Raw genomic sequence first — 87728 nt, 5'->3', positions numbered from 1 at the left:
CCGGCTCAATGTGATAAGTTCCTTCCGCTTCAAGTCCGGCCTCCTTCCTCAGGAGGCCATACCTTAGCCGAAAAAAGCGGAAGTTTTCACGTTGGCCAATCCGGAAGTTATCACGTTGGTGCAACAGTTCCCCCGGCTCGCTTGACCTGGACCGGACGTCAGGTTATCCTTTTTCGGGGGCTGGCATGAAGCGTCCGATCCTCGCCCTTATCTTGCTCTGCGTCCTCTGCCTGCTTTTCGGCGCCGGGGCCTGCGCCAGACCCCTGGCCTCGGGGGCGCTCACGGCGGGCGTCCGGGCCGCCCGGGATGACAACTGGGAAGAGGCCTTCCGCCAGTGGTCGGCGGCCGTCGAGCGCGATCCGAAATCGGCCGCGGCCCACAACAACCTGGCCGTCGCCTGCGAAAAGAAGGGGGCCTGGGACGAGGCCGCCCGCGAATACGAAACGGCCCTGCGCCTCGATCCGGAGAACCCCGAGATCAAGGCCAATTACGAGTCGTTCCTGGCCCGGCGCGAGGCCGGGCGGGGGAAGAGGCCATGAGGGCCGGCCGTCTCGTCCTTCTCGCCGCGCTGGCCGTCGCCGCGGCAGGCTGCGGCTCCGAGGGCCCGGTCCTTGTCCGCCTGGACATGCCCGGCGTCTCCCCGTTCCCGGCCGGCGCCTTCGACGAGATCATCGTCACCGACTTCCGGAACGAGGCCCGCCTCCCGGACCTCGACCCGGGACTCGAGCTGCGGACCTATCTTGCCGCCGAGATCCGCCGTTCTTTCGAGGGCAAGGTCTCGGTCCAGCCGCGCCCGGCCGGGGACGAGCCGGCGCCCGCGGCTTGGCGGGAGGCGGCCGCGGGGCGCAGCCGCGCCGTCTTCGTCACCGGCTCGGTCCGGCTCGACAGCCAGGTCCGCAAGGCCGTGCAGGACCGAAACCTGGTCGAAGGCCCGTTCCCCCTGCCAGGGCGGGGCCTGATCGAGAGGCTCCGCTGGACGCTCGTCGTCGACCTGGCCGTGATCTCGGCCGAGACCGGCGAGGCCGTCTTCCGCAGGACGTATCGAGAGAGCCGCGATTACATCGAACTCGACAGGCCCTCGGAATCAGCCTTCTTCGACCTGGCCTTCGTTTTCCGCGAGCATCTCTTCCCGGCCCTTCTGGGCGCCACGTCCATCGAAAGCCGGACCCTCCTGCGCCGCTGACGCCCCGTCCGGCCAACGACGTCCATAATCAGCGTTTTCCACAGCCGGGGCGGGTTCGAACAGGAGGCCGTTTCCGGCCGGTTTCGGGGCCTTCCGGCCCCTCCGGAACGGGCCCGGCCGGATCTCCCCGGGGCCTTGGCGGGCGACCCCGCCGGAGCCCCTTTTTCCCCTAAAATAACGCTTGAAAACGGCCCCCCGGAGTGCTATGATTCACGGGCCTCCCCCGGGTCATAGCCTTTCCGGGCGAGGATTTTCCACAGATGTGGAAAAATCTGTGGAAAACAGAACGGCTCTCATGGAACCTAAAGAAAATCAAAATCCTTGGAATCAGATCCTGCGGGCGGTCGAAACCAAGGTCGATCCGAACTCCTTCGAGACTTGGTTCGACCCCACGACCTTCATCGGCCGGGAGCAGGACTGTCTCTACGTCAAGGTCCCGAACGCCTACTTCCGGGACTGGCTGTCCTTTCATTATTCGAACGTCATCGCCGAGGCCTGCCGCGACCTCTTCGGCCAGGCCCTCGACATCCGCTACATCCACGAGGACACGCCGACCGCGTTCATGCGCCGGTCGCCGGACGAGCGGAAGACCAAGCAGGGGCAGACCGTCAACCCGAACCTGAATCCCAATTACACCTTCGAGAACTTCGTCGTCGGCAGCTGCAACCAGTTCGCCCACGCCGCGGCCACGGCCGTGTCCAAGAACCCGGCCAAGTCCTACAACCCCCTCTACATCTACGGCGGGGCCGGCCTGGGCAAGACCCACCTGATGAACGCCATAGGCCACTACGCGCTGCAGCAGAACCCCCAGGCCAAGATCCTCTACGTCACGACCGAGAAGTTCATGAACGACCTGGTCAACCATCTCCAGTACAGCAAGGTCCTGGAATTCCGCGAGAAATACCGGACCGTGGACCTGCTGCTGATGGACGATATCCACTATCTGGCCGGCCGGGAGCGGACGAAAGAGGAATTTTTCCACACTTTCAACCATCTTTATGACAGCCAGAAACAGATCGTCATCTCCAGCGATTGTCCCCCGAAAGAGATCCCCCACCTCGAGGAGCGCTTCCGCTCCCGGTTCGAATGGGGCCTGATCGCCGACCTCAAGCCCCCGGACATCGAGACCCGCATCGCCATCCTCAAGAAAAAGGCCGAGGGCGAGGCCGTCACCCTGCCCGAGACAGTCGCCCTTTATATCGCCGACAAGGTCCAGACGAACATCCGCGAGCTCGAGGGCTACATGCGCCGGGTCATCGCCTTCGCCTCGCTCAAGGGCGAACGCATCGACCTCGACCTGACCAAGGAAGCCCTGAAGGGCCTCCTGGATTCCTCGGCCGGCATAGTCACTGTGGAAAAGATCCAGAAGCTGGTCTGCCACGAATACAAGATCAAGCCCTCCCAGCTCAAGGCCAAGAACAACTCGCCGAAGATCGCCCTGCCCCGCCAGATAGCCATGTATCTGGCCAAGGAGATGACCAACTCGTCGCTGCCGGAGATCGGCAAGAAATTCGGTGGAAAACATCACACCACGGTCATCCACAGCATCCGCAAGATCGAGAAGCTGCGCAACGACGATCCCGAATTCAACAAACACATCAACACCCTGATGACCCTGGCCCAATGAGGAATATCAAGAGGTTCCGGAGGTTATGCACATTTGCAGGGGACTTTCTTATTACTCTTCTTGATTTAGATGTTGTTCTGAATTAAATAATAAGAATAAAAAGAATATGACGGGCCAAGAAGCGCGTCGCGAAAGGTGAGCCGATGAAATTCTCTCTCCCCAAGGAAACGTTCCTCGAAGAGCTGCAGATCCTGCAGGGCATCGTCGAAAAACGGAATACGATGCCCATCCTGGCGAACATCCTGATGAACGTCACGGCCAACGATATCGAGCTCGTCGGCACGGACCTGGAGGTCGGGCTGCGGACCCACATCGGGGCGGACATCGAAAAGGCCGGGGCCATCACGGTCAACGGCAAGAAGATCTTCGAGATCGTCAAGTCCCTGCCGGACGGCCAGAAAGTCGAGGTCGAGCTCAAGGACGAGACGCTCGAGATCCGGGCCGGGGCCAGCGAATTCAAGGTCCTCTGCCTGGCCAAGGAGGATTATCCCCAGGTCCCGGACGCCAGGTTCGACCAGGGGATCGTCCTGCCGCTCCAGGACGTCAAGGACATGATCGACCGGGTCTTTTACGCCATTACCCAGGAGCAGCGCTACTACCTGAACGGCGCCCTGCTGGCCCTGAAGAACCGGCAGGTCGAGCTGATCAGCACGGACGGCCACCGGCTGTCCTACACCAAGAAGGCCGAGGACGGGCTCAAGCTGGACAAGGAGCTGAGCGTCATCGTGGCCAAGAAGACGCTCAACGAGATCCGCAAGCTCGAGGACGAGACGGTCGCCTTTGATCTGGACGAGAACAACCTTTTCTTCCGGGTCGGGGCCCGGACGCTCATCTCGCGCATCATCGAAAGCAAGTTCCCCAACTACCAGGCCGTCATCCCCAAGGACAATCCGGCCCACCTGGCGATCGGCCGGGCCGAGCTGGCCGACGCCATCCGCCGCGTCTCCCTGCTTTCGGCCGAGCGTTCCAAGGGCATCAAGTTCACCATCGAGAAGAACAAGCTGCGGCTGTTCTCCTCGAACCCGGAGATCGGCGAGGCCCGCGACCGGCTGGCGGTCGAGTACAAGGGACCGGACCTGGAGATCGGCTTCAACGCCCAGTATCTGCTCGACTTCCTGACGACGGTCGGCTCGGAGAAGGTCGCCTTCGAGCTCAAGGACGAGAACAGCGCCGTCCTGCTGAAGCCGGAGCCCGAGGAAGGGCTGACGAACATCTACGTCCTCATGCCGATGAAGATCTGAGCGCAAAAAAAAGCCCCCGTCCGAACGGATCGGACGAGGGCTGGGGTTGCGGGAGAACGTTAGGCCTTGGGCTCGGCCGCGGCGGCCGGGGCCTTCGGCTTCAGCACGGCCCGCACGTAAACCCATTCCCTTTTCAGCTTGTGGCGGTCGTCCGCCGCGAGCTCGAACTCGCTGTCGATCTGCATGGCCTTGGGGCTCGTCGGGCAGGAATCGACGCACTGGGCGCAGTGGATGCAGCGGTCGTTGTGGATGATCATCTTGAACGTTTTGGCGGCCGGGTCGACGTCCGTGATCTCGATGGCCTCGGCCGGGCAGTCGCGCTGGCAGGACTTGCAGACGATGCACATGTCGGGATTGAGGTAGGGCGTGCCCCGGAAGCCCTTGGGCACCTCGAGCTTCTGGAAGGGGTAATCGACGGTGGCCGGCTTCTTGAAGAGGTGGCGCAGAAGCTCGGGCAGGAAGGCGGCTATTTTCATTTCAGGAATCCCTTCAGCAGGATGGCGATCAGGATCTGGCCGACGGCCAGCGGCGTCAGGACCTTCCACGACAGGGAGATGACCTGGTCGACGCGGATCCGCGAGGTCAGGGCCCGGAGGAGGGACAGGAGGAAGATGATGAACAGGGTCTTGACGGCGAAATGGAGGAAGCCGACGATCGCGCCGCCCGGGAAGCCGCCCAGGAACACGGCGGCCAGGAGGCCGCTGGCGACCACCATCTCGACGTCGAACATCAGCCGGAACAAGGCCAGCTTCTTGCCGCTGTACTCGGTGAACGTGCCGCCGACGATCTCGGTCTCGGCGTCGGGGATGTCGAACGGGGTGCGCTCGAGCTTGGCCTGGACGGCCACCAGGGCCACGACGAAGCCGAGCAGGTTGGCCAGGAGCAGGACGGGCTTCCTCTGGTAGAAGGCCGCGATCTCGGCCAGACGCCAGGAGTTGGCCAGGAGGGCCGGGCTCAGGACGGACAGGAAGAGGGGCACCTCGTAGCCGAAGAGCATCGTCAGGACGCGGGCGCCGCCGATCGTCGAGAAGAGGTTGGTCGAGGACCAGGCGGCCAGGAACAGGATCAGGGTCGGCAGGCTCAGGAGGTAGAGCATGACGATGATGTCGCCCGAGAACGAGGTCCAGCTTGGCGCGCCCAGGTCGAAGTTCCAGACGGGCAGGAGCAGGGCCGCCGTCGACACGACGGCCAGGCCGACGGCCGGCAGGGCGTTGAAGAAGCCCTTGTCGGCCGCCTCGGGCACGATGTCTTCCTTGGCCATGAGCTTGAAGAAATCGGCGATGGGCTGGAGCAGGCCGAACCGGCCCGTGTGCGTCGGGCCCATCCGGTTCTGGAACCGGGCGTAGACCTTGCGGTCGAACCACTCGCAGAACGTCGAGTAGATGAACAGGAACAGGATCCCGGGATAGACCAGGAGGTAGAGGAGAGTTCTCAGAACGGCCATACCGCGTTCCCTTTCACGGGGGCATTCTTGGCCCGGCCGAGCGCCCGCCGGCGGAGCTCGCTCATCAGGACGATGGACTCCGCGCCGTTGCGGGCGTCGACCAGGGTCACGGCCCGCTCGGCGCAGCAGATGCAGGGGTCGATGGCGGCGAAGATCAGGGGGATGTCGGCGATGAAGCCCTTTTTCAGCATCTCGATCGTGGCCGGGTAGTTGGCCAGCGTGGGCGCCCGGACCTTGAGCCGCTCGGGCCTGTCGGAGCCGTTGGACTTGACGAAGTGGGTGTTCTCGCCGCGGGGCGCCTCGTAGCGGGCCAGGGCCTCGCCCGGCTTGGCCTTGCGGGGCGCCTTGACGGCGATGTCGCCGTCCGGCAGGTTGCGGACCATCTGCTCGATCATCTTGTAGGACTCGAGCAGCTCTTTGACGCGGACCACGACCCGGCCGAGAACGTCGCAGCTCGCGGCCGTGCAGATCTCGAAATCTAGCTCGTCATAGACGGCGTAGGGATCTTCCTTCCTGACGTCGCGGGCCACGCCCGAGGCCCGGGCCACGGGCCCGACGGCGCAGAGGGAGACGGCCTGCTCCTTGCTGAGCAGGCCCACGCCAGCGATGCGGGCCACGAAGCTGGGCTCGTTGGCGCCGATGGCGAAGTAGTATTCGCTCCGCTTCCTCAGCGTTGCGACGCCCTCGAGGATCTTGGCCTTCTGGCCCTCGTCGATGTCGCGGCGGACGCCGCCGATCGTGTTGATGGCGTAGTGGACGCGGTTGCCGGAGATCATCTCCAGGAGGTCCATGACGATCTCGCGGTCCCGCCAGGTGTACATGAAGAACGAGTCGAAGCCGGCCTCGTGGCCGGCGACGCCCAGCCAGAGGAGGTGGCTGTGGACCCGCTCGAGCTCGGAGACGAGGTAGCGGATGTAGAGGCCCCGGCGCGGCGGGACGATCTCCATGAGCTTCTCGACGGCCTGGACGTAACAGCTGGCGTGGGAATGCGAGCAGATGCCGCAGATGCGTTCGGTCAGGTAGATGTTCTGGATCCAGGTCTTGTCCTCGGCCAGCTTCTCCACGCCGCGGTGGTTGTAGCCCAGCCGCAGGTCGGCGTCGGTGATGACCTCCCCGTCGACCGTCATGCGCAGGCTGATCGGCTCCTTGAGGGCGGGGTGCTGCGGGCCGATCGGGATCTTGAAGCTCATGACTTTCCTCCGGGGATGACTTCGGCCGGCCGGACGTGCTTCCAGTCCTTCCTCAACGGGTGCTGGTCCTCGGGCCAGTCGTCCGGCAGGTTGAGGCGGCGGGGATCGGGGATCCCCTCGACGGCGATCCCGAACATCTCCTGGATCTCGCGCTCATAGAAGATCGCGCCCGGGATGACGGGGCAGATGGAGGCGAGGCGCGGTGCGGTCCGCGGGACCTCGGTCCGCACGGTCAGGCTGGCCGCCGTCGAGGCGAAATGGTACAGGATCTCGAGCGTCTCGCCCTTGTCCAGGCCGGTGATCGTGGCCAGGTAGGCGCAATCGTATTTATCGCGGAGCAGGGTGACGGCCGCGATCAGGTCCGCCGGCGCGACCTTGACGAAGATGCGGCGCCGGTCGGGATTGGCGACCTCGAGGGCCTTGGCCCCCAGGTCCCGCTTCAGGCTTTCGACGATGTCGATATCGGACATGGTGCTCCCTCGGGCCTAGAGTTTGCCGAGCAGCTTGACGACGCCGTCGACGATGGCGTCGGGGCGGGCCGGGCAGCCGGGGACGTACATGTCCACCGGGATGACCTGGTCGATGCCGCCCATGATGTTGTACGCGCCGCGGTAGACGCAGCCGGACATGGCGCAGGCGCCCACGGCGATGACGAACTTGGGGTTCGGCGTCTGGTCATAGATGCGGACGATCCGGTCCCTGATCTGCCGGGTGACGGGGCCGCTGGCGATGATGACATCGGCGTGCCGCGGCGTGGCCTTGAGCAGGACGCCGAAGCGCTCGACGTCGAAGCGCGGCGTCAGCGCGGCGACGATCTCGATATCGCAGGCGTTGCAGGCGCCGGAGTTGAGGTGCAGGATCCAGGGCGATTTGATCCTGGACCAGCGCGTGAGCTTGTTGAGCATGTTAACTCCTCGTGATCAGGGACGAGACCGACAGGACGATCACGACCAGGTAGATGAGCGCGAAGAAGACGATCTTGCCCGACGGGACCGTGGCGATGACCAGGACCGCGACGTGCATCATCGTGAAGAACAGGGCGACGAAGAAGAACAGGCGGTAGCCGAACTGGACCTTCGTCCCGGGGATGTCCTCGCCGCAGGCGTAGGTCTTGAGCTTGCCGCCGGCCTTGGTCAGCTTGGGGGCCATGCCCCGGCCCAGGGCGTAGAGGCCCAGGGCGGCGGCCAGGAAGACGAAGAAGGCCAGGGGCGGAGAGAGGAGGATGCCGAATCCGGTCATGGCTTAGCCTTTCAGTTTGGTCAGGCCCCGGACGTCCAGGGACTTGGTCTGCCGGTAGATGTTGATGATCAGGGCCAGGGCCGTGGCCACCAGGCTGACCTCGATGACGATGTAGGTGATGGCCAGGGCCTGAGCGGTCAGGAGGCTGGCCTTGGCCAGCCCGGTCCCGATGAGGATCAGGGTGATGCCCTTGCCGATGACCTCGATGGCGATGAACAGCTTGATGAGGTTGCGCTTGCCCAGCAGCCCGAGGATGCCGGCGCCCATGAGGGCCGCGGCGAAGAAGAGATAGAGGTACCAGGTATTAGTCATGTTTGTCCCTCTTGCGGAACAGGGCCAGGACGGCGAAAACGCCGGCCAGGATGACCGCGATCTGGCCGACCAGGTCCAGCGTCCGCCCCCGCCAGAGGACGTCGCCGAAGGTGCCCGTCTCGGCGCCCGCGGGCAGGGCCGGGACCTTGCCCAGGAGGCTCTTCATGACCAGGGCGTCGATGACGACGAAGGCGACGAAGACGAGGGGGAAGACCCAGTTCACGAGCTTCGACTCGCGGACCTCGTCGCCAGTCTTGGTCAGGGCGATGGTCAGGACGAAGAGGACCGTGATGAGCCCGGCCACGACCGAGATCTCGAAGACGCCGGCGTACGGCGCCTTCATCCGGAAGAATATGATCCCCAGGAGGAGACTGGCCAGGGCCAACGAGATGGCCGACTTGAGCAGGTCCTTCAGGGCGATGGCCAGGACCGAGAAGATCACCAAGCCGATGAGAAGGGAGGTTTGCAGGATCATCGTCTAAAATCCCCACGATCCGGTCACGGCGTGGATCCCGTCCGCCAGGATGTCGGCGGCGGGCTGGACCCAGGTCGTGACGGTCGACGAGAACAGGATGCCGACGCCCACGCAGAGGAGGGCGAGGAGGACGACCGAGGCCGTCATCCAGAAGGGGGCCTCCTTGACGGCGGCCCACTTTTCGTTGAGCTTGCCGAAGAACGCTTTCCGCTGCATCAGCAGGTAGTACCAGAGGGTCAGGACCGAGGCCAGGACGGCGATGACCGCGTAGACCGGATGGCCGGCCTGGACCAGGGCCACGATGATGATCAGCTTCGACCAGAAGCCGTTGAGCGGGGGCACGCCGGCGATCGACAGGGCGCCGATGAGGTTGGCCAGGGCCGTCACCGGCATGCGCTTGGCCAGGCCGCCCATCTCGTCCATGTCCCGCGTGCCCGTGGCCTGCTGGACGGAGCCGCTGGTCAGGAACAGGAGCCCCTTGGCCAGGGCGTGGTTGAAGAGGTGGAAGAGCCCGCCGGCGATGCCCAGGGGCGTGCCGATGCCGATCCCCAGGACGACGTAGCCGACCTGGCTGATCGAGGAGTAGGCCAGCATCCTCTTCATGTCCGTCTGGCCGAGGGCCAGGAACGCGGCGGCGACGATGGAGACGGCGCCGAGGCCCAGGAGGATCGCCGACAGGGCCGGCGTCAGGCCGAAGACGTTGAGGAAGATGCGGGTCATGGCGTAGACGCCCGAGACCTTGATGAGCAGGCCGGACAGGACCGCCGAGATCGGCGCCGGGGCCGACGGATGGGCGTCCGGCAGCCAGGCGTGGAAAGGAACGAGGGCCGCCTTGAGGCCGAAGCCCAGGAGGAAGAAGGCCGTGACGATCCCCAGGGCCGGCCCGGCGTTGAGCTCCTTGAGCCCGGCGGCCACGGCGGCGAAGTCGAGCTGGCCGGTCAGGCCGAATATCACGGCGATCCCGGCCACCAGGAAGGCCGAGGCCACGACCGAGAGCATCAGGTACTTGAAGGCGGCCTCCAGCTCGTCGCGCCCGAGGCCGAAGGCGACCAGGGCGTACGAGGCGACGGCGGCGACCTCCAGGAAGATATAGACGTTGAACAGGTCGGTGGCCAGGATGAGGCCGTTCATGCCGGCGATCATGACCAGGTACAGGGCGTAGAAGTTGGCCTTGGCCCCGTAATGCTCCATGTAGTCGATCGAGAACAGGCAGGCGGCCAGGCCGACCAGGGCCACCGCCACGAGCATGAACAGGCTGAATCCGTCCAGGGCCAGGCGGAGGTTGACGGCCTCGCCGAGCCAGGAGAGCTGCTGGAGGACGGGGCCGTTCGCGATCAGGCCCCGGCCCGCGACCACCGCGTAGATGAGCAGGGCGAGGAGGGTCGCGTTGGCCAGCACGTCCGGCAGGACGCGGCGCGAGACCTTGCCGATGAGCGGCAGCAGGCCCGCCACGATGAGCGGAAGGACGACGAAGAGTATGATCAACGCTCCTCCTCTATTTCGCGAGCAGGCTGATGAGGCCGGCCAGGATGATCAGGCCGGCCAGGCACCAGGCCAGGTAATTCGCGTAGTGCCCGTTGTGGGCTTTTCTCAGGATGCCGGTGAACTTGGCGCCGGTCACGGTGACGATCTTTTCGAAGAAGAAATCGATGGGCCGGTCGATGCCCTTGAACAGGAGCAGGGACAGCCCCTGGAGGCCCTTGATGCCCTGTTCGTAGGGGTCGAAGACCCGCTTCTCGGCCAGGTCGTAGGCCTGGCGCATGCCGGGGAGGCTGTGGATGGGCTCCGAGGCCAGGTAAGGCTTGCGGCCGCCCTTCAGCCAGCCGTAGCGGTGCAGCAGGAAGGCCAGGACCAGGCAGCCGATGGAGATCAGGGCCACCGGGTTGAAAACGGACAGGGCATGGGCCGTGAAGTCGACGTGGGCCCCGGCTTCGACGTGCCCTTCCAGGATGGGCTGGATGAACAGGGTCAGGGGCAGCTTGTTGTAGACGCCGAACAGGATGCACAGCCCGGCCAGGACCAGGATCGGCAGGACTATGGCCGCCGGGCTCTCCTTGACCGCCGGGACCTCCTTCGACCGCTCGCCGAAGAAGACCGAATGGCCGGCCTTGAGGAACGAGGCGAAGGTGAAGATGGCCCCGACCCAGGCGGCGACGGCGAAGATCACGGAGCCCGTCTCGAGCGCGCCGTGGAAGACCATTTCCTTGGAGACGAAGCCGTTGAGCGGCCAGACGCCCGAGATGGCCAGGGCGCAGACGGTGAAGCCGAAGGCCGTGAGCGGCATATCCCGGCTCAGGCCGCCGAGCTTCTTCAGCTCGGTCGTGCCGGTCCGGTGCTCGACCGAGCCGGCGCTCAGGAACAGGCCGCACTTGTACATGGCGTGGTTGATCATGTGGAAGATGCCGCCGGCGATGCCGATGGGGATGGCCGTGCCGATGCCCAGGATCATGTAGCCGACCTGGCTGATGGCGTGATAGGACAGGAGCCGCTTGAGGTCCTTCTGGACGAGGGCCATGAGGACGGCCAGGACGATGGTCGCGGCGCCGACGATCATGAGCAGGAGGGACAGGCCGCTGCCGGGCCGGATCTTGAAGAAGTCGAGCGAGATCCGGGCCAGCAGGTAGATGCCCAGGAGCTTCTCGAAAGCGGCCGGCAGGAAGGCCATGAAGGTCACGGGCGCGTCGACCCCGGCGTCCGGGATCCAGGTGTGGAAGGGCATGGCCCCGGCCTTGCCCGCGGCGCCGATCATCATGAGGACGAAGGCGACGGCGGCCAGGCCGGTCGGCTCGACCGAGATGTCCGACATCGTCGCGGTGCCGGCCACGCTCCAGAGCAGGCCGATGCCCAGGATCATGCAGAAATCGCAGAAGCCGCTGATCAGCAGGGCCTTGACCGCCGTCCGGCCCGAGGTCGGCCGGCCGCCCACCGTGATCATGCCGTACAGGGTGACCAGCAGGCCTTCCCAGAAGAACAGGAGCGGCACGAAGTTGTTGGCCAGGGCCGCACCGTTGGCGAAGGCGGCGGTCAGGAAGATGTAGGCCATGAATTCCCGGCCCCGGGGCGCGTCCTTCATCTTGACCGTCGTGTAGATCGCGATCAAAACGAGGAATCCGGCCAGGGCCAGCAGGATGAAGCTGGAGAAGTGATAGAGGCGGAGGTCGAAGTCGATGCCTAGGCCCAGCCAGGGGACCGCGTAGCGAAGGCTCTTCACCGAGAAGAGGACGAAGGCGAAGTAGACGAGCGCGGCCCCCCCGGCCACGGCCAGGACGTCGCGCACGACCCGGAGCGCCTTCGGCAGGAGAAGGAATACGACGGCCAGGGCCGCCGGCAGGAGGATGGGAAGAAGCAGCATATTGGGCGTCATCTGAGCCACCAACTCATCTGCGTCGTCGCGATGTTGGCCAGCTTCATCGGGTAGGCGATGAACAGGCCGGCCGCCAGGCTGAGGACGGCCAGGGCGGCGACGACATAGACCATGGATTTCGTCCCCTCGGGGGCCGGATGCCGGGCCTCACCCAGGAAGACCATCGAGAAGACCTTGAACAGGTAGTACATCGTCAGGACGGCGGTGAACAGGGCCATCCCGGCGACCCAGGGCCGGCCGCCCTGGACGGTGCCGAGGATGACCAGGAACTTCGAGAAGAACCCGCCGAAGGGCGGGATGCCGATCACGGAGAAGGCGCAGACCAGGAAGGCCACGGCGGTGACCGGCATGGTCTTGATGAGGCCGCCCATCTCGCGGATGTCCTTGGTGTGGACGGCGTGGATGACTATGCCGGCGCAGAGGAACAGGCCGGCCTTGGCCAGGCCGTGCATCAGGATGAAGAGGACGGAACCGGCCACGCCGGAGGCGTTCATCATGCTGAATCCGAGGAAGATGTAGCCGATCTGGCTGACCGTGGAATAGGCCAGGATCCTCTTGAGGTCGGTCTCGACGGCGGCCGCGCCGGCCGCGACCAGGCTGGAGATCATGACGATGACGGGCAGGGCCTCGCGCCAGCCGTCGGGCAGGCGGAACGTGTAGATGAACAGGCGGGCGAAGGCGTAGACGCCGATCTTGACCAGGACGGCGGCGTGGAGCAGGGCCGTAACCGTGGTCGGGGCGACGCCCGCGTCCGGCAGCCAGGTGTGGAGCGGCACGGTGGCCGATTTCGAGAACATGCCGAAGAGGATCAGCAGCACGGCCGTTCCCGGAATGAGCGTGCCGCGCATGGCCGTGATGTCGAAAGTGTTGGTGACGCCGTAGATCTGGATGAAGCCGAGCAGCATGACCACGGCGCCGAAGAAGGTCAGCAGGAAGGCCTTGTCGGCCTTGCGGACGTGGGCCGGCTCGCGGTAGAAGCCGATGAGCCGCCAGCAGGCGATGGCGATGATCTCCCAGAAGAGGTAGATGAAGACGAGGTTCCCCGAGAAGACCAGGCCCATCATCGAGCCGATGAAGAGCAAAACCATCAGGTAATACTCGTTCTGGTTCTCCTCGTGCCGGATGTAGCCCAGGGAATAGACCACGATCAGCCAGCCGACGAAGGACGACACCGCGGCCATGAAGACCGCCAGGGGGTCGACGACCAGGATGAAGTCGAACCCCGGAAGCAAGGTCTTGCGGATGACCTGCTCCCCTCCCTGGAGAGCGAAGGGGAGAAGGGTCAGCGGCAGGATGGCCGTCGTGCCGCTCACCAGCACGGCCCAGGCCGAGCGGGCGCGCTTCGCGGCCAGGCCGAAAAGCGGCGTCGCGAAGGAGCCGAGGATGGGGACGAGGATCGTGAGAAGGACGGTTGTTTCGACGTTCATGGGGACGGGTTGCCTTCCTTAATAAAGAAAGAAGGCTCAGTATAGTGACGGCTGGGAGTGATGTCAAGAATATCCACAGGACTTCCTCAGGTTTTGAACAGGCTTTTCCAGGGCCCGAAAACCGTCGTGATTCCCTGTTGCTTTTTGCCAGAGAAAGTAGGATAAGAGGAGACACGATATCCAACGCCGCGCGACGAGGTGAGCCATGGCCGTCGAGTTTCGAGAGGTCCTGTCAAGGAAGGATCTGAAGACGTTCATCTACCTGCCCGAGAAGATCCATGCCGGGCACGAGAACTGGGTCCCGCCGCTGTTCTCGGACGACTGGAAGTACTTCGACCGCAAGAAGAACAAGGCCTTCGGCTACTGCGACACGATCCTGCTCCTGGCCAGCAAGGACGGCCGGACCGTAGGACGGGTCATGGGCATCATCAACCACCGCTACAACGAGCACCGGAACGAGAAGTCGGCCCGCTTCGGCTACCTCGAGAGCTTCGAGGACCGTGAGGTCTTCCGGGCCCTCCTGGGCCGCGTCGAGGCCTGGGCCCGGGAGAAAGGGATGACCCGGATCGTCGGCCCCTACGGCTTCTCCGACCAGGACCCCGAGGGCTTCCTCATCGAGGGCTTCGATCATCGGGCCACCATCGCCACCTATTACAACTTCGAGTGGATGCCGAAATGGCTCGAGGAGGACGGCTACACCAAGGACAACGACTGGTTCGTCTACAAGCTCGACGTGCCCAAGGATCCGCCCGAATTCTACAAGAAGATCTACGAGCGGGCCATGAAGCGGGGCACTTTCGATGTCCTCGAGTTCCGCCGCCGCAAGGACATCAAGCCCTGGGTCCGGCCCATCCTGTCCCTCATGAACGAGACCTACATGGCCGGCAACATCTACGGCTACGCCCCGCTCGAGGAGAAGGAGATGGACGACCTGGCCAAGCGCTTCCTGCCCATCCTCGATCCCCGCTTCGTCAAGGCCATCCGGAAGGACGGCCAGGTCGTGGCCTTCATCATCGCCATGCCGGACATGACCGAGGGCATCGTCAAGGCCCGCGGCCGGCTGTTCCCGTTCGGCTTCATCCACGTCCTGAGGTCGGCCCGCAAGACCAAGCAGCTCGACCTGCTCCTCGGGGCGGTCAAGGACCAGTACCGGGGCCAGGGGCTCGACGTCCTCATGGGCATCAAGGTCCTGATCGCCGCCTACGAGGCGGGCATGGAGAAGATCGACACCCATCACGAGATGGAGGCCAACGTCAAGGTCCGGGCCGAGATGGAGCGCATGGGCGGCCAGGTTTACAAGAAGTACCGGGCCTTCCAGAAAGCCCTTTAAGGGGCGAGCCTATTTCGCGTCGGCCCAGTTCGGACCGAAGCCGAGGTTGACGACCAGGGGCACGGCCAGCCCGGCCGCTCCTTCCATGGCCTCGCGGACAAGCGGCCCGACCGCCCTCTCCTCGCCCTCGGGGACCTCGAAAACAAGCTCGTCGTGGACCTGCAGGATCATGCGCGTCCGGAGCCGGCGGTCCGCCAGGGCCTTCTCGGCGCGGAGCATGGCCAGCTTGATGATGTCGGCCGCGGACCCCTGGACGGGATTGTTGAGGGCGATCCGCCGCCCCGCCTGCTGGAGAGCCCGGTCGGGGGCGCGCAGCTCCGGGACCTGGCGCTGGCGGCCGAAGATGGTTTCCGAATATCCCCGCTCCCGGGCCTCCTCGACCGTCCGATCGAGATACTCCCGGACCTTCGGCCGCTCGGCGAAGTAGCGGTCGATGAACTTCTGGGCCTCGGCCGTGGACGTCCCCAGCTCGCGGGCCAGCGAGAACGCCGACGTGCCGTAGATTATGCTGAAGTTGATGATCTTGGCCCGCCGCCGCGCCTCCTCGCCGGCGGCCTGGCCGAAGACCAGCCGGGCGGTCTCCTCGTGGACGTCGCGGCCGGCCAGGAACGTCTCGACGAGCGTCGGGTCGCCCGAGAGATGGGCCAGAACGCGCAGCTCGACCTGGGAATAATCGGCGGCCAGGAGGACGTGCCCGGGGTCCGGGACGAAGGCCCGGCGGAAGCGCGTCCCCCACGGCCCGCGGGCCGGGATGTTCTGGAGGTTGGGCTCGCTCGAGGACAGCCGGCCGGTCGAGGCCACGGTCTGGTTGTAGCAGGTGTGGATGCGGCCCGTTTCCGGGTCGATGAGCTGGGTGAGGGCGTCGGCGTAGGTGGACTTGAGCTTGGCCATCTGCCGGTAGTCGAGGACGCGGCGGGCCAGGGGGTGGACCTCGGCCAGCTCCTCGAGGACGTCGAGGGAGGTCGAGAAGCCCTTGGTCACGCGGGTCCGGCGGCCGGCCTGCAGGCCGAGCTTGTGGAAGAGGACCTCGGCCAGCTGGCGCGGCGAGTTGATGTTGAAGGCGCAGCCGGCCAGCTCGTGGATCTCCTTTTCCAGGCGGCAGAGCTCGCCCTCGAGCTCCCTGGACATGGCCTTGAGCACGGCCGGGTCGACCCGGACGCCGGCCATCTCCATGCGGGCCAGGACGGCGATCAGGGGCCGCTCGATGTCTTCATAGAGCCGGTCGAGCTTCTTCGTCCGGACCTTGTCCCACAGGACCTCCCCGAGCTCCAGGGCCAGGTCGGCGTCCAGGCAGGCGTAGGGCGCGGCCCGCTCGACGGCCACCTTGTCCATGGTCAGCCCGGACTTGCCCTTGCCGGCCACCTCCTCGTAGGGCGTCTTCGTCTCCCTGAGGTAGTGGAGGGCGATGCGGTCGAGGCCGTGCTTGCCCCAGTTCGGCTCGAGCAGGTAGGACAGGACCATGGTGTCGCGGGACACGCCGGCCAGGCGGACGCCCTCGCGGGCGAGGACGATCATGTCGTACTTGATGTTCTGGCCGGTCTTGAGGACCCGGGCGTCCTCCAGCACGGGCTTCAGGACGGCCAGGGCCCGGGCCTTGGGGATCTGGGCCGGGGCGCCCAGGTAGTCGTGCCCCACCGGGACATAGAAGGCCTCCCCCGGCACGAGGGCGAACGACAGGCCGACCAGCCGGGCCCGGGTCGGCGCCGGCGAGGTCGTCTCGGTGTCGACGGCCACGGCCCCGGCCTCGGCGATCCGGGCGGCCAGGGCCTCGAGCTCGGCCTCGTCGACGACGGTCCGGAAGTCCCGGCTTGCCGGCCTCTGCGGCCGCAGGAACTCGGGGACGAGCTTGGTGAATTCGAGCTCGCCGAAAAGCCGCAGGGTTTCCCGCTCGTCGGGCTCCTGCACGACGTAGCGGCTGAGATCGAGATCGAGCGGCAGGTCGCGGCAGACCGTGACCAGGCGCCGGCTGAGCTCGAGCAGATCCCGGTTCTCCTGGATCTTCTGCCGGACCCGGGGGTTCTTGACCTGGTCGAGGCTGGCCAGCAGCCCGTCGAGCGAGCCGTATTGTTCGATGAGCGACTTGGCCGTCTTCTCGCCGATGCCCGGGACGCCGGGGATGTTGTCCGTAGGATCGCCCCAGAGCGCCAGGACGTCGACGACCGCCCCGGCCCCGACGCCGAAGAAGTCCTTGACCCCGGCCGCGTCGATCATCTTCTCCTTGGACGGGTTCCAGACCGACGTGGCCGCGTCGACGATCTGCAGGAGGTCCTTGTCGGTGGTGACGACCACCGTCCGCAGTCCCCCGGCCTCGGCCCGGGCCGCCAGGGAGGCGATGGCGTCGTCGGCCTCGTACCCGGGGAACTCGGCCGTGGCGACGCGGAGGGCTCCCAGCAGCTCCTTAAGCTTGGGCACCTGGACGGCCAGGTCCTCCGGCATGGGCTTGCGGTGGGCCTTGTAGGCCTCGAACTCCTCGTGGCGGAAGGTCGGGCCCTTGACGTCGAAGACGACGCCCAGGTACTCCGGCTTCTCCTCGTCCAGGAGCTTGCGGATGGCGTTGATGAAGCCGTAGATGGCCCCGGTCGGGAAGCCGGCCGAGTTGCTGAGGCCGCGGATGGCGTAGTAGGACCGGTAGAGGAGGGAGTTCCCGTCGATGAGGAAGAGCCGGGGGGGCGTCAGTCGTACCTGCCTTCGACGATCTGCCCCAGGATGGTCTTGTGCTGCTCCTCCATCAGCCGGGCGATCCGGTCCGCGGCGTCGGGTCGCCCGAGGAAGGCCGTGTAGAAGGCCCGCTTGGAGGCCAGTAGCCGGCCGGACCGGTAGATGAGCGATTCGATGTACTGGGCGCCGGGGCCCTTGTCCTGGGTCTGGACGATATAGGCCTGTCCCCTGTAATCGACCCGGGTGTCATAGCCGGCCATGCCCTCATTCTATACGGGGCGGGGCCCCGGATTCAAGCCCGGCGGGGCCCCGGACCGGGTTGACATCCCCCGAGGGGCTGATATAATGAGTTGATAATTTTGCGAGGTTAATAATTGGATAATACCATGCTCATCGATCTCGACCGCGTCCCCAAGGAGGGCCTGAGGGTTTCAGGAGACTTCGAATTCCTGAGCCTGGACCTGATCGAGGAGAACGCGGTCTTCCTGGAGCCGGCCCACGCCGACGTCGCCATCCGCCTGGTCGGTGACGAGGTCTATATCCAGGGCGAGGTCACGGCCCGGCTCAGCTTCGTCTGCTCGCGCTGCCTGATGCCGTTCGAGTTCCCTGTGGCCAGCCGGTTCGATCTCGTTTACCTGCCCGAGGACCTGGACGCCCTGTCCGAGGAGCTGTCCGACGAGAAGATCGACCAGATGTTCTACAGCGGCCGCCAGCTCGACCTGCGGGCCGTCGTTCTCGAGCAGCTCAACCTGACCTTCCCGGCCAAGCCGCTGTGCGCGCCCGACTGCGAGGGCATCTGCGCCGTCTGCGGCGAGATCATCCGCGACGCCAGGTGCTCCTGCATGGTGAAAGAACCAGATCCCCGCTGGAATAAGCTTAAATTTCCCGTGAGAGACAAGAGTTAAATGCCTAATCCAAAGAGACGCCATTCGCCCACGAGAAAAGGGAAACGCCGCTCCCATGACGGGCTGACCACGCCCACCTTCTCCGTCTGCCCCAAGTGCGGCAACCCCAAGCTGCCCCACCGGGCCTGCCCCGAGTGCGGCTACTACAAGGGACGGCAGGTGACGGAAGGGACGAAAGACTGACCCGGACGGCGCCCATGAGAATCGCCGTCGACGCGATGGGGGGGGATTTCGGACCGAAAGCGACCGTGCCGGGAGCTCTGGACGCCGCCCAGGACCTCGATATCGAGGTCCTCCTCGTCGGCCTCGAAAGCTCCGTCCGCCGCGAGCTGGACCGGCACAAGCCGGCGCCGGCCCGCGTCACCGTCATCAACGCCCCCGAGGCCATCGGCATGGGCGAGGGGCTCCTGTCCTTCCGCAATAAGAAGGCCTCCTCGATCCGCGTCGCGGCCCAGCTCGTCAAGGACGGCCGGGCCGATGCCCTCGTCAGCATGGGCAACACCGGCGCGGTCGTCTATATCTCGCGCGATGTCCTCGGCGCCCTCAAGGGCGTCGACCGGCCCGCCCTGGCCCTCCTCGTGCCCACGGTCGAGAGGCAGACCCTGCTCCTCGACGTCGGGGCCAACGCCAACTGCCAGCCCCACAACCTGGTCCAGTTCGCGCTCATGGGCAAGATCTTCATGGAGGCGGTGGCCGGCGTGCGCGACCCGCGCATCGGCCTGATGAGCATCGGCGAGGAGAAGGGCAAGGGCAACGACCTGGTCAAGGAGGCCTTTGACCGGCTCCAGGTCGCGCCCCTGAGCTTCGTCGGCAACGTCGAGGGCAAGGACCTGTTCTCCGGGGCCGTGGACGTCGTCGTCAGCGACGGCTTCACCGGGAACGTCGCCCTGAAGACCTCCGAGGGGGTCGTCCAGAGCGTCGTGTCGATGGCCCGCCACGAGATCACCAAGAACATCTTCGCCATGCTCGGCTTTCTCCTGATGAAGCGGCATCTCAAGCGGCTCTACAAGAAGATCGACTACACGGAATACGGCGGGGCCCAGCTCCTCGGCCTCGACGGCGTCTGCATCATCGGCCATGGCCGGTCGAACCCGGCCGCGGTCCGCAACGCCATCGCCCGGGCCCGGGAGTTCGTCGCCAACAGGGTCCAGGGGAAGATCCAGGCCGAGATCCTCCGCTACGAGCACGCCTTGAGAGGAGACGCCGCATGAAGCGCTTCGAAGGCAGGGTGGCCATCATCACCGGCGCCTCCCAGGGGATCGGCGAGACGATCGCCCGCGAGCTGGCCGCCGAGGGGGCGACGGTCGTCCTCGTCGACATCCAGAAGGACAAGCTCGAGGCCGTGGCCCGGTCGATCGCCGAGGCCGGCGGGCGGGCCGAGGCCCGCGACGCCGACGTCGGCGACACGGCCGCCGCGGACCGGACCGTGGCCGCCGTGGCCGCGGCCCACGGCCGGATCGACCACCTGGTCAACAACGCCGGCATAACCCGCGACACCCTCCTCATGCGCATGAAGGAGGAGGATTGGGACGCCGTCCTGCGGGTCAACCTCAAGGGAACGTTCAATTTCTCCCGGGCCGTCCTGCGGACGATGATCGGTGCGCGCTACGGCCGGATCGTCAACATCGCCTCGGTCGCGGGCCAGATGGGCAACGCCGGCCAGGCCAACTACGCCGCCTCCAAGGCCGGGGTCATCGCCTTCGCCAAGTCCCTGGCCCGCGAGGTCGGCAGCCGCGGCATCACCGTCAACGCGGTCGCGCCCGGCTTCATCGCCACGGCCATGACCGGCGCCCTGCCCGAGGACGTCCGCAAGGCCTACCTCGAGCTCATCCCCCTGAAGAAATTCGGGCTTCCCATCGACGTGGCAAATGCGGTAAAATTCCTTCTCTCCGACGATGCGGCCTATATCACCGGCCAGGTGGTCAGTGTGAACGGCGGCATGTATATGTGAGACGGACGGCCGGCTGTCATCTTCGTAATTCTTGAAGGAGGACACGATGCAAAAAGACGAGCTGCTCAAGAAGGTCAGAGCGATCGTTTCGGACAAGCTGAGCATCAGCGAGGAGCAGGTCACGGAGGACGCGTCCTTCATCGACGATCTCGGCGCCGACTCCCTGGATACCGTCGAGCTGGTCATGGCCCTGGAGGACGAGTTCGGGCTGGATATCCCCGATGACCAGGCCGAAAAGCTGACCACGGTCGGCAAGGCCATCGACTATATCATGGGGCACGCCAAGTAGCGTCCCACACCATTCTTCACACTCCAGGACCGTTCGACCCATGAACAGGGAGAACCATCCCGGACGGAGGGTCGTCGTCACCGGCATCGGTCTCGTGTCGCCCCTGGGCACGGGGACCGACAAGACCTGGCAGGCCCTTCTCCGCGGCGAGAGCGGCATCGCCCCCCTGACCCGTTTCGACGTCTCGCGCTACGCGACGCGATTCGGCGGGGAGGTCAAGGACTTCGACCCGCTGGCCTTCATCGACCGCAAAGAGGCCCGTAAGATGGACCTCTTCATCCGCTTCGGCCTGGCGGCCGCCGAGCTGGCCGTGGCCGACTCGGGCATCCCCGCGGCCGACCTGCGAAGCGACCGGGCCGGCACCTACGTCGGCTCGGGCATCGGCGGCCTGGGCTCGATCGAGGAGAACCTCAAGGTCCTCTGGGAGAGGGGCCCCGACCGCGTTTCGCCCTTCTTCCTTATCCAGACCATCATCAACGAGGCCTCGGGCCAGATCTCCATCCGCTTCGGGGCCAAAGGCCCGAACTGCGCCAACGCGACGGCCTGCAGCACGGGCTCCCATGCCATCGGCGACTCGTTCCGGATAATCGCCCGGGGCGAGGCCGACATCATGATCGCCGGCGGCGCCGAGGCGCCGCTGACCCCGCTCAGCCTGGCCGGGTTCACCGCGATCAAGGCCCTGTCGGAGCGGAACGACGAGCCGGCCAAGGCCTCGCGACCGTTCGACGCCAGGCGCGACGGCTTCGTCATGGGCGAGGGCGCCGGCGTCGTTGTCCTCGAGGAATTGGGCCGGGCCCTGCGCCGGAACGCCCGCATCTACGCCGAGGTCGTCGGCTACGGCATGACCAGCGACGCCTACCACGTCGCCGCGCCCGACCCGACCGGCGACGGGGCGGCCCGGGTCATGAAGAGGGCCCTCGAGGACGCCGGCATCGCCCCGGGGGACGTCCAGTACATCAACGCCCACGGCACCTCGACCCAGCTCAACGACAAGACCGAGACGCTGGCCATCAAGACCGTCTTCGGGGAGGCCGCCCGCCGGCTGGCCGTCAACTCGACCAAGTCCATGACCGGCCATCTGCTGGGCGCGGCCGGCGGCCTGGAGGCCGGCATCTCCGCCCTGGCCCTGTTCCACCAGGTCATGCCGCCGACCATCAACTACGAGTTCCCCGACCCCGACTGCGACCTGGACTACGTCCCCAACGCGGCCCGGAAGGCCGCGATCGTCCACGCCGTCAGCAATTCGTTCGGCTTCGGCGGGACCAACGCCTCGCTCGTCCTGAAGGCGTTCGACCGGCCGTGACGCGTCCCCGCCGGCCCGGCGGCCGGGCCCGGACGCGATCGCCTCATTGAGGAGAGACCGATGAACATTCTCGTATTCGTCAAGCGGGTGCCCGACACGGAATCGCGCATCCGCATCCAGCGCGAGGCGCGCGGCATCGTCGAGGAGGGCCTGAACTTCGTCATCAGCCCCTACGACGAGTACGCGGTCGAAGAAGCGCTCCGCCTCAAGGAAGCCCAGGGCGGCGCGGTGCGCGTCGTCTCCGTTGGCCGCGACGAGGCGGCCGCGGTCCTGCGCAAGACTCTGGCCATGGGCGCCGACGAGGCCTTCCTGGTCAAGGACGACGCGCCGGAGGCCTACGACGGCCTTCGCACGGCCCGGATCATCGCCCGGGCCGTCGAGCGCAAGTTCGCCGGCGCGGACCTCCTGCTCTTCGGCAAGCAATCGGTCGGCGCCGACAACAGCCAGGTGCCGGCCATGGCGGCCGAGCTTCTCGGCCTGCCCCAGGCGACCGTCGTGACCAAGCTCACGGTCGAAGGCGGCGCGGCCACCGCCCTTCGGGAGATCGAGGGCGGCACGGAAAAGGTCTCCCTCTCCCTCCCGGCGGTCGTCAGCGCCCAGAAAGGGCTGAACGAGCCCCGCTACGAGACGCTCAGGGGCATCATGGCCGCCAAGAAGAAGCCGGTCCCCGTCATCACGCTCGAGGAGCTGGGCTTCGGGCCCGGGGAGCCCTCCCCGGGGCTCGAGGTGACCGGGCTCGACGCGCCGGCCGCCCGGCAGGCGGGCAAGGTCCTCCAGGGCGACCCGGCCGAGACGGCCCGGGAGCTGGCCCGCCTCCTTCGGGACGAGGCCAAGGTCATCTAGAGGAGAAAACGCATGATCGCCGCATATCTCGAGATCCGCGACGGGAAGATCAAGAAGAGCTCGCTCGAGACCTTGGCCGAGGCGCGCCGGCGGGCCGCCGAGCTGGGCGTCGGGACAGCCGCCGTCATGGCAGGGGCGTCCGTGGCCGGCCTGGCAGCGGCCGCCTTCGCGGCCGGCGCAGCCAAGGTCTACGCGATCGAGGACCCGGCTTTGGCCGACTACTCGGCCCAGGCCTATGCCGCCGCCCTGGCCGGATTCGCCGCCGAAGCGAAGCCGGCGGCCCTCTTTTTCTCGGCCACGGCCATGGGCAAGGACATGGCGCCGCGCGTGGCGGCCAGGCTCGGCGTCTCCCTGGCCGCGGACTGCACCAAGGTCGCCGTCAAGGACGGGGCCCTCGAATTCACCCGGCCGATCTACGCCGGCAAGGCGATCCTGTCGGTGAAGCTGAAGACCTCGCCCCAGCTGGCCACGCTGCGGCCGAACGTCTTCCCGGCCGGCGAGCCGGTCGAAGGCGGGGGCGAAGTCGTGAAGATGGCCGCGGCCGTGCCGGAGGGCGCCGTCAAGGGCCGCGTGGTCGAGGTCCTCAAGGAGGAAACGACGGAGCTCGACGTCACCGAAGCCGACGTCGTCATCTCCGGCGGCCGCGGGCTCAAGGGCCCCGAGGCTTTCGCCCTGCTCCGGGACATGGCCGCCGTCTTCCCCCGGGCCGCCGTGGGCGCGTCCCGCTCGGCCGTCGACTCCGGCTGGATCGGCCACCAGCACCAGGTCGGCCAGACCGGCAAGACCGTGTCACCGCAGCTCTACCTGGCCGTGGGCATCTCCGGCGCCATCCAGCACCTGGCCGGGATGTCGTCCTCCAAGGTCATCGCCGCCGTCAACAAGGATCCCGAGGCGCCCATCTTCAAGGTCGCGGATTACGGCATCGTCGGCGATCTCTTCGAGGTCGTGCCGAAGCTGACGGAAGAGCTGAAGAAAGCTCTAAAGGAATAGGCTCGCGCGCCTTTCTTCTAAATCAAGGCGCTCTCCGGCCCGGCGAAATCAGGCCGGCATGTTTTGCCGAAGATCTCCGGAACGAGGTCCGGTCGAGATCCCGACGAAGAGGCGATCGGAATAAAGTCCCTACTTGTAGGGGGCTTCCGCCGATCCGCCCGAGATGTCGAGCAGCAGCCGGTTCTTCTCCGACCGCGATTCGCCGACGCTGGTGACGAAGATGGCCGGGTCGTCCACGACCGGGCACTTGTTCTCGCAGATGCCGCAGCCGATGCAGCGCTCGACGTCGATGAACGGCGCCTTCTGAACGGCGACCGTGCCGTCGGGGAGCCTGGTCGCGACCTCGACCAGCTTGATGGCCTTGGGGGAGACGGGGCAGTGCTCCTCGCAGACGACGCAGGGCCTGCCCAGCACGTGGGGGATGCAGCGGCTCTTGTTGAGCCAGGCCGTGCCCATCTTGACCTGGTTCTTCTCCTCGATGGTCAGCTTCCTGATCGCCCCGGTCGGGCAGACCTGCGTGCAGAGCGAGCAATAGTATTCGCAGTAGCCGATCTTCGGGACGAGCTTCGGCGTGTAGATCCCTTCGGGGCCGGCCTCGGTCAGCACGGGCTGGAGCCCGCCGGTCGGGCAGGCCCGCATGCACTGGCCGCACTTGACGCACTTGGCCAGGAACTTGTCCTCGGGCAGGGACCCGGGCGGGCGGAGGAGCTTGAGGGAGGCCCGCTTCCGCGATGGCGTCAGCCGGAAGAACGGCGCGGCGGCCAGCCCGGCCAGGGTCGTCACCAGGAGCTTGCGGCGCGACAGGTCGACGTTCGAGACGTTCGTCGCCTTCTCGAAGCGGGCGCTGAGCGGGAAATGGATCGCGCCGGTCGGGCAGCGCGAGGCGCAATCCAGGCAGTAGACGCACTCGCCGCTTTTCCAGCCCTCGTTGGGATAGGGATGGGCCTGGGTCTCGCAGTGCTGGGTGCAGAGGCCGCACTTGATGCAGGCCTCGCCGTCGATCCGGAGCTTGACCAGGTTCCAGCGGCTCAGGAGCCCCAGCAGCGCGCCGGTCGGGCAGAGGTAGCGGCACCAGAAGCGCTCTTTCCGGGCGTTCAGGCCGATCGCGGCCAGGAAGAACAGGCCGGCCGAGAAGCCCTGGACGAAGGTCGTGTGGATCGTCCAGTTCTGGAGGAGCTGCGATACGGAACGGGCCAGGCCGGCCGCCCCGAGCCCGTAGAGGATGCCGCCGAGGCCGGACAGGGCCTGGGCCAGCGAGGGCAGCACGGCCAGGGCGAACGAGCGGGTCAGGAACGAGAGCGGGTCGAGATAGCCGGCCAGGTCGAGCCCGAGCAGGGCCCCGACAAGGACCAGGACGAGGATGTAGTACTTCGGGGCCAGGCTGGCCTTGTCCTCGCGCGGCGGCTTGAGGAGCTTCGCCTTCTTGAAGAGGAACGACGACATCTGGTTCACGGCCCCGAGCGGGCAGACCCAGCCGCAGAAGACGCGGCCGAAGAGGACGGTGGCGGCGACCGTCACCAGGGCGAAGGCGAACCAGGCGTAGACGAGGCGGGCCGAGACGATCGTGATCAGCGCCAGGAGCGGATCGAAGTGGAAGAAGCGCTGGACGGTCGAGCCGATGTAGTCCTCGCCCGTGTAGTGGGCGCCGATGAAGAGATAGGCGAACAGGCCGAAGAAGACGGCTTGGCTGGCTATCCGCAGGCGCTCGAGGGCGCGGTACTTCCTAGATCTTCCGTTTTTCAATGCGGACCTTCCCCAGATCGTATTCGCCCAGGCCCCGGGCGCGGGCCAGCTCCAGGTAGGGCAGCTCGCGGGGCTCGACCGGGAAGAGCGAGGCCCCGAAGGCGTCGACGGCGACGGGGTCCGTGCCGGCCACGACGGTGTTGCGCATCTCGGTGTCGGACAGGCGGCCGCCCTGCGGCCCGTTGCGGACGAGGATGCGGTAGGCGTCGAGCACGGTCAGCCGGGGCTTGAAGAAACCGGCCAGGTCGACCACGGCCTTGTCCAGGCCCTGGTGGAACTGGTTGCGGGCCCCGGCGGTCGCCCCGAGCCAATTCTTCATGCCCAGGGTCAGGCGGCAGAACGAATGGACCTTGGCGATGGGCACGTTGATGATCTTGTCGGATTCGACGACGTCGAGCAGGACCTCCCATTCCTTGATCCACTCGCCCTTGAGCGGCATCTTCTTGACCCGGTAGTCGTCGACGAAGAGCATGTCCCCGCCGGCCTGGTTGACGGCCTCCTGGATCCCGGAGCGGATGTAGCAGCGCTTGGCCTGGTTGGTCGAGTTGTCGATGACGATGGCCTTCTTGGCCCCGGCGTCGAGGACGAGCTCGACCAGGGTGCTAACGACCTCGGGGTTGGTGCAGGCCGCCATCTCCGGGGTCCGGTCCCAGCCGATGTTGGGCTTGATGACCACCCGGTCGCCCTTGGAGACGAAGGCTTTCATGCCGCCCAGGGCGGCGATGGCTGCCCTGGTGATGGCCGCGGGAGATTGGCCTTCGATCGCGGCCAGGACGGGCGCCGGAGCCGGGACCGGCCCGGCCAGGGCCCGGGAGCCGAAACGGAGGGCCAGGCCGGCGGCGGCCGCGCTCGTGACGAAATCGCGTCTCTTCATGGCTCTATCCTTTACCGAGCGAATGGACATATTCCATGATACCATCAAAGATGCCCTGAGCGGCCAGGTCACGGAACTTTTGCGTCCTGAGCTTGGCCTCCTCCTTGGGGTTGCTCAGGTGGGCCACCTCGACCAGGATGGACGGCATCTCGCCGCCGATGAGGACCCAGAAAGGAGCGCCCTTGACCCCCAGGTCCTTTATGCCCGGCAGGTCCTTGCCCAGGTCCCTGACCAGGTTCTTCTGGATGGCCGAGGCCAGGCCCAGCGACTCCTTGACCTTGCTGTTCTGCATGATCTTCTGGAGGATCGACCTCATCTCGCCGATGTTCTTGGTCGAGGTGGCGTTCTCGGCCGCGGCCAGCTCGATGACCGAGGGGTCGGGGCTGACATTGAGGAAGAACGTCTCGACGCCGCCGCGCTTGCGGTCGCGGTGGGCGTTGCCGTGGATGGAGATGAAGAGGTCGGCCCGCTTCTCGTTGGCGATGACGGCCCGGGCCTCTAGGCCGAGGTCGATATCCGATTCCCGGGTCAGGACGACCTCGATGCCGGCACCCTGGAGCAGTTTCCGGAGGGCCAGGGCGATGGCCAGGTTGCCCTCTTTCTCCTGGAGCCCGCCCTTGCCGATCGTCCCCGGGTCGTGCCCGCCGTGGCCGGGATCGATGACGACCGTCCGGACGCCGAGCCCAAGCTGGCGGGCCAGCGACGTCCCGGCGAAGTTCGGGTCATTCGGGTCGACCTGGCGCTTCACGGCCGGGACGGGGATCTTGTCGCCTTTTACGTTCTTGCTCGCCGCCGCGGCCGGCTTGGCGGCCGGCGTCTCGTCCGGCGCGGGCCCGCCCGCCGCGGCCGCGCGGGGATAGATGTCGACGACCAGCCGGAACGGGTCGAAAAGGTGGTAGACGCGGAAGGACTGGATGAGCGCGCGGTCGATATCGATGACCAGGCGGACCGTCGAGTCCGTCTTCTGGGAGATGCGGATCTGGCTGATGTAGTCGGCCTTGACCGGGTAGGACTGGTTCTGAAGGATGGGATTGAGCTTGGCCTGCAGGACGTCGACGTAGATCCGGTCCGGGTCGCGGAGCTCTCCGGAAGAATACTCGCGGAGCTTGCCGACGTCGAGCACGATCCGGGTGAAGTTGGGATGGGTGAAGCGGCGGAGGTTGACGATCTCAGCCCGCGGATCGTCCTGCGGGGCGGCGGCGAGGGAGAGAACGAGCGCCAGGACCGGGAACCCGAGGCGCGCCGCTGCGGATTTCAATTCAAATCAATTTTATAGGACCAGGCCGGAGAAGTCTACGAAAATGGGGGACATGGAAAGACGGGACCAGGTCCCTTCTGATGCGGCTTACGCGCCGTACTTCTGCAGCTTCAGGGCGTGGGCCAGCATCAGCGGCATGGCCGAGATGGAGCGGAAGCGGCCGAGCATCCCCTTGGCGCAGGCCCGCTCGCTGAACGCCGGCACGTCGTCGACGCCGGCCGTCGGCGAGACCAGCAGGAACGGGTTGGGGTGCCAGGAGTGGCCCTTGAGCGCGGACGGGGTCGAATGGTCGGAGGTCACGACGATGACGTCCGGCTTGAGGGCGGCCAGGCGGGGCAGGAACCCGTCCAGGGCCTCGATCGCGGCCACCTTGGCGGCGAAGTTGCCGTCCTCGCCGGTCGAATCCGTCCGCTTGTAGTGGACATAGAAGAAATCGTGGTCGGCCCAGTTCTTCTCCAGTGCGTCGAACAGGTCGGCCGTCTGGCTGCCGACGCCGATGACCTCCATGCCCAGCAGCTTGGCCAGCCCCTTGTACATGGGATAATTGGCGATGGCCGCCGGCCGGAGCTTGAACAGCGCCTGCATGGTCGGGATGGAGGGGAACTTGGAGAAGCCGCGGAGCAGGGCGGCGTTGGCCTTGGGCTCGCCCTTGAGGACATCGATGACGTCGTCGAGGAACGTGTTGACGGCGTCGGCGGCCTTGGCCGCCTCTGGGGCGAGGGGCGTCGCCGGCACGGGGGGATGGCCCTCCTTCTGCGGGTCTGCGTCGGTCAGGTGGTCGGCCAGGCCCTCGGCCGTGAAGCGGGCCACGAAGCGGTGCTCCTTGCCCGGGAAGACGCGGACCTCGACCCCGGGCCGGCGGGGAAGGTGCTCGTTGAGGTAAGCGCAGATCCGGGCGTTCTCCTCGGTCGGGATGCGGCCGGCCCGCCGGTCGACGACGAGGCCGCCCTTGACCGTGGCGAAGTTGCCGCGGGCCACGAGATCGTTCCGGCCGACCTCGACCCCCGAGCCCAGGGCCTCGAGGATGCCCCGGCCGAGCTGGTACTTGAGCGGGTCGTAGCCGAACAGGGCCAGGTGGGACGGGCCGCTGCCGGGGGTGATGCCCATCATGACCGGGTCGGACAGTCCGCAGACGGCGGCCCTGGCCAAAGCGTCGAGGTTCGGCTTGCGGGCCGCCTCGAGCTCGCTCTTGCCGTCGGCGGGCAGCCCCCCGACGCCGTCCATGATCAGCAGCACGATCTTCGAATCCGTCTGTTGGCTCAGTTCCCTGGCCAGTTCTTCCCATTCCATGGCGGCACTCCTTCCGGATCGATATCCCCCCGTAGTTTACCAAATCGGGGGCCCGGGTTCTATCGTGCCCGCCGTTTTTCGCCCTTCTCGCGGCCCCGTCCGGCCGCTTTGGATATCGCGGTCAATTCTGATAAAATCCCTCCATGCAGAAAGTCCTCATCCTCGATTTCGGGTCGCAGTACACCCAGCTCATCGCCCGCAAGATCCGCGAGCTGGGGGTCTACTCCGAGATCCTGCCCTTCTCGACGCCGCTCGCCGCCATCCGCCAGGCCCGGCCGACCGCGCTGGTCCTCTCGGGCGGGCCGCAGAGCGTCTACGGCAAGGGCGCGCCCCACCCGGACAAGGGCATCTTCGAGCTGGGCGTCCCGGTCCTCGGGATCTGCTACGGCGTCCACCTTATGGCCCATCTCCTCGGCGGCCAGGTCATCCCGTCCCAGGAGCGGGAATTCGGCTTCGCCTCCCTGCGCGTCCTCGACAGGGCCGGGTTGCTGTCGAGCGTCCGGGACCGGCAGCAGGTCTGGATGAGCCACGGCGACCGGCTCGAGACCGCGCCGCCGGGCTTCCGCCTGACCGGGAGCACGGCCAACACCCGCGCCGCCGTCATCGAGGACAGAAAGCGAAAGTTCTACGGCGTCCAGTTCCACCCCGAGGTCATCCACACCAAGGAAGGGCTGAAGATCCTCGGCAACTTCCTCTTCAAACAGGCCGGCCTCGAGCCCGACTGGAGCATATCCTCGTTCGTCGCCCGCAAGGTCAAGGAGATCCGGGAGACGGTCGGCGACGGCAAGGTCATCTGCGGCCTGTCGGGCGGCGTCGACTCGCTGGTCACCTCGCTCATCATCCACAAGGCCGTCGGCAACCGCCTGACCTGCATCTTCATCGACAACGGCCTCCTGCGCAAGGGCCAGTACGAGGCCCTGATGGAGGCCTTCCGCCACAAGTTCGCCCTCAAGGTCGTCGGCATCGACGCCTCGGACATGTTCCTCGACAATCTCCGCGGCATCGTCTCGCCCGAGCGCAAGCGCAAGACCATCGGCCGCCTGTTCATCCACCTGTTCGAGCGCGAGTCCATGCGCCTCGGCGGGGCGGCCTTCCTGGCCCAGGGCACGATCTATCCCGACGTCATCGAGTCCAACCCGGTCAAGGGGCCGTCGTCGGTCATCAAGTCGCACCACAACGTCGGCGGCCTGCCGAAGGGCCTGAAGTTCAAGCTCATCGAGCCGCTGCGCGAGCTGTTCAAGGACGAGGTCCGGGCCCTGGCCCTCGAGCTGGGCGTCGACGAGGATTTCATCCACCAGCACCCCTTCCCCGGGCCCGGCCTGGCCGTGCGCATGATCGGCGAGGTCGACCGGGAGGGCCTGGAGATCCTCCGGGCGGCCGACGACGTCGTCCTCCAGGAGGTCCACAAGGCCGGCGTCTACAAGAAGCTCTGGCAGGCCTTCGCCGTCCTCCTGCCCGTCCGCTCGGTCGGGGTCATGGGCGACCAGCGGACCTACCAGCGGGTCGTGGTCATCCGCATGGTCCAGAGCACGGACGGCATGACGGCCAACTGGTACCCCGCGCCGGTCAAGCTTCTGGCCGCCATGTCGACGCGCATCGTCAACGAGGTCCGGGGCGTCAACCGGGTCGTCTACGACGTGACGACCAAGCCGCCCGGGACGATCGAGTGGGAATAAGCCCGGCTTGCTCCCCCGGCCGGCCCGCCGCGGCGGCCCGGCCGGGTCCTTGAAAGATCTTGCTCATGGAACCGACGTTCGTTCACCTTCATAACCACTCCGAGTACTCCATCCTCGACGGATGCTTGAGGATCGACGCCCTCGTCCAGTCGGCCTACGAGAACAAGATGCCCGCCGTGGCCATGACCGACCACGGCAACATCTTCGGCGCCGTCCAGTTCTTCAAGGCGGCCAAGGCCAGGGGCGTCAAGCCCATCCTCGGCTGCGAGGCCTACGTCGCTCCCGGGAGCCGGACCGAAAAGAAGCCCGGCGGGCCCGAGGACGTCCACCACTTCCACCTGGTCCTGCTGGTCAAGGACGACAAGGGCTACAAGAACCTCTGCAAGCTGCTGACCGAGGCTTACCTGACCGGCTTCTACTACCGGCCGAGGATCGACAAGGAGCTCCTGGCCGCCCACAGCGAGGGCCTCATCGGGATGTCGGCCTGCCTCAAGGGCGAGGTCGCCTTCTGGCTCAGCCGGGGCTTCCCGGAGAAGGCCGAGGAAGCGGCCCGGGAATACGCCGCGATCTTCGCCCCCGGGAACTTCTACATCGAGCTCATGGACCACGGCCTGGCCGAGCAGAAGGCGGTCAACCCCCAGCTCATGGCCGTGGCCCGGAAGCTCGAGCTGCCCCTGGTGGCCACGAACGACATCCACTTCGCCCGCCGCGACGACGCCGAGAGCCAGGACGTCCTCGTCTGCATCCAGACCAACCGCAAGATCTCCGACCCGGACCGGATGAAGTTCTCGACCGACCAGTTCTACTTCAAGTCGGCGGCCGAGATGGCCGCCCTGTTCCCGGACGCGCCCGAGGCCATCGAGAACACGGGCAAGATCGCCGCCCGCTGCGGCTTCGACTTCCCGGCCAAGACATACCACCTGCCCGTCTTCAACCCGCCCGACGGCAAGTCCCTGAGCGATTATCTCGAGGAGGTGGCCTGGGAGGGCTTCCGGGCGCGCATGGAGCAGCGCGGGAGCGGCGGCGCCAGCGGCCAGGGCTCCCACACTCCGGCCGAATACGAAGAGCGCATGCGCCGGGAGCTGGCCCTCGTCAAGAAGATGGGCTTCGAGGGCTACTTCCTCATCGTCTGGGACCTCCTCAACGCCGCCCGGGCGCGGGGCATCCCGGTCGGGCCGGGCCGCGGCTCGGCCGCCGGCAGCCTCCTGGCCCACGCCCTCCGGATCACCGAGATCGACCCGCTCGAGTACGACCTCCTGTTCGAGCGCTTCCTCAACCCCGAGCGCATCAGCCTGCCCGACATCGACATGGACTTCTGCGCCCGCCGCCGGCAGGAGATGATCGAGTACGTGACGCAGAAGTACGGCGCGGAGAACGTCTGCCAGATCATCACCTTCGGCACGATGGCCGCCCGGGGCGCCATCCGCGACGTCGGCCGCGTCCTCGAGGTGCCGCTGCCCGAGGTCGACCGCGCCGCCAAGATGATCCCCTTCGCCGTCGACGCGACGATCGCCGACGCGCTCAAGACCGTCCCCGAGCTGCGGACCCTGCGGGACCGCAACTCCAAGATCGCCCAGCTGCTGTCCATCGCCCAGAAGATCGAGGGCCAGGTCCGGAACCCCTCTATCCACGCCGCCGGCGTCGTCATCACGCCCAAGCCGCTCATCGAGTTCCTGCCGCTCTACCAGTCGACGAAGGGCGAGGTCACGACCCAGTTCGCCATGGGCGACGTCGAGTCCCTGGGCCTGCTGAAGATGGACTTTCTCGGCCTGCGCAACCTCACGGTCATCGACGACGCCCTGGCCCTCATCAAGGCCGAGACCGGCCTCTCGATCGAGATCAACGCCCTGCCGCTCGACGACGAGGCCACCTTCGAGCTCTTCCGCTCCGGCAACACGGACGGCGTCTTCCAGTTCGAAAGCCCGGGCATGAAGGACCTGCTGCGCCGCTTCGGGCCGACCGAGTTCCGCGACCTCATCGCCCTCAACGCCCTGTACCGGCCCGGCCCGCTCAAAAGCGGCATGACCGACGAGTCCATCCACCGCCGCAACCACCCCGAGCGGATCGCCTACGAGCTGCCCCAGCTCGAGCCCGTCCTCCGCGAGACGCGCGGCATCATCGTCTACCAGGAACAGGTCATGCGCATCGCCACCGACCTGGCCGGCTTCACCCTGGGCGGGGCCGACCTGCTGCGCAAGGCCATGGGCAAGAAGGACAAGGAGACGATGAAGGCCCAGAAGCAGAAGTTCGTGCAGGGGGCCAAGAAGAAGGGCGTCGCGGCTTCGAAGGCCGACAAGATCTTCGAGCAGATCAAGGAGTTCGCCGAGTACGGCTTCAACAAGTCCCACGCGGCCGTCTACGCCCTGGTGGCCTTCCAGACGGCCTGGCTCAAGGCCCACTATCCCATCCATTACCTGGCCGCCCTGCTGACCTCCGAAGCCGAGCGCGGGGCCACGCCGCAGGTCGTCAAGTACATCGGCGAGTGCCACGAGATGGGCATCAAGGTCCTGCCGCCGGACATCAACAAGAGCGACTTCCGGTTCACCGTCGAGGACGGCGACATCCGCTTCGGCTTGGCCGCGGTCAAGGGCATCGGCCAGGCGGCCGTCGAGGAGATCATGGCCGTCCGCAAGAAGCGCGGCCGCTTCGACTCTCCCTTCGACCTGTTCCTCGAGTACGACACCAAGGTCCTCAACCGCAAGGCCGTGGAAAGCCTGATCAAGGCCGGGGCCTTCGACTCGCTCGGCTGGAAGCGCTCGCAGTGCTACCACATGCTTGACCGGATGATCGATTTCGGGCACGAGGTCCAGAAGGCCCAGGCCGCCAGGCAGTCCTCCCTCTTCGGCCCCGGCGCCGTCGAACCGCCGCCCGTCCCCGTGGAGGTGCAGGAGATGCGGGAGTGGGACGAGTCCCACGTCCTGTCCTACGAGATGGACGCCCTGGGGCTCTACATCACCGGCCACCCCCTGGCCCGCCACAAGGATCGCCTGCGCAAGCTCGTCTCGCACATGATCGAGGAGCTCGACAGCGAGCGCGACTTCGACAAGGACGTCCGCCTGGCCGGGATCATCGGCTCGTTCAAGCCGCTGAAGACGAAGAAGGACGATCGCATGGCCACCTTCGTCCTCGAGGACCTGACCGGCAAGATCGAGGTCGTGGCCTTCCCCGACTGCTTCTCCCGGTTCGGGCAATACCTTCGCGACGGCCAGCTCGTCTGGATCAAGGGCAAGTACATGGGCGAGGAGGAGAACCGCCGCATCAGCCTGAGCCAGGCCATGCCCCTGGCCGAGGCTTTCGAGAAGCAGGCGAAACGGGTGGTCGTCCGCATCTTCCTGCCCGGCCTCGAGGAGGCCACCCTGGCCGAGCTGAAGACGGTCCTCGACGGCTACGAGGGCAAGACGCCGGTCGAGTTCGAGCTCGAGACGCCCCACGCCTACCGGGTGGTGGCCCAGAGCGCCGAGGTCCAGAGAGTCACGCCGTCCGAGGAGCTGATCCAGAAGATCGAGTCCCTGCTCGGGGAGAACTCGATCACGGTGGAATATTGACCCGAAATTGACACTCCGCGTCAAAACGGGTAGAGTAAACTGACTATTTTGTTGATGTTCTGAGGATCGACGTGCCCTACAAGATCGTCGTCGCCGACCCCAGCCCTTCGGTCCAGAAGGCGGCCCCTCTCGTCTTCCCCGAGCCGGAGTTCCGGGTCTTCGTCTTCGACGACGGGGCGTCGCTGCTCGAGTCCGTGGCCGAGATCGGCCCCGACGCGCTGGTCGTCAGCCTGACGCTGCCCGGCCGGGAGGGCTACGATGTCGCCCGGACCTTGCGCAGCCGCAAGGAGCTGGCCTCGGTGCCGCTCGTCGGCCTGCGGGGCTCGTTCGAGTGCCTCGACAGCGACCGGGCCGCGCCGGCCGAATACGACGAGATCCTGGCCAAGCCCTTCGACTCGGAGCGCCTGTCCGCCGTCATCCGGGAGCTCATCGCCCGGAAGACGGGGCCGACGTCGCTCCCCGAGGAGCCCGTCCGGCGGGGCGGCACGCCCGCCTCCGGGCCGACGCCCCCGGCGCCGCCGGGGGGCCCGTCCGCGCGGGAGGCCGCGCCGGACCCCGACGTCCGGGGCCTGGTCCGGGAGGAGATCGGCGGCATGGAGCACGAGATCGAGAAGCGCGTCCGGGCCCGCGTCCTGGCCGATATAAAGGAGTGGATGTCCAAGTCATGAGCGCGAAAGACGAACTGGCCAAAGCCTACGACCCCAAGCCCGTCGAGGAGAGATGGGGCAAATTCTGGATCGACGAGGGCCTCTATGTCGCCGACGCCGCGTCGGACAAGCCCAAGTTCTCCATGGTCCTGCCGCCGGCCAACGTCACCGGCATCCTCCATATGGGCCACGCCCTCTGCTTCACCCTGCCGGACATCATCACCCGCTGGAAACGGATGAAGGGCTACAACTGCCTCTGGCTGCCGGGGACCGACCACGCCTCGATCGCCGTCCACAACGTCATCGAGAAGAAGCTGGCCGCGGAGGGCAGGAGCCGGGAGGCGGTCGGCCGCGAGGAGTTCCTCCGCATCGCCTGGGAGTGGAAGCGCAAGTACGCCGGCGTCATCACCAGCCAGCTCAAGAAACTCGGCCTGTCGCTCGACTGGTCGCGGGAGCGCTTCACCATGGACGAGGGCTTCAGCCGGGCCGTCATCCAGGTCTTCGTCTCCCTTTACAATGAGGACCTGATCTACCGCGACTATTTCCTGGTCAACCGCTGCCCGCGCTGCCGGACCGTGCTCTCGGACATCGAGATCGAGCACAAGGACCTCCACGGCAAGCTCTGGCACATCCGCTACCGGGTCGAGGGCTCGGACGAAGCGGTGGTCGTGGCCACGACCCGTCCCGAGACCATGCTCGGCGACACGGCCCTGGCCGTCCACCCGGACGACGAGCGCTACAGGCACCTCCACGGCAAGCGGGTCATCCTGCCCCTGCAGGAGCGGCCCATCCCGATCATCACCGACGAGCGGGTCGAGCTCGAGTTCGGCACCGGCGCGGTCAAGGTCACTCCGGCCCACGACCCGGTCGACTTCGAGCTCGGCAAGAAGCACGGCCTGGAGCAGATCATCGTCATCGACGGCGAGGGCCGGATGACCGAGGCCGCCGGGCCGGAGTTCGCCGGGCTCGATCGCTTCGCCGCCCGGGCCAAGGTCGTCGAGGCGCTCCAGGCCCGCGGGAGCCTGGTCAAGATCGAGGATTACGATCACGCCGTCGGCCACTGCTACCGCTGCCACAGCGTCATCGAGCCGCACCTGTCGTGGCAGTGGTTCGTCCGCATCAAGCCGCTGGCCGACGAGGCCATCCGCGTCGTCGAGGACGGCTCGATCGAGTTCGTCCCGCCGAACTGGTCCAAGACCTACTTCGAGTGGATGTACAACATCCACGACTGGTGCATCTCCCGCCAGCTCTGGTGGGGCCACCGCATCCCGGCCTGGTACTGCCGGGACTGCGGCCAGGTCCACGTGGCCATGGAGGCCCCGGCCCGCTGCGCCAAGTGCGGCGGCCCGGTCGTCCAGGACGAGGACGTCCTCGACACCTGGTTCTCCTCGGCCCTGTGGCCGTTCGGCACGCTCGGCTGGCCCGACGAGACCGCGGACCTCAAGACCTTCTACCCGACCGACCTGATGTCGACCGGGTTCGATATCATCTTCTTCTGGGTGGCCCGCATGATCATGATGGGCCTCAAGTTCCGGGGGGAGATCCCGTTCAGGCAGGTCTTCATCAACGGCCTCGTCCGCGACCTCAAGCGGCGCAAGATGAGCAAGTCGGAAGGCAACATCATCGACCCGCTGGAGATGATCGACAAGTACGGCACCGACGCCCTGCGCTTCACCCTGGCCGCCCTGGCCGTGCCGGGCATGGACCTGGCCCTGTCCGAGGAGCGCATGGCCGGCTACCAGGCCTTCGCCAACAAGATCTGGAACGCCTCGCGCTTCGTCCTGATGAACCTCAAGGACGAGCGGCCGGCGGCCCCCGCGACCCCCGCGGCCGGCCTGTCGCTGGCCGACCGCTGGATCCGCAGCCGCCTGGCCGCGGTCACGGCCGCCCTGGACGAGAGCCTGGCCCAGTACAAGTTCTACGAGGCCGCCGACATCATCTATCACTTCGTCTGGCACGAGTTCTGCGACTGGTACATCGAGTTCGCCAAGGTCGGCCTGCGCGAAGGGAGCGCCGCGACCGAGGCCGTGCTGGCCGACGGGCTGGACCGCATCCTGCGGCTGCTGCACCCGTTCATGCCCTTCATCACCGAGGAGATCTGGCAGCACCTGCCCGGGGCGGGCAAGTCCATCTCCGTCGCGCCGTTCCCCGCGGCCGAGCCGGCCTGGTCGGACGAAGAGGCCGAGAAGGCCATGGCCCTGGTCCAGGCGGTCATCGTCGAGACCCGGGCCATCCGGGCAGGGAACAAGATCGCGCCCAAGGACAAGCTCCGGCTCATGGTCAAGAGCGCCGGCCCCGCGGAGACGGCCGCCCTGAAAGCCCAGGGCCAGCTGGTGAAGACACTGGCCGGCCTGGAGAGCCTGGAGTTCACGGCCGCCCTGCCCGAAGGCGAGGGCCTGCTCAAGGGCGTCGCCGGCCCGTTCGAGATCGGCGTCGTGCCCGGCCGGCCGGCCGACGTCGGGGCCGAGCGGGAGAGGCTGAGCAGGGAGCTGGCCAAGATCGCGGCCGAAGCCGAGAAGATCGAGCGCAAGCTCGGCAACGCCGACTTCGTGGCCAAGGCGCCGGCCGCGATCGTCGAAGAGACCAGGGCCCGGCTCGAGGAGATGCGGACGCGGCGCGACAAGCTCGGCCGGAACCTGGCCGTGCTGGGCGACTGAGCCCCGGGGCGGGAGCCATGCCCGTCGGTGCCATCGTTCACCGCCTGGAAAGCGTCCCCTCGACCAACGACGCCGCGCGGGCCCTGGCCCTGCAGGGGGCCGGCCACGGCACGGCGGTCCTGGCCGGGGAGCAGACCCGGGGCCGGGGCACGAAGGGCCGGCCCTGGCATTCGCCGGCCGGGCTCGGGCTTTATGCCTCGTTCATCCTCCGCGGCCCCGGCGGCGGGCCCGTGCCGACCCCCCATCTCGTCCCCCTGGCGGCCGGGCTGGCCGCGTCGGACGCCGTGCTGGAATCGGCCGGGGTCGCGACCGGCCTCAAGTGGCCGAACGACATCGTCTTCGGCGGCCGGAAGCTCGGCGGCATCCTGTCCGAGGGGGTGACCGGGGCGGCCGGCGGGGATTTCGTCGTCGTCGGCATCGGTCTCAACGTCGGCCAGGGCGAGGCGGATCTTCCCGTCGAGATCCGGGCCGCCGCGACCTCGATCAGGCTGGCCGGCGGCCGGGACGCGGATGTCGAGGCCGTCTTCGGGTCGCTTTGCCGGGCCCTTGACCGCTGGTATAATGTCCTCGCGCGGGGAGGCAAGGAGGCGGTCATCAGGGAGTTCGAGGCCCGGCCGGCCTTCCCCCGCGGCGCGTCCGTCCGGATCGAGACGGCCGGCGGGGCGTTCGAGGCGGAATACCGGGGGCTCGACCCCGAAGGCCGGCTCGTCGTCGCCGCCCGCCCCGGGGCGGGAACGATCGCCCTCGACGGCGTGCTGAAGCTCGATCGGATATCCTGAGGAGGAAGGCCATGCTCTTGGCATTCGATGTCGGGAACACGACTATCGCCGTCGGCCTCTTCCGCGGCCGCAAGCTGGTCAGGAGCTGGAAGCTCGAGACCGACAGCGACCGGACATCCGACGAGTACGGCATGATCATCCTCGGCCTGTTCGGCGGGGCCGGCCTGACGCCCGGCAAGGTCGCGGGGGCCATCATCTCCAGCGTCGTCCCGCCCCTGACGCCCGTCATCGAGGAGGTCTGCCGGACCTCGTTCGCCACGGAGCCGAGCGTCGTCGGCCCGGGGCTCAAGACGGGCATGCCCATTCTTTACGAGAACCCCTTTGAGGTCGGCGCGGACCGCATCACCGCGGCCGTCGCGGCCTTCGAGAAATACGGCGGGCCGGTCATCGTCCTCGATTTCGGCACGGCGACGACGTTCGACGCCATCTCGGCCAGGGGCGAGTACCTGGGCGGGGCCATCGCCCCGGGGGTCCGCATCTCCGCCGAGGCCCTCTACCTCAAAACGGCCAAGCTGCCCCGCATCGAGCTCCGGAAGCCGAAGCGGGCCATCGGCCGCACGACCGTGGCCAGCATGCAGTCGGGGCTCTATTTCGGCTACATCGGCATGGTCACCAGGACGATCGAGGAGATCCGCAAGGAGCTCGGCCGGGAAGCCCGGGTCATCGCCACGGGCGGCTTCGGCAGCCAGATCACCGCCGAGCTGGATGTGATCGAGGCCTACGAGCCGGACCTCGTCCTCGAAGGACTGAGGATCATCCACGAGAGGAACAGGGACGCCCGGGCCTAGCCCGGCGCCCGCTTGCGGCCATGGACGACGACAGCTCCCCGGGCGGCTATTACCGGGAGATCGCCCGGGCCTTCCTCGGCCGCCGCGGCGGGTCGCTCCTCCTCTCGCCCAAGGACCAAGCCGCCATCGCCGCCTGGGAGGCCGACTGCATCCCGCTCCGGGTCGTGATCGAGGGCCTCGACCGGACCTTCGACGATCTCCGATCCCGGGGCCGGGCTTCCAGGTCGGTCTCGCTGGCCTTCTGCGACCGCCGGGTCCGGGCCGCCTTCGCCCAGCACCGGGACCGGGCGGCCGGACGGAGAAGGCCCGCGGCGGGGGCCGCGCCCGGTCCCGACAAGCGGGAGCTGGCCCGCCGGGAGATCGGCCAGGCCCTCGAGGCGCTGCCGGCCGCCGAGGCCGGGCTGAGAAGCCTCCTGCGGGACGCCCTCGGCGTCCTGGCCGGGGAACGGGCCGACCGTGACGAACTCGAGCGCATCGATGCCGCCATCGAGGAGGCCCTCTGGGCCGGGACGACTCCCTCCGACCGGGCCGCCGCGGAGGCGGAAGCGCGGCAGGCCTCGCGAGGCCGGACGACGGCCGTCAGGGCCGACGAGGTCCGGCGCCGCGCCGTCATGGCCGCCCGGGCCCGCCGCCGCGTCCCCCACGTTTCACTCCATTATTATTGAGAAAGATCCCATGCTTACAGCTAAAACGCTCAATCTCCTCAAGAAACATCCTGAAGGGCTCGACCTAGACCGGATCGTGTCCGAGCTCGGCCTCAAGCGCCGCGACCGGACCAAGGTCCTGGCCGGGCTGCGCGAGCTCGAAGCCCGGGGCGCCGTCCGCCTGTCGCGCGGCCGCTACCGGCTGGCAGAAAGGACGGGCGTCGTCCGGGGCCGCTTCGTTACGGCCCGCCCCGGGTTCGGCTTCGTCACGCCCGAGGGCGGCGGCCCGGACATCTTTGTCCATGCCCGGAACGCCCGCGGCGCCCTGCCCGGGGACGAGGTCACGCTCGTCGTCAACGAGCGGGGCAAGTTCGGCAAGCCCGAGGGCCGGGTCGAACGGATCGTCCGGAAGGGCCGGACCGGGCTCGTCGGCCTCTACGTCGAGCGCCACGGCGCGCCCTTCCTCCAGCCTTTCGACTCGCCGGACACGGACGACATCCCGCTCAAGACGCGGGGCAAGCTCAAGGCCGAGCCGGGCATGATCGTCGAGGCCGACCGGGTGACGCTGGCCCTGAGCCGCGTCTTCGGCCGGCCCGAGGATCCCGGCGTGGACGCCCAGGTCGTCATCGACCGCTACGGCCTGCGGGACGGGTTCCCCGTCGACGTCCGGCAGGAGGCCGAGGCCATCCCCGACCTCGGCGAAAAACCGGGCCTCGACGGCCGCCGCGATTTCCGCGACTGGGCGACCGTGACCATCGACGGCGAGACGGCCCAGGACTTCGACGACGCCGTCAGCATCCGCCGGCTGGGCGACGGCGGCTGGCTTCTCGGCGTCCACATCGCCGACGTCTCCCATTACGTCCGGCCCGGGAGCGCCCTCGACCGCGAGGCCTTCGAGCGGGGGACGAGCGTCTATTTCCCCGGCCTGACCCTGCCGATGCTGCCCGAGCGGCTGTCCAACGGGCTCTGCAGCCTGCGGCCCCACGAAAACCGGCTGACGGTCTCGGCCGTGCTCGACATCGACCGGGACGGGCTCGTCCGCAAGGCCGAGTTCGCGCCCTCGATCATACGCACGGCCCACCGGATGACCTACACGTCGGTCTTCGCCGTCTTCGAGGGCGACGCCGCGGAGAGAGCCCGCTACGCCGACGTCGTCCCCGACCTCCTTGAGATGCGCGAGCTGGCCGCCGTGCTGCGGGCCCGCCGCCTGGGCGAGGGCAGCCTCGACTTCGACCTGGCCGAGCCCGAGCTCATCTCCGAGGGCGGCCGGCTCCTGGCCGTCGCCGCCGCGGAAAGGAACGAGGCCCACCGCCTGATCGAGGAGTTCATGGTCGCCGCCAACGTGGCCGTGGCCTCGGCCTTCACGGCCAGGAATATGCCCGCGATCTATCGCGTCCATCCCGCCCCGGATGTTGGCGACCTCGAGAAGCTCCGCGACATCCTGCTCCGCTTCGGGCTGGCCCTGCCGGACCCGGCCAGGGTCCGGTCCAGGGACCTCCAGCGCGTCCTCGACAAAGCTAGGGGCCTGCCCGGGGAGAAGTTCATCGGCCGCCAGGTCCTGCGGGCGATGAAGATGGCCGTCTACTCGCCTAAGAACGTCGGCCACTACGGCCTGGCCAAGAGCGACTACACGCACTTCACTTCGCCCATCCGCCGCTATCCCGACCTCGTCGTCCACCGCCTGCTCAAGACCCTGTTGCGCCGGGAGACGGCGGCGCCGCTCGACCTCCGGGCGGTCGCCGACCTGTCGTCCGAGAGGGAGCGCAACGCCGCCGAGGCCGAGCAGTCCCTGGTCGAGTGGCGCATCCTGCGCTTCCTCAAGGACCGCCTGGGCGACGAGTTCGACGGCATGGTCGTCGACGTTATCAAGGCCGGCCTGCTGGTCGAGCTCGAGGACTACTTCGTCTCCGGCCTGCTGCCGTTCGTGTCGCTCAAGGGAGACTACGAGCCGCGGCCCGCCGGCCGGCGCCTGCGGCCCCGGAAGAAGCGCGCGATGCTGGAGCTCGGGGACGCCGTCCGGGTCACGCTCGTCTCCTGCGACCCGGCCCTGCGGCGCATCGGCTTCGTCCCGGCCGCGGACCCGAAAGGGGGCCGCCCGTGAAGGCCTCCGCCTTGGACGCCGTCCTTGATTTCCCCCCGGCCGGGCCGGACTTCAGGGCCGAGGTGCTGTTCCTCGGCGGCTCGGCGGCCGCCCGGATCCTGGACTACGCGGTCCCCGGGCGCAAGAAGGCGCCGTTCGTCCGCGTGCTGACGGACCGCCCCGTCGAGGCCAAATGGGCCGACCCGTTCGAGGTCCGGACGCCGGCCGGCGAGAGCCTCGGCCGCGGCAAGTGTCTCTACCCCGGTCCGCCGACGCCGCAGGAGATGAAGCTTTCCAGCCGCAAGGCCCTGCTGGCGCGGCTCGAGCTCGGCGAGAAGGACATGGTCCTGGCCCTGGCCGAGCACGGCGGCCTGCGCGGGCTGAACGGCGAGGACCTGGACCGCTTCGCCCGCCTGTCGCAGTCCCGCCTCGAGACGCTGGCCCGCTCGCTCGAGGAGGGGGGGCGGGTCCGCATCCTCGGCTTCATGCCGCTGCGCCTGGTCTCGCAGACCGCCCTCGACGTCCTCCGCGGCCGGATCGTCTCGTTCCTGGGCCAGTACCACAAGAAGCATCCGGGCCAGAAGGGCGCGCCGCTCGAGGCCCTGGAAAAAAGGTTCGAAGCGCCCAAAACGGTCCTCGTCCTGGCCCTGCGCCTGCTGGCCAAAGAGGGGCGGGCGGTCGAGGAAGCGGGGACAGTCCGGATGCCTGAGTTCCGGCCTCCCCTCCCGGCCGCCGACGAGGCCGTGTTAGCCGAGCTCGAAGGCATGGTCCTCAGCGGCGAGCTCGGCAGCGTCACCCCCGACGACATCCGGGCCCGGCTCGGACTCTCGCCGGCCCGGCTTCAGGCCCTCCTGGGCATCCTGGCCGAGCGCAAGAAGATCGTCGAGGGCTTCGACGGATTCGTCCTCCACCAGAGCTGGCTCGACGAGATCATCGCCAAGGTCCGGGCTTCGGGGAAGCGCGAGCTGACCGTGGCCGACTTCAAAGCCATGACCGGCCTGTCGCGAAAGTACAGCATCCCCCTCCTGGAGTTGTTGGACAGCATGGGGATCACGAGAAGAAAGGGTTCCGTGAGGGACATCCTCTAGTCCCCGGGCGGCCCTCAGCCGTGCGCTGTTAAAGGGCCGAGGGCAGCATGGGCGTCGCCCGACTCAAAGCCTCGAGAGAGGATTCGCAAAACCCGGGACCAGAAGTTACTTCGGCTCTTCGCCCTCGGGCTTCTCTTCCGGCTTCTCCTCGGACGTCTCGGCGGCTTCGTCTTCCGGCTTCTTTTTCAGAGCGGTCTTGAGCAGGTCGCCGAAGATGCCGAACTTGAGCTTGGACTCGTCCTTCTTCGGGGCCGGTTTGATCTCGTCCTTCTTTTCCCGGACCCGCTGCTGCTCGGGGGTCTCTTCCTCTTTTTCCTTGACCGCAGCCAGGGCGTCCCGTTCGGACTCTTCCTCGGCGATCTTCTCCTCGATGACCCGGCGCTCGCTCTTCTTGGGCCGCGGCCCCTTCTCGCCGCCGCCTTCCTTGGGCTTCCGCCTCTTGAATTCCTTGCCCTTCTTCGGGGCGGATGTCCCGGGCACGGGCGGCGCGATGGGAGCGGCCGGCTCCGCCGGGACCTCCGGCTCGAAGCCGGTGTCGGGCTCTACGCCGCCCATCTCCTCGGCGATGGCCTCGAGGGCCGCTTCCTCTGGCGTGTAGGCCTCGGGGCCGAGCCCCTCTTCGGCGCCCTCGGCGTAGGCGGCCTCGACAACCTCCTCCTCGATGAACGGCTCGTGGTAGGTGAAGACGCCCTTCTTCTTGTCCGACTTCGTGAACTCGGGCGAGTTGACCAGGACGTACTCGACGTCCTCCTGGGTCGTCTGGCGGACCAGGTCGACCAAGTGATAGGCCCGGAGGAAGTGGAGCGAGTGGGCCGTCGTGGACAGGACGGGGTCGCGGAAGACGGTCACGACCAGGTCGCGGAGGTTGAAGCCCTCGCGGGTGGCCGTCAGGGGCAGCAGGTGGCCGAGCGTTTCCCGCTCGATGTAGATGATCTTGTTCGGCTCGGCGTAGGTGTAGGCCTCCTCGCCGTTGTCGGCGAACTCGTCCGTCCCGGCGTCGTAGCCGAGGCGGATGATCGAGATCTTCTTCTTTGACTTCTTGACCCAGAACTTGAACGTCGTCGGTCCGGTCCGCTCCAGGGTCAGGCTGGCGCCCTGGGGGATGTTGTGCTGGGAGTAGAAGTCCTGGAGCCCGAGGAAGAAGTTCTGGTTCGGGTAATAGTAAAGCGTGTAGGGCTTGTTCTCCTCGGAATCCGTGAAGGTGTATTCGCGGGCATGGGACAGGAGCTTGCCCAGGCTGCGGGGGATCTTGATGCCGCCGGAGACGATCTCGCGCCAGCTCAGGTAGATCTTGATCGGGAAGTCCTGGACCAGGCTCATCTCGGGCTTCTCGAGCACGTCCATCTCCGGCACCTCGGCCAGGGGCGCGGACAGGGCCAGGCCCTCGGGCAGGGCGTTGAGGATGGACTTGAGGTGCCACTTGCCCCAGCCGCCGTCGGCCAGGAGGATGAAGTCCTTCTTGTGCTTCTTCTCGAGGAGGGCGGACAGGCTCAGGCAGGTCAGGTCGAACAGGTCCGACGAGGCCTCGAGCCCGAAGAACTTCCGGACCAGGTCCTCGGTCGAGGCCGAGCGGCTGGCGGCCTGGAAGTCGGCCTCGATCTCCTGGACCTTCTCGGCCGGGATATCGACGCGCTTGACCGCCAGCTGCCAGAAATCGTTCCAGGTGAAGACCTTGGCGTCCTTGGCCAGCCGGGCCCGGAGGTTCTTTTCGAGGGTCCGCAGGTCCCGCTCGGTCATGGGCAGCTCGGTCAGCCGCGGATCGTCGGCCTTGGCCATGATCTCGGCGGTCTGGCCGCGGCCCTCGCAGTTGCACGGCAGGAGCACCTGCGTATGCGTCTTCTTCATGTAGTCGACGTACTTGCGGAAGACGCCGCCGCCGGGGTAGTCGACCTCGAGCATGTCGCAGCCGAAATGCTTGGAGAAGGTCTTGGCCACAACCTTGAGGATGACCCGGCCCTCGAAGTGCTCGACGGCCTTGCTCCCGACGGTCAGCGGTTCGTTGTATTCCTTCTCGATGAGGTCCCCGACCTCGTAGCGCACGTAGGAGTCGTACTTCTTGACGTCCTGGGTCCGCTCCGTGGCCGTCTTGGCGAAGGCCAGCTTGCCGGCCAGGTCGTGCGTCGATTGGGGATGCGGCGTCCGCTCGAGCTCGCGCTCGACGAGGGACAGGTCCTCGTCGGACACCTCTGTCAGGTTGATCGCTTCAGCGTTCATATCAGTCCTTGCCCCCCATGAGCGCGATGAGGATGGCCTTCTGCGCATGGAGGCGATTCTCGGCCTCGTCGAAGACGACGGAGCTGGGCGCGTCGATGACCTCATCCGTGACCTCGTCGCCCCGGTGGGCCGGCAGGCAGTGCATGAACAGGGCGCCCTGGCCGGCGTGGGCCATGAGCCGGGCGTTGACCTGGTAGGGCGCGAAGATCTTGGCCCGGGCCTCCTTCTCCGCCTCCTGGCCCATGGAGGCCCAGACGTCGGTGTAGACCGCGTCGGCGCCGGCCACGGCCTCTTCGGCCGAATGGGTCAGGGTCAGGTCGAAGCCGGTGTCCTTGCCGTCCTCGCGGGCCGCCTCGACGATCTCCTTCTTCGGCTCGTAGCCGGGGGGCGTCGCGACGGCCATTTTCGTCCCGCCCCGGGCGGCCGCCAGCATGAGGCTGTGGCAGACGTTGTTCCCGTCGCCGACGTAGGCCAGCTTGAGGCTGGAGAGCGCGCCCTTGTGCTCCCGCAGCGTCAGGAAATCGGCCATGGCCTGGCAGGGATGGGACAGGTCGGTCAGGGCGTTGATGACCGGGATCCTGCAGTTCGCGGCCAGGTCGACCGCGATCTGGTGCCCGAAGGTCCGGATCATGATGCCGTCGACCCAGCGCTCGAGGTTCTTGGCGATGTCGTAGGCGCCCTCGCGGCTGCCCAGGGAGATGTCTGAGGGGGCCAGGTAGATGGCCTCGCCGCCCAGCCGGAGCATGCCCGTCTCGAAGGTCATCCGCGTGCGCAGCGACGGCTTCTGGAAGATCATGGCCAGGATCTTGCCCTTGAGGGCCTTGCCGTACCTGGCCGGGTGTTTCTTGACTTCGGCGGCCTTGTCCAGCATCTGGCCGAACTCGTACACGCTCAAGTCACGGATGGACAGGAAGTCTTTTTGCATCGCGGTTTCCTCCTAAGCTGAGGCGACGATCCGGGTCCCCGACCGGTTGATCAGGGCGGCCTTGAGATGGGAGTCCTTGGTAATCAGGACCTCCCGGCCGCCCGCCTCGATGTATTCGACGGCGGCCCGGATCTTGGGCCCCATCGACCCCGGGGGGAACTGGCCGTCCGCCAGGTGCCGGCGGGCCTCGTCCACGGTCAGGACCGGGGCCTCGCGCTGGCCGGGCTTGCCGAAATCGATGAAGACGCGCTCGATGGCGGTCAGGATGATGAACAGGTCCACTTTGACCTCGCGCGCGAGCAGGCTCGCGGCGTAGTCCTTGTCGATGACGGCCTCGACGCCCTCGAACAGGCCGTTGCCGTTGATGACGACCGGGATGCCCCCGCCGCCCGCGGCGATGACGATGCGGCCGGCCTCGACCAGCTGGCTGATGACGCCCTTGGGGACTACGTCGATGGGCTTGGGCGAGGCGACGACCTTGCGGTAGCCGCGGCCGGCGTCCTCGACCATCGTCCAGCCCTTCTCGCGGGCCAACTGCTCGCCCCGGAACTTCGAGTAGAACGGGCCGACCGGCTTGGTCGGCCGGGCGAAGGCCGGGTCGTCCTTGTCGACGACGACCTGGGTGACGAGCGAGGCGACCTCCTTGTCGATGGAGCGCCGCCTCAGCTCGTTGACCAGGGCCCGTTCGAGCATGAAGCCCATGCTGCCCTCGGTCATCGCGTCGCAGACGTCGAGCGAGTAGGGCGGGATCTTGTTGGCCGCCTCCTCCATCTGGATGAGGAGGTTCCCGACCTGCGGCCCGTTGCCGTGGACGATGATGAGCTCGTAGCCCTTGCGGACGATGTGGACCATGAGCTCGGCCGCCCGGGCGGCGTTCCGCATCTGCTCCGACTGCAGACCTCTCTGGTTGTCGGGCAGCATGGCGTTGCCGCCGAAGGCGACGAGGGCGATCTTCGGTCTCATCGGGCTCCTAGAACTTCTTCAGGACGTCCTTCAGGGTGGGCGTGCCGATCTCCTCGAGCTCGTAGCCGACGCGGAGGATGGGCTTGGAGACCTTGACGACCCGGGTGATGTCGATCGGGGTGCCGCTGACGACGAGGTCGCAATCGATGGCCTCGATGGTCCTGGCCAGCTCGCGCATCTGCTTCTCGCCGTAGCCCATGGCCGGCAGGACGTCGGAGAGGTGGCTGTACTTCTCGAAGGTCTTCTTGATCGAGCCGACGGCGAAGGGCCGGGGATCGATGATCTCGGCCGCCCCGTACTTCTTGGCCGCGACGATGCCGGCGCCGTACTTCATGCCGCCGTGGGTGAGGGTCGGGCCGTCCTCGATGACCAGCACCCGCTTGCCGCGGATGCGCTCGCCGTCCTTGACGATGGTCGGGGAGTTGGCCTTGATGATCTTGGCCTTGGGGTTGACCTTCCTGGCGTTGGCCAGGACGGTCTCGATGCCCTCGGGCGTCGCCGTGTCCATCTTGTTGACGACGATGACGTCAGCCCGGCGGAAGTTGGTTTCGCCGGGATAGTACGAGAGCTCGTGACCGGCCCGGTGCGGATCGGCGACGACGATCTCGAGATCGGGCCTGTAGAAGGAGAAGTCGTTGTTGCCGCCGTCCCAGAGGATGACGTCGGCTTCCTTCTCGGCCTGCTTGAGGATGGCGCCGTAGTCCACGCCGGCGTAGACGATGATGCCCTTGTCGATGTGAGGCTCGTACTCCTCGCGCTCCTCGATCGTGCATTCGTGCTTGTCGAGGTCGGCGTAGGTGGCGAAGCGCTGGACCGCCTGCTGGGCCAGGTCGCCGTACGGCATCGGGTGGCGGATGGCGGCGACGCGACGGCCCTTCTCCTTGAGGATGGCGGCGACGCGGCGGCTGGTCTGGCTCTTGCCCGAGCCGGTGCGGACGGCGCAGACCGAGACGACCGGCCGGCGGCTCTTGATCATCGTGGCGCAGGGGCCGAGCAGGACGAAGTTGGCCCCGGCGGCCTGGGCGCGGGAGGCCATGTGCATGACATATTCGTGGGGAAGGTCGCTGTAGGCGAGATGGACGTCGTCGACCTTGTGGGCGGCGATGAGGTTCTCCATCTCGGACTCGGCCTCGATCGGGATGCCCCTGGGATAGAGCTTGCCGGCCAGGACCGCGGGGTACTTGCGGCCTTCGATGTCGGGGATCTGCGTGGCCGTGAAGGCGACGACCCGGTAATCCGGGTTGTCCCTGAAGTAGGTGTTGAAGTTGTGGAAGTCGCGCCCGGCGGCGCCCAGGATCAGAACCTTCTTCATGCGCTTTCTCCTTTCAAGAAAAAACTTCTCCATCCAATAATCGCCGATCTTCAATTGTCCGAAAAAGAAGCATAAGTATAGCCCATAAAAGGCTTTAAATCAATATAAGGAGGGGCATCGGGCCGGGAGGTCATTTTTGCGCGGTTCCAAGCGCGGATTTCCCCTATTAGGTCTCTTCCGGGGAGAAGCGCTCTTATCTTGGCTTCGTGGAGGGCGAGATCTTTCGGCCGGGGGCGCGCTTGGCGAAGCTCCCCTGGGCGCGTGGCGGGGCCGGCGGGCGGCGGGGCTGCTTCCAGGCGGGTTTCTGGCGGCGGTTAATAGGATGGGGCATGGCAAACCTCTAGAGCGTGATGATCTCGGCCGTCCGGGCTCCCGGGTCGAGCAGGGCGACCGTGCTCTTCCCCCTGAGCCAGCCGCCGGCTTCCCCCGGATTGACCAGGAGGACGCCGTCCCGGTTTTCGACGAGCGGCCGGTGGGTATGACCGAAAACGACGACATCCCCGGCTTTGGCGGCGGCCTGCCGCCCGGCCAGGCTGTCCAGGTGGCAGACGACGAAACGGAGCCCGGCGTGGACGAAAGCCAGGGGGCCGTCGTGTATCTCGCCGATCGCCCGGAAGGCCTGGGCCAGGCCGGCCCTTTCCCCGTCGCAGTTGCCGTAGACGGCCTTGACGGGCGCTTTGAGGTTCCGGAGCTCCTCGGCGGCGAATGGGGCGACGAAGTCCCCGGCGTGGATGACCAGGTCGCAGCCGGCGTCGTTGAACAGGCGGACGGCCTCCCGGACCCGGGTCAGGTTGTCGTGAGTGTCGGAAAGGATGCCGATCATGGTCGCGGTTCGATTATAGCAGAATCGGCGATATTGACAGTTCGGGCCGATTTGCTTAAGATAGAACGGCTTTAGAGTACGGATGTTAGGCGCGTAGCTCAGTGGGAGAGCGCTTCCCTGACACGGAAGAGGCCGTGGGTTCAATCCCCTCCGCGCCTACCACGATCACCCGCCCTCTCGAGGGACTGCACACGAGGATGAGCGAGAAGACACATATTCCGATCGAGGTCTTGCGCCACAGCGCGGCGCACCTGTTGGCCCAGGCCGTCCTGGAGCTCTACCCGGAGACCAAGACCGGCATCGGCCCGGCCATCGAGACCGGCTTCTACTACGACTTCCTGCGCGACACCCCCTTCACGCCCGAGGACCTGGACAAGATCGAGGCCCGCATGAAGGAGATCGCCCGGGAGAACATCCCGGTCGAGCGGCTCGTCCTGGCCAAGGACGAGGCCGTCAGGGTGTTCGAGGAGAAGGGCCAGCCGCTCAAGGTCGAGCTCATCCGCGAGAAGGGCGACGCCACGGTGACCGTTTACCGCCAGGGGCCGTTCGCTGATTTCTGCCTCGGCCCCCATGTCCCCTCGACCGGCGTCCTGGCCCACGTCAAGCTGCTCTCGGTCTCCGGCGCTTATTGGAAGGGCGACGAGAAGGGCCCGCAGATGCAGCGCATCTACGGCACGGTCTTCCCGACCGCCCAGGAGCTGGCCGACCATCTCCGAATGCTCGAGGAGGCCAGGAAGCGCGACCATCGCCGCCTGGGGGCGGAGCTCGATCTCTTCAGCACCAACGAGGTCCTCGGGGCCGGGCTCATCCTCTGGCACCCCAAGGGGGCCCGGATCCGGTCCATCATCGAGCAGCACTGGCGCGAGCGCCACTGGGCCGGCGGATACGATATCCTCTATACCCCGCATATCGGACGGGCGACCCTCTGGGAAACCTCGGGGCACCTCGGCTTCTACAAGGACAGCATGTACGCGCCGATGGAGATCGACGAGCAGCCGTACTACATCAAGCCGATGAACTGCCCGTTCCACATCCAGATCTACAAGTCCCGGATGCGCTCGTACCGGGACCTGCCCCTGCGCTGGGCCGAGCTCGGCACCGTCTACCGCTACGAGCGCAGCGGCACCCTGCACGGCCTGCTGCGCGTCCGCGGCTTCACCCAGGACGATGCCCACATCTTCTGCACCCCCGGGCAGATCGAGGACGAGATCCTGCGGGTCCTCGACTTCTCCGTCTCCATCCTGGCCGACTTCGGCTTCACCGACAACAAGATCGAGCTGTCGGTCCGCGACCCCAGGAACCTGGGCAAGTACGCCGGCTCGGACGCCATGTGGCGCCAGGCCGAGGCTTCGCTGGTCAAGGCCCTCGAGACCCGCGGCTATCCCTACGAGCGGATGGAGGGCGAGGCCGTCTTCTACGGGCCGAAGATCGACATCAAGATCAAGGACGCCATCGGCCGCTTCTGGCAGTGCACGACCATCCAGTTCGACTTCAACATGTCCGAGCGCTTCGGCATGACCTACGTCGGCGAGGACGGCCAGGAGCACCGGCCCTACATGGTCCACCGGGCCCTGCTCGGCTCGCTCGAGCGCTTCTTCGGCGTCCTCGTCGAGCACTACAACGGAAGCTTTCCCCTGTGGCTGGCCCCCGTCCAGGCCGTCATCCTGCCGATCGCCGAGCGCCACGAGGCCTACGCCAGGGCCTTCGACGAGCGGCTCCGGGCCGCCGGCCTGCGCTCGACGGTCGACCTCAGCCGGGAGAAAGTCGGCAAGAAGATCCGCGAAGCGGAAACGCAGAAGGTCCCGCTCATCCTGGTCGTCGGCGACAAGGAGGTCGAGCGCGGCTCGGCCGCCCTGCGCGTCCACGGCCAGGGGGACAAGGGCGAGATCGACGCGGCCCGCTTCCTCGAGCGGGCCCTCGAACTCAACCGCCAAAAAAGTCTCGTCGTGAATTTCTAGAGGAGGACCACCCATTTTCAAGAGACACGGATTCTATCCCGCGGTCGCCAAGGCCAAGCCCCACCGGACGAACGAGATGATCCCCGCCCGCGAGGTCCGGGTCATCGACGAGAACCGTCAGGCCCTCGGGGTCATGCCCACGGGCCAGGCCGTCCAGATGGCCCGGGACCGCGGCCTCGACCTCGTCGAGATCGCGCCGGGGGCCGATCCCCCGGTCTGCAAGATCACCGACTACGGCAAGTTCCTGTACGAAGAGCACAAGAAGGACCACGAGGCCAAGAGGCACCAGAAGCAGATCCAGATAAAAGAGATCAAGTTCCGGCCCAAGATCAGCATTCACGACTACGACTTCAAGATGAAGCACGTCAAGCGCTTTCTCGGGGAAGGCAACAAGGTCAAGATCACGGTCATGCTGCGCGGCCGCGAGAAGCAGAAACCGGAGCTCGGACTGCAGGTCCTGGACCGGGTCCTCGGCGACGTCAAGGACCTGGCCACGCAGGACGGCTCCGCGCGAAGGATGGATTGGGCCGTGTCAGCCCTGCTGGTCCCCACCAAGGTAGGAGGAAAAGATGCCAAAGTTAAAAACCCACAAGGGAGCCCAAAAGCGGTTCAAGGTCACGGAGAAGAAAAAGTTCCGGCACGCCCAGGCGAATAAGAAGCACATCCTGACCAAGAAGGCGTCCAAGCGCAAACGCCAGCTGGGCAAGTCGGCCGAAGCGAGCAAGGCCGACCGCGGGATCCTCAAGACCATGCTCCCGTACGATCTGTGATCGGGCTCGCGATTTAGGAGACACCAATGGCACGCGTGAAACGCAGCACCAAACGGCGCGACCGCCGCAGGAAGGTCCTCGGCCTGGCCAAGGGCTACTTCGGCGCCAAGAGCCGCAATTACCGCACCGCCAAAGAGGCGGTGGAGAAGTCCCTGCTCTACGCCTACCGCGACCGGCGGGCCAAGAAGCGCGACTTCCGCAGCCTCTGGATCGTCCGCATCAAGGCCGGGGCCGTGGCCAACGGCACATCCTACAGCCGCTTCATCAAGGGCCTGAAGGACCTCGGCATCGGCCTCGACCGCAAGATCCTGGCGGACCTGGCCGTCAACGCCCCCGAAACGTTCGCCCACCTGGTCCGGATGACGAAGGCCCCGGCGGCGTAGCCTCCGCCGATGGCCACGCTGAAGGACCGGATCGAGGAGGTCCGGAAGGCGTTCGAGGCGGCCGCCCCGCAGGCTGGCGATGCCAAGTCCCTCGAGGAGCTTCGCACGGCCTTCCTGGGCCGCAAGAGGGGACACATCACGCTCCTCTTCGAGGCCTTGAAGTCCGCCCCGGCGGAGGAGAAGCGCGAGGCCGGCCGGCTCGTCAACGAGCTCAAGCAGGCCGTCGTCGAAGGCCTCGAGGCGCTCGAGGGCCAGGCCCGGACGGCCGTCCGCCCGGCCCGGGCGATCGACCTGACGCTGCCCGGCCGGAAGCGGTACGTCGGCCGGCCCCACCCGCTGACCCTCTTCCAGGAGGAGATCGAGCGCATCTTCCTCGGCATGGGCTTCTCCATCGAGGAAGGGCCCGAGATCGAGACGGATTATTACAACTTCGAGGCCCTGAACTTCCCGCCCTACCACCCGGCCCGCGACAAGTGGGACACGCTCTTCATCAAGGGCGACCTGCTCCTGCGGACCCACACCTCGCCCGTCCAGGTCCGGGTCATGGAGCGGTCCAAGCCCCCGATCCGCATCATCTGCCCCGGCCGGGTCTTCCGCCGCGAGACGCCGGACCCGACCCACCTGCCGATGTTCCTGCAGGTCGAGGGGCTGGTCGTCGACCAGGGCGTCACCTTCGCCAACCTCAAGGGCACGCTGGAGCACTTCCTCCGGGCCCTCTTCGGCGAGAAGGTCAAGGTCCGCTTCCGGCCCAGCTACTTCCCCTTCACCGAGCCCTCGGCCGAGGTCGACATCGAGTGCCTCGTCTGCTCGGGCCGCGACCCGAACTGCCGCGTCTGCGGCGGCACGGGCTGGAAGGAGATCCTCGGCTCGGGCATGGTCGACCCGCAGGTCCTCAAGAACGTCAACATCGACCCGGAGAAGTATTCCGGCTGGGCCTTCGGCCTGGGCGTCGACCGCACGGCCATGTTCGCCTTCGGCATCCCCGAGATGCGCTATTTCTACGAGAACGACCTGAGGTTCCTCAGGCAATTCGGGACCAAATGAAGATCAGCCAGGACTGGATCCGCGAGTACGTCGCCGTCGACCTGCCCAGGCAGGAGCTCGTCGACAAGCTGACCATGATCGGCTGGGTCCCCGAGACCGTCGAGGAGAAGGGCGGCGACCTCGTCCTCGACCTCGAAACCTACGCCAACCGGCCGGACACGCTCGGCCACCTCGGCGTGGCCCGCGAGCTCGGGGCCCTGCTCGGCCTGCCCCTCGTCGGGAAGGACTGGCCGGTCGCCGAGCTCGAGGAGGACACGGCCCGGGCCGCCGACGTCCAGATCGAGGCCGAGGCGCTCTGCCCCCGGTACTGCGGCCTGGTCGTCCGCGGCGTCCCGGTCGGGCCGTCGCCCGAGTGGCTGCAGCGCCGCCTCGAGGCCATGGACCTGCGGCCGATCAACAACATCGTCGACGTCTCGAACTACGTCCTCTTCGCCACCGGCCAGCCCCTGCACACCTTCGACTTCGGCCGGATCGGCGGCGGCCGCATCATCGTCCGCCGGGCCAAGCGCGGCGAGACGCTGGTCGACCTCGATGGCCGGACGCTGGAGCTCGAGCCGGAGATGCTGGTCATCGCCGACGAGAGCCGCCCCGTGGCCCTGGCCGGCGTCATCGGCGGCCAGGCCTCCGGCATCACCGCGTCGACCCGCGACGTCTTCATCGAGAGCGCCTGCTTCGACCCGGTCAGCATCCGCAAGACGGCCAAGAAGCTGGGGCTTTCGACCGACGCCTCCTACCGCTTCGAGCGCGGGACGGACATCGGCTTCGCGCCGCAGGCCGCCCGCATGGCCGCGTCGCTCCTGACGCAGATGGGCGGCCGGGCCACCCGCGGACTCATCGACCGCTATCCCCGGCCGCCGAAGCCCCAAACGGTCCGGCTGCGCCTGCGCCGGATCGCCGAGCTCCTCGGCGTCGTCGTGCCCGAGGACTTCGTCGTCGACGTCCTGGGCCGGCTGGGCTTCAGCCTGGAGGCCTCCGCCCACCATGCCTGGCGCGTCGAGGTGCCGACCTTCCGCGTCGACGTCTCGCGCGAGGCCGACCTGGTCGAAGAGGTGGCCCGCTTCTACGGCTACGACCGCATCCCCTCGCAGCCCACGCCCGTCGATTCGTTCCCCCTGGCCGCCAACCGGTCCCGGGAGCGGCAGGCCCGCGTCCGCCGGACCCTGCTCGGCCAGGGCTTCGACGAGGTCATCAACTGGAGCTTCGCCGACCCGGAGCGGGAAGCCGCCGCGGCCGGCGGCCGGACGGCCGTGGCCATCCGGAACCCGATCTCCAACCGTGCCTCGGTCATGCGCACGACCCTGCTCCCCGGCCTCCTCGAGAACGGCGCCTGGAACCTCAACCGCGGCCTCGAGGGCGTCCATGTCTTCGAGACGGGGAACGTCTATTATTGGGGCGACGAGGAGTCGCACTGCGAGAACCTCCACCTCGGTCTGCTCTCGACCGGGCTCCTGCCCGGGGCGGGCCTGTCGGAGGCCGCCAGGGAGACCGACTTCTTCGTCGTCAAGGGCGCCGTCGAGGCGGTCCTCGAGGCCCTGCGCTTCGACCCGGCCGTTTTCGAGGAGCGCGACCACCCGTCGTTCGAGCCCGGCCGGGCCCTGGCCGTCCTTTATAAGGGCCAGGAAGTCGGTCACATCGGCCTGCTGCGGGCCGCGTTCACGGCCGGCGCGTCGGTCGAGCGGCCCGTTTTCGCCGCCGAGATCGACCTCGCGGCCCTGTTCGCGAAGACGCCGCGGCCGTTCGGGTTCGTCCCCGTGCCCAAGTTCCCGGGCGCCGTCCGCGACCTGTCCATCCTGGTCGACCGGGGGGTCGCGTACGGCGAGATCGCCCGGATCCTCGACAAGCTCGACCAGCCCCTGCTCGAGGGCGCCGAGCTCGTCGACCGGTTCTCGGGGCCGCCCGTGCCCGAGGGCCGGGTCAGCCTGACCGTCCGGTTGCGCTTCCGCCATCCCGAGCGGACGCTGGTGGCCGGGGAAGTCGACAAAGCCGAACAGGAGATCATCGGCCGCCTCAAGGCCGCTCTGGATATCCAACTCAGGGAGGGGTAAATTGACTTCCGAACTCGAGCGAATTAAAATACTTGAGGGCAAGATCGGGCTGGTCGTCGATCACATCCACAAGCTGACGACCGAGAACGACAAGTTAAAGCAGCAGATCAAGGAGCTCCGGACCGAGAAGAAGGACTTTGAAGAGAACGCCCGCAAGATCGCCCGGATGGACGAGGAGATGAAGAAGTACGAGGGCGAACGGGAGGTTCTGAAGGGGAAGATCGAGGCCATTATCGGGCAGATCGATCAATTGGGGTTATGACCGAACGCATCCTCGAGATCGAGATCTTCGGACAGCGGTACAAGATCCGCGTCAAAGGAGAGGAGGACGAGCAGTATATCGGCCACTTGACCTCGCTCGTGGACCAGAAGATGCACGAAGTGGCTGTGAAATCGAAGTCCGCGGACACGACCAAGATCGCCGTGCTGGCGGCCTTGAACATCGCGGACGAGCTGTTTCTGTGCCAGAAGAAGCTGGACCAGTTGAACGAGGCCCTGGGCCACATGGAGACGGAGATCGAAAGCTTGGAAGGGCATCTTTTCGCAGATGACACGACATACACGGACGCCGATAAATCCCCGCTGTGACGGGCCTGCCCCTGCGGGCCGGCTCGCGGGCCGGGCCGATCCCGGCGCGGGCATCTGACGCTTCCGGCCTTTCCATCCCGTCTCCTCATTTCGAATAGATGAGGAGGTATCCCATGGCATCATTGGGGACGATCGTCAGCATCGTCGTTATCGCCGTTCTCGCCGTCGCCGTCGCCGTCCTGCTGCTCAGGCGGCAGTCGGCCTCCCGCAAGGCCGCCGAGGCCGAGGAACAGGCCCGGATCATCCTGGAACGGGCCCGTGAGGACGGGGAGAAGATCAAGAGGGAAGCGGGCATCGAGGCCCGCGAAAAAGACCTGGTCCGCCAGAACGAATTCGAGGCCCAGAACCGGGAGAAGCAGCGGAAGATCAACGAGACCGAGCGCCGGCTGCTCAGCAAGGAGGAGAACCTGGAGCGGCGGTTCCAGTCGGTCGAGCGCAAGGAGCGCGATCTCTCCCAGAAGGAGCGCAAGCTCACCCAGACGGAAAAGGACCTCGAGGTCGAGGAGGCCAAGATCGCCGAGGCCATCCAGAAGGGCCTCCAGGAGCTCGAGCGGATCTCCGGCATGACCCAGGAAGAGGCCAAGGCCACGCTGATCAAGAAGATCGAGGACGAGGCCCGGCTCGAAGCCATCGCCACGGTCCGACGGATCGAGGACGAGACCAGGGAAAAGGCCGCCGTCTCGGCCCGGGAGATCATCACCAACGCCATCCAGCGCTCCGCCGCCGAGCACGTCACCGAGACCACGGTCTCGGTCGTCGACCTGCCGTCGGACGACATGAAGGGGCGGATCATCGGCCGCGAGGGCCGGAACATCCGGGCCCTGGAGATGGCCACCGGCGTCGACATCATCGTCGACGACACGCCGGAGGCGGTCATCCTGTCGAGCTTCGACCCCATCCGCCGCGAGCTGGCGCGCCTGTCCATCCAGAAGCTGGTCACCGACGGGCGCATCCACCCGGCCCGCATCGAGGACATCGTCGAGTCGGTCAAGGCCGACCTCGAGCAGAAGATCAAGCAGGAGGGCGAATCGGCCGTCCTGGAGCTCAAGGTCCGGGACATCCATCCCGAGCTGATCAAGCTCCTGGGCAAGCTCAAGTACCGGACGAGCTACGGCCAGAACGTCCTCCAGCACACCAAGGAAGTGGCCATGCTCGCGGCCATGATGGCCCGCGAGATCGGCCTAGACACCAACGTCGCCCTGCGGGCCGGCCTGCTCCACGACATCGGCAAGGCCGTCGACCGGGACGTCGAGGGGACGCACACCGAGCTCGGCGTCGAGCTGGCCAAGAAGTACGGCGAGTCGGAGAGGGTCGTCCAGGCCATCGCCTCGCACCACCGCGACGTCGACTTCCCGTCCATCGAGGCCGTCCTCGTCCAGGCCGCCGACACGCTCTCGGCCGCCCGGCCCGGGGCCCGGCGCGAGCTGCTGGAGACCTACATCCAGCGGCTGGAGAAGCTCGAGGAGATCGCCAGCTCGTTCGAGGGCGTCTCCAAGGCCTTCGCCTTGCAGGCCGGCCGCGAGATCCGCATCATCGTCGAAGCCCTCAAGGTCTCGGACGACAAGGCGGCCCTGCTGGCCAAGGACACGGCGGCCAAGATCAAGGCCGAGCTCGACTACCCCGGCCAGATCAAGGTCACGGTCATCCGCGAGATGAGGGCGGTCGAATATGCCCGCTGAGTTCGGCTGCCTCTTCCTTGGCGACATCATGGGCCGGCCGGGGCGGCGGGCCCTGGAGAAGTTCCTGCCCGGCCTCGTCAAGAAGTACAGGCCGTCCATCGTCGTCGCCAACGGCGAGAATTCTGCCGGCGGCAGCGGCATCACCGAGGACATCGGCAAGGACCTGTTCATGCACGTCGACGTCCTGACCTCGGGCAACCACATCTGGGACAAGAAGGACGCCCTGCCCTACCTCGAGCGCGAGCCGCGGCTCCTGCGGCCGGCCAACTATCCGCCGGTCAATCCCGGCCGCTCGTCCTACATCTTCCAGGCGGCCGACGGGCTCAAGGCGGCCGTCCTAAGCCTGCAGGGGCGGGTCTTCATGGAGCCCATCGACTGCCCGTTCAAGCGGGCCGACGAGGAGGTCGCGGCCCTGCGGGCCGTGACCCCGATCATCATCGTCGATTTCCACGCCGAGGCCACCTCCGAGAAGCAGGCCCTCGGCTGGCACCTCGACGGCCGGGTTTCGGCCGTCCTGGGCACGCACACCCATGTCCCGACGGCGGACGAGCGGGTCCTGCCCCAGGGGACGGCCTACATCACCGATGCCGGCATGGTCGGCGGCCGCAACGCGGTCATCGGCATGGCCCGCGAGCAGGCCCTGGCCCGCTTCCTGACCTCCCGGCCGCAGCGCTTCGAGCCGTCGAAAGACGGCCTGTTCCTGTCGGGCGTCTACATCGCGATCGACCCGGAGACCGGCCGGGCCCGGTCGATCGTCCGGGAGATCCTGGCGGAGGACGGTCACGAAGACTGAGGGCCTGGTCGTCAAGGACCATGTCTACACGGTCTCGCAGGTCACCGAGATCGTCAAGACCGCGCTCGAGGTGGCCCTGCCCCAGGTCTGGGTCGAAGGCGAGGTCTCAGGCTACAAGAAGGCCGCCTCGGGCCACGTTTTCTTCAGCCTCAAGGACGAGAAGAGCGTCATCAAGGCCGTCATGTGGCAGTCGACGGCCCGCAAGGTCCCGTTCGAGCTCAAGGACGGGATGAAGGTCGTCTGCCGGGGCAAGGTCAGCGTCTACGAGCCCCGCGGCGACTACCAGCTCTACGTCGATCTGGTCGAGCCCAAGGGCAAGGGCGCGCTCCAGATCGCCTTCGAGCAGCTCAAGGAGAAGCTCCGGGCCGAGGGCCTGTTCGACGAGGCCCGCAAGAGGAAGCTGCCGCTCCGGCCGAAGACGATCGGCGTCGTCACCTCGCCGACCGGCGCCGCCCTGCGCGACATCCTGCGCATCCTCGAGCGCCGCTACGCCAGGCTCCACGTCGTCATCTATCCCGCCCGGGTCCAGGGCGAGGGCGCGGCGGCCGAGATCGTCGAAGGCGTCGACGCCCTGGGGGCCTGGCCGGGGATCGACGTCCTCATCGTCGGCCGCGGCGGCGGCTCGATCGAGGACCTCTGGGCCTTCAACGAGGAGCCGGTGGCCCGGGCCATCGCCCGCTCGCCCGTGCCGGTCATCTCCGCCGTCGGCCACGAGGTCGACTTCACCATCGCCGACTTCGTCGCCGACGTCCGGGCCTCGACGCCCTCGGCGGCCGCGGAGATGGTCATCGAGACCGAGGCGGCCTTCGCCGAGCGGATCGGGGCGCTGACGCGGCGGCTGGCCGACAGCCTCCGCTTCGGGGCCCAGCGCCGGCGGAGCGAGGTCGACGAGCTGGCCAGGCACCGCATCTTCCAGAACTTCCAGGTCCGGCTGGCCAACCTGGCCCGCAGGGTCGACGACCTCGAGACCCGGGGCCGGAACGTCATCCGGGGCGAGCAGCGGGCCATCGCCGCCCACAAGGGCGCGGCGCTCCTGGCCGCCGAGAGGCTGGCCAACGTCCTGCGCCGTACCCTGGGCGAGCACCGGGCGTCCTGGGACCGGCTGACGGCCGCCCTCGACGCCCTGAGCCCGCTGGCCGTCCTCAAGAAGGGCTACACGCTCGTCTGGAAGGACGGGGGCCTGCGCCTGGCCCGCCGGATCGAGGACATCGAGCCCGGCGAGACCGTCGAGGTGACGTTCTTCAAGGGCGAGTTCCGGGCCCGGGTCGATTCGGTCGACCGCAAGAAGCTCCTGGAGTCCCGGTTCCTGAAGGAGGGATCATGACCAACCTGACGTTCGAGAAGGCCCTGGCCGAGCTCGAGCAGATCGTGGCCAAGCTGGAGAAGGGCGGCATCTCCCTCAACGAGTCGCTGGCCCTGTTCGAGAAGGGCGTCAAGATGTCGCGCTTCCTCCGCGGCGAGCTGGACAAGGCCGAGCGCAAGGTCGAGATCCTGCTCAAGGACGAGCAGGGCAAGCTCAAGGCCGAGGAGTTCGAGGCCGAGGCGGGCGAGGACGAGGGGACCGGGGACGAGGGCGGGAACGCCTGATCCCGGCGCCAGGCCATGGCCAAGATCCTTGACTCCGTCCGCGAGCCGGCCGACCTGCGCAAGCTCTCGCCGGAGGAGCTCTCGACCCTGGCCATGGAGATCCGCGCCCTCATCCTGGATACGGTGGCCCGGAACGGAGGCCACCTGGCCTCGAACCTGGGCGCCGTCGAGCTGACCCTGGCCCTGCACCTGGCCTTCGACTCGCCCCGGGACAAGATCGTCTGGGACGTCGGCCACCAGTGCTACACCCACAAGATACTGACCGGCCGCAAGGACCGCTTCGGCGGGCTGCGGCGCCGCGGCGGCATCCTCGGCTTCCCCTGCCGAGAGGAGAGCGCGCACGACGTCTTCAACACCGGCCACGCCTCGACGGCCCTGTCGGCCGCCCTGGGCCTGGCCGTGGCCCGCGACAAGGCCGGGGACAGGCACCACGTGGTCGCCGTCGTCGGCGACGGCAGCCTGACGGGCGGCGTCGCCCTGGAAGCCCTCAACCAGATCGGCCACCTGCGCGAGCGGCTGATCATCGTCCTGAACTTCAACGAGATGTCCATCTCGCTCAACGTCGGGGCCTGGTCGAAGTACTTTTCCTACCTCGTCTCCGGCCACCGCTACATCCGGATGAAGGACCAGGCTAAGTCGATCCTGCGGAAGGTGCCGCGGCTGGGCGACCATGTCATCAAGGCCGGCCGGGCCATGGAGGAGCTGGTCAAGAAGATGCTCTTCCCCGGCTATGTCTTCCGGGAGCTGGGCATCCGCTACATCGGGCCGGTCCACGGCCACAACATCCGGTCCCTGGTCGACGCCTTCGAGACGGCCAAGACGATCGACGGCCCCGTCCTCATCCAGTGCGTAACCCAGAAGGGCAAGGGCTTCCAGCCGGCCCGGACCCACCCGGAGAAATTCCACGGCCTCGGGCCGTTCAAGGTGGCCACCGGCGAGCCCCTGCAGAAGGACTGGGGCCCGTCCTTCTCGAGCGCGTTCGGCGGGGCGATGATCAAGATCGCCCGGAAGGACGCGAAGGTCCTGGCCATCTCGGCGGCCATGGGCGAGGGCACCGGCCTGCGGGAATTCTCCGAGAAGCTCCCGGACCGGTTCTTCGACGTCGGCATCGCCGAGCAGCACGCCGTGACCTTCGCCGCCGGGCTGGCCTTGGCCGGGCTCAAGCCGGTCGTGGCCATCTACTCGACCTTCCTCCAGCGGGCCTACGACCAGATCTACCACGACGTCGCCCTGATGGACCTGCCCGTCGTCTTCGCCCTCGACCGGGCCGGGGTCGTGCCCGACGACGGGCCGACGCACCAGGGCGTCAACGACCTGGCCTACATGCGGCAGATGCCGAACATGATCATCATGGCCCCCAAGGACGAGAACGAGCTCCAGCACATGATCTGGTCGGGCCTCGCCTACGGGCACCCGGCCTCGGTCCGCTTCCCCAAGGCCAAGGGCCTGGGCGTGCCGATGGACGAGGCGCTCGAGGTCCTGCCCCTGGGCCGGGGCGAGCTCCTCAAGGACGGCCGCGACCTCCTCTTCGCCGCGGGCACGATGGCCGCCCCGGCGCTCGAAGCGGCCCGCGAGCTCGAGAAGGAGGGCATCTCCCTGGCCGTGGCCAATGCCCGGTTCGTCCAGCCGCTCGACCGCGACCTCATCCTCCGCTTCGCGGCTCCCGGCCGGACCGTCGTAACCCTCGAGGAAGGAATCGTCGAGGGCGGCGCCGGAAGCGCCGTGCGCGGGCTCCTCGACCGGGAGGGCCGGTTCGGCATCCGCTTCATGTCGCTCGGCCTGCCCGTCGAGGCCTACCCCCTGGGCAAGTCCGACGAGATCCGGGCCGGGCTCGGCCTCGACGTCGCGGGGATCGTTCGGAGGATCCGGGAATTCTACGGGGCGGCGCCCGCCGGAGGGGCCGGTGAAAGAGCGCGCGGATAGGCTCCTGGCCGGCCGGGGTCTCGCGCCCAGCCGGGAGAAAGCCCAGGCTCTGATCATGGCCGGCCTGGTGACGAGCGGCGGCCGGGCGGTCGGCAAGCCGGGCGAACTCCTCGACGCCGGGGCGCCGCTCGAGGTGGCGCATCCGCTTCCCTTCGTCAGCCGCGGCGGCCTCAAGCTTCAGGAGGCCCTGGAGCGGTTCGCCATCGACGTCACGGGGCTTGTCGGGCTCGATATCGGGGCCTCGACCGGCGGCTTCGTCGATTGCCTGCTGAAGCGTGGCGCGGCCCGGGTTTACGCCGTCGACGTCGATACCAGGCAGCTCGACTGGAACCTGTCTAAGGACCCGCGGGTCGTCCCGATCGAGAAGAACGCCCGGGCGCTCGCCCCGGCCGATATCCCCGAACCGCCCGGCATCATCACCATGGACGTCTCGTTCATCTCGGTCGTCAAGATCCTGCCGGCCCTGGCGGCCGTCCCCGGGGACTGGACCCTGGTCTCGCTCATCAAGCCGCAGTTCGAGGCCGGGCCGAAGGACGTCGGGAAGAAGGGCGTAGTCAGGGACCCGGCGGTCCACGCCGCGGTCCTCGAGCGCGCCGTCGCGGAAGCCCGGGCGATGGGCTTCGGTCTCAAGGGGCTCATCCGCTGCTCGACGCACGGACAGAAGGGCAACGTCGAGTTCTTCGCCTGGTGGGTCAAGGGAACGCCGGCCCTCAACGCCGAGCGCGTCCCGGAATGGATCAAGGAGGCGGTCCGCCATGAATAGCGTGCGCAAGGCCGGCATCGTCATCAAGCCCCACGCCCCTTCGGTCGAGGGCATCCTCAAGATCGTGGTCGAGTACTTCGAGGGCCGCGGCATCGCCTGCGTTCTCGAGGACGTGGCGGCCCGGAAGCTCGGGCGCCCCGACGGGCTGGAACGCCCGGCCATCGCCGCGGCCTCGGACCTGGTCGTCGTCCTCGGCGGCGACGGCACGCTCCTCAGCGTGGCCCACCACGCCGCCCGGGCGGGAGTCCCGGTCATGGGCGTCAACCTGGGCCGCCTGGGCTTCCTGACCGAGATCCCGGTCACCGAGGTCGCGCCGACGCTCGACAGGTTCCTCGGCGGGGATGCGTCCCTGGTCAGCTCCCGCGGGCTCCTCGAGGCCCGGACCTCCTCGGCGGCGGGATTCTGCCTGAACGACGTCGTCATCACCAAGGGGGCCAAGGCCCGCATGATCGAGATGGCCCTGATCATCGACGGCCGGGACGTGGCCGACCTCAAGGCCGACGGCCTGATCGTCGCCACGCCGACGGGCTCGACGGCCTACTCGCTCTCGGCCGGAGGGCCGATCGTCCACCCCCAGGTCCCGGCCATCCTCGTGACGCCGATCTGCCCCCACACCCTGTCCCTCCGGCCCCTGGCCGTGCCTTCGGAGTCGACGATCAGCGTCCGGCTGCTGACGGGAGGGGAAGAGGTACACGTGACCTTCGACGGCCAGCGCGGCGGGGTCATGGTCCGCAACGACGTGGTCGAGATCCGCAAGGCGCCGTTCGATCTCCAGCTCGTCACGTCGCCCCGCCGCAGCTACTACGACTTGGTCAAGGAAAAGCTCGGCTGGGCCGAATGATGATCGTTATAGGCCCGGCATCATAGACCCTGTCCGCCGACTGTGGAGGGGAAGGTTAATAAAGGATGGCCTTCGGATACCAGGCTGGGCGCGGGAGCGAGGCCGTCCGCTTGACAACGCGCCGGCCGGCCGCTATGATTGGAATTCAAATACTACCAAAGTGCTAGGAATTGGAGACGCGCTCATGTCCGACGCCATTCTGACCGGAACCGACGCCAGCTTCGACGCCGAGGTGCTCAAGTCCGACCTGCCCGTCCTGGTGGATTTCTGGGCTCCCTGGTGCGGCCCCTGCATGATGATCGGCCCCGTGGTCGAGGAGATCGCCGAGGCCCACAAGGGCAAGCTCAAGGTCGTCAAGATGAACGTGGACGAGAACCCCCGGACGCCGCAGACCTACGGCATCATGGCCATCCCGACCCTGATCCTGTTCAAGGGCGGGGAGCTGAAAGATAAAGCGGTCGGAGTTTTGCCCAAGGCCAAGCTCGTCGACCTGATCAACAAGCACATCTGATCGCCGAAAACGCCCGCTCCGAGGCGTTCCTCCGGGCCGTTCCGTCGCGATCCGGACGGTTTCCGGGGGGAACAAGGTTCTTCTCCCGTTTCCAGGATTCCTGCCGGGGAAACCTTCTCAGGCCGTTTTGAGGGCGGGCGGAGGGGTTTTCCGCGCTTTCGCGGCGGCCGCCGCGTCGTACTTCTCGTTGAGCAGGGCGGCCAGCTCCGCGCCCCAGAGCAGGATGATCATCGACGAGGTCACCCAGAGCACGAAGAAAAGGACCGAGGTCAGCGTGCCCTGCAGGAGCTTGCTCAGGACGATGCCGACCGCGGAAAAGTGGACGACGTAGAAGGCGAAAGCCCGCTTGAAGACCTCGAAGATCAGGGCGGCGATAAGGGCCGGGATGGTCCCGGCCCGGGTGTGGACCTTGACCTCCGGGATGAACTTGTACAGGATGAAGAACATCAGGAAGGTCAGGAAATAGGGGATCAGGTATTTCAGGAAGACGTTGTTGAGGGCCTTCAGGGCCTCGGGATTGAGGGTCGCGACCGCCAGGCCGCTCTTCTCGATGGCCTGGCCGATGGCCGTCCAGGCAGCCGTCATGGCCAGGGAAAAGAGCATGAAGACGCCGACGACGGCCATCATCATGAACTCGATCAGCCGGTTGTAGATGAAGGACCGGTGGTAGGTCGTCCGGAAGATCTGGTTGATCGCGCTGATCAGGCTCGAGAACAGGAACGAGGCCGAGACGAGCGAGCCGATGACGCCGAAGAGCCCGAGATCGCGAGCCGCACCGGTCAGGCCCGCGAGACTCTTGAAGAAGCCCGGGTCGAGCCGGGCGAAGAACTCATCCGTGAAGATGTTCAGGCTCCGCAGGGCCATCTCCGTGTCGCCCAGGAACCGCCCGGCGGCGGCGAAGAACAGGGCGATCAGGGGGACGCTGCAGAGGAGCGAGAAATACGAGATGACGACGGCCGAGGTCCAACACTTGTCCCCGTTGAACCGCCTGAAGGACGCGGCGATGAGCGAAAGCGTCGATCGCGTCATCCGCTCCGGGGTCTGATGGGCCTCGGCCCTCGGGTCTCAGGCTCAGACGTACTTGCCCCACTGGACCATCAGGATGATGATGGTGATGAGCAGGGCGTAAATGACCAGGGTCTCGATCAGGACGAGGCCCAGGATGAGCAGGCCGCGGATGGCGGGGGCGCCGGACGGGTTGCGGGAGATCCCCTCGCAGGCTGAGCAGATGGCCCTGGACTGGCAGATGGCGCCGGCGATGACCGCCAGGGTGATGACGGCGCCGCCGACGATGAGAGACAGCTTGAACAGGTCGGCCCGGGGCTTGGCCAGCTCGGCCGGGCCGCCTTCCTGGGCCAGGGCAGGCAGGGCCGTGAGGGCGACGCCGAAGGCCATCAACCACAGGGCTTTGACTCTCTTGGACATGGACGAACTCCTTTAGTTTGAGTGCTCGTGTTCATGGGCGACGGCGCCCGCGAGATAGACGCAGGAGAGCAGGACGAAGACGTAGGCCTGGATGACCGAGGTGAAGATGGACAGGGCCATGAACGGCAGCGGCAGCAGGAAGGGGACGATCGAGGCCATGATCAGGATCAGCAGCTCCTCGGCGAAGATGTTGCAGAAAAGCCGCATCGACAGGGAGACCGGCCGGGAGAAATGGCTGATGATCTCGATCGGCAGCATCAGCGGGGCCAGGGCCGGGATCTCGCCCAGGAACTGCTTGAAGTACTTGATCCCCTGGGCCTTGACCCCCTCGGCGTGGTAGTAGAAGAAGACGACCAGGGCGCAGCCGACCGTGACGTTGAGCTTGCTCGTCGGCGACATGAAGCCGGGGATGAGGCCGATCATGTTGCTGGCGAAGATGAACAGCCCGACCCCGCCGACGACAGGGACGTACTTGCGGCCTTCCGGGCCCATGGCGTCGGTGACGATGCCCTCGAACAGCTGGACGATCATCTCGGCCACGGTCTGGCGCCGGCTCGGCACCACGTCCGGCTTGCGGGCGAGGAGCCGGAGAAGGACCGGGACGACGACGGCCACGATGATGATCATGACCAGGTAATCGGGGATGGCGTGGAAAGGATCGACCTTGAGGCCGAAGAGGCCGAGCAGCGCGGCGACGGGCGGGCCGAAGACGCGGTTGAAGGCCTCGACGATCCAGAGGCTGTGCTCTAAACCTTCCATGTTTTCACGCGAAGAAGACCCCGCACGGCCTCGATGAGCGTTACCGGCACGACCGCGGAGAAGCCCGCGACGAAAGCGAGTAGCTTCTTCGGATAGAATAAAATTATAAGGAAAAAGACGGCGCAAATCAACACGAGCCGGAGGGCGTAGAGAAGGATGCCGGAGCGGCGCGCGCCCCGCTCGCCCTTGGCCAGCAAGCGGGTCAGCGACTGCTTGAGCCAGAGGAAGCCGAGGGCCGAAAAGAGCCCGCCGGCGAAGAAGAAGATGCCGGTCGCGGCGTCGAAAAGCAGGGCGGCCGGGACGGCCAGGACGGCCGCCAGGCCGGCGATCTCGAAGGGGATGCGCCGCAGCAAGCGGTCTTCGGACAGGCCTTGCTCCTCGATCGTCATGACATCCGGATTATAGCATGTCCCGCCGATCCCGGCGAAAGCACGTATTAGGGAGTGGGGCGCGCTTCCTTGACTTCTTCCGGCTCCTTTCCGAGAATAAGCCCGGGAATGACAGCGCGCCCGGGAGGAGAGACGCCATGTCGACGGAATTCCTGGTAAAATTCGCGGGGCTGCTGGCCGGCATCCTGGCCCGGACGGTCCTGCCCTGGCTGCGACAGGTGAAGGGCGGCCGGGTCCGCGGCTTCAACCGCCGCTACCTCTATTCGGCCCTGGCCTCGCTGGCCGTCGGGCTGATCCTGGCCCTGGTCATCTTCCCCAAGTTCGAGGCCGGCGCCGGCGGCCGGGACTTCGAGGCGTTCTTCAAGCTCTTCTGCCTGGCCTTCGGCTTCGGCTTCGGCTGGAACGCGCTGGTCAACGAGGGCGGGGCCTGGGCGGCCAAGCCCGGGGCCGCGAAGGATACGGCCCGGGGCCGGGGTACGGAGGCCGCCTGATGGAGATGGAGAAGAAGCCCCACGGCCCGGATTTCCGGCGGCTGGCCGAGCTGACCTCGATCGGCCTGATCCTGCCGTCATCGATCGCCGTGGGACTGTTCATGGGCTATTTCCTTGACCGCTGGCTGGGCACGGCGCCCTGGCTCCTGCTCATCTTCACCGTCCTCGGCGTCGCCTCGGGGCTCCTGAGCCTGTTCCGGGCGCTGAAGAAGGAATTGAAGGACGACCCGCCCGAGTCCTGACGGACACGGAATTCGCGGGACACGATCCCTTTTCTGGAGAAAAGGGTCATGTCCCGGAATTCCGCCCATTGCTGACCAGGCCGCCCCCCGTCAGGCCTGTTTGCTTCTCCCTTTTTCCTGTGCTACAAATCAGCCGATGGAGTCTTGCCCCCGGCGGATATTCCTCCCTGCCCTGGCCGTCGCGCTATGCCTGACCGGGATGCCGCGTCCGCCCGTTCTCTTCGGTCAATCCACTTCGACCGCCGTGCCGCCCGTGTCGCCCGCCGCGCCCGGGCCGGGCTCCGCGACGGAGGTCCGGATCCTGTCCCGAAGCCAGCAGCGGGCCGGCGAGCGCGTCTACGCGGCCGGAGACGTCGAGGTCCATTACGGCGACGTCCTGGTTTTCGCCGACCGCGTCGAGTACGATCTCGAAACCAAGGATGTCCGGGCCGAAGGCAACGTCGTCGTCCAGGCGTCCGGCGAGGTCGTCCGGGCCGAGCGCGCCTTCTACAACCTCGGGACGGGCCGGGGGACGATCGAACGGGCCTCCGGCCTGGTCGAGCCCTCCATCCTCTTCGAAGCCGAGACGTTCGAGCGCCGGCAGGCCGACGTCTATGCCCTGAGGAAGGCCCGCCTGACCGCCTGCACCCAGCCCAATCCGCGCTGGAGCTTCGGCCTGTCCAGGGCCAAGCTCCAGAAGGGCGAGTACGTCGAGATGTGGGACGCCGTCGTCCGGATCAAAAGCGTCCCCGTCCTCTATCTGCCCTACCTCCGCTATCCGCTGAAGGACCGGGCCTCGGGCTTCCTCGCGCCGCAGTTCGGCTACGGCGGCGAGAAGGGCCTGTCCGTCACCGAGAGCTATTACTGGGCCATCGCCCCGAACATGGATCTGACCGCCGGGATCGACGTCTACTCGAAGCGCGGCACCGGCGCCGGCCTCGAGTATCGCTATCTCTTCCCCGGCGGGACCAGGGGCGACCTCAACCTCTATTATTTCATCTCCCGGCGGCAGGCCGACGGCGCCCGGCCCGGCAATTCCTCGATCATCCGCCTCGATCACACCCAGGCCCTGCCCCTGGGCTTCTCCCTGGCGGCCAACGTCGATTACCAGACCTCGTTCAGCTTCCTGCGCGAGTTCGACAACAACTTCCAGCGGGCCCTGTCCTACACCCGGACGTCCCAGGCCTACGTGACGCGGTCGTGGCGCCGGTTCAACCTGAGCGTCCGGGCCTCGCGCTTCGAGACCTACTTCTCCCAGGCCGGCGACTCCAATGTCTCGACCTCCCTGCCCCAGGTCAACTTCAACGTCTTCAAGACCAGGCTCTTCGCCCCGGTCTACTTCTCCCTGGCCGCCTCGCTCGTCCGCTCCCAGTACGGCTGGAAGTCGCAATACCAGGCCGGGACGGAGAGGCGCTCGACCCGCCTGACCCTGAGCCCGTCGCTGAGCCTGCCCTTCTCCTCGATCCCCTGGCTCACGGCGACGACGACGGTCACGGCCAACCTCAGCTATTACGGCCAGAGCCTCGACCCGGCCGGGACGGGGGCCATCGTCGCCGAGCCGCTGTTCACCCGCAACCTGGCGGCCGCCGTCGAGATCGTCGGCCCGGTCTTCTACCGGCTCTTCTACGGCCGGAGCGGCCGGGCCCGGCTCAAGAACATCATCGAGCCCTATGTCACCTATTCCTACGACAGCCCGACCAACGCCAGCGACCGCGTCGTCACCAACTACGGTTTTTTCCGCTACCACCAGGTCAGCTACGGCGTCACCGACCGCTTCCTCTTCAAGGGCGCCGGCGGCCGGTCGGTCGAGGTCTTCTCGCTCGGCCTGGGCCAGACCTATTACTTTTCGCCGGAGGACGGACCCCTGTCGATCTACCCGGTCGACGGCCGGCCGCCGCGTTTCTCGGAGATCACCGGGACGCTCCGGTTCTATCCCCGGGCGAAGTTCAGCCTGGACGCCTCGGCCGGCTACAACACCTACTACGACACCCTGTCGAGCCTGCGGCTGAGCGCCACGGCCGGGTCCCGGGCCGACGGCGAGTTCCTGACCCTGACCTGGTTCAAGAGCCGCAACGCCTGGGTGGCCGGGGCCGACTCGGAGCTCGTCGCCCTCTACAACCGCGACCAGGTCGGCGTCCTCGGCGGCGCGCGGCTGCGCCGGCTCGGCCTCGATCTCCAGCTCGAGGCCGATTACAACATCAAGGACAGCAAGCTCCTGTACACCGGGGCACTGGCGACCTATCATTACCAGTGCGTCGACATCAACGTCGACGTCCGGGCCTTTTATTTCCGGGCCAAGACCGACACCCAGGTCCGCGTCTCGGTCGGGCTGGGATCGATCGGCCGGTCGCTCGATTTCCTGGGCGGGTTCGGCTTGTGACGCGGCGATGACGGCCGGGAGCACGGAACGGCCCCGGCCGGGCGCCTCCCTCCGTGATGGGTTGACGGATGAAGGCCGCGCCGGCCCGGCTCAGAGGTTGAGCTCGAGCTGGGCGTCCTGGGCCTGCTTGCGGTCGGACTCGATGTCCTCGAGCAGGTCCGAGGTGATGTCGCCGGTCGGGTAGATGCCGTCGAAGCAGGCGGCGCAGAAGTTCCTGAGCTTCGGGTTCTCCTGCTGGACCGCCTTCTTCAGGGCCTTGAGCGACTGGTAGATGACCTTGTCGGCCCCGATCCTCCGGGCCACGGCGGCCTCGTCGGCGTCCTGGGCCACGAACTCGGTCTTGGTCTGCATGTCGATGCCGTAGACGCAGGGATGGCGCAGGGGCGGCGAGTACGAGGCGAAATAGACCTTCCTGGCCCCAGCCTCGCGGAGCATCTCGATGATGGCCCGCGACGTGTTGCCGCGGACGATGCTGTCGTCGACCAGGAGGACCTTCTTGCCCCGGATCTCCGAGGCGATGGGGTTGAGCTTCTGGCGGACCGACGTCTTGCGCTTGTCGTCGGCCGGCATGATGAAGGTCCGGCCGATGTAGCGGTTCTTGACCAGGGCCTCGCTGTACTTCAGGTTGAGCCGGCGGGCGATCTCGATGGCCGCGTCGCGGGCCGAATCGGGGACGGGTACGACGACGTCTATGGCCAGCTTGCGGCGCCGTATGTCGGCCGCCAGCGAGCGGCCGAGGTTGACCCGGCACTTGTAGACGTTGACCTTGTCGATGAACGTGTCCGGCCGGGCGAAGTAGACCCATTCGAAGAGGCAGGGCGACGGGCAGCCCTTGCGGATGTGCTTGCGGTGGAGGGTCCGGGCCTTGTCGATGAAGACGGCCTCGCCGGCCTCGACATCCCGGATCTCGCCGAAGTTCATGATGTTCAGGCTGACCGTCTCGGAAGCGAAGGCGTAGGAAGGCAGGAGGCCGTCGCGCCTGACGCCGTAGACCAGCGGCTTGATGCCGAAGGGATCGCGGAAGGCCACCATCCCCTGTCCGGCGATGTAGGCGACGACGGAGTAGCCGCCCCGGACCTTCTTGTAGACGGCCTCGACGGCCCGGAAGATGTGCTCGGGGGCCAGGTCCCTGGTCCGCTCCCGGGCCAGGGACTCGGCGAAGAGGTTGAGGATGATCTCGACGTCGCAGTCGGAGTTGAGGAGGCGGTGGCTCGTTTCGTAGAGCTCGTCGCGGAGCTCGCGGTAATTGGCCACGTTGCCGTTGTGGACCATGGTGATGCCGAACGGGGAGTTGAGCTGAAAGGGCTGGGCGTCTTCGCTGCCGCCGCCGCCGATCGTCGGGTAGCGGGTGTGGCCGATGCCGATCGGGCCGCGCAGGTGCTCGACCGCCTCGGGGGTGAAGATGTCGTGGACCAGGCCGTTGCCCTTCTTGGTGTGGAAGCGGCCGTCGAAGGTGCTGATCCCGGCCGAATCCTGGCCGCGGTGCTGGAGGGCCAGGAGGCCCTGGTACAGGTCCTGTATCACGGGGCCGTTGCCCCAGAGGCCGATGACGCCGCACATGATCAGGCCTTGACGGCCCGGTCGGGTTCGACGACGGCCTCGTCGATGATCATGACCGGGATATCGTCCTTGACGGGGTAAACGCGGTGGCAGGAGACGCACTTCAGGCCCTTTTCGTCGGCCGTCAGCCGGACGTCCGCCTGGCACAGCGGACAGGCCAGAATGGCGAGAAGAGATGGACTGACAGGCATCGGCGGCTCCAGGCTTCAAGAATAGCCCTTGGGGGGCCTTCCGTCAAGGCTTGACATGCCGTCCGGGCCGGCCCGGGCCCAAGATCAGGGCGGCGGCTAGTTCAGGCCGATCCTCAGGCCCAGGCTCCACTCGGCCGTCGGGGCCGGCTGGTACGAGTTGCCGTCGGGGTCGGGCTCGGTGAAGCCGTAGTACAGGACATTGAAGATGTTGCGGCCGGCCAGGAAGAGCTCGAGCGGCGTGCCGCCGAAGGTGAACCGGTAGCCCAGCCGGACGTGGACGAGCGCGTAGGGGTCGGTCCGGCCGTAGCCGTTGGCCAGGATCCGGTTGGTCGAATCGACATACCAGGCCCCCATGTAATCCAGCGAGGCCCCGGCGGTCAGGGCCGTCGTGATCCGGCATTCCGCGTCCGCGTAGAGTTGGTGCTGCGGGCAGTTCGGCAGCCAGGTGCCCGTGTACGTCTCCCCGGTCAGCGTCTCGACGCTGACGTACTTGAAGTGCGAATAGGTGTAGGCGGCCCGCAGGGTCAGAGGTTCGACCGGGACCCAGGCCAGGGACGTCTCCAGGCCGTAGCGGCGGGTCGAGCCGACGTTGCCGTAGAAGGTCTCGAGCGGCCGGGTCGCGATCCGGTAGCGGCCGAAATCGTTCTTCGTGTCGAGATAGAAGACGGCGGCGTCGTAGCTCAGGGCCTTGCCGATCGTGCCCCGGGCCCCGATCTCCTCGCCGCCCGAAGTGGCGGCGACGAGCGCCGTGTTGTAGCCGCCCAGGGCGTCGGGGTTGTTGACCAGCTCCTCGGTCCCCGGCGGCAGGAAGCCGGAGCCCCAGCTGGCGTAGAGCCCGAAGCCGGGCGCGGGATTCCAGGTGACGCCGAGCCGCCCAGTCGCGCGCTTGTAGGCGACATGGTCGGGCAGCAGGGCATCGAGGATCTCGACATGGTTGTCGAGCCGGTTGGTGACCCGGTCGTAGCGGGCGCTGGCGAAGATCCCCCACGGGCCGCCGAGCTCGACCCGGTCGAGGACGAAGATGCCGGCGCCCGTCTGGGTCATGGTCTGGTCGGCGACCCTGTCCGGGCCCTCGACGGCGCCGCCGAGGTTGAGGTATTTCGTCTCGTCGACGACCTGCCAGGCGTAGTCGGCGCCGGCGGTCAGGAAGTTCCGGACCGCGCCCCAGGACGCTTTTTGGTTGACCTGGAACAGGAGGCCGGGCGTGTCGAAGTCGCGGTGGATGACCGTCGATGGGACGGCTTCCGTGTAGCGGGTGCCGCGGTAATACGCGGTCGCTGTCAGGCCGAGGTTCTCGGCCAGGGCGACGGCGGCGGTGACGCCGCCCGTGCCGCGGCGGGTCTGCTGGAACTCGTTCTTGCTCGCGGAATCGGGGTTGGCCTGGCGGCGGAGGGTCTTAGGGTCGGCGCTGAACCAGTCGAGGTTGAGGCCCTCGGGGTTCTGGTTGTAGTAGTCCGTCCAGCCGGCCACGGCCGTGATCTTGACCTTGGGGCTGACGGTGAAGGCGAACTTGCCCCGGGCGTTGTCGCCCTTGTAGGCCGACCAGGCGCGGTAGCCGTCGCCGGAGAGCATGGACCCGGTCACGCTGTAGTTGAGGAGGCCGGTCGTGCCGCCGATGCCGGCGTAGCCCTTCTTCAGGCCGTAGGCGCCCCGGACCAGGGCGGCGCTGCCGGAGACGGGGTCCGTCCCGCCGTCGCGGGTCAGGACGTTGAGGACGCCGCCGGACGAGCCGCTGCCGTAGAAGGCCGCGGCCGGCCCGCGCAGGACCTCGAGCCGCCGGACGGCGGTCCAGTCGATATCGTAGAAATCGGAGATGTAGCCGGACGGGTCGTTGAGGGGGATGCCGTCGACGAGGGTCTTGATGCCGCGCGTGCCGCGCTCGGTCAGGATGCCCTCGCCGCGGATGGAGAGATGGACCCGCTCGCCGTCGGCCTGGTTGTCGACCTTGACGCCGGGGACGAGCTTGAGGGCCTCGTCGATGGCGATCGTCCGGGGCATGGCCCGGAGGAGCGGCGTCTCGACGACCGTGGTCGCGGCCGGGTTCTTCCTGAGCGGGATCTCGACCCGCGGCGCGGTGACCGTGATCTCGACGTTCGTGCCGGCGGCCTTCTCTTCGCCGGACGTTTCCTGTCCGAACGCCGCGGGGACGAAGACGGCCAGGGCGACGGTCAGGAGGGCGGCGGGAACCAGGCGGGAGAGCCCCAGGGTTTTGGACATGGCTGGACCTCCATTCTTGGCTATTAGACGTCCGGGATGGAGGATTCTTCCCCGCGTCCGCCTCGGGCTTCAGAACCGGTAGCGGACGCCTATCCGGAATGACGTGCCAGAAACGTTGACGCGGGCCCGGCGCGCGTCGGAGATGCCCGTTCCCGACGGCGGGTTCGCCTGGACGAGGACCATCGGATAGGCGCTGCCGTCTCCGGCCGCTTGCCGGAAGTAATAGAGCGTTCCCGCCTCCTGGACGGACGGGCCGCCGGAGCTGGAATAGGTGTTCCGGCCGGTCAGCCCGTCGACGCTGGCTATGCGCAGCCCGGCCTCGAGGAAGAGGATGGTCCGCGGCGCGATGTCCCACTCGCCGCCGAAGGCGGCTTCGCCGCCCAGGCCGGACTTCGACGCCGAGCCCTTCCACTGTTCCCAGGCCCCCGCGCTTTCCCGGCGGAACAGGTAGCCGGCCTTGACGGCGTAGAGGCCGAGGGCGCCCCGGACGTAGAAGCCCGCGCCGGGATAGAAGCGGACGATGGCCTTGACCGGCACGACCCGGGCCGACGGCCTGGTCCTGGCCGTTTCCGCGGCCTCCGCGCCGGTGAGCTCCGATCTGTCCCCGTTGGCGCCGCGGAGATAATCGGCGCCGAGGCCGATCGTCCACCGGGCGTCGATCTTCAAGGCCAGCTCGAAGCCGATGACCGGAGCGGCCCGCAGGATCCGGACGCTGTCAGGAGCCGCGAGGCCGGCCGAGGCGGCCGTCGAGTCGACAAAGCCCTCCGTGCCGTTGTTGAGATCCCGGGGCGCGAGCGTGGCGGCCCCGAGCGAAAAGGAGATCTCGAGCGGCACGGAGCCCGAACGGAAGTCGAGCGGCGGCAGGTTCGGCCGGGTCCGGGCCGGCCGGGCGGGCCGCTGCGCCGGCTTCGTCCCGGTCTCGCCGGCGGGCTTGGCCCCGGCTTCTTCGACGACCTGGACCAGGCTTTCGTGGATCCAGCCGCCGATGACGCCGCCGTCCTCGAGGGCGTAGCGGACGAAATACCATTCGCCGTCCTTCCTGTCCGTCTCCAGCACCGTTCCTTCGGGGATCTGCTGGACGATGGAGCTCCCGATGTCGGGCTTCTCGCGAAGATTGGCCTGCTCGGCCGTGACCTTGATCTTCGCGGCCCGCGCCGGGACGTTCTGGGCCGCCGGCAGGAGGGAGACGCCGAGGACCAGGGCCGGGAGCAGGGACATGAGCAGGGACAGGACGGACGCTTTCACGCGCATGGTCTTTTCACCCTGCCTGGATTATAGACGACCGGCAGGGCCGGGACAAGAGAGCGCGCGAAGGCGTCCCGGCGCCGCCGCGCGCGAACGTGCGGGAACGGGGCCCCTGACTAGAACCTGTAGCCTAGCGTCAGGCCGGCGAAGCCGAAGTCGAACAGGCCGATGCCTTCCTCGAGCCAGCACAGGTAATAGGCAGTCAGCTGGATCCCGTTGGGGAACGAGTAGCCGATATTGACCTTGGGCGAGATGCGCAGGGTTTCCGAACCGGAATCGCCGCCGCCGCTCCAGAACATGATGGGCAGGACCGCTCCGGCGCCCGCGAAAAAGTTCCGCGACCTGTAATTCAGCATGACGCCGGGATGGAGGACCCAGGTGCTGAAGTCCTCGAGGCTGCCGTAGTTGAACACGGCCATGACCTCGGGGCTGATCTCGAAGTTGCGGCCCAGAGGAAAGCCCGCCCTGCCGTCCACGGTCAAAAGGGCCCGGTCGAACGACGAGCTCTCGCCGTCGAAGTTGAAGAAGTTGGTCTGGACGCCGGCGTTCAGGCTGAACGCGATCTTCTTTTCCTGGCCCCAGGCGGAGCCGAGGCCGGCCAACGCCGCGATCCCGATCACCAAAAGCACAGCGATCGATCGTTTCATCGATAACCCCCTTGCCTGAAGATCCCCGGCTCTCCGGGTGCGCTCATCATATTAGTCGGCGGGGCGGGGCGGATTGTCAAGGAGTTGCCGACGCGGGGTCGGGATCTTCCCGGGTTCCGGGGCCGGCGGGGCGGGCCTATTCGTACTCGGCCCAGTGCCTGATCTCGAGGTCGGCCGGCTTCTTGGCTGCCAGCGCCTGGACGAAGAGGTCGGCGGCCTGGAGGTTGGTCAGGATGGGGACCGAGTAGTCCACGGCCAGGCGGCGGAGCCGGTAGGCCGAGTTGAACTCGACCCTCTTCGCCGGGTTGGGGATGGAGATGACGAGGTCGATCCGGCCGCCGGCGATGAAGTCCCGGATGTTGGGCTCCCGCCGCTCGTGGACCTTGAACAGCCGCGTGCTGCGGACCCCGTTGGCCTGGAGATAGGCCGCGGTCTTCTCGGTGGCGTAGATGTGGAGGCCCAGCCCGGCCAGCGTCCGGGCGGAGGCGAGGAAGCGGTGCTTGGACTCCTCGCCGCCCACCGTGACCAGGACGCTCCTGCGGGGCAGGCTGAAGCCGGTCGCCAGGACGGCCTTGAGATAGGCCTCGTGGACGTCCCGGCCCAGACAGGCGACCTCGCCGGTCGAGGCCATCTCGACGCCCAGGACGGGGTCGGCGCCCTTGAGCCGGGAGAAGGAGAACTGCGGCGCCTTGACCCCGACATAGTTGAGATCGAGCGTCGTCCTGCCGTTGCGGACGGGCCGGCCCATCATGGCCGCGACCGCCAGCTCGACGAAGTTCGTCCGGGCGACCTTGCTGACGAAGGGGAACGAGCGCGAGGCCCGGAGGTTGCACTCTATGACCTTGAGGGCGTTGTCCTTGGCGATGAACTGGATGTTGAACGGGCCGGTGATCTCGAGGGCCCGGGCGATCTCGCGGCCGATCTCGCGGATGCGGCGGATGGTCTCGATGTAGAGCTTCTGCGGCGGCAGGACCATGGTGGCGTCGCCGGAGTGGACGCCGGCGTTCTCGACGTGCTCGATGATGGCCGAGGCCACGACCTCGCCGCGGTCGGCCACGGCGTCGAGTTCGATCTCCTTGGCGTTGAGGATGTACTTGGAGATGACGACGGGGTACTCGGGCGAGACCCGGGACGCTTTCTGGAGGTAGCGGTCGAGGTAATCCTCGTCGAAGACGACGCTCATGGCCGCCCCGCTCAGGACGTAGGACGGCCGGATGAGGACCGGGTAGCCGAGGGCCCGGGCGAAGCGCTTGGCCTCGCCGACGCTGCGCAGCTCGCGCCAGGCCGGCTGGTCGACGCCGAGCTCGTCGAGGAGCCGCGAGAACTTGAAGCGGTCCTCGGCCCGGTCGATGCTCGGCGGCGGCGTGCCCAGGACGCGCACCCCGGCCTGGTGGCAGCGGAGGGCGATGTTGTTGGGGATCTGGCCGCCCATGGACAGGAGGACGCCCAGGGGCTTCTCCCGCTCGTAGATGTCGAGGACGCGCTCGAAGCTGAGCTCGTCGAAATAGAGGCGGTCGCCGATGTCGTAGTCGGTCGAGACCGTCTCCGGGTTGTAGTTGACCATGATCGTCCGGTAGCCGAGCTTCTTGAGGGCCAGCGCGGCGTTGACGCAGCACCAGTCGAACTCGACCGACGAGCCGATGCTGTAGGACCCCGAGCCGAGGATCATGACCTTGCCCGGCTCGCCGCGGGCGCCGCCGAACCGGACGTCGTCCTCGCGGCCGTGGTAGGTCGTGTAGAGGTAGTTCGTCTGGGCCGGGTACTCGGCGGCAAGGGTGTCGATCTGCTTGACCGCCGGGACGAGGCCCCGCTCTTTGCGCCGGGCCCGGACGCGGAGCTCCGACGAGCCGGTCAGCAGGGCGATCTGCTTGTCCGAAAAGCCCTTGCGCTTGGCCTCGGCCAGGAGGTCCGGGCCGATAGCGGCCAGGCGCCGGCCCCGCAGCCGGGCCTCGCAATCGACGACGGACTTGATCTTCTCCAGGAACCAGCGGTCGATGCGGGTCAGGGCGTGGATGCGGTCGACGGTGAAGCCCTTCTTGAGGGCCTCGGCGATGCCGAAGAGCCGCTCGTCGGTCGGGTGGCGGAGCTCTTTCTCCAGGCTCCGGAAGGAGTAGTTCTCGTTGGCGACCAGGCCGTAGACGCCGACCTGGAGCATCCGGGCCGCCTTCTGGATGGCCTCCTCGAAGGACCGGCCGACGGCCATGACCTCGCCGACCGACTTCATCTCCGAGCCGATCTTCTTCGAGACGCGGCCGAACTTCTTCAGGTCCCAGCGCGGGATCTTGACGACGAGGTAGTCCAGGGCCGGCTCGAAGCAGGCCGAGGTGACCTTGGTGATCGAGTTCGGCAGCTCCGGCAGGGTGTGGCCGAGGGCCAGCTTGGCCGCGACGAAGGCGAGCGGATAGCCGGTCGCCTTGCTGGCCAGGGCCGAGCTCCGCGACAGCCGGGCGTTGACCTCGATGATCCGGTAGTCGCCGTCCCGGGGATTGAGGGCGTACTGGATGTTGCACTCACCGACGATGCCGAGGTGGCGGATGGCCTTGATGGCGATGGCCCGGAGGCGGTGGTACTCGTCGTTCGTCAGGGTCTGCGACGGGGCGATGACGATGCTCTCGCCCGTGTGGATGCCCATGGGGTCGAAGTTCTCCATGTTGCAGACGGTGACGCAGTTGTCGGCCCGGTCGCGGACGACCTCGTACTCGATCTCCTTCCAGCCGTCGAGGTACTCCTCGATGAGGACCTGCGGGGCGGCCGTGAAGGCCCGGCGCAGGGCTTCGCGCAGCTCCCGCGGCCCGTAGGCGATGCCGCTGCCCTTGCCGCCGAGGGCGTAGGCGACGCGGGTCATGACCGGGTAGCCGATCGTCCCGGCGGCGCGCAAGCCCGCTTCGACGCTGCGGACGGCGATGCCGCGCGGCGTCTTGAGCCCGGCCTCGGCCAGGGCGGCGTTGAAGAGCTTGCGGTCCTCGGTCCGCTCGACGGCCCCGACCGGCGTCCCCAGGACGGGCAGGCGGGCCCGGCGCAGGGCGCCGCTCTTCCACAGGGACACGCCGCAGTTGAGGGCGGTCTGGCCGCCGAAGGAGAGCAGCAGGCCCTGGGGCCTCTCCCGGGCGATGACCTTCTCCACGAAATAGGGCGTGACCGGCAGGAAATAGACCTTGTCGGCCATGCCCTCGGAGGTCTGGATGGTGGCGATGTTGGGATTGATGAGGATGACCTCGAGGCCCTCCTCCTTGAGGGCCTTGATGGCCTGGCTGCCGGAGTAGTCGAACTCGCCGGCCTCGCCGATCTTGAGGGCGCCGCTGCCGAGCAGGAGGACCTTCCGCCGCGCTCTCATCCGGCCGCCTCCAGGAACTGGTCGAAGAGGAACTCGGTGTCGGTCGGGCCCGGACAGGCCTCGGGATGGAACTGGACCCCGAAGACGGGCCGCCGGGCGTGGCGGATGCCCTCGTTCGTGCCGTCGTTGGCGTTGCGGAACCAGGATGTCCAGCCGGCCGGCAGGCTGGCCGCGTCGACGGCGAAGCCGTGGTTCTGGCTGGTGATGTAGCAGCGCTTCGTGCCCTCCTCGAGGCAGGGCTGGTTCTGGCCGCGGTGCCCGAACTTGAGCTTGTAGGTCCGGCCGCCGGCGGCCAGGGCCAGGAGCTGGTTGCCCAGGCAGATCCCGAAGAGGGGGACGCGCTCGGCGAGCAGCCGGCGGACGGCGGCGATCGTGGCCGCGGCCCGGGCCGGGTCGCCCGGCCCGTTGGAGACGACGACGCCGCGCGGGGCGAAGCCCAGGATGCGCCCGGCGTCCGTGCCGGCCGGGACGCGGACGACGGCGACGCCGCGCCGGACGAGGCACCGGACGATGTTCAGCTTGGCGCCGCAGTCGACGAGGACGATCGTCCGGGGGGCCTCGGGGTTGTAGATGCGGATCTCCGGCGTCGTGACCTCGGCGACGAGGTCGCGGGCGTTGGGATCGGGGACCTCGCGGGCCTCGCGCCGCAGGCGGGCGGCGCCAGGCACGAAGTCGGCGGCGGCCAGGACGCCGGTCATGACGCCGTGGACGCGGAGCTTCTTGGTCAAAGCCCGGGTGTCGATGCCGGCGATCCCGGGAACGCCGCTGTCGCGGAGCCAGTCGTCCAGGGTCTTGCGGGAGCGGGCGTGCGAGGGCCGGGCGCAGAGCTCGGAGACGATGTAGCCGGCGATCTGCGGCCGGTCGGATTCGAAGCAGGCCGGATCGACGCCGTAATTGCCGATGAGGGGATAGGTCTGGCAGAGGATCTGGCCGCGGTAGGACGGGTCGGTGATGCTCTCCGGGTAGCCGACTATCCCGGTATTGAAAACGACTTCCCCCCCGGTTTTGGCGCTCGCGCCGAAGCCTATGCCCTCGTAGACGGAGCCGTCCGCGAGGGCCAGAACCGCTTTTCGGATGGGGTCAGCCTCCAGCTCATTTTCGGCGCAGTATAGCACAAGAGCCGCGGGTCTTCAAGGCGCCGGCCGGGAGGAGGCCGGTTCACCCCTTGAATCATCTGGCCGGAGCATGGTAATTTCACCGGGGGAGAGGAGAATAGAGCCCGGGCTTTCTTGTTTAGGTGAACCATGCCTGCCGAGCGCGATGGAGTCCCGACCGGTCTGGCGGACCCGTCCGTCCCGGCCCCGGCCCGCGTCGACATCCCCGCGGACAGGGACGAGCTCATCCGCTCGATGACCCGGTCCCTGCGCGTGGCCTTCAAGATGGCCTCGATGTACAACGCCGAGCACCCGGCCTTCAAGAGCAGCGTCAACGAGCTCCTGGCCAAGCTCGAGGCCCTTTTCGCCCACGTCAACCCGCTCTCGATCGGCTTCTCCCCCCACGCCCTGCTCATCGACGGCCGCTTCTGGGAGGGCGAGCGGACCTACATGGACCTGGCCCAGCTCTTCCACTTCCGCAAGATCAAGCGCCTCGAGTTCAGGCCGGGCCTGGGCTTCGACGAGTTCATGCGCTTCGCCTCCAAGATCATGCTGCCCGTCAAGATGTTCATCCGGGAGGGCGGGGCCGCGGCCATCGTCAAGCGGGAGAGCATCGTCCACATCACGGTCGACACGCTCGACTACTCGATCCTCCTCCAGGGCGAGGGCGAGGAGATCAAGGACATCTGGCCCTACCTCCTCATGGAGGCCGTCGAGGAGAACGACGCCGCCAAGTACGAGGAGCTGGCCGGGTCGTTCGACAAGGTCGTCGGCAAGTTCAACACTGAAGACCTCATCCAGAACGAGGAGCTGCACAAGAATTTCGCCCAGTTCTTCCACTACCTCAAGGAGACCTCGGAGGAGAAGCACCGGGTCGCCTCCAAGCAGCTCCTGAAGACCATCGTCGCGGCCCGCAAGACGCCGACCGAGTCGAAGTTCGAGAACCTCAAGCTCCTCATCTCCGACCTGAGCGAGGAGGACCTGGCCTCGACCCTCTGGGAAGAGATCATCGGCAACGACAAGTTCGACTCGCTGAGCTTCAGCATTTTCTCCCGGATCATCGACAAGGAGCGGCACAAGAAGATCGCCACCTCGCTCCATGCCCTCTTCCACACCGAGGACCCCCAGAACCGCCGGGCCGAAACCGAGTCGAAGATCCGCATCCTGATGTCGGGCATGTCCTCGTCGCTTCACTCGGAGATCTACCGGCAGACCCTGTCCAACCTCCTCAACGAGATCTCCTTCGACCAGAGGCTCGTCCTGGACCACGCGCTCCTGCAGCGGAACTACCGCTTCCTCCTGCTGACCCTGCTGGCCCGGGAGCGGGAGACGGGGACGGCCGCCGCCGTCCTGAAGCGCGTCGCCGAGGAGTGGGAGCGGATCGTCCAGGAGGCCGACTTCGAGTTCCTGCTGGCCTTCCAGGAGGTCCTGGAGGGCCGGGCGGCGGACCTGGCCGGCGAGGCGGGCTACGAGGAGGCCCTCCGGTCCGTGGCCGAGCATATCGAAGGCTGCCTGCTGCGGGGCGAATCCGGGCCGCAGCTGGACGCCTTCATCGAGCGGCTCGGCCGGAGCCGCTACGGCCGCGAGGTCTACGCCGACACGGTCCTCAAGGACCGGGTCGTCTCCTCGTCGCTCCTGCGGGCCCTCTTCCGCTTCTTCCCGGACGACATCCCGGCCTTCCAGGCCGCGATCCGCAAGCGCGCCGTCGACGCCGAGCTCCTGGGCCGCCTGGCCGAGGCCCTGAAGCTCATCGACACCCCGACCTCCCTCGAGACCCTGAAGAAGGTCTACCAGGCCGGCGACGCGGGCGTCAAGCTCAAGGCCCTGCAGGCCATGGAGAACCTCCAGGAGTTCGACGAGGCCTTCCTCTTCCCCATCCTGGAGAAAAAGAACGAGATCATCCGGGCCGAGGCCCTGAGCCTGCTCCTGCGCACCGAGCGGACCAAGCACGTCGCCTTCACCAAGCTCTTCGGGCTGGCCTCGCCCTACGGCCTGCGGAACAAGGCGCTGCTGCGCAACATCGGCATCGTCGGGCGCTACGGGCTGCGCGAGGCCGCCCCGTACGTCGCCCCGCTGTCCGAGCGGAAGGACTTCTGGAACCGCAAGGTCCGGCACGCGGCCGCGGCGCTGCTCGATAAATGGGGACTGGAGATCTGGCGTGAGGGATAAGATCAAGATCTGCTTCATCTACCTGATGAACGCCATCCAGGCCGGCAAGATCTACACCGGCGACCACCCGAAGTTCAAGGAGTACCTCAACCGGCTCCACGCCATCGTCCAGGAGATCCTCGAGGACCGCAAGGAGCTTGTCCTCGGCATCATCGGCGGCGAGGCCGCCTGGGAGGACGAGATCTTCTTCAACCTCCGGGGCAAGCTCGGCCTGCTCATCGACTTCCTGGAGAAGAACGGCGTCGAGCGGATCATCTTCCAGCAGGGCCTGCGTTTCGAGGAATTGCGCGAGTTCATCATCTTCCTGACCCGGGTCAAGCGGACGGAGAAGATCAGCGAGCAGGAGTACTTCAACCTCCACGGCATCCAGAACATCCGGGCCGGGAAGCTGCGGACCATGGTCAGGGGCGATGCCGCCGAGGCGGCGGCCGCGGAGACCCGGACGCGCTACGAGGGCTCCGTCCGCACGGTCTCCCATGCCCTCAACGTCGTCCTCGAGCGGGAGGACGTCGACTACCTCGACCTGCGCTTCAACATCCTCGGCATCATGGAGGACTTCGTCGGCCGCCACCAGGAGCTGCTTAACCTCGTCTCGGTCAAGAGGCGCGACCTGGTCACCTTCGTCCACCTCCTCAACGTCACCCTGCTCTCGATGTTCTTCGCCTCGAAGCTGCAGTTCGCCAAGGACGACGTCCTCGACCTGGGCATAGCCGCCCTGTACCACGACGTCGGCAAGCTCTACATCTCGCTCAAGCTCATCCAGAAGGAATCGAAGCTGTCCGAGGGCGAGTTCCTCCAGGTCCGCAACCACCCCCTCCTCGGGGCCCGCATCCTCGAGGGCTACAAGGACGTCCTGGGCATCCTGCCCGTCGTCATCTGCTATGAGCACCACCTCCGCCACGATATGACCGGCTATCCCAGGTCGCCCTACTCCCGCAGGCCGCACCCGGCCTCGATGATGGTCTCCATCTGCGACGTCTATGACGCCCTGGCCCTGAAGCGGTCCTACAAGAAGGACTATCCGCCCGAGAAGATCCACGAGCTGATGGTGCTCGAGAGGGGCAAGATGTTCGAGCCCCAGCTCCTGGACAAGTTCTTCCAGTTCATGGGCGTCTGGCCGATCGGGACGCTGGTCTCGATGGACGACGGACGGGTCGGGGTTGTCCGGGCGGTCAACGACACGGACGTCACCAGGCCCTCCGTCCAGGTCCTGGCCCCGGAGAACGCCGGGGAGGTCGTCGATCTGGCCCTGCGGCCGGACCTGCGCATCCTGGCGTCGCTGAATCCACAGGCCGAAGGCGGCAAGTACCTGCCGCTCATCGGCCTGCCCGGGCCCCTCCCCCCCTCGCCCGATGACGGCGAGGGCGAGGAGGAAGGGCCGGATCTCGGTTGAGGAGGGAAGCATGTGCGGCATCATCGGCTGCGCCGGCGCCAGGGACGCGGTCCCCGGCCTGCTCGAGGGCCTGCGGCGGCTCGAGTACCGGGGTTACGACTCGGCCGGCATCGCCGTCCTTGACGGCGGCGGGATCGGGCGGCGCCGGGTCAAGGGCAAGATCCGCGACCTGGCCGAGGAGCTCAGGCTGCACCCGCTCGTCGGCGCCTGCGGCATCGGCCACACCCGCTGGGCCACCCACGGCCGGCCTAGCGAGGACAACGCCCACCCCCACACCGACTGCAGCGGCACCATCGCCCTGGTCCACAACGGCATCGTCGAGAACTACTGGGCCCTCAAGGAGAGCCTCAAGGCCGAAGGGCATGTCTTCCGGACGGAGACCGATACGGAGGTCATCGTCCACCTCGTCGAGAAGCACTTCCGCGGCTCCCTCGAGGAGGCCCTGCGGGCTGCCGTCCGCGAGCTCGAGGGCTCGTTCGCCGTGGCCTGCATCTCGTCGCGCGACCCCGGCCGGATCGTCGCCGCCCGCAACGGCCCGCCGGCCGTCGTCGGCTTCGGCCAGGGCGAGACCTTCCTGTCGTCGGACATCACGCCCCTCCTCCACCACACCCGGCGCGTCGCCTACATGGAGGACGGCGAGATGGCCGTGCTGACCTCGGACGGGGCCCGCTTCGCCACCTTCGCCGGGGACCCGGTCGAGAAGGCCGTCGAGACCCTGGACTGGGAGCCGGCCATGGTCGAGAAGCGCGGCTTCGCCCACTTCATGGCCAAGGAGATCTTCGAGCAGGCCGACGTCGTCCGGGACACCCTCAAGAGCCGGGTCGCGCTCGACTCGGGCCGGGTCTTCCTCGAGGACACGGGCCTGCCGCCCGAGGTCCTGCGCGAGGCCGCGCGCGTCGTCATCATCGCCTGCGGCACGTCCTACCACGCCGGCCTGGTCGGCAAGTACATGCTCGAGACGCTGGCCCGCGTCCCGGTCGAGGTCGAATACGCCTCGGAGCTCCGGTCGCGGGATTTCGTCATGGACCGCGGCACGCTCGTCCTCGGCATCTCGCAGTCGGGCGAGACGGCCGACACCCTGGCCGCCCTCCGCTTGGCCCGGGCGAAGGCCCGGGCCGTCCTGGCCGTCACCAACAACGCCAATTCCTCGATGGCCCGGGCCGCCGACGGGCTCCTCGACCTCCACGCCGGGCCCGAGATCGGCGTCGCGGCTACCAAGACCTTCGTCGGCCAGATGGCCGCGCTGGCCCTGTTCGCCCTGGCTTTCGCCCAGGCCCGGGGCGCGCTCCCGGACGGCGAGAGCCTGGAGCTCGTCCGGGAGCTGCAGCGCGTGCCCCACAAGATGGACCAGGTCCTCGGCGGGGCGGCCGCGATCGAGCGGGCCGCCCGCCGCTACCTGGCCTGCGAGCACTATCTCTTCCTCGGCCGCTGGATCAACTTCCCCATCGCCCTGGAGGGGGCCCTGAAGCTCAAGGAGATCTCCTACACCCACGCCGAGGGCTATGCCGGCGGGGAGATGAAGCACGGCCCCATCGCCCTGATCGACGAGGGCATGACCACCCTGGCCGTCGTGCCCCGCGACCGCGTCCACGACAAGATGCTGTCCAACATCGCCGAGGTCCAGGCCCGGAACGGGCGCATCCTGGCCGTGGCCTTCGAGGGCGACGACAAGGCCCGGGCCGTCGCCGACGAGGTCTTCCCCATCCCCGCGACGCACCAGCTTTTCACCCCGTTCCTGACCGTCCTGCCGCTGCAGCTGTTCGCCTACCACGCGGCCGCGGCCAAGGGCTTCGACGTCGACCAGCCGCGCAACCTGGCCAAGAGCGTCACCGTCGAATAGGCTTGCCCGGCGGCGCGGCGATGGAGTATCCTGAGACATCGAGGAGAGTCCGATGAACGAACGCATCCCCCGGCGCCTCGGCGCCATCCTTCTGGCCGCCGCCGCGGCAGTCAGCCTGGCCGCCGTTCCCGCCCAGGCACCGAAGCCGCGGGCCGTGTTCAGAGCCACGGCCCACGATTTCGGGACGGTCAAGCAGGGCGACGTCGTCAGCTGCGAGTTCGTCTTCAAGAACGAGGGCGGCGCCACGCTGGTCATCGAGAAGGTCGAGACGACCTGCGGCTGCACGGCCGCGCTGGTCTCCGAGCAGAGGATCGCTCCCGGCCGGGAAGGCAAGCTCAAGGCGACCTTCGACACCCGCGGCTATTCCGGGCGCCTGGCCCGCTATATCTACCTCGTCTCGAACGACGGCGAGAACCCGCGGCGCGAGCTCAGCCTCGTCGCCGAGATCCAGGTCCCGCCCGCGCCCCGCATCGACATCGACCGCTACAACGTCGACCTGGGCCTCGTCCTCGAGGGCGAGTCGCCGTCGACCCGGATCGTCGTCAAGAGCGCCGGCGAGCGCGAGCTCAAGGTCGAGCTGGCCCACGAGAACGTCGGGTTCTTCTCGGGCGGCAAGCCTCTGGTCTCGCCGTTCTTCCTGCCGACGGGGGAGTCGCGCGAGGTCGAGCTCCGCTTCCCGCCCCAGACGCGGCTGGGCGTCCAGCGCGACTACATCCTGCTCAAGTCGAACGACCCCGTCCGCTCGACCATGTCCGTCTACGTCAGCCGCTACGTCATCTCCCGCAAGGAGCTCAAGGACATCTTCGAGAAGTACAAGTCGGTCCTGAAGTAGGGGGAATGGCCCGCATCCTCACGGTCAAGGCCCAGCCGCGCTCCAAGGCGCCCGGCGTCGAGGAGCTGGCCCCCGGCAGCTTCCGCGTCCGGGTGCGCGCCGCGCCGGACCGGGGCCGGGCCAACGACGAGATCGTCGAGCGGCTGGCCGAGCACTTGGGCGTCCCTCCCTCGCGCTTGACGCTCGTCCGCGGCGCGGCCTCGTCCCGCAAGCAGTTCCGCCTCGAGGAATGAGGTGACCGCCTACAACCTGGTCAGCTTCGCCGGCCTGTTCGTGCTGGCGGCCGTGGCCTGGCTCTTCTCGACGGACCGCAAGGTCGTCAACGTCCGCGTCATCCTCTGGGGCATCGGGCTCCAGCTGCTGCTGGCCTTCTTCATCTTCGTCGTCCCGGCCGGGGCGAAGGTCTTCCTCTGGGTCAACGGCGCCGTCACCGCGGTCCTCGGGACGGCCATGGCCGGAGTCCAGTTCGTCTTCGGCCGCCTGGCCCTGCCTCCGGGAACGGTGAACGCCGCGGGGGAGACGAGCCTGGGCTATTTCCTGGCCTTCCAGGGCCTGCCGACGATCATCTTCTTCGCCGCCCTGCTCGCGGCCCTCTATTATCTCGGCGTCATGCCCTTCTTCGTCCGGCTGTTCGCCCGGGTCTTCACCAAAACGATGCGGATCAGCGGGGCGGAATCGCTGTCCGTCTCGGCCAACATCTTCGTCGGCGTCGAGTCGGCCCTGGTCGTCCGGCCCCACCTCAAGGACATGACCGTGTCCGAGCTCGGGACCATCGTCACGGCCGGCATGGGCACCATCGCCTCGACCGTCCTGGCCATGTACGTCCTGATGCTGCAGAAGCAGATCCCGACGATCGCCGGCCACCTCGTGTCGGCCTCGTTCATCTCCGCCCCGGCCTGCGTCGTCATGGCCAAGCTGGTCATGCCCGAGACCGGGAAGCCGCTGACCCTCGGCCTGGACGTCAAGCCCCACTACGAGCGCGAGGACAACCTGATCATGGCCGTCATAAACGGGGCCCGGGACGGGCTGAAGCTCCTCGGCGGCATCGTCACGCTGCTCATCGCCTTCCTCGGCCTGCTGGCCCTGGCGAACCTGGTCCTGGGCTGGCTCGGCGGCCTGGCCAACGGGATCTTCGGCTGGCATTTCAAATGGTCGATCGAAGCCCTGCTCGGCTACGTCTTCTATCCCCTGACCCTGGCCATGGGCGTGCCGCCGTCCGACGCCCTTTCGATCGCCAAGCTCCTCGGGGACCGGACCATCCTGACCGAGATCTTCTCGTTCGGCCGGCTGTCCGAGCTCATGGCCGCGGGCGCCCTGCGCGACCCGCGCTCGGCCATCATCGCCTCCTATGCCCTGTGCGGCTTCGCCCACGTCGCCTCCCTGGCCATCTTCGTCGGCGGGACGGCGGCGCTCGTGCCCTCCCGGGCCAGGGACCTGTCGCGGATCGGCTTCCGGGCCCTTCTCGCGGCCACCCTGGCCTGCCTGATGACGGGCGCCGTAGCCGGGACCTTCTACACCGGCTCGTCCGTGCTGTTCGGCCGCTGAGCCCGGGCGACGGCAGTGGGACAGACCGCCCTCC

General features: G+C 67.4%; 80 protein-coding genes and 1 tRNA gene. 48 read left to right on the top strand and 33 right to left on the bottom strand.

From position 1 onward, the window contains the following. Nucleotides 1-185: 185 nt before the first annotated feature. From ABFD52_13445 to dnaN, 4 genes are all read left to right on the top strand, one after another. Nucleotides 186-539: a tetratricopeptide repeat protein gene (locus ABFD52_13445; GenBank protein MEN6561769.1), complete on the top strand. Its 354-nt coding sequence runs from the start codon at nt 186-188 to the stop codon at nt 537-539. Next, nucleotides 536-1183: a hypothetical protein gene (locus tag ABFD52_13440; protein MEN6561768.1), complete on the top strand. Its 648-nt coding sequence runs from the start codon at nt 536-538 to the stop codon at nt 1181-1183. Before ABFD52_13445 ends, ABFD52_13440 begins: the two co-directional genes overlap by 4 nt. Nucleotides 1184-1478: 295 nt before the next feature. Further along, a complete protein-coding gene (dnaA, locus tag ABFD52_13435; protein ID MEN6561767.1) occupies nt 1479-2810 on the top strand; it encodes a chromosomal replication initiator protein DnaA in 1332 nt (443 codons plus the stop codon). 143 nt (nt 2811-2953) lie between these two features. Next, on the top strand, nt 2954-4051 hold the full coding sequence (dnaN, locus tag ABFD52_13430) for a DNA polymerase III subunit beta (GenBank protein MEN6561766.1): 1098 nt from the start codon (nt 2954-2956) through the stop codon (nt 4049-4051). Between the two features lie 59 nt (nt 4052-4110). Here dnaN and ABFD52_13425 read toward each other — a convergent pair whose 3' ends face one another. The 11 genes from ABFD52_13425 to ABFD52_13375 are packed head-to-tail and all read right to left on the bottom strand — an operon-like array spanning nt 4111 to nt 13502. Next, a complete protein-coding gene (locus ABFD52_13425; protein MEN6561765.1) occupies nt 4111-4527 on the bottom strand; it encodes a 4Fe-4S dicluster domain-containing protein in 417 nt (138 codons plus the stop codon). After that, nucleotides 4524-5495, bottom strand: a complete 972-nt coding sequence (locus ABFD52_13420) for a complex I subunit 1 family protein (GenBank protein MEN6561764.1) — start codon at nt 5493-5495, stop codon at nt 4524-4526. The genes ABFD52_13425 and ABFD52_13420 overlap by 4 nt, the downstream gene beginning before the upstream one ends. Then, on the bottom strand, nt 5483-6685 hold the full coding sequence (locus ABFD52_13415) for a nickel-dependent hydrogenase large subunit (protein ID MEN6561763.1): 1203 nt from the start codon (nt 6683-6685) through the stop codon (nt 5483-5485). Before ABFD52_13415 ends, ABFD52_13420 begins: the two co-directional genes overlap by 13 nt. Continuing rightward, nucleotides 6682-7155 carry an NADH-quinone oxidoreductase subunit C gene (locus tag ABFD52_13410; protein ID MEN6561762.1) on the bottom strand — a complete coding sequence of 158 codons (474 nt, stop codon included), beginning with the start codon at nt 7153-7155 and terminating at the stop codon, nt 6682-6684. The genes ABFD52_13415 and ABFD52_13410 overlap by 4 nt, the downstream gene beginning before the upstream one ends. Before the next feature lie 15 nt (nt 7156-7170). Beyond that, the gene (locus tag ABFD52_13405; GenBank protein ID MEN6561761.1) at nt 7171-7590 is read right to left on the bottom strand and encodes an NADH-quinone oxidoreductase subunit B family protein; all 420 of its coding nucleotides are present in this window, start codon (nt 7588-7590) and stop codon (nt 7171-7173) included. A gap of 1 nt (nt 7591) precedes the next feature. Continuing rightward, on the bottom strand, nt 7592-7924 hold the full coding sequence (locus ABFD52_13400) for a hypothetical protein (protein MEN6561760.1): 333 nt from the start codon (nt 7922-7924) through the stop codon (nt 7592-7594). A gap of 3 nt (nt 7925-7927) precedes the next feature. Beyond that, nucleotides 7928-8236 carry an NADH-quinone oxidoreductase subunit K gene (locus tag ABFD52_13395; GenBank protein MEN6561759.1) on the bottom strand — a complete coding sequence of 103 codons (309 nt, stop codon included), beginning with the start codon at nt 8234-8236 and terminating at the stop codon, nt 7928-7930. Next, nucleotides 8229-8711, bottom strand: a complete 483-nt coding sequence (locus ABFD52_13390; GenBank protein MEN6561758.1) for an NADH-quinone oxidoreductase subunit J — start codon at nt 8709-8711, stop codon at nt 8229-8231. The genes ABFD52_13395 and ABFD52_13390 overlap by 8 nt, the downstream gene beginning before the upstream one ends. Nucleotides 8712-8714: 3 nt before the next feature. Continuing rightward, complete coding sequence (locus tag ABFD52_13385) at nt 8715-10196, bottom strand: NADH-quinone oxidoreductase subunit M (protein MEN6561757.1); 1482 nt, start codon at nt 10194-10196, stop codon at nt 8715-8717. Between the two features lie 10 nt (nt 10197-10206). Then, nucleotides 10207-12063: a proton-conducting transporter membrane subunit gene (locus ABFD52_13380; GenBank protein ID MEN6561756.1), complete on the bottom strand. Its 1857-nt coding sequence runs from the start codon at nt 12061-12063 to the stop codon at nt 10207-10209. Nucleotides 12064-12071: 8 nt separating this feature from the next. After that, the gene (locus ABFD52_13375; protein ID MEN6561755.1) at nt 12072-13502 is read right to left on the bottom strand and encodes an NADH-quinone oxidoreductase subunit L; all 1431 of its coding nucleotides are present in this window, start codon (nt 13500-13502) and stop codon (nt 12072-12074) included. Between the two features lie 205 nt (nt 13503-13707). Here ABFD52_13375 and ABFD52_13370 point away from each other — a divergent pair, with 205 nt between their 5' ends. Then, nucleotides 13708-14832 (top strand): hypothetical protein, encoded by a 1125-nt coding sequence (locus tag ABFD52_13370; protein MEN6561754.1) that lies wholly within the window; start codon nt 13708-13710, stop codon nt 14830-14832. 9 nt (nt 14833-14841) lie between these two features. Here the strand turns inward: ABFD52_13370 and polA are convergent, their stop codons facing one another. Together polA and ABFD52_13360 are read right to left on the bottom strand one after the other, a co-directional pair. After that, nucleotides 14842-17484 (bottom strand): DNA polymerase I, encoded by a 2643-nt coding sequence (polA, locus tag ABFD52_13365; GenBank protein ID MEN6561753.1) that lies wholly within the window; start codon nt 17482-17484, stop codon nt 14842-14844. 20 nt (nt 17485-17504) lie between these two features. Continuing rightward, nucleotides 17505-17750: a hypothetical protein gene (locus ABFD52_13360; protein MEN6561752.1), complete on the bottom strand. Its 246-nt coding sequence runs from the start codon at nt 17748-17750 to the stop codon at nt 17505-17507. Nucleotides 17751-17876: 126 nt separating this feature from the next. Between ABFD52_13360 and ABFD52_13355 the strand changes: the two genes are divergently transcribed. From ABFD52_13355 to ABFD52_13320, 8 genes are read left to right on the top strand one after another with little or no spacing between them, the layout of a single operon-like run. Further along, nucleotides 17877-18395, top strand: coding sequence for a DUF177 domain-containing protein (locus ABFD52_13355; protein ID MEN6561751.1), 519 nt, complete (start codon nt 17877-17879; stop codon nt 18393-18395). Further along, complete coding sequence (rpmF, locus tag ABFD52_13350) at nt 18396-18578, top strand: 50S ribosomal protein L32 (protein ID MEN6561750.1); 183 nt, start codon at nt 18396-18398, stop codon at nt 18576-18578. 14 nt (nt 18579-18592) lie between these two features. Further along, nucleotides 18593-19606 (top strand): phosphate acyltransferase PlsX, encoded by a 1014-nt coding sequence (plsX, locus tag ABFD52_13345; protein MEN6561749.1) that lies wholly within the window; start codon nt 18593-18595, stop codon nt 19604-19606. Beyond that, complete coding sequence (gene fabG / locus ABFD52_13340) at nt 19603-20346, top strand: 3-oxoacyl-[acyl-carrier-protein] reductase (protein ID MEN6561748.1); 744 nt, start codon at nt 19603-19605, stop codon at nt 20344-20346. The genes plsX and fabG overlap by 4 nt, the downstream gene beginning before the upstream one ends. Before the next feature lie 46 nt (nt 20347-20392). Further along, entirely contained in the window at nt 20393-20635 is a 243-nt protein-coding gene (gene acpP / locus ABFD52_13335) for an acyl carrier protein (protein MEN6561747.1), read from the top strand. Between the two features lie 40 nt (nt 20636-20675). Then, the gene (gene fabF, locus ABFD52_13330; GenBank protein MEN6561746.1) at nt 20676-21938 is read left to right on the top strand and encodes a beta-ketoacyl-ACP synthase II; all 1263 of its coding nucleotides are present in this window, start codon (nt 20676-20678) and stop codon (nt 21936-21938) included. Nucleotides 21939-21998: 60 nt separating this feature from the next. Beyond that, entirely contained in the window at nt 21999-22781 is a 783-nt protein-coding gene (locus ABFD52_13325) for an electron transfer flavoprotein subunit beta/FixA family protein (protein ID MEN6561745.1), read from the top strand. 12 nt (nt 22782-22793) lie between these two features. Continuing rightward, nucleotides 22794-23771, top strand: a complete 978-nt coding sequence (locus ABFD52_13320; protein MEN6561744.1) for an electron transfer flavoprotein subunit alpha/FixB family protein — start codon at nt 22794-22796, stop codon at nt 23769-23771. Between the two features lie 129 nt (nt 23772-23900). On the opposite strand, the gene ABFD52_13315 is transcribed toward ABFD52_13320, so the two are convergent. The 4 genes from ABFD52_13315 to ABFD52_13300 all read right to left on the bottom strand — a co-directional run bounded on the left by ABFD52_13315 (nt 23901) and on the right by ABFD52_13300 (nt 28936). After that, complete coding sequence (locus ABFD52_13315) at nt 23901-25514, bottom strand: 4Fe-4S binding protein (protein ID MEN6561743.1); 1614 nt, start codon at nt 25512-25514, stop codon at nt 23901-23903. Then, a complete protein-coding gene (locus tag ABFD52_13310; GenBank protein ID MEN6561742.1) occupies nt 25495-26388 on the bottom strand; it encodes a DUF362 domain-containing protein in 894 nt (297 codons plus the stop codon). The genes ABFD52_13315 and ABFD52_13310 overlap by 20 nt, the downstream gene beginning before the upstream one ends. Nucleotides 26389-26392: 4 nt before the next feature. Continuing rightward, complete coding sequence (locus ABFD52_13305; GenBank protein ID MEN6561741.1) at nt 26393-27646, bottom strand: N-acetylmuramoyl-L-alanine amidase; 1254 nt, start codon at nt 27644-27646, stop codon at nt 26393-26395. Between the two features lie 87 nt (nt 27647-27733). Continuing rightward, nucleotides 27734-28936, bottom strand: coding sequence for a 2,3-bisphosphoglycerate-independent phosphoglycerate mutase (locus ABFD52_13300; GenBank protein ID MEN6561740.1), 1203 nt, complete (start codon nt 28934-28936; stop codon nt 27734-27736). A gap of 143 nt (nt 28937-29079) precedes the next feature. On the opposite strand from ABFD52_13300, the gene guaA reads away from it, so the two are divergent. The 9 genes from guaA to ABFD52_13255 all read left to right on the top strand — a co-directional run bounded on the left by guaA (nt 29080) and on the right by ABFD52_13255 (nt 42840). Next, on the top strand, nt 29080-30612 hold the full coding sequence (guaA, locus tag ABFD52_13295; protein ID MEN6561739.1) for a glutamine-hydrolyzing GMP synthase: 1533 nt from the start codon (nt 29080-29082) through the stop codon (nt 30610-30612). A gap of 65 nt (nt 30613-30677) precedes the next feature. Continuing rightward, on the top strand, nt 30678-34157 hold the full coding sequence (gene dnaE, locus ABFD52_13290; protein ID MEN6561738.1) for a DNA polymerase III subunit alpha: 3480 nt from the start codon (nt 30678-30680) through the stop codon (nt 34155-34157). Nucleotides 34158-34228: 71 nt separating this feature from the next. Beyond that, a complete protein-coding gene (locus ABFD52_13285) occupies nt 34229-34825 on the top strand; it encodes a response regulator (protein ID MEN6561737.1) in 597 nt (198 codons plus the stop codon). Continuing rightward, nucleotides 34822-37461: a valine--tRNA ligase gene (locus tag ABFD52_13280; GenBank protein MEN6561736.1), complete on the top strand. Its 2640-nt coding sequence runs from the start codon at nt 34822-34824 to the stop codon at nt 37459-37461. Before ABFD52_13285 ends, ABFD52_13280 begins: the two co-directional genes overlap by 4 nt. A 17-nt stretch (nt 37462-37478) precedes the next feature. Beyond that, the gene (locus ABFD52_13275) at nt 37479-38240 is read left to right on the top strand and encodes a biotin--[acetyl-CoA-carboxylase] ligase (GenBank protein MEN6561735.1); all 762 of its coding nucleotides are present in this window, start codon (nt 37479-37481) and stop codon (nt 38238-38240) included. Nucleotides 38241-38251: 11 nt separating this feature from the next. After that, the gene (locus ABFD52_13270) at nt 38252-39028 is read left to right on the top strand and encodes a type III pantothenate kinase (protein ID MEN6561734.1); all 777 of its coding nucleotides are present in this window, start codon (nt 38252-38254) and stop codon (nt 39026-39028) included. Nucleotides 39029-39048: 20 nt separating this feature from the next. Then, complete coding sequence (locus ABFD52_13265) at nt 39049-39693, top strand: hypothetical protein (protein ID MEN6561733.1); 645 nt, start codon at nt 39049-39051, stop codon at nt 39691-39693. Nucleotides 39694-39703: 10 nt separating this feature from the next. Beyond that, complete coding sequence (gene rnr / locus ABFD52_13260; GenBank protein MEN6561732.1) at nt 39704-41773, top strand: ribonuclease R; 2070 nt, start codon at nt 39704-39706, stop codon at nt 41771-41773. 11 nt (nt 41774-41784) lie between these two features. Continuing rightward, the gene (locus ABFD52_13255) at nt 41785-42840 is read left to right on the top strand and encodes a SelB C-terminal domain-containing protein (GenBank protein MEN6561731.1); all 1056 of its coding nucleotides are present in this window, start codon (nt 41785-41787) and stop codon (nt 42838-42840) included. A 105-nt stretch (nt 42841-42945) separates the two neighbouring features. Here ABFD52_13255 and ABFD52_13250 read toward each other — a convergent pair whose 3' ends face one another. The 5 genes from ABFD52_13250 to ABFD52_13230 form a co-directional block, all read right to left on the bottom strand. After that, a complete protein-coding gene (locus ABFD52_13250; protein MEN6561730.1) occupies nt 42946-45054 on the bottom strand; it encodes a hypothetical protein in 2109 nt (702 codons plus the stop codon). Nucleotide 45055: 1 nt separating this feature from the next. Continuing rightward, the gene (argF, locus tag ABFD52_13245) at nt 45056-45979 is read right to left on the bottom strand and encodes an ornithine carbamoyltransferase (protein MEN6561729.1); all 924 of its coding nucleotides are present in this window, start codon (nt 45977-45979) and stop codon (nt 45056-45058) included. A gap of 12 nt (nt 45980-45991) precedes the next feature. After that, nucleotides 45992-46942 carry a carbamate kinase gene (arcC, locus tag ABFD52_13240; protein ID MEN6561728.1) on the bottom strand — a complete coding sequence of 317 codons (951 nt, stop codon included), beginning with the start codon at nt 46940-46942 and terminating at the stop codon, nt 45992-45994. A 7-nt stretch (nt 46943-46949) separates the two neighbouring features. Then, nucleotides 46950-48254: a cyclic 2,3-diphosphoglycerate synthase gene (locus tag ABFD52_13235; protein MEN6561727.1), complete on the bottom strand. Its 1305-nt coding sequence runs from the start codon at nt 48252-48254 to the stop codon at nt 46950-46952. A gap of 340 nt (nt 48255-48594) precedes the next feature. Beyond that, nucleotides 48595-49077: a metallophosphoesterase gene (locus ABFD52_13230; protein MEN6561726.1), complete on the bottom strand. Its 483-nt coding sequence runs from the start codon at nt 49075-49077 to the stop codon at nt 48595-48597. A gap of 87 nt (nt 49078-49164) precedes the next feature. Between ABFD52_13230 and ABFD52_13225 the strand changes: the two genes are divergently transcribed. The 17 genes from ABFD52_13225 (at nt 49165) to trxA (ending at nt 63962) form a co-directional block, all read left to right on the top strand. Next, a tRNA-Val gene (locus ABFD52_13225) sits at nt 49165-49239 on the top strand. A gap of 35 nt (nt 49240-49274) precedes the next feature. After that, on the top strand, nt 49275-51035 hold the full coding sequence (thrS, locus tag ABFD52_13220) for a threonine--tRNA ligase (GenBank protein MEN6561725.1): 1761 nt from the start codon (nt 49275-49277) through the stop codon (nt 51033-51035). Between the two features lie 13 nt (nt 51036-51048). Continuing rightward, entirely contained in the window at nt 51049-51690 is a 642-nt protein-coding gene (infC, locus tag ABFD52_13215; protein MEN6561724.1) for a translation initiation factor IF-3, read from the top strand. After that, nucleotides 51605-51805, top strand: coding sequence for a 50S ribosomal protein L35 (gene rpmI, locus ABFD52_13210; protein MEN6561723.1), 201 nt, complete (start codon nt 51605-51607; stop codon nt 51803-51805). The genes infC and rpmI overlap by 86 nt, the downstream gene beginning before the upstream one ends. A gap of 26 nt (nt 51806-51831) precedes the next feature. Beyond that, entirely contained in the window at nt 51832-52188 is a 357-nt protein-coding gene (gene rplT / locus ABFD52_13205) for a 50S ribosomal protein L20 (protein ID MEN6561722.1), read from the top strand. Nucleotides 52189-52206: 18 nt separating this feature from the next. Further along, nucleotides 52207-53232 (top strand): phenylalanine--tRNA ligase subunit alpha, encoded by a 1026-nt coding sequence (gene pheS, locus ABFD52_13200; protein MEN6561721.1) that lies wholly within the window; start codon nt 52207-52209, stop codon nt 53230-53232. Then, entirely contained in the window at nt 53229-55277 is a 2049-nt protein-coding gene (pheT, locus tag ABFD52_13195; GenBank protein MEN6561720.1) for a phenylalanine--tRNA ligase subunit beta, read from the top strand. The genes pheS and pheT overlap by 4 nt, the downstream gene beginning before the upstream one ends. A gap of 1 nt (nt 55278) precedes the next feature. Then, nucleotides 55279-55539, top strand: a complete 261-nt coding sequence (zapB, locus tag ABFD52_13190; GenBank protein ID MEN6561719.1) for a cell division protein ZapB — start codon at nt 55279-55281, stop codon at nt 55537-55539. Beyond that, a complete protein-coding gene (locus ABFD52_13185; protein ID MEN6561718.1) occupies nt 55536-55865 on the top strand; it encodes a cell division protein ZapA in 330 nt (109 codons plus the stop codon). The genes zapB and ABFD52_13185 overlap by 4 nt, the downstream gene beginning before the upstream one ends. A 113-nt stretch (nt 55866-55978) precedes the next feature. Beyond that, a complete protein-coding gene (gene rny, locus ABFD52_13180) occupies nt 55979-57544 on the top strand; it encodes a ribonuclease Y (GenBank protein ID MEN6561717.1) in 1566 nt (521 codons plus the stop codon). Continuing rightward, on the top strand, nt 57534-58337 hold the full coding sequence (locus ABFD52_13175) for a TIGR00282 family metallophosphoesterase (protein ID MEN6561716.1): 804 nt from the start codon (nt 57534-57536) through the stop codon (nt 58335-58337). The genes rny and ABFD52_13175 overlap by 11 nt, the downstream gene beginning before the upstream one ends. Before the next feature lie 4 nt (nt 58338-58341). Then, entirely contained in the window at nt 58342-59661 is a 1320-nt protein-coding gene (gene xseA, locus ABFD52_13170; protein ID MEN6561715.1) for an exodeoxyribonuclease VII large subunit, read from the top strand. Continuing rightward, a complete protein-coding gene (xseB, locus tag ABFD52_13165) occupies nt 59658-59924 on the top strand; it encodes an exodeoxyribonuclease VII small subunit (GenBank protein MEN6561714.1) in 267 nt (88 codons plus the stop codon). The genes xseA and xseB overlap by 4 nt, the downstream gene beginning before the upstream one ends. Before the next feature lie 15 nt (nt 59925-59939). Beyond that, nucleotides 59940-61847, top strand: a complete 1908-nt coding sequence (dxs, locus tag ABFD52_13160; protein ID MEN6561713.1) for a 1-deoxy-D-xylulose-5-phosphate synthase — start codon at nt 59940-59942, stop codon at nt 61845-61847. Beyond that, the gene (locus tag ABFD52_13155; protein ID MEN6561712.1) at nt 61828-62610 is read left to right on the top strand and encodes a TlyA family RNA methyltransferase; all 783 of its coding nucleotides are present in this window, start codon (nt 61828-61830) and stop codon (nt 62608-62610) included. The genes dxs and ABFD52_13155 overlap by 20 nt, the downstream gene beginning before the upstream one ends. After that, nucleotides 62603-63451 (top strand): NAD(+)/NADH kinase, encoded by an 849-nt coding sequence (locus ABFD52_13150; GenBank protein MEN6561711.1) that lies wholly within the window; start codon nt 62603-62605, stop codon nt 63449-63451. Before ABFD52_13155 ends, ABFD52_13150 begins: the two co-directional genes overlap by 8 nt. A gap of 184 nt (nt 63452-63635) precedes the next feature. Then, nucleotides 63636-63962, top strand: coding sequence for a thioredoxin (trxA, locus tag ABFD52_13145; protein ID MEN6561710.1), 327 nt, complete (start codon nt 63636-63638; stop codon nt 63960-63962). 117 nt (nt 63963-64079) lie between these two features. On the opposite strand, the gene ABFD52_13140 is transcribed toward trxA, so the two are convergent. The 4 genes from ABFD52_13140 to ABFD52_13125 are packed head-to-tail and all read right to left on the bottom strand — an operon-like array spanning nt 64080 to nt 66535. After that, entirely contained in the window at nt 64080-64991 is a 912-nt protein-coding gene (locus ABFD52_13140) for a YihY/virulence factor BrkB family protein (GenBank protein ID MEN6561709.1), read from the bottom strand. Between the two features lie 42 nt (nt 64992-65033). After that, nucleotides 65034-65387, bottom strand: a complete 354-nt coding sequence (locus ABFD52_13135) for an ATP synthase F0 subunit C (protein MEN6561708.1) — start codon at nt 65385-65387, stop codon at nt 65034-65036. A gap of 12 nt (nt 65388-65399) precedes the next feature. Continuing rightward, complete coding sequence (atpB, locus tag ABFD52_13130; protein ID MEN6561707.1) at nt 65400-66146, bottom strand: F0F1 ATP synthase subunit A; 747 nt, start codon at nt 66144-66146, stop codon at nt 65400-65402. Next, the gene (locus tag ABFD52_13125; GenBank protein ID MEN6561706.1) at nt 66134-66535 is read right to left on the bottom strand and encodes an ATP synthase subunit I; all 402 of its coding nucleotides are present in this window, start codon (nt 66533-66535) and stop codon (nt 66134-66136) included. The genes atpB and ABFD52_13125 overlap by 13 nt, the downstream gene beginning before the upstream one ends. A 137-nt stretch (nt 66536-66672) precedes the next feature. On the opposite strand from ABFD52_13125, the gene ABFD52_13120 reads away from it, so the two are divergent. The 3 genes from ABFD52_13120 (at nt 66673) to lptD (ending at nt 69627) form a co-directional block, all read left to right on the top strand. After that, nucleotides 66673-67026 (top strand): hypothetical protein, encoded by a 354-nt coding sequence (locus ABFD52_13120; GenBank protein MEN6561705.1) that lies wholly within the window; start codon nt 66673-66675, stop codon nt 67024-67026. Further along, nucleotides 67026-67268 carry an AtpZ/AtpI family protein gene (locus ABFD52_13115; GenBank protein ID MEN6561704.1) on the top strand — a complete coding sequence of 81 codons (243 nt, stop codon included), beginning with the start codon at nt 67026-67028 and terminating at the stop codon, nt 67266-67268. The genes ABFD52_13120 and ABFD52_13115 overlap by 1 nt, the downstream gene beginning before the upstream one ends. A gap of 199 nt (nt 67269-67467) precedes the next feature. After that, nucleotides 67468-69627: an LPS assembly protein LptD gene (gene lptD, locus ABFD52_13110; GenBank protein MEN6561703.1), complete on the top strand. Its 2160-nt coding sequence runs from the start codon at nt 67468-67470 to the stop codon at nt 69625-69627. Nucleotides 69628-69717: 90 nt separating this feature from the next. Here lptD and purF read toward each other — a convergent pair whose 3' ends face one another. The 7 genes from purF to carA form a co-directional block, all read right to left on the bottom strand. Continuing rightward, nucleotides 69718-71187, bottom strand: a complete 1470-nt coding sequence (gene purF / locus ABFD52_13105; GenBank protein MEN6561702.1) for an amidophosphoribosyltransferase — start codon at nt 71185-71187, stop codon at nt 69718-69720. Between the two features lie 2 nt (nt 71188-71189). Then, a complete protein-coding gene (locus tag ABFD52_13100) occupies nt 71190-71378 on the bottom strand; it encodes a Trm112 family protein (protein MEN6561701.1) in 189 nt (62 codons plus the stop codon). A 96-nt stretch (nt 71379-71474) separates the two neighbouring features. Then, entirely contained in the window at nt 71475-73595 is a 2121-nt protein-coding gene (locus ABFD52_13095) for a TonB-dependent receptor (protein MEN6561700.1), read from the bottom strand. A 69-nt stretch (nt 73596-73664) separates the two neighbouring features. Then, on the bottom strand, nt 73665-74846 hold the full coding sequence (locus tag ABFD52_13090; protein MEN6561699.1) for an SH3 domain-containing protein: 1182 nt from the start codon (nt 74844-74846) through the stop codon (nt 73665-73667). A gap of 110 nt (nt 74847-74956) precedes the next feature. Beyond that, a complete protein-coding gene (locus ABFD52_13085) occupies nt 74957-75487 on the bottom strand; it encodes a hypothetical protein (protein ID MEN6561698.1) in 531 nt (176 codons plus the stop codon). Nucleotides 75488-75623: 136 nt separating this feature from the next. After that, complete coding sequence (gene carB, locus ABFD52_13080; GenBank protein ID MEN6561697.1) at nt 75624-78821, bottom strand: carbamoyl-phosphate synthase (glutamine-hydrolyzing) large subunit; 3198 nt, start codon at nt 78819-78821, stop codon at nt 75624-75626. Continuing rightward, nucleotides 78818-79936 carry a glutamine-hydrolyzing carbamoyl-phosphate synthase small subunit gene (gene carA / locus ABFD52_13075; protein MEN6561696.1) on the bottom strand — a complete coding sequence of 373 codons (1119 nt, stop codon included), beginning with the start codon at nt 79934-79936 and terminating at the stop codon, nt 78818-78820. The genes carB and carA overlap by 4 nt, the downstream gene beginning before the upstream one ends. A 129-nt stretch (nt 79937-80065) precedes the next feature. On the opposite strand from carA, the gene ABFD52_13070 reads away from it, so the two are divergent. Genes ABFD52_13070 through ABFD52_13045 form a run of 6 tightly spaced genes read left to right on the top strand, consistent with a single transcriptional unit; the run spans nt 80066 to nt 87694 of the window. Next, the gene (locus ABFD52_13070) at nt 80066-82084 is read left to right on the top strand and encodes a hypothetical protein (protein MEN6561695.1); all 2019 of its coding nucleotides are present in this window, start codon (nt 80066-80068) and stop codon (nt 82082-82084) included. Further along, nucleotides 82074-83477, top strand: a complete 1404-nt coding sequence (locus ABFD52_13065) for an HD domain-containing protein (protein ID MEN6561694.1) — start codon at nt 82074-82076, stop codon at nt 83475-83477. The genes ABFD52_13070 and ABFD52_13065 overlap by 11 nt, the downstream gene beginning before the upstream one ends. Nucleotides 83478-83487: 10 nt before the next feature. Continuing rightward, a complete protein-coding gene (gene glmS / locus ABFD52_13060) occupies nt 83488-85317 on the top strand; it encodes a glutamine--fructose-6-phosphate transaminase (isomerizing) (protein MEN6561693.1) in 1830 nt (609 codons plus the stop codon). A 52-nt stretch (nt 85318-85369) separates the two neighbouring features. Next, nucleotides 85370-86149 carry a DUF1573 domain-containing protein gene (locus ABFD52_13055; protein MEN6561692.1) on the top strand — a complete coding sequence of 260 codons (780 nt, stop codon included), beginning with the start codon at nt 85370-85372 and terminating at the stop codon, nt 86147-86149. Between the two features lie 5 nt (nt 86150-86154). Beyond that, entirely contained in the window at nt 86155-86382 is a 228-nt protein-coding gene (locus ABFD52_13050) for a DUF167 domain-containing protein (GenBank protein ID MEN6561691.1), read from the top strand. A gap of 1 nt (nt 86383) precedes the next feature. Further along, nucleotides 86384-87694 (top strand): nucleoside transporter C-terminal domain-containing protein, encoded by a 1311-nt coding sequence (locus tag ABFD52_13045; GenBank protein ID MEN6561690.1) that lies wholly within the window; start codon nt 86384-86386, stop codon nt 87692-87694. Nucleotides 87695-87728: the final 34 nt, after the last annotated feature.

Source organism: Acidobacteriota bacterium, from assembly GCA_039683095.1.
GTDB lineage: Bacteria > Acidobacteriota > Aminicenantia > Aminicenantales > Saccharicenantaceae > RBG-16-66-30.
Note: the sequence above shows the minus strand (reverse complement) of the source record. Positions and strands in the feature narration are given on the sequence as shown.

Bases quoted from the DNA above. Each gene is read 5' to 3' on its own strand.
- ABFD52_13405 (MEN6561761.1), bottom strand. From the start codon at position 7,590: ATGCTCAACAAGCTCACGCGCTGGTCCAGGATCAAATCGCCCTGGATC.
- lptD (MEN6561703.1), top strand. From the start codon at position 67,468: ATGCCGCGTCCGCCCGTTCTCTTCGGTCAATCCACTTCGACCGCCGTG.
- rpmI (MEN6561723.1), top strand. From the start codon at position 51,605: ATGCCAAAGTTAAAAACCCACAAGGGAGCCCAAAAGCGGTTCAAGGTC.
- ABFD52_13415 (MEN6561763.1), bottom strand. From the start codon at position 6,685: ATGAGCTTCAAGATCCCGATCGGCCCGCAGCACCCCGCCCTCAAGGAG.
- ABFD52_13425 (MEN6561765.1), bottom strand. From the start codon at position 4,527: ATGAAAATAGCCGCCTTCCTGCCCGAGCTTCTGCGCCACCTCTTCAAG.
- ABFD52_13095 (MEN6561700.1), bottom strand. From the start codon at position 73,595: ATGTCCAAAACCCTGGGGCTCTCCCGCCTGGTTCCCGCCGCCCTCCTG.
- carB (MEN6561697.1), bottom strand. From the start codon at position 78,821: ATGAGAGCGCGGCGGAAGGTCCTCCTGCTCGGCAGCGGCGCCCTCAAG.
- ABFD52_13395 (MEN6561759.1), bottom strand. From the start codon at position 8,236: ATGACTAATACCTGGTACCTCTATCTCTTCTTCGCCGCGGCCCTCATG.
- ABFD52_13360 (MEN6561752.1), bottom strand. From the start codon at position 17,750: ATGGCCGGCTATGACACCCGGGTCGATTACAGGGGACAGGCCTATATC.
- ABFD52_13310 (MEN6561742.1), bottom strand. From the start codon at position 26,388: ATGAAGAGACGCGATTTCGTCACGAGCGCGGCCGCCGCCGGCCTGGCC.
- ABFD52_13055 (MEN6561692.1), top strand. From the start codon at position 85,370: ATGAACGAACGCATCCCCCGGCGCCTCGGCGCCATCCTTCTGGCCGCC.
- ABFD52_13325 (MEN6561745.1), top strand. From the start codon at position 21,999: ATGAACATTCTCGTATTCGTCAAGCGGGTGCCCGACACGGAATCGCGC.
- acpP (MEN6561747.1), top strand. From the start codon at position 20,393: ATGCAAAAAGACGAGCTGCTCAAGAAGGTCAGAGCGATCGTTTCGGAC.
- ABFD52_13390 (MEN6561758.1), bottom strand. From the start codon at position 8,711: ATGATCCTGCAAACCTCCCTTCTCATCGGCTTGGTGATCTTCTCGGTC.
- ABFD52_13355 (MEN6561751.1), top strand. From the start codon at position 17,877: ATGCTCATCGATCTCGACCGCGTCCCCAAGGAGGGCCTGAGGGTTTCA.
- atpB (MEN6561707.1), bottom strand. From the start codon at position 66,146: ATGGAAGGTTTAGAGCACAGCCTCTGGATCGTCGAGGCCTTCAACCGC.
- purF (MEN6561702.1), bottom strand. From the start codon at position 71,187: ATGTGCGGCGTCATCGGCCTCTGGGGCAACGGCCCCGTGATACAGGAC.
- ABFD52_13445 (MEN6561769.1), top strand. From the start codon at position 186: ATGAAGCGTCCGATCCTCGCCCTTATCTTGCTCTGCGTCCTCTGCCTG.
- ABFD52_13440 (MEN6561768.1), top strand. From the start codon at position 536: ATGAGGGCCGGCCGTCTCGTCCTTCTCGCCGCGCTGGCCGTCGCCGCG.
- fabF (MEN6561746.1), top strand. From the start codon at position 20,676: ATGAACAGGGAGAACCATCCCGGACGGAGGGTCGTCGTCACCGGCATC.
- ABFD52_13090 (MEN6561699.1), bottom strand. From the start codon at position 74,846: ATGCGCGTGAAAGCGTCCGTCCTGTCCCTGCTCATGTCCCTGCTCCCG.
- rny (MEN6561717.1), top strand. From the start codon at position 55,979: ATGGCATCATTGGGGACGATCGTCAGCATCGTCGTTATCGCCGTTCTC.
- rpmF (MEN6561750.1), top strand. From the start codon at position 18,396: ATGCCTAATCCAAAGAGACGCCATTCGCCCACGAGAAAAGGGAAACGC.
- ABFD52_13410 (MEN6561762.1), bottom strand. From the start codon at position 7,155: ATGTCCGATATCGACATCGTCGAAAGCCTGAAGCGGGACCTGGGGGCC.
- ABFD52_13070 (MEN6561695.1), top strand. From the start codon at position 80,066: ATGCCTGCCGAGCGCGATGGAGTCCCGACCGGTCTGGCGGACCCGTCC.
- xseB (MEN6561714.1), top strand. From the start codon at position 59,658: ATGACCAACCTGACGTTCGAGAAGGCCCTGGCCGAGCTCGAGCAGATC.
- ABFD52_13380 (MEN6561756.1), bottom strand. From the start codon at position 12,063: ATGCTGCTTCTTCCCATCCTCCTGCCGGCGGCCCTGGCCGTCGTATTC.
- ABFD52_13175 (MEN6561716.1), top strand. From the start codon at position 57,534: ATGCCCGCTGAGTTCGGCTGCCTCTTCCTTGGCGACATCATGGGCCGG.
- rplT (MEN6561722.1), top strand. From the start codon at position 51,832: ATGGCACGCGTGAAACGCAGCACCAAACGGCGCGACCGCCGCAGGAAG.
- ABFD52_13115 (MEN6561704.1), top strand. From the start codon at position 67,026: ATGGAGATGGAGAAGAAGCCCCACGGCCCGGATTTCCGGCGGCTGGCC.
- ABFD52_13370 (MEN6561754.1), top strand. From the start codon at position 13,708: ATGGCCGTCGAGTTTCGAGAGGTCCTGTCAAGGAAGGATCTGAAGACG.
- plsX (MEN6561749.1), top strand. From the start codon at position 18,593: ATGAGAATCGCCGTCGACGCGATGGGGGGGGATTTCGGACCGAAAGCG.
- ABFD52_13120 (MEN6561705.1), top strand. From the start codon at position 66,673: ATGTCGACGGAATTCCTGGTAAAATTCGCGGGGCTGCTGGCCGGCATC.
- ABFD52_13085 (MEN6561698.1), bottom strand. From the start codon at position 75,487: ATGAAACGATCGATCGCTGTGCTTTTGGTGATCGGGATCGCGGCGTTG.
- rnr (MEN6561732.1), top strand. From the start codon at position 39,704: ATGCTTACAGCTAAAACGCTCAATCTCCTCAAGAAACATCCTGAAGGG.
- ABFD52_13235 (MEN6561727.1), bottom strand. From the start codon at position 48,254: ATGAAGAAGGTTCTGATCCTGGGCGCCGCCGGGCGCGACTTCCACAAC.
- ABFD52_13265 (MEN6561733.1), top strand. From the start codon at position 39,049: ATGGACGACGACAGCTCCCCGGGCGGCTATTACCGGGAGATCGCCCGG.
- ABFD52_13050 (MEN6561691.1), top strand. From the start codon at position 86,155: ATGGCCCGCATCCTCACGGTCAAGGCCCAGCCGCGCTCCAAGGCGCCC.
- ABFD52_13140 (MEN6561709.1), bottom strand. From the start codon at position 64,991: ATGACGCGATCGACGCTTTCGCTCATCGCCGCGTCCTTCAGGCGGTTC.
- ABFD52_13185 (MEN6561718.1), top strand. From the start codon at position 55,536: ATGACCGAACGCATCCTCGAGATCGAGATCTTCGGACAGCGGTACAAG.
- dnaA (MEN6561767.1), top strand. From the start codon at position 1,479: ATGGAACCTAAAGAAAATCAAAATCCTTGGAATCAGATCCTGCGGGCG.
- ABFD52_13400 (MEN6561760.1), bottom strand. From the start codon at position 7,924: ATGACCGGATTCGGCATCCTCCTCTCTCCGCCCCTGGCCTTCTTCGTC.
- glmS (MEN6561693.1), top strand. From the start codon at position 83,488: ATGTGCGGCATCATCGGCTGCGCCGGCGCCAGGGACGCGGTCCCCGGC.
- ABFD52_13250 (MEN6561730.1), bottom strand. From the start codon at position 45,054: ATGAACGCTGAAGCGATCAACCTGACAGAGGTGTCCGACGAGGACCTG.
- argF (MEN6561729.1), bottom strand. From the start codon at position 45,979: ATGCAAAAAGACTTCCTGTCCATCCGTGACTTGAGCGTGTACGAGTTC.
- dxs (MEN6561713.1), top strand. From the start codon at position 59,940: ATGGCCAAGATCCTTGACTCCGTCCGCGAGCCGGCCGACCTGCGCAAG.
- ABFD52_13100 (MEN6561701.1), bottom strand. From the start codon at position 71,378: ATGCCTGTCAGTCCATCTCTTCTCGCCATTCTGGCCTGTCCGCTGTGC.
- ABFD52_13275 (MEN6561735.1), top strand. From the start codon at position 37,479: ATGCCCGTCGGTGCCATCGTTCACCGCCTGGAAAGCGTCCCCTCGACC.
- dnaN (MEN6561766.1), top strand. From the start codon at position 2,954: ATGAAATTCTCTCTCCCCAAGGAAACGTTCCTCGAAGAGCTGCAGATC.
- trxA (MEN6561710.1), top strand. From the start codon at position 63,636: ATGTCCGACGCCATTCTGACCGGAACCGACGCCAGCTTCGACGCCGAG.
- ABFD52_13125 (MEN6561706.1), bottom strand. From the start codon at position 66,535: ATGACGATCGAGGAGCAAGGCCTGTCCGAAGACCGCTTGCTGCGGCGC.
- ABFD52_13420 (MEN6561764.1), bottom strand. From the start codon at position 5,495: ATGGCCGTTCTGAGAACTCTCCTCTACCTCCTGGTCTATCCCGGGATC.
- fabG (MEN6561748.1), top strand. From the start codon at position 19,603: ATGAAGCGCTTCGAAGGCAGGGTGGCCATCATCACCGGCGCCTCCCAG.
- pheT (MEN6561720.1), top strand. From the start codon at position 53,229: ATGAAGATCAGCCAGGACTGGATCCGCGAGTACGTCGCCGTCGACCTG.
- ABFD52_13270 (MEN6561734.1), top strand. From the start codon at position 38,252: ATGCTCTTGGCATTCGATGTCGGGAACACGACTATCGCCGTCGGCCTC.
- ABFD52_13300 (MEN6561740.1), bottom strand. From the start codon at position 28,936: ATGGAATGGGAAGAACTGGCCAGGGAACTGAGCCAACAGACGGATTCG.
- ABFD52_13230 (MEN6561726.1), bottom strand. From the start codon at position 49,077: ATGATCGGCATCCTTTCCGACACTCACGACAACCTGACCCGGGTCCGG.
- ABFD52_13320 (MEN6561744.1), top strand. From the start codon at position 22,794: ATGATCGCCGCATATCTCGAGATCCGCGACGGGAAGATCAAGAAGAGC.
- ABFD52_13280 (MEN6561736.1), top strand. From the start codon at position 34,822: ATGAGCGCGAAAGACGAACTGGCCAAAGCCTACGACCCCAAGCCCGTC.
- dnaE (MEN6561738.1), top strand. From the start codon at position 30,678: ATGGAACCGACGTTCGTTCACCTTCATAACCACTCCGAGTACTCCATC.
- ABFD52_13135 (MEN6561708.1), bottom strand. From the start codon at position 65,387: ATGTCCAAGAGAGTCAAAGCCCTGTGGTTGATGGCCTTCGGCGTCGCC.
- thrS (MEN6561725.1), top strand. From the start codon at position 49,275: ATGAGCGAGAAGACACATATTCCGATCGAGGTCTTGCGCCACAGCGCG.
- ABFD52_13150 (MEN6561711.1), top strand. From the start codon at position 62,603: ATGAATAGCGTGCGCAAGGCCGGCATCGTCATCAAGCCCCACGCCCCT.
- guaA (MEN6561739.1), top strand. From the start codon at position 29,080: ATGCAGAAAGTCCTCATCCTCGATTTCGGGTCGCAGTACACCCAGCTC.
- arcC (MEN6561728.1), bottom strand. From the start codon at position 46,942: ATGAGACCGAAGATCGCCCTCGTCGCCTTCGGCGGCAACGCCATGCTG.
- ABFD52_13375 (MEN6561755.1), bottom strand. From the start codon at position 13,502: ATGAACGTCGAAACAACCGTCCTTCTCACGATCCTCGTCCCCATCCTC.